Source organism: Hyphomicrobium sp., assembly GCF_036780825.1.
Taxonomy (GTDB): Bacteria; Pseudomonadota; Alphaproteobacteria; order Rhizobiales; family Hyphomicrobiaceae; genus Hyphomicrobium_C.
In genome coordinates, this window is record NZ_DAIQCD010000009.1 from 3,860 (window position 1) to 110,542 (window position 106,683).

The 106,683-nt window shown below is 64.9% G+C and carries 93 protein-coding genes, 2 tRNA genes and 1 pseudogene; 59 read left to right on the forward strand and 37 right to left on the reverse strand.

The window, feature by feature from the left end; translation table 11 throughout:
- The 3 genes from V7P99_RS05915 to V7P99_RS05925 form a co-directional block, all read right to left on the reverse strand.
- Window positions 1–509, reverse strand: a 509-nt coding sequence (locus V7P99_RS05915; protein WP_333793869.1) for a hypothetical protein, incomplete at its 3' end; no start/stop codon positions are given.
- Between the two features lie 56 nt (window positions 510–565).
- Window positions 566–2,068, reverse strand: a complete 1,503-nt coding sequence (locus tag V7P99_RS05920; protein WP_333793870.1) for a M23 family metallopeptidase — start codon at window positions 2,066–2,068, stop codon at window positions 566–568.
- A gap of 100 nt (window positions 2,069–2,168) precedes the next feature.
- Window positions 2,169–4,268 (reverse strand): AsmA family protein, encoded by a 2,100-nt coding sequence (locus tag V7P99_RS05925; RefSeq protein ID WP_333793871.1) that lies wholly within the window; start codon window positions 4,266–4,268, stop codon window positions 2,169–2,171.
- 309 nt (window positions 4,269–4,577) lie between these two features.
- On the opposite strand from V7P99_RS05925, the gene V7P99_RS05930 reads away from it, so the two are divergent.
- The gene (locus V7P99_RS05930) at window positions 4,578–5,240 is read left to right on the forward strand and encodes a hypothetical protein (RefSeq protein ID WP_333793872.1); all 663 of its coding nucleotides are present in this window, start codon (window positions 4,578–4,580) and stop codon (window positions 5,238–5,240) included.
- Between the two features lie 15 nt (window positions 5,241–5,255).
- On the opposite strand, the gene V7P99_RS05935 is transcribed toward V7P99_RS05930, so the two are convergent.
- Complete coding sequence (locus tag V7P99_RS05935) at window positions 5,256–6,596, reverse strand: TIGR03808 family TAT-translocated repetitive protein (protein WP_333793873.1); 1,341 nt, start codon at window positions 6,594–6,596, stop codon at window positions 5,256–5,258.
- Between the two features lie 94 nt (window positions 6,597–6,690).
- Window positions 6,691–7,365 (reverse strand): pyroglutamyl-peptidase I, encoded by a 675-nt coding sequence (locus V7P99_RS05940; protein ID WP_333793874.1) that lies wholly within the window; start codon window positions 7,363–7,365, stop codon window positions 6,691–6,693.
- A 548-nt stretch (window positions 7,366–7,913) separates the two neighbouring features.
- On the opposite strand from V7P99_RS05940, the gene V7P99_RS05945 reads away from it, so the two are divergent.
- Complete coding sequence (locus V7P99_RS05945) at window positions 7,914–8,963, forward strand: alpha/beta hydrolase (protein WP_333793875.1); 1,050 nt, start codon at window positions 7,914–7,916, stop codon at window positions 8,961–8,963.
- 214 nt (window positions 8,964–9,177) lie between these two features.
- A complete protein-coding gene (locus V7P99_RS05950) occupies window positions 9,178–9,672 on the forward strand; it encodes a hypothetical protein (RefSeq protein ID WP_333793876.1) in 495 nt (164 codons plus the stop codon).
- Window positions 9,673–9,691: 19 nt separating this feature from the next.
- On the opposite strand, the gene V7P99_RS05955 is transcribed toward V7P99_RS05950, so the two are convergent.
- The 5 genes from V7P99_RS05955 to V7P99_RS05975 form a co-directional block, all read right to left on the reverse strand.
- The gene (locus V7P99_RS05955; RefSeq protein ID WP_333793877.1) at window positions 9,692–10,114 is read right to left on the reverse strand and encodes an HIT family protein; all 423 of its coding nucleotides are present in this window, start codon (window positions 10,112–10,114) and stop codon (window positions 9,692–9,694) included.
- 186 nt (window positions 10,115–10,300) lie between these two features.
- Window positions 10,301–11,497 (reverse strand): GNAT family N-acetyltransferase, encoded by a 1,197-nt coding sequence (locus tag V7P99_RS05960; protein WP_333793878.1) that lies wholly within the window; start codon window positions 11,495–11,497, stop codon window positions 10,301–10,303.
- Window positions 11,481–12,884 carry a methylenetetrahydrofolate--tRNA-(uracil(54)-C(5))-methyltransferase (FADH(2)-oxidizing) TrmFO gene (gene trmFO / locus V7P99_RS05965; protein ID WP_333793879.1) on the reverse strand — a complete coding sequence of 468 codons (1,404 nt, stop codon included), beginning with the start codon at window positions 12,882–12,884 and terminating at the stop codon, window positions 11,481–11,483. Before trmFO ends, V7P99_RS05960 begins: the two co-directional genes overlap by 17 nt.
- Before the next feature lie 102 nt (window positions 12,885–12,986).
- Complete coding sequence (gene cydB, locus V7P99_RS05970; RefSeq protein ID WP_333793880.1) at window positions 12,987–14,000, reverse strand: cytochrome d ubiquinol oxidase subunit II; 1,014 nt, start codon at window positions 13,998–14,000, stop codon at window positions 12,987–12,989.
- 3 nt (window positions 14,001–14,003) lie between these two features.
- Entirely contained in the window at window positions 14,004–15,401 is a 1,398-nt protein-coding gene (locus V7P99_RS05975) for a cytochrome ubiquinol oxidase subunit I (protein WP_333793881.1), read from the reverse strand.
- A gap of 739 nt (window positions 15,402–16,140) precedes the next feature.
- Here V7P99_RS05975 and V7P99_RS05980 point away from each other — a divergent pair.
- The 6 genes from V7P99_RS05980 (at window position 16,141) to V7P99_RS06005 (ending at window position 22,494) form a co-directional block, all read left to right on the forward strand.
- Entirely contained in the window at window positions 16,141–17,235 is a 1,095-nt protein-coding gene (locus tag V7P99_RS05980; RefSeq protein WP_333793882.1) for a DUF2157 domain-containing protein, read from the forward strand.
- A complete protein-coding gene (locus V7P99_RS05985) occupies window positions 17,232–17,801 on the forward strand; it encodes a GDYXXLXY domain-containing protein (protein ID WP_333793883.1) in 570 nt (189 codons plus the stop codon). The genes V7P99_RS05980 and V7P99_RS05985 overlap by 4 nt, the downstream gene beginning before the upstream one ends.
- 70 nt (window positions 17,802–17,871) lie before the next feature.
- On the forward strand, window positions 17,872–18,219 hold the full coding sequence (locus V7P99_RS05990; protein WP_333793884.1) for a RidA family protein: 348 nt from the start codon (window positions 17,872–17,874) through the stop codon (window positions 18,217–18,219).
- 153 nt (window positions 18,220–18,372) lie between these two features.
- A complete protein-coding gene (locus tag V7P99_RS05995) occupies window positions 18,373–18,711 on the forward strand; it encodes a hypothetical protein (protein WP_333793885.1) in 339 nt (112 codons plus the stop codon).
- A 349-nt stretch (window positions 18,712–19,060) separates the two neighbouring features.
- Complete coding sequence (locus V7P99_RS06000) at window positions 19,061–21,217, forward strand: sodium-translocating pyrophosphatase (protein ID WP_333793886.1); 2,157 nt, start codon at window positions 19,061–19,063, stop codon at window positions 21,215–21,217.
- Window positions 21,218–21,438: 221 nt separating this feature from the next.
- Window positions 21,439–22,494 (forward strand): cytochrome-c peroxidase, encoded by a 1,056-nt coding sequence (locus V7P99_RS06005; protein WP_442909877.1) that lies wholly within the window; start codon window positions 21,439–21,441, stop codon window positions 22,492–22,494.
- A gap of 231 nt (window positions 22,495–22,725) precedes the next feature.
- On the opposite strand, the gene V7P99_RS06010 is transcribed toward V7P99_RS06005, so the two are convergent.
- Window positions 22,726–23,223 carry an outer membrane protein assembly factor BamE gene (locus V7P99_RS06010; protein ID WP_333793888.1) on the reverse strand — a complete coding sequence of 166 codons (498 nt, stop codon included), beginning with the start codon at window positions 23,221–23,223 and terminating at the stop codon, window positions 22,726–22,728.
- Between the two features lie 190 nt (window positions 23,224–23,413).
- Between V7P99_RS06010 and V7P99_RS06015 the strand changes: the two genes are divergently transcribed.
- From V7P99_RS06015 to V7P99_RS06050, 8 genes are all read left to right on the forward strand, one after another.
- A complete protein-coding gene (locus tag V7P99_RS06015) occupies window positions 23,414–23,908 on the forward strand; it encodes a ubiquinol-cytochrome C chaperone family protein (RefSeq protein WP_333793889.1) in 495 nt (164 codons plus the stop codon).
- A 16-nt stretch (window positions 23,909–23,924) separates the two neighbouring features.
- Window positions 23,925–24,458 carry a YceD family protein gene (locus V7P99_RS06020; RefSeq protein WP_333793890.1) on the forward strand — a complete coding sequence of 178 codons (534 nt, stop codon included), beginning with the start codon at window positions 23,925–23,927 and terminating at the stop codon, window positions 24,456–24,458.
- Window positions 24,459–24,709: 251 nt separating this feature from the next.
- Window positions 24,710–25,759, forward strand: coding sequence for a phosphate acyltransferase PlsX (gene plsX, locus V7P99_RS06025; RefSeq protein WP_333793892.1), 1,050 nt, complete (start codon window positions 24,710–24,712; stop codon window positions 25,757–25,759).
- A gap of 59 nt (window positions 25,760–25,818) precedes the next feature.
- Window positions 25,819–26,796 carry a beta-ketoacyl-ACP synthase III gene (locus V7P99_RS06030; RefSeq protein ID WP_333793893.1) on the forward strand — a complete coding sequence of 326 codons (978 nt, stop codon included), beginning with the start codon at window positions 25,819–25,821 and terminating at the stop codon, window positions 26,794–26,796.
- A gap of 313 nt (window positions 26,797–27,109) precedes the next feature.
- A complete protein-coding gene (locus V7P99_RS06035) occupies window positions 27,110–27,430 on the forward strand; it encodes an integration host factor subunit alpha (RefSeq protein ID WP_333793894.1) in 321 nt (106 codons plus the stop codon).
- 525 nt (window positions 27,431–27,955) lie between these two features.
- Window positions 27,956–28,489 carry a MerR family transcriptional regulator gene (locus tag V7P99_RS06040; RefSeq protein ID WP_333793895.1) on the forward strand — a complete coding sequence of 178 codons (534 nt, stop codon included), beginning with the start codon at window positions 27,956–27,958 and terminating at the stop codon, window positions 28,487–28,489.
- 28 nt (window positions 28,490–28,517) lie between these two features.
- Entirely contained in the window at window positions 28,518–29,258 is a 741-nt protein-coding gene (locus tag V7P99_RS06045) for a 4'-phosphopantetheinyl transferase family protein (protein ID WP_333793896.1), read from the forward strand.
- A 35-nt stretch (window positions 29,259–29,293) separates the two neighbouring features.
- A tRNA-Pro gene (locus V7P99_RS06050) sits at window positions 29,294–29,371 on the forward strand.
- A 155-nt stretch (window positions 29,372–29,526) separates the two neighbouring features.
- Here V7P99_RS06050 and V7P99_RS06055 read toward each other — a convergent pair.
- The 7 genes and pseudogenes from V7P99_RS06055 to V7P99_RS06085 all read right to left on the reverse strand — a co-directional run.
- A pseudogene (locus V7P99_RS06055) lies at window positions 29,527–29,904 on the reverse strand (CoA-transferase); the annotation flags it as partial.
- On the reverse strand, window positions 29,883–30,269 hold the full coding sequence (locus V7P99_RS06060) for a CoA transferase subunit A (protein WP_442909878.1): 387 nt from the start codon (window positions 30,267–30,269) through the stop codon (window positions 29,883–29,885). The gene V7P99_RS06060 and the pseudogene V7P99_RS06055, both read right to left, overlap by 22 nt.
- Before the next feature lie 37 nt (window positions 30,270–30,306).
- Window positions 30,307–31,089: an enoyl-ACP reductase FabI gene (gene fabI, locus V7P99_RS06065; protein ID WP_333793897.1), complete on the reverse strand. Its 783-nt coding sequence runs from the start codon at window positions 31,087–31,089 to the stop codon at window positions 30,307–30,309.
- Window positions 31,086–32,303: an acetate/propionate family kinase gene (locus V7P99_RS06070; RefSeq protein WP_333793898.1), complete on the reverse strand. Its 1,218-nt coding sequence runs from the start codon at window positions 32,301–32,303 to the stop codon at window positions 31,086–31,088. The genes fabI and V7P99_RS06070 overlap by 4 nt, the downstream gene beginning before the upstream one ends.
- A gap of 3 nt (window positions 32,304–32,306) precedes the next feature.
- A complete protein-coding gene (locus V7P99_RS06075) occupies window positions 32,307–33,269 on the reverse strand; it encodes a phosphate acetyltransferase (RefSeq protein WP_333793899.1) in 963 nt (320 codons plus the stop codon).
- 38 nt (window positions 33,270–33,307) lie between these two features.
- Entirely contained in the window at window positions 33,308–33,811 is a 504-nt protein-coding gene (locus V7P99_RS06080) for a hypothetical protein (protein WP_333793900.1), read from the reverse strand.
- A complete protein-coding gene (locus tag V7P99_RS06085; RefSeq protein ID WP_333793901.1) occupies window positions 33,780–36,041 on the reverse strand; it encodes a DUF3141 domain-containing protein in 2,262 nt (753 codons plus the stop codon). Before V7P99_RS06085 ends, V7P99_RS06080 begins: the two co-directional genes overlap by 32 nt.
- A 636-nt stretch (window positions 36,042–36,677) precedes the next feature.
- Here V7P99_RS06085 and V7P99_RS06090 point away from each other — a divergent pair.
- The 4 genes from V7P99_RS06090 to V7P99_RS06105 all read left to right on the forward strand — a co-directional run bounded on the left by V7P99_RS06090 (window position 36,678) and on the right by V7P99_RS06105 (window position 40,308).
- Window positions 36,678–37,127 carry a hypothetical protein gene (locus V7P99_RS06090; protein WP_333793902.1) on the forward strand — a complete coding sequence of 150 codons (450 nt, stop codon included), beginning with the start codon at window positions 36,678–36,680 and terminating at the stop codon, window positions 37,125–37,127.
- 15 nt (window positions 37,128–37,142) lie between these two features.
- Window positions 37,143–38,375: an HlyD family secretion protein gene (locus V7P99_RS06095; RefSeq protein WP_333793903.1), complete on the forward strand. Its 1,233-nt coding sequence runs from the start codon at window positions 37,143–37,145 to the stop codon at window positions 38,373–38,375.
- Between the two features lie 191 nt (window positions 38,376–38,566).
- Window positions 38,567–39,040 carry a VOC family protein gene (locus tag V7P99_RS06100; protein WP_333793904.1) on the forward strand — a complete coding sequence of 158 codons (474 nt, stop codon included), beginning with the start codon at window positions 38,567–38,569 and terminating at the stop codon, window positions 39,038–39,040.
- 215 nt (window positions 39,041–39,255) lie between these two features.
- Complete coding sequence (locus tag V7P99_RS06105; protein ID WP_333793962.1) at window positions 39,256–40,308, forward strand: glycosyltransferase family 4 protein; 1,053 nt, start codon at window positions 39,256–39,258, stop codon at window positions 40,306–40,308.
- On the opposite strand, the gene V7P99_RS06110 is transcribed toward V7P99_RS06105, so the two are convergent.
- The 3 genes from V7P99_RS06110 to V7P99_RS06120 form a co-directional block, all read right to left on the reverse strand.
- On the reverse strand, window positions 40,275–41,486 hold the full coding sequence (locus tag V7P99_RS06110) for an efflux RND transporter periplasmic adaptor subunit (protein ID WP_333793905.1): 1,212 nt from the start codon (window positions 41,484–41,486) through the stop codon (window positions 40,275–40,277). The genes V7P99_RS06105 and V7P99_RS06110 overlap by 34 nt on opposite strands.
- Window positions 41,487–41,496: 10 nt before the next feature.
- The gene (locus tag V7P99_RS06115) at window positions 41,497–44,691 is read right to left on the reverse strand and encodes an efflux RND transporter permease subunit (RefSeq protein ID WP_333793906.1); all 3,195 of its coding nucleotides are present in this window, start codon (window positions 44,689–44,691) and stop codon (window positions 41,497–41,499) included.
- Window positions 44,692–44,945: 254 nt separating this feature from the next.
- Window positions 44,946–46,319 (reverse strand): ATP-binding protein, encoded by a 1,374-nt coding sequence (locus V7P99_RS06120; protein WP_333793907.1) that lies wholly within the window; start codon window positions 46,317–46,319, stop codon window positions 44,946–44,948.
- Between the two features lie 123 nt (window positions 46,320–46,442).
- On the opposite strand from V7P99_RS06120, the gene V7P99_RS06125 reads away from it, so the two are divergent.
- From V7P99_RS06125 to V7P99_RS06150, 6 genes are all read left to right on the forward strand, one after another.
- A complete protein-coding gene (locus V7P99_RS06125) occupies window positions 46,443–47,102 on the forward strand; it encodes a response regulator (protein WP_333793908.1) in 660 nt (219 codons plus the stop codon).
- Between the two features lie 648 nt (window positions 47,103–47,750).
- On the forward strand, window positions 47,751–48,254 hold the full coding sequence (locus V7P99_RS06130; RefSeq protein ID WP_333793909.1) for a division/cell wall cluster transcriptional repressor MraZ: 504 nt from the start codon (window positions 47,751–47,753) through the stop codon (window positions 48,252–48,254).
- On the forward strand, window positions 48,251–49,246 hold the full coding sequence (rsmH, locus tag V7P99_RS06135) for a 16S rRNA (cytosine(1402)-N(4))-methyltransferase RsmH (protein ID WP_333793910.1): 996 nt from the start codon (window positions 48,251–48,253) through the stop codon (window positions 49,244–49,246). The genes V7P99_RS06130 and rsmH overlap by 4 nt, the downstream gene beginning before the upstream one ends.
- 67 nt (window positions 49,247–49,313) lie before the next feature.
- Window positions 49,314–49,601: a cell division protein FtsL gene (ftsL, locus tag V7P99_RS06140; RefSeq protein WP_333793911.1), complete on the forward strand. Its 288-nt coding sequence runs from the start codon at window positions 49,314–49,316 to the stop codon at window positions 49,599–49,601.
- A 100-nt stretch (window positions 49,602–49,701) separates the two neighbouring features.
- Window positions 49,702–51,312 (forward strand): peptidoglycan D,D-transpeptidase FtsI family protein, encoded by a 1,611-nt coding sequence (locus V7P99_RS06145; protein ID WP_333793912.1) that lies wholly within the window; start codon window positions 49,702–49,704, stop codon window positions 51,310–51,312.
- A gap of 412 nt (window positions 51,313–51,724) precedes the next feature.
- Complete coding sequence (locus tag V7P99_RS06150) at window positions 51,725–52,882, forward strand: GNAT family N-acetyltransferase (protein ID WP_333793913.1); 1,158 nt, start codon at window positions 51,725–51,727, stop codon at window positions 52,880–52,882.
- Window positions 52,883–52,924: 42 nt separating this feature from the next.
- On the opposite strand, the gene dxs is transcribed toward V7P99_RS06150, so the two are convergent.
- The 4 genes from dxs to V7P99_RS06170 form a co-directional block, all read right to left on the reverse strand.
- Window positions 52,925–54,829, reverse strand: coding sequence for a 1-deoxy-D-xylulose-5-phosphate synthase (gene dxs, locus V7P99_RS06155; protein WP_333793914.1), 1,905 nt, complete (start codon window positions 54,827–54,829; stop codon window positions 52,925–52,927).
- Between the two features lie 265 nt (window positions 54,830–55,094).
- Window positions 55,095–55,355, reverse strand: a complete 261-nt coding sequence (locus V7P99_RS06160) for an exodeoxyribonuclease VII small subunit (RefSeq protein ID WP_333793915.1) — start codon at window positions 55,353–55,355, stop codon at window positions 55,095–55,097.
- A gap of 242 nt (window positions 55,356–55,597) precedes the next feature.
- A complete protein-coding gene (locus tag V7P99_RS06165) occupies window positions 55,598–56,548 on the reverse strand; it encodes a histone deacetylase family protein (protein ID WP_333793916.1) in 951 nt (316 codons plus the stop codon).
- A 75-nt stretch (window positions 56,549–56,623) separates the two neighbouring features.
- A complete protein-coding gene (locus V7P99_RS06170; RefSeq protein WP_333793917.1) occupies window positions 56,624–58,405 on the reverse strand; it encodes an acyl-CoA dehydrogenase in 1,782 nt (593 codons plus the stop codon).
- Between the two features lie 93 nt (window positions 58,406–58,498).
- On the opposite strand from V7P99_RS06170, the gene V7P99_RS06175 reads away from it, so the two are divergent.
- Entirely contained in the window at window positions 58,499–59,467 is a 969-nt protein-coding gene (locus tag V7P99_RS06175; protein ID WP_333793918.1) for an L-threonylcarbamoyladenylate synthase, read from the forward strand.
- A gap of 24 nt (window positions 59,468–59,491) precedes the next feature.
- Here the strand turns inward: V7P99_RS06175 and V7P99_RS06180 are convergent, their stop codons facing one another.
- Complete coding sequence (locus V7P99_RS06180; RefSeq protein ID WP_333793919.1) at window positions 59,492–59,872, reverse strand: hypothetical protein; 381 nt, start codon at window positions 59,870–59,872, stop codon at window positions 59,492–59,494.
- A 75-nt stretch (window positions 59,873–59,947) separates the two neighbouring features.
- On the opposite strand from V7P99_RS06180, the gene V7P99_RS06185 reads away from it, so the two are divergent.
- Window positions 59,948–61,390 (forward strand): FAD-binding oxidoreductase, encoded by a 1,443-nt coding sequence (locus V7P99_RS06185; protein ID WP_333793920.1) that lies wholly within the window; start codon window positions 59,948–59,950, stop codon window positions 61,388–61,390.
- A gap of 111 nt (window positions 61,391–61,501) precedes the next feature.
- Here V7P99_RS06185 and V7P99_RS06190 read toward each other — a convergent pair whose 3' ends face one another.
- The 3 genes from V7P99_RS06190 to V7P99_RS06200 all read right to left on the reverse strand — a co-directional run bounded on the left by V7P99_RS06190 (window position 61,502) and on the right by V7P99_RS06200 (window position 64,225).
- Entirely contained in the window at window positions 61,502–61,846 is a 345-nt protein-coding gene (locus V7P99_RS06190; RefSeq protein WP_333793921.1) for a hypothetical protein, read from the reverse strand.
- A gap of 202 nt (window positions 61,847–62,048) precedes the next feature.
- On the reverse strand, window positions 62,049–62,648 hold the full coding sequence (locus V7P99_RS06195) for a response regulator transcription factor (RefSeq protein WP_333793922.1): 600 nt from the start codon (window positions 62,646–62,648) through the stop codon (window positions 62,049–62,051).
- Window positions 62,645–64,225: an MASE1 domain-containing protein gene (locus V7P99_RS06200; RefSeq protein WP_333793923.1), complete on the reverse strand. Its 1,581-nt coding sequence runs from the start codon at window positions 64,223–64,225 to the stop codon at window positions 62,645–62,647. Before V7P99_RS06200 ends, V7P99_RS06195 begins: the two co-directional genes overlap by 4 nt.
- Before the next feature lie 480 nt (window positions 64,226–64,705).
- On the opposite strand from V7P99_RS06200, the gene V7P99_RS06205 reads away from it, so the two are divergent.
- Entirely contained in the window at window positions 64,706–64,924 is a 219-nt protein-coding gene (locus tag V7P99_RS06205; RefSeq protein WP_333793924.1) for a hypothetical protein, read from the forward strand.
- Between the two features lie 157 nt (window positions 64,925–65,081).
- Here V7P99_RS06205 and V7P99_RS06210 read toward each other — a convergent pair whose 3' ends face one another.
- The 3 genes from V7P99_RS06210 to V7P99_RS06220 all read right to left on the reverse strand — a co-directional run bounded on the left by V7P99_RS06210 (window position 65,082) and on the right by V7P99_RS06220 (window position 68,098).
- The gene (locus tag V7P99_RS06210; protein ID WP_333793925.1) at window positions 65,082–66,011 is read right to left on the reverse strand and encodes an SGNH/GDSL hydrolase family protein; all 930 of its coding nucleotides are present in this window, start codon (window positions 66,009–66,011) and stop codon (window positions 65,082–65,084) included.
- Window positions 65,975–67,057: an OpgC family protein gene (locus V7P99_RS06215; protein WP_333793926.1), complete on the reverse strand. Its 1,083-nt coding sequence runs from the start codon at window positions 67,055–67,057 to the stop codon at window positions 65,975–65,977. Before V7P99_RS06215 ends, V7P99_RS06210 begins: the two co-directional genes overlap by 37 nt.
- A gap of 282 nt (window positions 67,058–67,339) precedes the next feature.
- Entirely contained in the window at window positions 67,340–68,098 is a 759-nt protein-coding gene (locus tag V7P99_RS06220) for a sensor histidine kinase (protein WP_333793927.1), read from the reverse strand.
- A 290-nt stretch (window positions 68,099–68,388) separates the two neighbouring features.
- Here V7P99_RS06220 and V7P99_RS06225 point away from each other — a divergent pair, with 290 nt between their 5' ends.
- The 3 genes from V7P99_RS06225 (at window position 68,389) to V7P99_RS06235 (ending at window position 69,890) form a co-directional block, all read left to right on the forward strand.
- Window positions 68,389–68,946, forward strand: coding sequence for a thioredoxin family protein (locus V7P99_RS06225; RefSeq protein ID WP_333793928.1), 558 nt, complete (start codon window positions 68,389–68,391; stop codon window positions 68,944–68,946).
- Between the two features lie 40 nt (window positions 68,947–68,986).
- Window positions 68,987–69,721, forward strand: coding sequence for a ceramidase domain-containing protein (locus V7P99_RS06230; protein ID WP_333793929.1), 735 nt, complete (start codon window positions 68,987–68,989; stop codon window positions 69,719–69,721).
- Between the two features lie 82 nt (window positions 69,722–69,803).
- Window positions 69,804–69,890, forward strand: a tRNA-Leu gene (locus V7P99_RS06235).
- Between the two features lie 130 nt (window positions 69,891–70,020).
- Here V7P99_RS06235 and V7P99_RS06240 read toward each other — a convergent pair.
- Window positions 70,021–70,227 carry a hypothetical protein gene (locus V7P99_RS06240; protein ID WP_333793930.1) on the reverse strand — a complete coding sequence of 69 codons (207 nt, stop codon included), beginning with the start codon at window positions 70,225–70,227 and terminating at the stop codon, window positions 70,021–70,023.
- Between the two features lie 570 nt (window positions 70,228–70,797).
- Here V7P99_RS06240 and V7P99_RS06245 point away from each other — a divergent pair.
- The 7 genes from V7P99_RS06245 to V7P99_RS06275 all read left to right on the forward strand — a co-directional run bounded on the left by V7P99_RS06245 (window position 70,798) and on the right by V7P99_RS06275 (window position 79,567).
- Entirely contained in the window at window positions 70,798–71,820 is a 1,023-nt protein-coding gene (locus tag V7P99_RS06245; protein WP_333793931.1) for a sulfate ABC transporter substrate-binding protein, read from the forward strand.
- 247 nt (window positions 71,821–72,067) lie between these two features.
- Window positions 72,068–73,456 (forward strand): porin, encoded by a 1,389-nt coding sequence (locus V7P99_RS06250; protein WP_333793932.1) that lies wholly within the window; start codon window positions 72,068–72,070, stop codon window positions 73,454–73,456.
- A 317-nt stretch (window positions 73,457–73,773) separates the two neighbouring features.
- Window positions 73,774–74,610: a sulfate ABC transporter permease subunit CysT gene (cysT, locus tag V7P99_RS06255; protein ID WP_333793933.1), complete on the forward strand. Its 837-nt coding sequence runs from the start codon at window positions 73,774–73,776 to the stop codon at window positions 74,608–74,610.
- Window positions 74,610–75,509, forward strand: coding sequence for a sulfate ABC transporter permease subunit CysW (gene cysW / locus V7P99_RS06260; protein WP_333793934.1), 900 nt, complete (start codon window positions 74,610–74,612; stop codon window positions 75,507–75,509). The genes cysT and cysW overlap by 1 nt, the downstream gene beginning before the upstream one ends.
- Window positions 75,506–76,582, forward strand: coding sequence for a sulfate/molybdate ABC transporter ATP-binding protein (locus tag V7P99_RS06265; protein ID WP_333793935.1), 1,077 nt, complete (start codon window positions 75,506–75,508; stop codon window positions 76,580–76,582). The genes cysW and V7P99_RS06265 overlap by 4 nt, the downstream gene beginning before the upstream one ends.
- 84 nt (window positions 76,583–76,666) lie before the next feature.
- Window positions 76,667–77,596 carry a CysB family HTH-type transcriptional regulator gene (locus tag V7P99_RS06270; protein WP_333793936.1) on the forward strand — a complete coding sequence of 310 codons (930 nt, stop codon included), beginning with the start codon at window positions 76,667–76,669 and terminating at the stop codon, window positions 77,594–77,596.
- Window positions 77,597–77,881: 285 nt separating this feature from the next.
- Entirely contained in the window at window positions 77,882–79,567 is a 1,686-nt protein-coding gene (locus V7P99_RS06275) for a sensor histidine kinase (protein ID WP_333793937.1), read from the forward strand.
- A gap of 58 nt (window positions 79,568–79,625) precedes the next feature.
- On the opposite strand, the gene V7P99_RS06280 is transcribed toward V7P99_RS06275, so the two are convergent.
- Together V7P99_RS06280 and V7P99_RS06285 are read right to left on the reverse strand one after the other, a co-directional pair.
- Window positions 79,626–80,291 (reverse strand): extensin-like domain-containing protein, encoded by a 666-nt coding sequence (locus tag V7P99_RS06280; RefSeq protein ID WP_333793938.1) that lies wholly within the window; start codon window positions 80,289–80,291, stop codon window positions 79,626–79,628.
- A gap of 569 nt (window positions 80,292–80,860) precedes the next feature.
- Window positions 80,861–81,628: an alpha/beta fold hydrolase gene (locus V7P99_RS06285; protein ID WP_333793939.1), complete on the reverse strand. Its 768-nt coding sequence runs from the start codon at window positions 81,626–81,628 to the stop codon at window positions 80,861–80,863.
- Window positions 81,629–81,834: 206 nt separating this feature from the next.
- Here V7P99_RS06285 and V7P99_RS06290 point away from each other — a divergent pair, with 206 nt between their 5' ends.
- On the forward strand, window positions 81,835–82,083 hold the full coding sequence (locus V7P99_RS06290; RefSeq protein WP_333793940.1) for a zinc-finger domain-containing protein: 249 nt from the start codon (window positions 81,835–81,837) through the stop codon (window positions 82,081–82,083).
- A 160-nt stretch (window positions 82,084–82,243) separates the two neighbouring features.
- Window positions 82,244–83,461, forward strand: coding sequence for an FAD-dependent monooxygenase (locus tag V7P99_RS06295; RefSeq protein ID WP_333793941.1), 1,218 nt, complete (start codon window positions 82,244–82,246; stop codon window positions 83,459–83,461).
- Here V7P99_RS06295 and V7P99_RS06300 read toward each other — a convergent pair.
- Both V7P99_RS06300 and V7P99_RS06305 read right to left on the reverse strand, forming a co-directional pair.
- Window positions 83,448–84,935: a di-heme oxidoreductase family protein gene (locus tag V7P99_RS06300; protein ID WP_333793942.1), complete on the reverse strand. Its 1,488-nt coding sequence runs from the start codon at window positions 84,933–84,935 to the stop codon at window positions 83,448–83,450. The two genes, V7P99_RS06295 and V7P99_RS06300, sit on opposite strands and share 14 nt — an antisense overlap.
- Window positions 84,936–85,254: 319 nt before the next feature.
- Window positions 85,255–86,544: an imelysin family protein gene (locus tag V7P99_RS06305; RefSeq protein WP_333793943.1), complete on the reverse strand. Its 1,290-nt coding sequence runs from the start codon at window positions 86,542–86,544 to the stop codon at window positions 85,255–85,257.
- Between the two features lie 281 nt (window positions 86,545–86,825).
- Here V7P99_RS06305 and V7P99_RS06310 point away from each other — a divergent pair, with 281 nt between their 5' ends.
- The 17 genes from V7P99_RS06310 to ftsZ all read left to right on the forward strand — a co-directional run bounded on the left by V7P99_RS06310 (window position 86,826) and on the right by ftsZ (window position 106,342).
- On the forward strand, window positions 86,826–87,332 hold the full coding sequence (locus V7P99_RS06310; RefSeq protein ID WP_333793944.1) for an RrF2 family transcriptional regulator: 507 nt from the start codon (window positions 86,826–86,828) through the stop codon (window positions 87,330–87,332).
- Window positions 87,333–87,626: 294 nt separating this feature from the next.
- Window positions 87,627–88,151 carry a hypothetical protein gene (locus V7P99_RS06315; RefSeq protein WP_333793945.1) on the forward strand — a complete coding sequence of 175 codons (525 nt, stop codon included), beginning with the start codon at window positions 87,627–87,629 and terminating at the stop codon, window positions 88,149–88,151.
- A 13-nt stretch (window positions 88,152–88,164) separates the two neighbouring features.
- Entirely contained in the window at window positions 88,165–88,494 is a 330-nt protein-coding gene (locus tag V7P99_RS06320; protein WP_333793946.1) for a hypothetical protein, read from the forward strand.
- Window positions 88,495–88,677: 183 nt separating this feature from the next.
- Complete coding sequence (locus V7P99_RS06325; RefSeq protein WP_333793947.1) at window positions 88,678–89,793, forward strand: imelysin family protein; 1,116 nt, start codon at window positions 88,678–88,680, stop codon at window positions 89,791–89,793.
- Complete coding sequence (locus V7P99_RS06330; protein ID WP_333793948.1) at window positions 89,783–90,895, forward strand: DUF1513 domain-containing protein; 1,113 nt, start codon at window positions 89,783–89,785, stop codon at window positions 90,893–90,895. Before V7P99_RS06325 ends, V7P99_RS06330 begins: the two co-directional genes overlap by 11 nt.
- Window positions 90,896–91,047: 152 nt before the next feature.
- Entirely contained in the window at window positions 91,048–92,499 is a 1,452-nt protein-coding gene (locus V7P99_RS06335) for a UDP-N-acetylmuramoyl-L-alanyl-D-glutamate--2,6-diaminopimelate ligase (protein WP_333793949.1), read from the forward strand.
- Window positions 92,500–92,544: 45 nt separating this feature from the next.
- The gene (locus tag V7P99_RS06340) at window positions 92,545–93,960 is read left to right on the forward strand and encodes a UDP-N-acetylmuramoylalanyl-D-glutamyl-2,6-diaminopimelate--D-alanyl-D-alanine ligase (RefSeq protein WP_333793950.1); all 1,416 of its coding nucleotides are present in this window, start codon (window positions 92,545–92,547) and stop codon (window positions 93,958–93,960) included.
- 44 nt (window positions 93,961–94,004) lie between these two features.
- Complete coding sequence (mraY, locus tag V7P99_RS06345) at window positions 94,005–95,087, forward strand: phospho-N-acetylmuramoyl-pentapeptide-transferase (RefSeq protein ID WP_333793951.1); 1,083 nt, start codon at window positions 94,005–94,007, stop codon at window positions 95,085–95,087.
- Window positions 95,088–95,108: 21 nt separating this feature from the next.
- Entirely contained in the window at window positions 95,109–96,509 is a 1,401-nt protein-coding gene (murD, locus tag V7P99_RS06350; RefSeq protein WP_333793952.1) for a UDP-N-acetylmuramoyl-L-alanine--D-glutamate ligase, read from the forward strand.
- Window positions 96,506–97,684: an FtsW/RodA/SpoVE family cell cycle protein gene (locus tag V7P99_RS06355; RefSeq protein WP_333793953.1), complete on the forward strand. Its 1,179-nt coding sequence runs from the start codon at window positions 96,506–96,508 to the stop codon at window positions 97,682–97,684. The genes murD and V7P99_RS06355 overlap by 4 nt, the downstream gene beginning before the upstream one ends.
- Window positions 97,684–98,796: an undecaprenyldiphospho-muramoylpentapeptide beta-N-acetylglucosaminyltransferase gene (gene murG / locus V7P99_RS06360; RefSeq protein WP_333793954.1), complete on the forward strand. Its 1,113-nt coding sequence runs from the start codon at window positions 97,684–97,686 to the stop codon at window positions 98,794–98,796. Before V7P99_RS06355 ends, murG begins: the two co-directional genes overlap by 1 nt.
- Window positions 98,797–98,878: 82 nt before the next feature.
- Window positions 98,879–100,318 carry a UDP-N-acetylmuramate--L-alanine ligase gene (gene murC / locus V7P99_RS06365; RefSeq protein ID WP_333793955.1) on the forward strand — a complete coding sequence of 480 codons (1,440 nt, stop codon included), beginning with the start codon at window positions 98,879–98,881 and terminating at the stop codon, window positions 100,316–100,318.
- 52 nt (window positions 100,319–100,370) lie between these two features.
- Entirely contained in the window at window positions 100,371–101,336 is a 966-nt protein-coding gene (gene murB, locus V7P99_RS06370; RefSeq protein ID WP_333793956.1) for a UDP-N-acetylmuramate dehydrogenase, read from the forward strand.
- Complete coding sequence (locus tag V7P99_RS06375) at window positions 101,333–102,289, forward strand: D-alanine--D-alanine ligase (protein ID WP_333793957.1); 957 nt, start codon at window positions 101,333–101,335, stop codon at window positions 102,287–102,289. The genes murB and V7P99_RS06375 overlap by 4 nt, the downstream gene beginning before the upstream one ends.
- A complete protein-coding gene (locus V7P99_RS06380; RefSeq protein WP_333793958.1) occupies window positions 102,256–103,230 on the forward strand; it encodes a cell division protein FtsQ/DivIB in 975 nt (324 codons plus the stop codon). The genes V7P99_RS06375 and V7P99_RS06380 overlap by 34 nt, the downstream gene beginning before the upstream one ends.
- A gap of 14 nt (window positions 103,231–103,244) precedes the next feature.
- Window positions 103,245–104,507, forward strand: coding sequence for a cell division protein FtsA (gene ftsA / locus V7P99_RS06385; RefSeq protein WP_333793959.1), 1,263 nt, complete (start codon window positions 103,245–103,247; stop codon window positions 104,505–104,507).
- Window positions 104,507–106,342: a cell division protein FtsZ gene (ftsZ, locus tag V7P99_RS06390; RefSeq protein ID WP_333793960.1), complete on the forward strand. Its 1,836-nt coding sequence runs from the start codon at window positions 104,507–104,509 to the stop codon at window positions 106,340–106,342. The genes ftsA and ftsZ overlap by 1 nt, the downstream gene beginning before the upstream one ends.
- Window positions 106,343–106,683 lie beyond the last annotated feature (341 nt).

Consider the following 106,683-nt stretch of genomic DNA (forward strand, 5'->3'; position numbering starts at 1 on the left):
GTGGCCTCGGGGCTGAGCTGGATGACGAAGCTGTTCGGCTTCGCGACCGGCACGCGCTGGTCTGCATGCCCGGGTACGTTGCCGCTTGCGCGCGCGCGTCGGCGCTCCCTCCGCCGCTCCTTCCAGCGTGCGAAGAGGTCGGCCTCCGCTGCGATGGTGTTGAACGCGCCCTTGGGTGTCGCATCCGGTGCGGGCGCTGCGCTTCTGCCGATCGCCGATGTGATCAACGCCGAGATCGACTGGCTCCAGGATGCATCCGATCGCTTTGGAACGACGCCTGACGCAGGCTTCTCCTTATTGGCCTTGGGGTCGATGTAGATGAAGTCGTCCTTGCGCTCGCGGTCCGTGTGCGACGGTTTGGGGGCGGGCTTCGGCGCGAACTTGTCCTCGAGCGTGCGTTGAAGCTTGTCGTATTTGGAGGGCGCAAGCTGCGCTTCCGCTGCGGAGGCGAACGGCAGCGCCAGCGCCATGAGCATCGCCGCAGCATAGGCGGGCGTGGGTCTCGGCATCGTCATGGCTCCTCGCTCATCACTCGTTCGCGTGCTCGTCGCACGGGCGCGCCGCCCTACTGCCACCAGCTGTTCCACTTATCCTTGATCCAGTCCCACCAACCCTGTTCTGCGGGAGCAGGAGCTGGCTGCGGATCGGGCGTCGGCGCGGGATCGGGTTGCGGTGCCGGTTCCGGTTGTGGCGATGGTTCCGGCTGCGGCTCCGGTATAGGCGCCGGTTCAGGCTCCGGCTGTGGCTCTGGCGCCGGCTCCGGCATGGGAGCTGGCTCGGGCTGTGGCGCGGGGTCCTGCGGTGATGGATCGGGTTCCGGGGTGGGTGCGGGCTCCGGGGCTGGCTGCGGCTCAGGGGATGGCTCCGGAGCTGGTTCGGGTTGCGGCATTGGAGCTGGCGTCGGATCCGGTTCCGGAACGGGCGCCGGTGTCGGAGTGGGCTCAGGCTGTGGCTCGGGAGCGGGCGGCGGTTTCGGCGCGCCGATTTCGAGCCCTGCGTCCACGATCAAGTTGCCATCCGCATCGATACCCGGATCGAGGCCTTTGGCGCGGCGCAGCGCGGCGATCAGCGACGGGAATGTCGGCACATAGACTTGCAGCGTTTTACCGCCGACGCTGACGCGCTGGCGCACCTGCAGATGGAGATGCAGGCTGGTTCCCACCTTGCCGCCCATGTAGCGCGACACCTTGCCGAGCACCTGGCCCTGCTTGACCTTGGCGCCCGTCTTCACGGTGATCGATTTCGGGTGCATGTGAAGGTAGTAGTAGTCGGTGCCGTCGTTGGCCTTGAGTTGCACCGTGGTGTTGGTTGTCACGTTGACGATCTGCCCGTCGGCAACCGCGACCACCTCCCAGTAATTGTCCTTCCAGGAGGGCGGGCGGATATCCTGCCCTTGGTGCCCCGCGCCGCCGGGGCATAGCGGCATGTCCCAGCTGCGGATCTCGCAATAATTGTCGCGCTGCTTCATGGGATCGAAGTTGCGCGGATCGTTCTCGCTGCCTCCCGCTGCGCCCTTGCCGCCGTAGCCGCCGCCGCCGTAACCCCAGATCTGTGAGTTCATGTGCGGGAAGAGACCGTCGCCGAGCTTTAGCGGGAAGATGATGTCGGGCATGTAGACATAGCGGTCGGCGCGTCCACGGCCCGCGTCGCGCTCGAAGAGATCGCCGGGCGGATAGTAGGCGAAGCCCGCCTTGGCCGGATCGGTATACGAGCCCCCGCCCGTTGCGGGCGGCTCCTCCGGTGTCGTGGGCCCTTCACCGGTCGTCGGCTCCCCGGGTGCCGGCGTTGGCTCTTCGGGCAGAAGGCTGCAGCGCGCGAGCTGCACGAGGCTGCCATGGGTATCGCGGCGGAGGCAGGAGGTATCCGCTCCTGCTTCGCGGCGGTCACCGCCGAGATGAGGCGCGGCCAAGCTTCTGATGAGGGCGTAGGTGGCGATGTCGCGTCCGAGAAGCGGGGACGCGGTTGCGACGTGCAGAGCATCCTGTGCGGGAAGAGGGGACGGCCTTGAAAGGAGAGCGCCGCCGGCTGCGAGAATGGCGCACGACGCCAGTAAAGCAGCTTTTTTCACGCCACATCCCCCGTATCCGTTGCAACGTCACAGCGCATCCGGCCCCGGCCAGATAATGCCCAACGGGGGCTTATCTGGCAACGAATGGGCCGGGCATAAATCACGGTCCAGCCTCCGCCGGCAGCAGCGATTCCAGCATCCTGCGCGCTTCCGGCGTCAGGCGGGAGGCGACGCGATCGGAAGCGAGCACCCGCCGGATCACGGCCTGCACATTGGCCGGCGCCGGCTCTGGCGCGGCGGCGAGCGCCTGCGGCCCGCCGAGGCCCGGTCCGGCCGAGAACAGCCCCCACCAGTCGATGCCGATCGAAGGTTTCATCCAGCTTCCGGAGATGCGCACCGGAATAGGAAACGCCGAGGGAGGCGGAGTCGCCTTGACGCGGATTTCCTGGTTGAGCTGCTTGTCCGGCACGTTCACGGTGCCTTGCGAGTTGATCTCCACCTCGGACCCACCGAGCGAAAGGCCGGGCTGGCTGCGCAGGATCCCCTTCTTGATGTCGTAGCTGGCGTCCAGGCGCTCGAAGTTGGTTTTCAAAGCGAGATCGAACGTCCAGCTCTTCCACCATTCGAAGATCATGCGCCGCACGTCGAAGCCGCGCAGCGCGCCCTTGCCCATCTGGAAGTGCGCCTTGCCCTCGAGCGTCTGCGCGAGCTGGCTCTGGTTCTGGCCCGCGGCCGTCGCCGTGATCTCGACGTTGGACGTGCCCGCAAGGAGCGGCTTGCCGGTGAGCTCGCTCACGATCGGTTCCGCCGCAACGTTGGAGAGCGAGAGTTGCAGGGCTGCGCGCGGCGGCTCCGCCCCGCTGTCGATCCTGACCGTGCCGACCGCCGTGCCGTCGCCCATGGCCAGCTCCTCGATATTGGCGTCGAGCCGGCCATCGGCGACGACCGTCTTGACGCGCCCCTGCTTGAGGTCGAGCCCGCCATAGCTGATCGCAGCGGCCTGGACGACGAGGTCGAGATCGAACGCCTGCAGCGCCTTGAGGTTGAAGGGCTGTTCGCTCCATCCCGGTACGGCGCCTGCGGCCGCGGACGGTGCCGCCTCGGGCGCCGCGCTCGCACCTTGCTCCAGCGCCGTGAGATCGGTGAGGAGCTGCTCCCAGCCTGCCGTGACAAGAGGATCGAAATCCATGCCTGGCGTCGGCGCGAACGTGGTGCGGGTTTGAGCGACGCCGATGATGCGCGCCAGATCGATGTGTTCGCTCTCCAAGCTTCCGCCGAGCTTGGGGCGCACGCCGCCGAGGTCGAGCGTGCCCTCGAAGCGCCCGCTCGTCGTGTTGACCCTGACGTCGGTTTCGGAGAATGCCACGTCCCGCGTGGTGGCCAGGATCTGCCCTTCGAGGGAGCCTCTCAGCGGTTCGCCCGCAACGGCGATATCGGAGCCAAGCCAGCGCGCCAGCTCGACGAGCGACGGCGAGGACGCGCTGAGCGCGCCTTTGAACTCCGCCGCCGATGCAAACAGCGCATCGCCATCGACAGCGGCGCGCAACGGCCGCGCGTCGATGGTTGCCTTGAGTGTCGTTGAGGCCCCCGAGATCACGGCGTTGAAATCGCCAACCGTGGCATCGAACGCCACCGTCTCGCCGCCCGCCACGAGGCTGCCTTTGGCGGCCAGCGCGCCTGACACGAGATCGAGCGTCTGCACCGAATTGATGGCGCTTGCGGCGCGTGCCGCGCCCGTTATCGCGCTTTCGAACGTCAGCGTGCCATCGGTGATGGTCGAGGTCGGCGGCAGGCTGAAGGCAGCTGGCACCGCGCCCGCCTTCGCAGCACCTGCGGTATCGAAAACCCAGTTTCTCGTGCCGTCCGCGGCCTCCTCGAGCGCGAACGCCGGCGCAACGAGGTCGAGGCCCTCCATCCTGATGCGGCCCTTGAGGAGCGGCAATGGCGCGATGCGTGCTCTGACGCTCTCGGCACGGAATGCGTCGCGCGCCGGCATGGTGGCGGGGTTGGAGACGGTGACCTGATCGAACTGGATTTCGAGGCTCGGCCAGTACCGAACCTGCATGGCACCGATCGTCACCGTGCGCCCGATGGCGTCGCCGATCGTGGCGGCGAGCCGGTCTTTGATCAGCCCGAATGGCGGGACCGCGATGAGGAGCGCAGCCGAGACCACGAGGCCGATCAGCACGAGGCGCACGATCCGCCATGCCGCGCTCCGCCGTCTCGGCGGATGGGCCGGCGCTCCAGGAACCGTTGCCATGCGGGTCTCCACGCAACACGTCAGCCACGCGCCGGAAAAAAGATCCGCGAACCGCCTCGTCTAGTGGCGTGGCCACCCCCCACGGGATAAGGCATGCGCCGGGAATACTATCTGCAACGGAGCTGTTCAACCCGCGCCGTGCTCGGCCGTTATTTGTGCGCGTGCGCGTTGCGTAAGTGCGACTCCTCGATGGTCCGCCCTTGATAGGCGGCTATCGGGCCAGGTAAGGTCAAAGGCCCAGCCGTGGACAGCAAACACACCTGTCGCGTTTCACCGGCGGAGAGTTATGGGGAACGAGGGAGTTACGTGATGTCGCGCACGGGCGTTTTTCCTCCGGCGGCGGCAATTCCCGCAATCATGGCGGCGGCGCTCGTATGTGCCAGCGTGTCCTTCAGCCAGGCGGCGGGGAAGCTGATCGAAGTCCAATGGTCCGACCCGGAGATCAGAAGCTTCGTCGCTTCGAACGCCGCGCCGCGCTCGCTCGGTCCCGCTGCTGACGATCAGCTTGCGAAGCTCAAGCTTCCTGTGCTCGCCTTCGAAGCAACCCCCGGCGTGGTGGAGAAGACATTCCGCCTCGGTCCCCGCCCGGCGACCGAGCGCGACGTGGTGATGGATGAGGAGAACCCCGTCTGGTACCAGCTCGTCGAGCGTCATGGCGATATCACGGTCTCAGTGTCGGCGGATCTCAGGGTGCAGCATGAGTTCTCGCCCGACAAATTCCCGATCTATGAAAACGCGAGCCGCGGTGCGTCGCCTCAGACGGGGCCGGTCGTGTCGGTGTTCGACGATCGCGAGTCCGGCGGCGAGGAAGGCTATCTCGCCGAATACACGATCACCAGATACGGCGTGCCCTACACTGTGACGATCGAATGCACAGAGGCGGCCAAGGACGAATGCCGCGACACCACGCAGATCGCCAAGGACGCCGAGCTTTTGAAGTTGATCCGCGCCACTCCGCCGACAACGCCTTAATAAAGCGCTGCCGCGTTAGAAGGCGATATTGCCGCTGAGGGCGATGCGCCCCGATGAGGCGCTGGTGGCGGACGCGAGATCCGGTCCGTGTGGCTTGCCGTGGTCCATGGTGCGGATGGCGCCCTTGCGCGCGCCCGAGATCAGGTTTTGCGCAACGAGGCAGCCGCCCGCATCCGGATCGGATGTCACGAGAATGCCGACCTCCGCCGCCCGGATGACGTTGCCCGTGATCGCGACGTCACGCAGGTAGGGACCCCATCCGGCCATGATGCCGGCGGTCGGCGCGCTCTCGATGACGTTTCCGGTCACCGCCGCGTCCGCCTCGACGCTGATCCCGATGCCGCGCTTGTCGACCGCCTCGTTTTCCCGGCGAAAGAGATTGCGGATGAGATTGCCCTGCACGAGGGCAAGCCGGCCGCCCTCGTTGAAGTTCGTGGTGACGATGCCGCTGGCCGCGCCGTCGACTGTGTTGGAGGCGATGAGCGCCCCTTCAAAGCCGAATTCCGCATAGAGCGCCACCTCGCCGAGGGTGCGGCAGGCGTTGCCGATCATCTGGATGTTGCCGGCCGCGTTGCCGCGAATGGCGGAGAAGGCGCAGTCCGCGATGCTGTTGGCGGAGACAAGCACGCCGCCTGCTCGAAAAACGTTGATGCCGTTTCCGTTCTGCCCGCTGCCGCCGCTTTTGGCCGCGATCTTAGCGATGCGGTTTGCGGTCACCACGCTGCCGTCATGGCCCGGCGCGCTGCGCCAGATTTGGATGCCGTTGTTGGCGCAGCCGAGAATTGCGTTGTGCGAGATCGTGAGGCCGCGCGCATCGAGACTGACGATGCCGGCTTCACCCATCTCGCTTAAGGTGCAGTCCCGCACGGTTCCCGATGAGCTGGCGAGCGCAATGCCGTTGAGGAGGCCACCGCGCACGACGAGGTCGGCGAGGAGGACGTCGTCGCAAGCGTTGAGCGTGATGAGCCCCGTGGCCCGATGGGCATCGATGGCAAGGCGTGCGCCATCGAGGGCCAGCCGCTCGATCCTGATACCCGATGCCGCGCGTGCCGAGAGGAAGGAGGCGCCGCCTGTGAACGCGAGCGTCGTCAGACGCGCCTCGCCCGTGAGGTGCGATTGGGGCCTGAGCTCGAGCGGCCCGGTCCGGAATGTTCCGGCGCCGAGGCGGAGAGGACGGCCATGGGCGGCCGCATCATTGATGGCGGCCTGCAATTCTGCCGTCTGATCCTCCCCGTCCCGAGCGGCAAGCGGCGCCGGGCCCGCCGCAATTGTCTGCGCCTCGGCGCGCGGGCCCGCGGCGGCGAGGCCTGCCGTGACGGCTCCGGCCGAGAGAAGCGTGCGGCGGTCGAAAGGCATAGTGGAAGCTCCGGCAAGGAAATTGGAGCGCGGGGCCGTGTGAAGCTTGATACCAACATCAATGCGCACTCGCGCGCATCATGCCAACGTCCGGTTAACCGTTCTTGATGCGGCGGCGCGACGGCGGCGGCCTGCCGAGGCAGGTGCGAATGATCTCGAGCCCGCCGATCAGCGCCGTTCCCCAATCGAAGCGCATGGTGCCGGGCGCCATATGTGACGCGAGCGCCGCCGGTAGAATCTCGCGCGGGATATGCAGGAAGCCGACGCCGTCAGGGGTGCCCGTCTGCTCTGCGCGGATGAGGGAGTGATAGAGGACGGCGTTGCAGAGATAGCTTCCCGCATCCCGCGATGTAACGGCAGGCACGTTGATGGCATGAAGCCGCTGCTTGACGTCCTCGGCCGGTAGCCGCGCTGCAATCTCCTCCGGACCGCCCTTGAGGATGACGTCGTCCGAAGGCAGCTTGCCCGCCGCATCCTCAACGAGCTTGCGCCGGTTCCGCGCGATCGTCTCGATGACGTAGGCATCCGCATGCGCCGACACGCCGAAATGTAGCACCAGCTTCGGCCGCTCTCGTTTGTAGAGATCCTCGAGACGGGCTGGCGCGCGGTCCCACTCGGTGGGCAGGATGCGCGATACGACCCGATGGGCGCTGAAGCGGCGTGCGGCCAGATGGGCGAGCTTCGGCACGAGCCGCTGGCTGGCGTTGTTTGCAACGCCGGGGAAGGGCCCGAAGCCCGTGAGAAGAATGGTGTCGCGCCGCCGAATCACCTGTGCAACAGCCAGTTGTGTTGGGTTGAAGGCCAGCGGCCCGCATCCGGTCCTCGGCGCTGGCTGCGAAGGGTGCGCTCGTGTGCCGGGCGGCCAGGCCGCGATAATAGCGGAATTCTTGGGGGCTTGCGTATGCGATCTCGTTGATCAGGCCGGGGATCGAAATTACGCTCGCGCCAGCATCGATGGTGCAAAAGGTGACCCGCGCCGGCCTCTATCGGTGAGCCTGCGCGGTGGCGAAACTGAAGGGGGCGGCGGTGCGCAAGCTCGGAATCCTGGCTCTTTGTGCAGCGCTTCTGGCTTCGTGCGGCGAGGCTCCTCAAGAGAGGGAGCCCGCGCCATCCGCCCCCTCGCCCCAGGCGGAGGCCCCAGAAGGAGAGCTTCCATCGAAGGGCGTGCCGCCGTTTGCTGATGGAAGCCGGGCGCACCGCGCACCCGGCGCACCCCGTTCCGCGGAGCCAACTCCGGTTCCGGCTCCGGCTCCACCCCCTCCGGCTGCTTCGGCCCCCGATCCCTTCGGATCGGAACACGCCGTGCCCGCGGAGGATATGGCAGCTTTGGCGAAAGACGCGTGGGATGTGGTGCCCGTCTATTACGGCACGGACCGCGCGCAGGTTCCTGGCGACAGGCGGCTGGACTATGGCAGCGACCGCGGCCGCCGGCTGGAACTCGGGCGCGCCCTCGTCACCGTTCCGAAGATCCATCAGGTGCCGACTATCGAACGGCCCTGGGCGCTCCGCGTGTTCAACATCACCCTCTATGAGGAGGCCGAGGATCCCAATCGCCACTTCACCATGGAGGAAGTGAAGGCGCTCTCGGAGGACGAGTTCCTCGAACTGGTGCGGGCGCGCCTCGCCGGCTCGGCCCGGTATAGGAATCATGCGTTCATCTTCGTCCACGGCTACAATACGAGCTTCGACTTCGCCATCTATCGAGCGGCGCAGATCTCCTACGACCTCAGGTTCGACGGCGCCGCCTTCGCCTATAGCTGGCCCTCGGGCGGCGGCCTTGCAAGCTACACCTACGACCGCGAAAGCTCCGGGCAGGCCGAACCCTACCTCAAGGAGTTCATGGAGCTGGTCATCAACAAGACGGGCGCTCAATCAGTGAGCGTCATCGCCCACAGCATGGGCAACCAGCCGACATTGCAGGTTCTGCGCGATCTGCGCCGCTCGACGCCTGGCAGCGTGCGCATCAGCCAAGTCATTCTCGCCGCGCCCGACGTGGATCGCGATAACTTCGTCAACATCGCGCGCGACATCCAGGGGCTGTCCGCTGGCGTGACGCTCTATGCCGCCGGCAATGATCGGGCGCTCATCGTCTCCCGCAGTTTTTACGGCGGCATCCCGCGTGCGGGCGACGTGCCGACGACGGGGCCGCTCGTGCTGCCGGGCATCGACACCATCGACGTCTCCGCCGCCAGCATGGATAGCCTCGGCCTTAACCATTCCGGCTACGCGGAGAACAACGCGCTGCTCCAGGATATCGCGGCCCTCATCGCCACTGGCCTGCGACCGCCCAAGCTGCGCACGCCGACGCTCGAGGAAATCGCGACCGACAATGGCGCCTATTGGCGCTACCCGGCTCTCAAACGCTGAGTGCTTCAGGAAAAGTGGGCACCGGTTTTCCGTTTAGAAGCACGATGCAAAAGAGTGCTTCAGGAAAGCGGCCACCGGTCATGGCGGAGCCATGCAAGCCACCTGTCCGATAAGAAGCACGACACGAGGAAGAGGCCGCTTCCGGGCAAGCCTTCGTTAACTCCGCTTTGCAATGGTGCCAGGTTCCGGAGACGTCGCCGCGTGGAGCCTTGGTATGCGTATCGTCAAGGGGCGAGGGCTCGGTCTTATCGTCCTGAGCGCCGTGATCCCCCTTCTCTCACAGCCGCCTGCTTTTGCGGGAGAGCAGACTGCGCTTTCGCTCGAGGCCAGCAGCACCGCGGATTACTATACGCGCCGCGCCAAGCGCATCCTCGAGACGGAAAAGGCCAAAGCGGCAAAGCCGCATCCACTCGCAGCGGCTTACCCTGGCCAGGATATCGTCGTCTGCGAAGCGGGCTGCGCCGACCGCCGGGGTGCCCACGTCGTCTACATGCGCCGGCAGGCTGCCGTGACGGAGCAGCGCGAAGCCATGATGGTCCCGACCTCCAGCGCGCCACCCTATGCGCCCGCATCCGCGGGCGTCGGCTGCATCGCTGGCTGTTATGGCGGCGCCGCCAACGTCGCTGCGGAAAGCTACCCCGCGCCAACCAGCTATCCCGCCGGGCGCATGCAGCTTCCTCCGCGCGACAGGTTTTCCCCGATTCGGTGAGAGCGCCGCCAAGCTTCCATCAAGCGGCCAGCGCCTCACGGACTTTCTCAGCATTGGCGGCGAGCACCGCGGCATCCTCGAGCGCGCCTGAATGCGGCTTGAGCGGCACGCCATCGAAGCGCGGCACGACGTGAATGTGCAGGTGGAACACACTCTGTCCGCCGGCCGGCTCATTGTATTGGAAGATGCTGACGCCATCGGCCGAGAACGCCGCCTTCACCGCCCGCGCCACTCTCTGCGCCACCGGCAGGAGTTTTGCCAGCACGGCCGGGTCCGCATCGAGAAGGTTGCGCGAAGGTGCCTTCGGCACGACGAGCGTATGTCCCTCGCCCTGCGGCATGACATCCATGAACACCATCACGTCGTCGTCCTCGAACACCTTGTGCGCCGGGATCTCCCCCCGCAGGATTTTCGCGAAGACGTTGTTCTGGTCGTAGGTCATGGTGCATTCCCCCTCTGCGGTTGATGCCTTTTAGACGCTCTCTCGTCTTTGAGATCCACCCCAGTGTAGCCGGGATCAGGGCGGGCCGCAGCAGAGCGGAGCGCACCCTTAGAGCCTGATCGTTTGAGGCGGATGCGGACACGCATTCACGTCGCGTAATCCGATTCCGATAAGAGTGAACGCGCTCTAAGATCCTCGCTTGAACGGCCCGTGCTCGCGCAGAAGCGCATTGATCTCGGCCACCTCGCCACGCTCCTCCGAAAGATAGCGCGCCACCGCCGCCTCGAGGCGCGGATCGGCAAGCCAGTGCAGCGAGTACGTGGTCTCGGGCAGATACCCGCGCGCCAGCTTGTGCTCGCCCTGCGCGCCGGCCTCCGCACGTGCGAGCCCGTGCGCGATGGCGTAATCGATAGCCTGGTAGTAGCAGAGCTCGAAGTGCAGGAATGGGTGATGCTCGGTTGCGCCCCAGTAGCGTCCGTAGAGGCAGTTTCCGCCGATGAGATGCAGGGCGCCTGCGACGAGCTTGCCGGCCCGCCGTGCAAAGACGATGAGGCATCGCTCCGCGAGCGCCTCCCCCAAAAGCGAGAAGAAGCGGCGGTTGAGATAGGGCCGCCCCCACTTGCGCGAGCCGGTATCCAGGTAGAACTCGAAAAAAGCGTCCCAGTGCGCTTCCGTGATCTCCGGCCCTCTGACGGAAAAGATCTCGACAGCCGCCTGCGCCTCCGCGCGCTCCTTGCGGATCGCCTTGCGCTTGCGCGAGGCGAGGGTGGCGAGGAAGTCATCGAAGGTCGCATAGCCTTCGTTGCACCAATGGAACTGTTGGCCGGTACGCTGCAGAAACCCTTCGCCGCCCATTCGCCGCCATTCGTCCTCGGTGAGGAAGGTCACGTGCACGGACGAGGCCTCCATGCGGTCGGCGAGCGTCACCGCGGCCTGTCCGAGCAGACGCTCCGAGTGGTCCTGCATCGGGCCGGGCCGAGTGAGAAAGCGTCGCCCGGGGACAGGCGTGAACGGCACGGCGCCCTGGAGCTTCGGATAATACCGGCCGCCGGCCCGGTGCAGCGCATCCGCCCAGGCGTGATCGAACACATACTCGCCCTGGCTGTGCAACTTGGCATAGAGCGGCATCACGCCGAGCACTCCGCCCTCCGGTGCTTCGAGCACGAGGTGCTGCGGCAGCCAGCCCGTGCTACGTCCGACCGTTGCCGACTTTTCCAGCGCGTTGAGGAAGGCGTGGCTGAGGAACGGATTGTATGCGGCCGCGTCGGGGTTGGCGCAGGCGTCCCACGCATCCGCCGCAATCGCGTCGATGCGCGGCACGACTTTGACGATGGACTGCTCGGTATCGCCCAGGGCTCGGCTCCCTTCAGTTCGCGCGCGCAAGCTCTTGTGTCGCGAGCCAGGCATCAAGCTCGCGCAAGGCCCGCTGTGACATGAGACGCTTTTTCTCGGCCCCGCGTTCCTTGCCTTTGAGGCGCCGCCCGTCGGTGCCTTCCATCGGGATGGCGTCGAGCGGCGGCAGGAGGCCGTAGTTGATGTTCATGGGCTGGAACGATCCCGCGCCGGAATCGAGATGCCCACCCGTGATATGGGCGAGCAGCGCACCGAGCGCCGTACTTGGGGGAGGCGCCGTGATGGGCAGTCCTCTCCGCTCGGCAGCCGCGAAGCGCCCCGCCAGCAGCCCGATGGCCGCGCTCTCCACGTATCCCTCGACGCCGGTGATCTGCCCCGCAAAGCGCAGCCGCGGCTCGGCTTTAAGGCGCAGCGTCCCGTCGATCAGCTTCGGCGAGTTGAGAAACGTATTGCGGTGAAGGCCGCCGAGCCGCGCGAACTCCGCTTCGCCGAGCCCCGGGATCATGCGCAGAACCCGCACCTGTTCCGCATGCTTGAGCTTGGTCTGGAAGCCGACCATGTTCCACAGCGTGCCAAGCGCGTTGTCCTGGCGAAGCTGCACCACGGCATGAGGCCGCCGCCCGGTGCGTGGATCCGTAAGGCCCACGGGCTTCATCGGCCCGAACCGCAGCGTATCGCGTCCGCGCTCGGCCATCACCTCGATCGGCAGGCACCCGTTGAAATAGGGCGTCGAGGCTTCCCACTCCTTGAAGCTCGTCGTCTCACCCGCAAGGAGGGCATCGATGAAAGCCTCGTACTCGTCTTTCGAAAGCGGGCAGTTGAGGTAGTCGGCCCCCGTCCCGGCGGGCCCGGCTTTGTCGTAGCGAGACTGCCGCCACGCGATGGACTGGTCGATGCTGTCGAGGTGGATCACGGGCGCGATGGCATCGAAGAACGCGAGCTCCCCTTCGCCGGTCAGCGCCGCCACCGCCTGGCTCAGCGCCGGAGAGGTGAGAGGGCCCGTCGCCACGATGACGTTGTCCCAATCGGAAGGCGGCAGCCCCGCCACCTCGCCGCGCGCGATCGTTACCAGGGGATGCTCAGAAAGCCGCCGCGTCACCTCGCTCGAGAAGCCGTCGCGGTCGACGGCGAGCGCCCCGCCGGCCGGCAGCCGGTTGCGATCGCCGGCCTCGAGGATCAGCGAGCCGAGGCGCCGCATTTCGGCGTGCAGGAGGCCGACGGCGTTGGTTTCCCAGTCGTCGGAACGGAAGGAGTTCGAGCACACGAGCTCTGCGAGCCCGTCGGATCTGTGCGCGTTGGTCGTGCGCAGCGGGCGCATCTCGTGCAGCACCACCGGGAGGCCGGCTGCGGCGATCTGCCAGGCGGCTTCGGAGCCCGCGAGGCCGCCTCCGATAACGTGAATGGGCTTGGCTGTCATGGGGCCGAGCCTATCACAGCTCACGCAGGGGCTCGTCAACCCCGCTCGCGGCTCCCTGAGGGCTTCGAAGGTCTTTCCGAGGCGGCACCCGGCGATGCCAGGTCAGTGATAGCCTTCCCCATGGCGGACCTTGCCGCGGAACGTGTAGTAGACGAAGATTGTATAGGTGAGAATGATCGGCAGCAGGATCAGCACCCCGACCAGCATGAACAGCTGTGACGAAGGGTGCGCTGCGGCCTGCCAGATGTCGAACGTCGGCGGCACGATATAGGGCAGGTTCGAAGCTGCGAGCCCGACGAACCCGAGTAGGAAGAGGGCGATGGTCGCGACGAACGGCGCCGTATTGTGCCCCTTCTGAAGGCCTGACCAGCAGCGCCACGCCGCATAGGCTGTGAGCAGGGGCACAGGCGCGAGCCAGAACAGGTTCGGCAGCGTGAACCAACGCTCGAAGACACGCGTGAGGGCAAATGGGGTCCATAGGCTGACGATGGCGAGGGCGATGAGCACGACCGGGAGCAGCAGCTTGGCCTGCTCGCGAGCCTGCGCCTGCACCTCTCCATCCGTTTTCATGATCAGCCACGTTGCGCCGAGCAATCCATAACCGGCGACCACGGCCGCGCCGATGAGGATCGGAAACGGTGTCAGCCAGTCGAATGTGCCGCCCCCGAATGCATGGCCTTCGACTGAGATGCCCTCGAGGATCGTGCCGAGGATGATGCCCTGTGTGAACGCCGCGACGATCGAGCCGCCGGCAAACGCGATGTCCCACATGCGATGGCGCGGCTTCGCCACCCAGCGGAACTCGAACGCGACGCCGCGGAACACGAGCGCGAGCAGCATGATCAGCACCGGTAGATACACGGCCGGCATGATGATCGAATAGGCGAGCGGAAAAGCGACGAGCAGGCCGCCGCCGCCGAGCACCAGCCACGTCTCGTTGCCATCCCAGAACGGCGCCACCGAGTTCATCATCTGGTCGCGGTGAGTTTCCTCCGGATGCACCGGGAACAGGATGCCGATGCCGAGGTCGAAGCCGTCGAGCACGACATAGAGCGCAACGGCTGCGCCGAGCACCGCAACCCACGCCACCGGCAGCCAGTAGGCCAGATCCTGCATGGCTCACCTCGTTCCTTCGATCGCTTCGTGGGCTGCCTCCTCCGCCGCCGACAGCGGCCGCGACGGCAAGCCCTCGGAGGGAATCACGGAAGCCCCGGTCGGGCCCCTCTCGATCAGGCGGTTGATGTAGTAGACGCCCATGGAGAATACGACGCTGTAGACGAGCACGAACAGGATCAGCGTCGTCAGCACGGCATCCGCGGCCACGGGTGAGGCAGCATCCGCCGTCCGCAGAATGCCGTGTGCAAGCCAGGGCTGCCGGCCCGTCTCCGTCACCCACCATCCTGCCAGAATGGCGACGAAGCCGGCCGGCCAGGAGATGGCGAGCGGCGCCAGGAACCAGCGTGCGGTGAAGAGTTTCCCTCGCCACCACAGATAGGCGCCGACCAGACCCGCCGTGATCATCAGCAGCCCGACGCCGACCATGATGCGGAAGGCGAAGAACACCGGCTTCACCGGCGGCCGGTCCTGCGGCGCGAAATCCTTGAGGCCGCTGAACAGGCCCTGGGTGTCGTGCGTGATGATGTAGCTCGCAACGTTGGGAATCGAGATCTCGTAGTGGTTCGTCTCCTCCTCGTCCGAAGGCCAGGCGAAGAGCACGAGATCCGCGGGCTTGCTCCCATCCCAGTGCGCCTCCATCGCCGCCACCTTGGCGGGCTGATGCTCGGCCGTGTTGAGCCCATGCAGGTCGCCGATGACGAGCTGTAGGGGGGCAAGCAGCGCCACCATGCCGATCCCCATGCGCAGCATCGTCTTGGCCTCCTCGACGAAGCGGCCCTTGAGCAGGTAGCGCGCGCCCACCGCCGCCACCACCAGCGACGTGGTGAGGAAAGCGGCGGTGAACATATGGGAGAAGCGGTAAGGGAAGCTCGGATTGAAAATGATTTGGAGCCAGCTCACCGGCTCGACGATGCCGTCGCGGATCTCGTGCCCGGCCGGCGTCTGCATCCAGCTATTCGCAGCCAGGATCCAGAAGGCAGATAGCGACGTCCCGATCGCCACCAGAATGGCCGAGGCTACGTGCAGGCCGGGCGAGACGCGGCTCCAGCCGAACAGCATAATGCCGAGGAACGAGGCCTCGAGAAAGAACGCGGTGAGCACTTCATAGCCGAGCAGCGGCCCGACCACGTTGCCCAGCACGCGCGAGAAACCGCTCCAGTTGGTGCCGAACTGGTAGGAGAGCACGATACCGGACACGACGCCCATGGCGAACGATACGGCGAAGATCTTGGTCCAGAACCGGGCGAGGCGGTGGAGATGATCAGCACCCGTCATGCGCCAGCGTACGAGCAGAGTGGCGATGAAGGCAGCGAGCCCGATCGTGAAGCTCGGGAAGATGATGTGGAACGAGATGGTGAAAGCGAACTGGATGCGCGCCAGGAATGTAGCATCGAGGTCCATGGAGCCACCGTTGTGAATGCGTTATTGATGCAGCGCAATACGGAGCGTCTCAGACACGTGCAACGCTGCGCATTGTGGCGTGTGTCGTCCGCGCCGTCGAGTATTAAGAACAACAAGTCCTCCGCGGCGTTTATGGTTCGGAAGTGCAAAGCATGATATGACGCCCGCTCCTGTTTGTTCAGGAGCACGGAGGACACACAATGGACACGAAGGTTGTCGTTGCCATCGCAGCGGCCATCGCGCTTGCTGTGATTGCCTATACTGCGTTCTCGCCGGCGCCAGATACCACCACAACATCGCCGCCCGCTGTATCGACTCCGGCCCCGGCCCCGTCTGCCGAGCCGCCGGCCGCACCTGAAACGCCGCCGTCGTCTGCGCCTGCTCCGGCGCCGGAAACGTCGCCGTCTCCATCTCCGTCTCCGGAGCCCTCCGAGACGCCACCCTCGCCTTAAAGCTTTCTGTTCGCGATGCGAGCGAGGACAAGCGCGCTCGCATCGAGGACGTGAGGTGAGCCTTTCGACGAAAGACCTGGAGCGCGTTCACTCCTGATCGCACTGATCAGACGGAGTGGGCGCGCTCTGGCGTCGGATGATTTGCGCGCATGCATGCCCGGATCGTGACGCACGCGGTTGCGCTTTTACCGTCCATGGCGCGCAGTCATGCTCATGACATAAAAGTTCGGCGATGAGGGATCTCGGCCCGGATCGCCTAAGCACTGTACCGCCAAAATGGGATCTCCATGTGGGGCTACCGCAAACGCATCGATCGCGATCTGGCGCGCTGGCGCGAGGCAGGCTGGATTTCTTCTGACGGAGAAGCGGCCATCCGCGGCGACCTGGACAAGGGCGGCGCCCGAGGCATAGGTCTGGCGAACGTGCTCGCTGTCCTGTCTGCCGTGCTGATCGGCTTTGCGGTGATGAGCTTCGTTGCCGCCAACTGGCAGGCCTTGCCGCGCATTGCGCGCTTGGGGATGTTGATTGCCACGCTCTGGGCGTCCTACGGCATCGCCTGGGCGCTCGCCCGGCGCGGCATGAGCGGATTTGCCGACGCTGCGGTCCTGCTCGGCGTCGCCGTCTTCGGCGGCTCCATCATGCTGATCTCCCAGATGTATCACATGCACGGAAGCCCGGCCGACGCCGTGCTGCTGTGGGGGAGCGGAGCGCTCCTCGCGGGCGTTGCGCTGCGTTCGAACCCGTCTCTCGCCTTTGCGATGGTGCTCGCCGTCTATTGGGGCATCAGCGAAGCCGTGCGGATCGACGGGGTGTTCTGGCTGTTCCTTGTTCCGTGGGCGCTGATTTCGGCGGCGTTCCTCTGGCAGCGCTGGTGGCCGGGCCTGCATCTCTCCGCCCTGGGCCTCGCCGGCTTCGTCATCAGTCTCGGGTACCTGATGAACGAAGGTGCCGCCCACGGTCTCGTGGTTGCGGTGGGCCTCGCCGTGATGGCGTTTGCAATCGCGGGTGAGCGCGTGCGGCCGGATCTGCACGCCGCATGGAGGTTGGGGCTGAACTACGGGCTCGTCGTGGCGCTGGCCGGCCTTCTGGCGCTTCAGTTCCACGATGATCCGCAGCTCGATATGTTCATTCTCCTGGCCGTGCTGACGCTCATGCTGCTCATCGCTGCGATCGTTTGGGGCCTCAGGTCCCTCAACCGCGGCGCTCTCTGGCTCGGCTATGGCGGCTTCTCGATCGAGGTTCTCGCCGTTTACGTCAGAACTGTCGGCACGCTCCTGAACAGCGCGCTCTTCTTTCTCGTCACGGGCCTGATCGTCTCAGGTCTCGCGTTCATCGCCTATCGCCTCAGCGCGCGGGCCGAGCTTCGCGAGGTTGCGTCATGATCAAACTGTCGCCTGCCTCATGGCTCGCCGTTGGGCTCGTGGCTCTCTTGCAGACAGCCGCGCTGGCGACGATGGTGTCCGGCCGCGTGGCGCTCCTCGCCAGCGGGCGCGAGATCGTAACCGAGGTCATTCCCGTCGATCCGCGCGATCTTTTCCGCGGCGACTATGTCGTACTCGGCTATACTTTTGGCCGTGCCGATGTTCCCGTGTCGGACGGCCTGCGCCGGGGCGACAGGGTCTACGTGACGCTGCGTGAGACGGCCCCCGCGACGTGGGAGGTGGCCAAGGCGTCAGCTGCCTACGAAGAACCAACCGACGCCGCAGACGTGGTTCTCAAAGGTATTGTCGACCGCGTCTACGATCCCCCTGGCGATGCGCCGCCGAAAGCCTCCATCAGCTACGGGATCGAAAACTATTACGTGCCGGAAGGAACCGGGCGCGAACTGGAGCGGATGGTGCGCGACAAGAAGATCTCGGCCGTCCTCGCGGTCGGCCCGTCTGGCGATGTCGCGGTCAAGGCCCTCATGGCCGATGGCCAGCGCATAGCCGAAGATTCTTCGCTCTGAGCGTGCTGGCGCAGGCGGGAGCCGTCTGCTAAGCCGCGGCTCTTTGATCAGCAAACGGAGCCGCTGCACCATGACCATCACGCGTTACGAGGAGACGGACGTCTATTCCAAGGCGGCCGAGGCGAATGGCTTCGTCTTCACGGCGGGCATCGTGCCATCGGATCTTTCGCGTGACATCAAGGGCCAGACCGAGGAAGTGCTGGGCGAGATCGACCGCCTTCTTGCGCTTGCCGGCACGTCGCGGTCGAAGGTGGTGCAGGCCACCATTTGGCTTGCCGACATCCGCCAGCGCGCCGAGATGAACGAGGCTTATCTCGCTTGGACCAGGGGCAAGGATACGCCCGTGCGCGCCTGCGTTCAGTCGAAGCTCGTGGATCCGCGCATGCTGGTGGAGATCAGCGTCGTCGCCGTGAAGTAGTTTTTCCGACTGCGCCGCTCCGGATAATCTTTACCTGTGACTCGTTTGCCTCGCTAGCGCCCGATTCTCCTGGGGCCAGCGCGACAGCTATCGAGCCCTTTCGTTGAATCATGCAGACTCCGCGCCGTTCGGCTGAATGCGAAAGAGGCTACCATGTCGGCAAACGGAATTCTGAGAACGGCGGCTGTTGCCGCTCTTGCGATCGCCTACGCCGCCCCTGTCTTCGCAGACGACACGGGCTTTGCCTACATCCACGATCTGCGCCGCGAAGGCAGCAAGACGTGCTTCACCGATCACTATCATTACGGCATGGGCAGCGGGCCGACCAAGGCCGCCGCTCAGAAAGCGGCGATCGGCTCCTGGGCGAGCTTCACCGACTTCGAGTACGGAAGCGACTGGGCGCGGTTCACGCGTGCCGCCAGCAAGGGCATTTCCTGCAGCCAGGGCGGTGGATCGTACAACTGTCAGATCCAGGCTCGCCCCTGCAAATAGCTCACTCGCAGGCCCATCAGGTCGCGAATCACGGCGACGGCCGATAAGGCGGTCCGTCGAGCGTGCGCAAATTGTGTGAGGTGAGCTCGCGCCGCCTCGAGCATAACTGCGCACGCAAGGCGCACTCGTATCTCATTGAAATAAGAAGATATTGCAGCCGCGTCGTGTCTATGGGCCTGGGCTCGGCATTCGTCCTGTCAACGCTGTGACTCTGTTGCCACGCCACATGACTTTTGGCATGGTCCCGCGCGCGCCACTGAACGCGGTGGGCACCGTGGATTCGGTTGCTGCGGGCGGGGACCCGTGCGAGGTCGCAGCCGACGAGCTGGCCATATAGGGGAAATTTTCGATGACAGAAATTCTCTGGGGGATTGTCGCCTGCGGGGCGCTATCGCTTCTCTACGCCGCCTTCACCATCCAAACGGTGATGAAGGCAGATGCGGGCAATGCCCGCATGCAGGAGATCGCTGGCGCCATCCGTGAAGGTGCAAGCGCGTATCTCAACCGTCAGTATCAGGCCATCGCCATTGTCGGCGTGGTCATCTTCGTTATTGCTTGGCTGCTGCTCGGCGCACCGGTCGCCGCGGGCTTCCTCGTCGGCGCCGTGCTTTCCGGCCTTGCTGGCTACATTGGCATGAACGTGTCGGTACGCGCCAACGTGCGTACGGCTCAGGCGGCATCCATCTCGCTCGGCAAAGGTCTCGATATCGCGTTCAAGGCCGGCGCCGTGACGGGCATGCTCGTCGCCGGTCTCGCCCTCCTTGGCGTCGCCATCTACTACTTTGTGCTCACCGAATTCCTCGGCTACGGAGCCGCCGATCGCACGGTGATCGACGCCCTCGTCGCGCTTGGTTTCGGCGCGTCGCTGATCTCTATCTTCGCTCGCCTCGGCGGCGGCATCTTCACCAAGGGTGCAGACGTCGGCGGCGACCTCGTGGGCAAGGTCGAGGCCGGCATCCCGGAGGATGACCCGCGCAACCCCGCAACCATTGCCGACAACGTCGGCGACAACGTCGGTGACTGCGCCGGCATGGCGGCGGACCTCTTCGAGACCTATGCGGTGACCGTCGTCGCCACCATGGTACTTGCCGGCATTTTCTTCTCGGGCCAGGCCAATCTCGCGTCGCTGATGGTCTATCCGCTGGCGATCTGCGCAGCCTGCATCGTGACGTCGATTATCGGCACCTACTTCGTCAAGCTCGGCGCCAACAACTCGATCATGGGCGCGCTCTATAAGGGCTTCATCGCCACGGCCGTGCTCTCCATCGGCGGTCTCTGGGTTGCGACCGAGTACGTGCTCGGCAACTGGGGTGAGGTCGGCACGGCGGCCGGCTTCACGATTACCGGCCAGAACCTGTTCTTCTGCGGCCTCGTAGGCCTCGCTGTCACCGGCCTCATCGTCTGGATCACCGAGTACTACACGGGCATCGGCTATCGCCCGGTCCGCTCGATCAGCCAGGCGTCGGTCACCGGCCACGGCACCAACGTCATCCAGGGTCTCGCCGTCTCGCTCGAGGCGACGGCGCTGCCAACGATCGTCATCGTCGCCGGCATTCTGGTAACCTACAACCTCGCGGGCCTCTTCGGCACCGCCATCGCCACCACGACCATGCTCGGCCTTGCCGGTGTCGTCGTTGCGCTCGATGCCTTCGGCCCCGTGACCGACAATGCTGGCGGCATCGCCGAGATGTCGGGCCTGCCAAAGGAAGTGCGCCGCTCGACGGACGCGCTCGATGCGGTGGGCAACACCACGAAGGCCGTCACTAAGGGTTATGCGATCGGCTCCGCCGGCCTCGGCGCGCTGGTGCTGTTCGCAGCCTACAACTACGACCTTCAGTACTTCATCCAGAAAGCCAACGAAGCAGGCTCGACGTCCTTTCAGTTCTTCAAGGACGTGGAGATCAACTTCGGCCTCGATAACCCCTACGTCGTGGTGGGTCTCCTGCTCGGTGGCCTGATCCCGTACCTGTTCGGTGGCATCGCGATGACCGCCGTCGGCCGCGCGGGCTCGGCGATCGTCGAAGAGGTGCGCCGTCAGTTCAAGGCGAAGCCTGGCATCATGAAGGGCACCGAGCGCCCGGACTATGCCGCTGCCGTCGACCTTCTGACGCGTGCCGCCATCAAGGAGATGGTGATCCCGTCGCTTCTGCCGGTGCTCTCGCCGATCGTGCTGTTCTTCGTCGTCAACGCCATTGGCGGCAAGGGCGCGGCCTTCTCGGCCGTGGGTGCCATGCTGCTCGGCGTCATCGTCACCGGCCTCTTCGTCGCCATCTCGATGACCTCGGGCGGCGGCGCCTGGGACAACGCTAAGAAGGCGTTCGAGGATGGCTTCGTCGACAAGGACGGCGTGAAGCACGTCAAGGGCACGGAGGCGCACAAGGCGTCCGTCACCGGCGACACGGTCGGCGATCCATACAAGGATACCGCCGGCCCCGCCGTGAACCCGGCCATCAAGATCACCAACATCGTGGCGCTGCTCCTGCTGGCCGTTCTGGCCCACGGGTAAACCAAGCCTCCGCCCGTCGCGACGGGTGAGCGCCATCGCAAACACCGAAGAGGCCGCGGCAATGTCGTGGCCTCTTTCTTATTTCGGGTTGTTTTTTCTTGTCCCAGCCCCGGCTTCGCGGCTTCCTCTGCGGCCGAAACGTCCCGTTGATCGCCATCAAACAATCTGTGCGCCTGCGAAATAGGCTGAGAACCATTCGCAAGACGCATGGGAGGCGGAATATGCGCAGATCAATGTTGATTGCAGCGTCGGTACTGGGCGCGGCTCTGTTGGCGGCCCCGCCGCTTCTGGCTGATGAGTTGCGGAAGAAGGCCGCCGACGTCTTCAAGCCGTTGCCGTCCACGATCCCCGCGATCAAGGATAATCCGATCACCAAGGAGAAGATCGAGCTCGGCAAGGCGCTGTTCTTCGAGCCGCGCCTCTCGGCAAGCGGCCTTTTTAGCTGCAACTCGTGCCACAACGTTGGAACCGGCGGCGATGACAACCTCGAGACGTCGATCGGGCACGGCTGGCAGAAGGGGCCGCGCAACGCGCCCACGGTCTTCAATGCGGTTTTCAACGAGGCGCAATTCTGGGATGGCCGTGCCGAGGATCTGAAGGAGCAGGCCAAGGGCCCCATTCAAGCCGGCGTCGAGATGGCCAACACGCCGGAGCAGGTCGTCACGACCCTGAAGAGCATGCCGCAGTACGTAGAGTGGTTCACGGCGGCGTTCTCAGATGAGAAGGACCCGGTGACGTTCGACAACATGGCCAAGGCGATCGAAGCGTTCGAGGCGACGTTGCTCACCCCGGCACCGTTCGACAAGTACCTCAACGGAGACGATGCGGCGCTTGACGAGGTGCAGAAGGTCGGGCTCGGCCTGTTCATGGACAAAGGCTGCGCGGCCTGCCACGGCGGCATCAACGTCGGCGGCAACGGCTACTATCCTTTCGGCGTCATCGAGAAGCCGGGCGCGGAGGTGCTGCCGGAGAACGATCAGGGCCGTTTCGCGGTGACCAAGACGGCCGATGATCAGTACGTCTTCCGCGCCGCGCCGCTGCGCAACGTCGCCGTGACGGCGCCGTACTTCCACTCCGGCAAGGTCTGGGACCTGAAGCAGGCGGTGGCCATCATGAGCAGCTCTCAGCTCGGCACCGAGCTCAAAGCGGATGAGGTGGACGCCATCGTCGCGTTCCTCCATTCGCTCACCGGCGAGGTGCCGCGCATCGAGTATCCGATCCTGCCGCCGGAGACGGCCACCACGCCGCGTCCCACAGCCGAGATCGTGACGCCGTAAGGCCAGGGTGCTTCCGGAAAAGTGGGCACCGGTCATGGCGAAGCCATGCAAGTTAGGAGTGTCCGAGAAGGGGCACGATCAAACAAAAAACTTAGAGCCGTTCCCCGTTTCCACTTGAACCGGAACGGCTCTAGGCCATCGGAAAAGAGAAGCCCCGGAGCGGTTCATGCTCCGGGGCTTCTTTGTGTTTTGGTGAAGCGCTACGAAACGCCCGCGTCGTGCCGGCGGACGTCAGTCGCCGAAGATCTGCTTCGTGCCGAGATTGCGGAAGAGCTGCTTGAAGATGCCGTCTTCCTTGCCGCCGGGCGCCGGCGTCGTGCGGGACACGAAATCGAACACCTTGCCGTCCTTTAGGCCATAGTTGGCGACGCGATCGACGGTTCCCGCCGGGCTGAAGTAGACGGCGAGCACCTGCCGGTCCACCTCGTTGCCCTTCATGAACGCCGTGCGCTTGGATGTGCTCGAGATGTAGTAGTAGGCGGAGCCGTTGCCGTAGGTCGTCGTCGTCGTCGGCGAGCCGAGGATAAGCTTGACCTGCTCCTGCCCCATGCCCGGCTGCACTTGGGCGATGTCGGATTCCCGGAAGAGATGCCCATGCTTCGTGATCTGCTCGCTGCAGGCCGAAATGCCCACCATCACCGCCAGCAGCAGAGGCATGAGGGCGCCAAGCGCCACATCGCGGGCGCGGTCTCGATCAGCGAAAAAGCGCGATGCGTCGTGACGGCGCATGTGGCGGTGCCCCCCTCGGAGTGACATGAAACCCCTGTGCTCAAGTCCCGCCCTTAGCTAAAAGGAGGCCGCAAGGCAACGGCGGGGACTTGGCAATCCCCTTTGACGAGAGGTAAAAAGCGGCGTGCTCTCCTGGTTTACAAGCAGAGCCCAAGATCGGCGCACAGCAATCGACTTTTATGGCGCGATCGTGGCCCAGGCCCGTCAGCCGGCGTTTTTCACCCGTTATGGTGTCGTCGACAGCCCGGAAGGGCGTACCGGGGTGATTATTCTGCTTCTATTTCCGCTGCTCGACCGCCTCCAGGGCGGTGCCACGCGAGCGCGGCGCGTCGCCCGCTTCCTATGCGAGACGTTCGTGACGGACATCGACGATTGCCTGCGCGAGATGGGCGTTGGCGACCTTTCGGTGCCGAAAAAGGTGAAGCGCGCCGCCCAGGCGCTCGGCGAGCGCTGCCTTGCCTATCGCCGCGCGGCGGGCGCTCCTGAGCCGACGAAGGCGCTTGCGCACGAGCTGGCGACGTCGATCCCCGGCCTCGAAGACGATCCGCGCGCTGCCGAAGCGCTCGCCTGCTACACGCTGGGCCTGGCGGCTGACCTTGACGAAGTCTCGCCGGAGGCGCTTCTCTCGGGCCCGGCGGCCCTGCCTCAATCCGTCGACCTCGCCAAGTTCGCGCCCAGACATTGAGATGGAGATGCCACGCATGACTGCGCTTCGCGACTGGTTTCATTTTGTAACTGATATTCCCGAGCGCGGGCTCGCCGAAAGCCGCGAGGCGACTGGAGAGGAATGTATCGAGCTCGCGCGCGAACTGGACATCCTGTCCTGCGATCGGCTCGCTGTGTCCTACCGGATCGAGGCAGCGGGTGCCGGCCGCTACACGTTCCGCGGCAGTCTCCAGGCCGATGTTTCGCAAGCTTGTGTCGTCACGCTCGAACCGGTGCCGGCTCACATTTCGGAAGCATTTTCCGTCGAACTCGTTCCCGCATCGGATCTCGAGGACGAGCCGATCGTATTCGGTGACCGTGAAGTCTCCAGCGTTCCGGATGTCGAGCCGATCGAGAAGGGGCGCATCATGGCCGGAACCATCGTCTTTGGCGTTCTCTCGGCAGCCCTCCCATCCTATCCTCGAAAGCCCGGGGCAGACTTCGACTGGGTCGATCCGAAGGCGGATCCTGCGGAGAAGGACGCGGAGAACCCATTTGCGGCGCTGACGAAGCTGAAGCCGCATTCCTAGAGTATCTTCTTATCCGGCGAGATCGGGATAGGGCCCGGCCGATCCTGAGCTAGCCGAAGGCATGCCATTTGCCTCGGGAAGGACACGTTTTCCCCCGCCTCAGCCGCATTGTCCCCTGTTGCGACGCGGAGGCCAGTTGTTTCAGTGATCTAAAGCGGTATTTTCCCGCAGGCTTGCCTCCGGGGGGGGAGGGCGGCCTTACTCACCGCGTACAGACGGAAACCTTTGTTGACACAGTCAAGAAGGGCCATATGGCTCAGCCTCGGACATTAGCGCTCGACGCCATGGGCGGGGATCACGGCCCCGAGGTGGTTGTGCCGGGGGCGGCGCTCTCGCTCGAGCGCCATCCGGCGCTCAGCTTTATTCTGGTCGGCGACGAGGCTCGGATCGCCCCGGTCCTCGCGGCGCACCCCGCGCTCGAGAAGCGTTCGCGTGTTATCCACACGACACATGTCGTGGCCATGAACGAGAAGCCGAGCCAGGCCTTGCGGCGCGGTAAGGGGTCCAGCATGTGGCTGGCGCTCGACGCCGTGCGGAAGGGGGAAGCGCACGCTGCCGTTTCGGCCGGCAATACGGGTGCGCTGATGGCAATGGCCAAGCTCATTCTGCGCCCCATGAAAGGCATCGAGCGGCCGGCCATCGCCGCTCTCTGGCCGACGGTCACGGCAGAGTGCATCGTGCTCGACGTGGGCGCCAACATCGGCGCCACCTCCCGGCAGCTCTCCGAATATGCCCTGATGGGCGCCGCCATGGCGCGCGCGCTCTTCCACGTCGAGCGCCCGACGGTCGGTTTGCTTAACGTTGGTGTCGAGGAGATCAAGGGCGCCGAGGAGGTCAGGGAGGCGCACGCGGCCCTGAAAAAAGGCGTTGAGCTGCCGCTCGACTACCGTGGCTTCATCGAAGGCGACGAAATCGGCCAGGGCCGGGTGGATGTCGTTGTCGTGGAGGGATTTGCCGGCAACATCGCTCTGAAAACCGCGGAAGGCACGGCGAAGCAGATCGGCCAGTATCTGAAAGACGCGATGACGCGTGCGTTTCTGTCCCGCCTGGGCGCGCTCCTCGCCCGGGGCGGCTTCAGGGTGCTCAAGGAGAAGATGGATCCTCGCCGCGTCAACGGCGGCACGTTCCTTGGTCTCAACGGGCTCGCCGTCAAGAGCCACGGCGGCACCGATGCCCTGGGCTTTGCGAGCGCCGTCGATCTCGGCTACGAAATGGCTGAGAGCGGCCTGCTCGAGCGTCTGGCCTCTGATCTCGAGACCTTCCACCATCGGCTCGGCAGCGACACGCACTCGTCCAGCTAGCCAGCAGGGCCCCGCGAGGCTCCATCAGCAAGAACCTGATCAACAGGAAAGAGGGCACCTTGGCAGTCATTCGATCTGTAATACGCGGCGTGGGTGCCTATCTGCCGAAGCGTGTCATGACCAACGCCGATCTCGCGAAGATCGTCGACACCTCCGACGAGTGGATCGTCGAGCGGAGCGGCATACGCGAGCGCCATATCGCCGCCGACGGCGAGCTGACGTCCGACCTCGCCATTGCGGCGTGTCACCAGGCCTTGATCCGCGCCGGCATCGATCCCGTCGACATCGACCTCGTCATTTGCGCCACTGCCACCCCGGACCGGACGTTTCCGTCGACGGCGGTGCGCATCCAGTCCGGCGTCGGCATCACCAAAGGCGCTGCATTCGACGTGCAGGCGGTGTGCTCCGGCTTTGTCTATGCCCTCGCCGTCGCGGATAATTTCATCCGCACCGGCCAGTCGCATCGCGCCCTTGTCGTTGGCGCCGAGACCTTCTCGCGCATCCTCGATTGGAGCGATCGCTCCACATGCGTTCTGTTCGGCGATGGTGCGGGCGCTGTTGTCCTCGAGGCCCAGCCGCAGCATGGCACCCGCGAGGACCGCGGCGTCCTCTCGACGCTGCTGCGCTCGGATGGCCGCTTCGAGGAACTCCTATACGTGGACGGCGGCCCGAGCTCGACCAAGACCGTGGGCCATCTCCGCATGAACGGCCGCGAGGTGTTCCGCCATGCGGTGCAAAAGATCTCGGGTGTGATCGAGGAAACCCTGCTGGCCACCGGTTACATGGCCGATGAGATTGATCTTTTCGTCCCTCACCAAGCTAACGTGCGCATCCTCGACGGCATCGCGAAAAAGCTCGGGATTGCCCAGGACAAGATCGTCAAGACCTTGGAAAAGCACGGTAACACCTCGGCGGCTTCCATCCCGCTGGCCTTGAATCAGGCCTTCGAGGAGCACCGGCTCCGCGAGGGCAGCCTGGTGCTTATGGAGGCCATGGGCGGCGGGTTTACGTGGGGTGCGGCGCTCGCCCGCTGGTGATTTCGCAAGTGCGAAAAATAGTCCCTGTGCGCTGCACAAGTGCGCCTGCTGAGCGTCTCGAAAGGCCCCTCCGCAGGGAACAGTAATTCTCTTTGAGATTTCAGTTGCTTGTTGCGATCTTTCGTTGACCCCGCGTTTACGCCCCGTTAGCATCAGGGACAATACTTAGAGCGCGTTCGGCTGAAAGCCGTTGAAGCTTTCTGTCGGAATGCGCGCTAGGTGTTTGATCGAGTCTCTGATTTCACGTTGTGATGCGGGCCATTGGTAGCTCGCGTACAAGCGATCAGGCTCCAGTTACGGGGAGGCATGCGTTATGAGCGGCAAGACACTGACACGTGCCGATCTGGCCGAGGCAGTGGTCCGGAAAGTGGGCCTGCCGAGAAACGAGTCTCAGGAGCTCGTCGAGCTCGTGCTGAACGAGATCTCGGACAGCCTGGCGCGGGGCGAGCAAGTCAAGCTCTCCTCGTTCGGCTCCTTCGGCATCCGCCAGAAGGGCGAGCGCATCGGCCGCAATCCCAAGACGGGTAAGGAAGTTCCGATCACGCCGCGCCGCGTCCTCGTCTTCCGTCCCAGCAACATCATGAAAGACCGGATCAACTCCGGCCGCCTCCGCCGCACGAAGGCCGCGGAGTAGCATCCGCCGCCTGCCGCTCGCGCGCACGCGCCCCAAGTCTATCTTCGGCGCGCGCATTAGCTTCGCCATGACGATGTTGGAACGTGTGCGGGAAAGAGCGCTGCAACGGTGCTCTCTCGACGCGTTGGTGCGCGCACGATGACGTGAAGCGCGCATCACATCCTCGTCAAAACATCTTCTCAAAAAAAGCTGTGGCCATCGGACCGGATTGGTCGAGACGGCGACCGGTGTTGACGCTATGCTTGTTGAAGCAAGCTGTGGCGTTGGCGTCGCGCATCTTCAAGGCAATCGAGATGCACAAGAGCCGATCGTTCAGAATGCGGGGGCGTTATCGACAAGGACGGGGTTCGCAGGCGCCCGCATCGCGAACGTGAGAACGGCTCTCAGACGGACTTGGAGCTCGATGCGCATCGCGCGCGTGCTCTAGGGGCTCGGTCCTGTCTGCCGATCGTCTCGGCGGGGGCCGTGCCTCAGCGAACCAGAGGCGGGAGAAATCGTCAGTAGCCAAGGCATCGAGGGGTAACGATGAGCAAGGCAGCGGAGGCTTTTCGAACCATTAGCGAGGTTGCTGATGAGCTCGATGTGCAGAAGCATGTTCTAAGATTTTGGGAGGCGCGCTTCCCGCAGGTTCGGCCAATGAAGCGAGGGGGCGGACGTCGATATTATCGACCGGAGGATATGGAGCTCTTGCGCGGCATCCGCCATCTTCTCCATGCCGAAGGATACACCATCAAGGGTGTGCAGAAGATCCTGCGCGAGCAGGGTATCGACCATGTGAAGCAGCAGGGACGTGTCGTGAGCGGCCCTCTCGCCGACGCGCGCACGCTGCCGGCCAACGTTCCGACCATCGGCGCGGGCGGATCGCATGCCCGCGGCACGGTTGCCGTCGCCACGCGGCGGAGCGGCGCGCGTGCGCGTTCTGGCACCATTGAGCATTTGGCGGCCGTCGAAGCGGCGATCAAGGAGCTCGAGCAATGCCGCGCAATTCTGCTCGAGACCTTGGACAAGCCGGAGACGACGGCCCGCGCGCCACGCCGCGCCCGTGCGGTGGGCGCATAGCGTCTTACTGCGGCATACGGCCGGGCCGATGATGGCTGAGACGGAGCTCTGGCTCGTAGACCTGGGTAAGCTGCGGCCTGGCCTTGAGGCCACCGAGGCTGCCGAGCCACGCCTCTCCGAGGATATGAAGGTACGGTTCGACCGGATGGCCGATCCGGTATCGCGGCGCGAGCGCCGGCTCGCGCACATCGCGCTCCGTCTTGCTCTCGAGGCGAGAGTCGGCTCCGAGATTCGCCGCGCACCTTTTGTCCGCAATACCGCCGGCAAACCATCGCTTCCGGGACGGAGCTGCGCCTTCAGCCTGTCTCATACGCAAGGATTGGCACTGATCGCGCTCGGCCGCGAGGAGCCGCTCGGTGTCGACATTGAGCGCATGCGCCGTGTGCGCGTCCCGGCTGCGCGCCGCGTGCCTATCGAGGCGGAGGCTGTTGCTCTGGCAGAGGGCGCAGCGCTTTCCTCAGCCGGACCCGACGCGCAATTCCTCAATGCCTGGGTGCGCATCGAAGCGGCAGCCAAGGCGCAGGGCTGCGGCGTGGGTAGCCTCCTCGAGCGCCTGCGCCCACGCCACGTTGCGTCGCCCAGCCCCGCCGTGCCGCCGCCCGAGGCCGTCGCGCCGCGCATTGTGGTTCGCGACGTGCCTGTGGCTGACAGGGTCTTTGCCGCGATCGCGCTGTCGGCCGGCCTTGCGCTTCCGCCTCTCCGCCACTTTCCGGAGGATCCGGCAGCCATCGAGGCATTTCTTTCTGGTGAAGCCGGAACGAGGCGTTGACCGGAGCCGCTTTGCCGGACATAACGGGGCCAAGTCGGAGCGTAGCGCAGCCTGGTTAGCGCACCAGTCTGGGGGACTGGGGGTCGGGAGTTCAAATCTCCCCGCTCCGACCATCTCAACTGTTTGAGATTGCTCGCTTTAGCGAAGGCTCGAAATCCTCGCTTGGCCGTGAGGCCCTCGGAGGGCCGATCAAACGCAGGCTCCGACCCCTTGCGTGATCAACGCATGACCTTCCTTAATGTACGGTGCGTGCGCATCGCTTCGCGCATTAAAGCGCCATCTCGGGCACCTGCTGCGGAACGAGCAGGTCGGCGTCCGTCATCTGCACGACGTCTGCCACTGAGACGCCCGGTGCTGTCTCGACGAGCGTCGCGTGGCCGTTCGGAAATGCGAGGACGGCGAGGTCCGTCACCACGAGATCGACGGCGCGCTGCGACGTAAGCGGCAAAGAGCATCTCTTGACGACTTTTGATGTTCCCTTGGCGCTGTGCTGCATGGCGATGATCACGCGCTTCGCGCCTGTCACGAGATCCATGGCACCGCCCATCCCGGGCACCATTTTCCCTGGGATCATCCAGTTCGCGAGCAAGCCATGCTGGTCAACCTCCAGGCCTCCGAGCACTGTCAGGTCCACATGGCCGCCGCGCCGGTCGGCGTAAGCACGCCTCCGAGGCCGTAGCCGCCGGCACGGATACACTCGATCAACGTTCCTTGTGGGACGAGCTCGATCTTAAGCTCGCCGGCGTGCATCTGCTTCTGCGCCTCGGGGTTGAGCCCGATGTGGCTTACAATGGCAGTGCGCACCAGCCTCTGGCTGATCAGCTTGCCGACGCCCACGCCGGGCTTCGCGGTGTCATTGGCGATGACGGTGAGATCGCGCTTACCTTGGCAGACGATCTCGTCCACGATCCTTTCCGACGTTCCAACCCCCATGAAGCCGCCGATCATAAGACGCGCGCCGTCCGGAATAAGCGCGACGGCATCTGAAATCGGCATCGTCTTCATAGCCATGCCTAGTGTTATGGAGATCACCGGGAGGGCGGTTTATCTAATCCATGATGTGATAGCCGCCATCGATGTAGAGGGTTTCTCCGGTGATCAGCTTGGCGCCATTCATCGCCAGCACCGCGACGGCGACGCCCACATCGTCGATCGACACCAGACTGCGGCTTGGCGCCTTCGCTTGTGCTTTCTGCAGGAGCTTGTCGAATTCGCTGATGCCGGAGGCTGCGCGTGTCTTCAGCGGGCCGGGAGAGATCGCATGAACGCGGATGCCCTGGGGCCCGAGCTCGGCGGCTAAGTATCGCGTGGCGGACTCGAGCGCTGCCTTGACCGGTCCCATGATGTTGTAGTTTTCGACCACCATCTGGGAGCCGTAATACGTCATCGTGAAGAGGGTGCCACCGTTCTTCATGAGCGGCTCGGTGAGCTTCGCCATGCGGATGAATGACCAGCACGATAGCTCCATGGCCAGGAGAAACCCGTCGCGCGAGCAGTCTACGACACGCCCATGCAGGTCATCCTTCGGCGCAAAGGCGATGGAATGGAGAACGATGTCCAGGGTGCCCCACTTCTCCTTCACCGCATCGAAAACGGCCTCGAGCTCGCCCGGCTTCTGCAGATCGAGTGGCATCAAGATAGGCGCGTTGAGTTCCTTCGCCAGCGGCTCGACAAAGCGCTTGGACTTTTCGTTGAGATAGGTGACCGCCACATCCGCGCCGAAAGCATGAAACGCCTTGGCGCAGCCCCACGCAATCGACTGATCGTTGGCGATGCCGGTGACGAGCGCTTTCTTTCCCTTGAGCAAGGCCAGCGTCGAAAGGTCGATCATGCGCGTTTCTCCCGAACAGCGGCTGCCTCGCGCCTGCGTGCAACGCGCAGCGTGTGCGTTGCAATCATAAGTTCCTCGTTCGTGGGGATGACGAAGCACGGCACTTTCGCGCCTTCGCCAGAGATGCAGACGGCGTTGCTGTTGTTGGCGTTAAAGGAGACGCGAAGGCCCAGCCACTCAAGCCTCCGGATGACGGCTTCGCGAATGGCAGGTCCATTCTCGCCGATGCCAGCGGTGAACACGAAAGCATCGATGCCGCCCATGGCCGCTGCCAGCATGCCCGTGAACAAGGCAATGCGATATGCGAAGTAATCCAGTGCGAGCTTCGCTTCGGGAGCGTTGCTGGCAAGAAGGTCGCGCACGTCGTTGCTGATGCCGGATAGGCCTTTGAGCCCACACTCTTTGTAGAGGAAGCTTTCGACGTCCTCTAGGCGCATGCCTTTCGCCCTCATGAGGTAGGTCACGACGCCCGGATCGAGTTGCCCGGAGCGCGTCCCCATCGGCAATCCATCCAGGGCCGTGAAGCCCATCGTGCTTTCGACGCTGCGTCCGTCGGCGATTGCGCACATTGATGCCCCGCTGCCGAGATGCGCGACGACCACGCGGCCACCTGCGATGTCCGGCGCAATATGCGGAAGCCGGCTTACGATGTATTCGTACGAAAGACCGTGAAAGCCGTAGCGGCGCACACCCTCGGCATAGAGGCGTTCCGGAATGGCGTACCTGTCTGCGATGTCCGCATGTCCGCGGTGAAACGCGGTATCGAAGCATGCAACCTGGAGGAGGTGCGGTCTGCGCTCGAGAACGGCGCGGATAGGGGCGAGATTGTTCGGTTGATGCAGCGGAGCGAGCGGGATGAGACGTTCCAGCTCCGATAGAATGCTTGAGGTGACCGCCACCGGTTCGCCGAAGTCGGGTCCGCCATGCACGACGCGATGCCCGACCGCCGCGGGTAGCTCGCCGCCGATCTGCGGACGAAGAAACGCGATCAGCTTCTCGAGAGCAGCCGGTACGGCACAAACATCCTCTGGTGCCCAGGTCTGGTCCGAAAGTAATGTGCCCTTCGACGTGGCGGCAAACAGGCGCGGCCGAGTTCCGATGCCGTCGATTTGACCTTTGATAATCTTGTCCAGCTGGTCATCCGTATCGACGGAGAATAGCTCGAACTTGATGCTGGAGCTGCCCGCGTTGACGACGAGAATGGTCTCGGCCATGGCTCAGGCCCTTATCGGTTCCTGCGTTCTGCGGCTGTGGGCCAGAAGAGCGGCGACGGCACAAGAGGCCATGCGGGTCCGGACGTTGTCGGCTCGCGACGTCAGGATCACCGGAACTCTGGCGCCGAGGACCAGCCCGGCAGCGTCTGCACCGGATAGGAATGTCAGGTTCTTGGCCAGCATGTTTCCCGCTTCGAGGTCGGGTACCACGAGGATCTGCGCCTGCCCCGCCACGTCAGACGTGATGCCCTTGATGCGCGCCGCTTCGAGACTGATCGCGTTGTCGAAGGCCAGCGGACCGTCGAGAACGCCACCGGTGATCTGCCCGCGATCCGCCATCTTGCACAACGCAGCAGCCTCGATCGTCGAGGGAATACTCGGGTTCACGGTCTCGACGGCCGACAGAATGGCGACCTTGGGAATACCGAGCCCGAGCGCGGCATAGAGATCGATAGCGTTCTGGATGATGTCCCGCTTGGCCAGCAGATCCGGGGCGATGTTTACTGCGGCGTCTGTAATGAAGAGTGTTTGCGGATGGGTTGGAACATCCATGATGAAGACGTGGCTGATGCGCCGCCCTGTGCGGAGGCCCGTGTCCCGTCGCGTCACTGCGCTGAGCAGTTCATCCGAATGCAGGCTGCCCTTCATCAACAGTTCGGCTTTTCCCGCGCGCACCAGCGCGACGGCCTGTTCTGCTGCGGCCACGCTATGAGGGGCCTCGACGATCTCGGCGTGGGTGATATCTATGCCGGAGGCCTTCGCAAGGTCGGCAATGCGTTGCATGGGTCCGACCAGGATCGGCTTAAGAAGCCGCTGCGCTGCGGCCTCCATGGCGCCTCGAAGCGAGGTCTCGTCGCAGGGATGCGCGACGGCGGCTCGCAGCGGCGCCAATCCGGCGGCTGCCGCAATCAGACGTTCGTATTTTTCGTGACGGTGGATGTGAGAAACGGTGGCCTTCCTCGTCATGGCAAATCCTCCGAGGCCATGAGCGACACTACTTAGTGCTACCACTTCAGAAAAAGTGCTACGTCGCCCGGCATGCCTCCGGGAAAGCTGATGATCTCGGCGCTAAGTCTGTAGCCGTGCGGACGTAGCTCCGTGTCGAAGAAGTCGTAGGCCTTTCGCGCAAACCCCTGAAGCGTGCTCGGCCACTCGGGATCCGCAATGTTGATCCTGCGGCCGCCATCGCTGCAGTAGCTGCTCGGAAAGCTTATGACCTGGACTTGGTGCATCCCCCGTCTGGCGGCGATGCTGACAGCCTGGTTGATGCGCTCGAAGACTTCGGGATGGATCTCGCGGGCCATGAAGGCGTCACGCAGTTCGATCTGCTCCTGTTCCTTGCGTTTTTTTTGCCGTCTTTCCTCATCCATCTTCGCATACTCGCCTTCGGCCGCCATTTGGTCGAGGTCGGAAGGGCTTAGAAGAGTTGCCATCGCTCGTACTCCGTTCGACTGCTGATTGCCCTTTACAGTTGGCTTATTGATGCTTGGCGCGAGCGGCGTGCACATGTATGCGAGCGCGCCTTAGCGCCCCGGAAGGCGGTTGCTTGTGACCGACTTCGGCCACCCTTTCGTCAGCCTCGTTTACCGCTAGGGCCATGAGGCGCTCGACCTCTGCGATGCGGGCTTGTGCTTCCTCGGTCTTCGCAGGCACTGCATCGATCATGCGACGAACGGCTGCCTCCATACGCCGCGCGAGATCGGGCTCCTTGGCAAGCATGCCTGGAATCGCTGCAACAGCTCGCCTTTCATCGATCAACACGAGTAAGAACTGTTCTCGAAAGACGCGCTTAAATTCCTCGAGCGTGTATCCCTTTCCGGCTTCTCTTCGCAGCGCGCGCAAGACGTTGAAACCGCGCTCGTCGATCGCTCCATCGGGCATCCGCAGATAGATCAGTGCGCGAAGAGCCGCTTCGCGCGGGCCACCCTCGGCCACTCTTTGCTTGATGTGCGCAATATGCTCCCGCACCAACGCAGCATGCGCTGCCGTTATGGGCTGCGGGCGGTACGCCTCATCGCCAGCGCCCCCCAAGCCGACGATCGCTTGCAGCAGAGGAGAGCCGTAGACGGTGTGGAACGTCGCCTCGAAAAGCTCGTCTCGTGCATCGCGATAGGCATCGAGCGTCGTTTTGATTGCATCTGAGACGTGGCACTGCGCCTGCCAGAAGACGTTGCCCTTGGGCGTCGGCAGCCTCGCGTCCCGAACAGACTTTGCCATCCAGTCAAAAGCCTGCATGTAAGGAGTCTTGTTGGAGAACATTTCATATTGAAGGCGCAGAGGATGCAGCTTGCGCATGGCGTCCGCCATAGCCTCTGTCGCGCAGGGCCTCAACCACGGCTGCACGAACGTGCGATAGAGGCCGAGATTGATCTCAGAGAGCCGCGCCACTGTTGCGAACTCCCGGTCGTCTCTCGGATCGTTGCCGCCATAGGCGCGAATGTCGTCGAGCGTCCGCGCCTCGAAGCGCACGAGGTAATCGCCCTCGATCAGATCGTTGGTCTCTTCGGCATCGCTTTTCGGAGTTATGACGGCTTCGTAAAGGCCCGGTGGCAGCACGTCGACCAGATCGATATTGCTGGCAAACTCATCGTGCTCCTTGCGAGCTACCGATCCGGAAACGAAAATGCCGAGATGGCCGATGGTTTCATGAACTGCGTAGACGATGGTTTGACCGTAGACGCGAATGTCATCGACTGAGCTGTAGAGATCCAGGATCCAGCCGAGCGCCTGCTGCGGAGGCGTAATATTGTCGGCCTTCGAGCAAAAGACGAGGATCGGGGACTTGATGTTTCGGAGATCGACCGGGATGCCGTCGCTCGTCGCAAGATGCCCTCGAGAGAGCTTGTTGCCGATGAAAAGCTCGTCGGCGATGAATTGCATCTCCGCTGCGTTGAGGAGAACATGCCCGCCCCACCACTGCTCGAATTCGAGGTAGCGAGGGGCTTCCTTGTCGACGTTTGCGTAGAGATTGTACTGTTTCGACCAGAGCGTGTTTGCCGGATTGAGATTTTCGAAATTCGAAACGAGCCACGCGCCGTCAAACTTACCGGCGCCGAGATCACCGGCAAGGGCAGCAAGCCAGCTCCCGCCGAGGAGCCCACCGGTATAACGCATCGGATTTTTGCCGTGCTCGCCCGTCCAATAGGATATGGGAGACCCCGCGATGATAATCGGCCCGAAGAGCTCTGGTCTGAGCGCCGCCAACAGCATGACCGCCCAGCCTGCTTGGCAATTGCCGATGACCGCGGGGTTTCCTTCGGCGTCGGGATGCGCACCGATGACGTGCTCTAGGAAGACGGCCTCCGCGATGGCCACGTCCTCGATCGTTTGGCCGGGGATTGGCTCCGGGAGAAAGCCGATAAAATAGCACGGGTGTCCGGCCTTGAACGCGACGCCGATCTCACTCTCGGGCTTGAAGCCGCCGATACCGGGGCCATGGCCGGCACGAGGATCGACGACGACAAACGGACGCTTGTTCAGGTCTAGTGTGACGCCCTTCGGCGGCTTGATGCGAACCAGCACGTAGTTCACTGGACGCGGTAGAGTGCGACCGTCCAGCATTAGCTCGCAATCAAACGTCAAGACATGCGGGGCGAGCTTTGCGGCGTGCGTCTCGTAGCGCGCGCTGCGCTCGCGCATCACGTCCAGCATAAGGACGCTGCGCTGCCAAGCATCAATCCAATACGCGACGGCGTCTTGCGCGAGGGTTAGCGGCCAGGAAGCAGCAGAGGCGCTCATTGAGCTGGAACCGGCTTGCGTACTCACTGGCAGCCTCCCGCCGTTACCGTTATGCGTCCTGCGTCGATACCCAAACGAACGGCCGCCCGTCGAAGACGCGGCGAGCTGCGTTAACTTCATTCTGTGGGAATTTCGCAGGTGGATTGCCCCGTCCCAATCGGACCGCGACAACACACCGAACTTGGATCGCGTGCCCGCGCCGCCGGATGAGGGAGATGCTTCCGATCTGGATGGCCTTGAGTTCCATCGGAACTCCTCTACCAACGATCTAAGCCCATATGTTGCAATAAAATAAACGCGCGAAGTCTTTGAGGAGTCCGGCTTACAAAAGCTGACAGGAGAGGCGCGTAAAGGCCAGTTGCTACAAATGCTATACCTGCTAACGGGGAATACAATACGAAATGTATTGAGCGCCGTTCACGCTCATTGAGGTTTCTTCGAGTTGCGATGCTGAGCGAATGGTGGGCCGGCAGCACATAAATCTTATCGCACGCTGCTCGGTGCATCCGTGAATAAGCGTGCCGAACGAGCAAGTCGTTGCGGAGCTCTATTCCAGAAATACGCATCCAGCCGAATTCAGTTTTGCAGCCGGAGGTCATCTAATAATATAGCCGCACGGTGAAGGGAGGCAGACACATGCCGGACGCACACCCGTTAGCAACGCCGCATCTGCCGTTCTTCATCACCGCGCCTGGTCAAACAGATGTCCTTCTCATCATGATGGCATTCGTCCTGCTGGCGGCGGTGCTTAGTGTGGGAGTATTTTTCTTCTGGCTGCACTCGCTACCCGAGCGAATGGTTCACAACCGGGTGCAGTATGATCTCGTCGCCGTGCTGGCCCTTCTCTCGCTGTTCACACACATGCATGCGTTCTGGGTCGCTGCTCTGATCCTCGCGTTGATCAATATTCCCGATTTCTCCTTCCCGCATTTCTCGAAGCCTCTCGATAGCATCGCCGGATCACTCGAAGCGATGGCCGCCGAGAAGCCATCCGTCCGCGAGAACGCAAAGGGAGAAGTCGCAAAGAGAGAGGACGGATCTTTGGATGATCGGCGCCCCCATCCCCACCGAGATTTTCCCGCATGATGTTACGAGGGTGCGATGCTTGAGCTGCTTCTCTGCTCATTCTTCACGCTCCTGCCCGACTATCTCTATCGACGCTACGGGCAGGGAAAACGGCTAGGCGTCGAGATCGGAGTCTATTCTGTCTGGTATGAATTGAGATACGGCATCACTGCCTGCCTCATGCTGACGATCGCGTTGATTACGACGATTTTCTACTTCCATCCTTCGACCACGAACGTCACCGGATACTTCCGCAGCGTGCCGGTTCTGCCGGAAACCAACGGTCGTGTCGCAGAAGTCCTGGTGGCCTTCTCAGGCGAGGTGAAGAAAGGCCAGCCACTCTTCAAGCTCGACAACCGCAAAGCAACCGCCGCACTCGACGTTGCAAAGAAGGAGATTGCGGAGGTGGAGGCGTCGATGGTTGTCGCAGAGGCCGATATAGCGGCCGCCGAAGGGCAGATTCAGGAAGCCCAGGGCGCCTATCAGCAAGCGGTCGACGAGCTTGCGATGAAGGAAGAATTGCTCAGACGCAATGCCGACGTCGTGGCGCAGCGCGAGATCGATCGGCTGCGCAATCTTGTCGATGGCCGTAAAGGCGCCCTTGTCGCCGCCGAAGCGGCGAGAGACGCGGCGAGGATCAAATTGGCGACCCTGCTTCCGGCGCAGAAAGCGAGCGCAGAAGCAGCTCGAGATCAAGCGGAGGTGGAGCTTAGCAAGATGACCGTCAGCGCCGGCGTGGATGGCCGGTTGGAGCAGTTTACGCTTCGCGTGGGCGACGTCGTGAACCCGCTGATACGGCCCGCGGGCGTTCTCATCCCCGCCCAGGCTGGTCGGCAATATCTCATCGCAGGCTTCAATCAGATCGAAGCGCAGGTGATGAAGGTGGGTATGGCTGCCGAGGTCACCTGCGCTTCAAAACCGCTGACCATCATCCCAATGGTTGTCACCGCCGTGCAGGACTTCATCGCGGCCGGCCAAGTGCGGACGTCCGAGCAGTTGGTCGATGCGTTGCAAACGACCCGTCCAGGCACGCTGACCGTCTTCCTGCAGCCACTTTTCGAAGGCGGTCTGGACGGGGTCACGCCCGGAAGCAGCTGCATTGCGAACGCCTACACCAACAATCACGACACGTTGGCGCACGGGAATGTAGGCATCGGCCGATGGCTGTTTCTGCACGTCGTGGATGCGGTCGCCCTGGTGCACGCCATGATCCTCCGCTTGCAGGCGCTGGTGCTACCGATCAAAGTCTTGGTCCTTGGCGGGCACTAGAGAACCGGTTTTCCGAAGAGAAGCACGATCGAACAAAATCTTAGAGCCGTTCCCCGTTTCCACTTAAATCGGAACGGCTCTAGAACAGATCAATCCTCCATCGCGGGGCGTTGGTATCATCGAGTTGCGGCTTTCTGTTGCGCGGAATCCATCGCGATGCGACCTATGGGTGCCGAGTGAAAGGACAAGCCATGGCCAAGAACACGATCTGCCTTTGGTACGACAAGGACGCCGAGGCTGCGGCCCGCTTCTATGCCGAAACCTTTCCCGATAGCGCGGTCGGCGCTGTCCACCGGGCTCCGAGCGACTACCCGTCGGGCAAGGAGGGAGACGTGCTGACGGTCGAATTCTCGGTCGCTGGCATCCCATGCATCGGGCTCAATGGCGGCCCGGCTTTCAAGCACAATGAGGCGTTTTCATTTCAAATCGCCACCGGCGATCAGGAAGAGACGGACCGTTACTGGAACGCCATCGTGGGCAATGGCGGACAGGAGAGCGCGTGCGGATGGTGCAAGGACAAGTGGGGCGTCTCCTGGCAAATCACGCCGCGCGTGCTGAGCGAGGCGCTTGCTGCGGGCGGCGATGAAGCAAAGCGCGCGTTCGATGCCATGATGGCCATGCGAAAGATCGACGTCGCTGCAATAACGGCGGCCCGGCGGGGCTGACAGGAAACTCCATAATTGAGCCGCGTGGAGGCAGCCGGCGAGGCTCTACCGCAGCGGTTTTGCACGCGTGCGCGCCAGCTTGTCATATGCTTGAGACATATCGAGCGTAACCCGAAGCCCGCGCAAGGTCCTCGTATCGGATCGACCTGCGGAGCGAGCGGCCCTGGAGTGTTTCCGGAAACCGGGACATGGGGCAAACGGAACGGCAACAGCGGATGGCCGTGCTCATCGCGACGGATGCGTGGCATCCTCAGATCAATGGCGTCGTGCGCACGCTCGAAGCTCTGGCTGCGACGGCCCGCAAACTCGGAACGCGCGTTGAGTTCCTCACGCCGCAGGGCTTCGCCTCTCTGCCGGTGCCGACATATCCGGAGTTGCGCTGCGCGATCCCGAACCCGCGGGAGATCGCGCGCCGTATCGAAGCCACCCGTCCCGAATCGATGCACATCGCGACCGAAGGGCCGATCGGGCTCGCCGTGCGGAACTATTGCATCCGTCGCGGTCTCGCCTTCACCACGAGCTTGACGACGCGCTTTCCCGAATACGTGTCAGCGCGTTTTCCCGTCCCGGTATCGTGGGGCTATCGCGCGCTGCGCCGCTTCCATGCCCCGGCAGTCGCGACCATGGTGTCGACGCCATCGTTTGAGGACGAGCTTGCGGCGCGCGGCTTTCGCCATCTCCGCATCTGGTCGCGCGGCGTGAACGTCGAAACATTCCGTCCGGAGGCTGCAGCTTCGCTCGACCTGCCGCGGCCGATCTTTCTCAATGTCGGGCGCATCGCCGTCGAGAAGAACCTCGAGGCGTTCCTGTCGATCGATCTGCCCGGCAGCAAGGTGGTGATCGGCCATGGTCCGCAGGAGCGCGAGCTGCGCACGCGGTTTCCGGATGCGCATTTCCTAGGTGCTAAGAGCGGCGCCCGGCTTGCTGCCTATTATGCCGCGGCCGACGTCTTCGTGTTCCCGAGCCGCACCGACACGTTCGGGGTCGTCCAGCTTGAAGCGCTCGCATGCGGCGTGCCCATCGCTGCGTTTCCGGTCGCTGGCCCGCGCGACATCGTCGCCCGCGCGCCCGTTGGCGTATTGCATGCCGACTTGCGGCAGGCCTGCCTTGCAGCCCTGAACGTCTCGCGCAAAGCCTGCCGCGCCCATGCGCTCGGCTACTCGTGGGAGGCGAGCACTCGGCAGTTCCTATCCCATGTCGTGGACTTGAGCGGAGGCCGTGTGGGAGGCGCCGCTTACGAACCAGCATCCGAGACGGCGAGCGCATGAACCTTGACGGTATCGCCCTCCTTGAGCATCGCGTTGGGACTGACGATAACGCGGTCGGCCGTCTGAAGCCCTGACGAGACGATGACACGGTCGCCAAGGTCGCGAGCGACCCGGACCGGCTGGATGCGCACGCGGTCCTCGCCGTCCACCACGGCCACCACCTGGCGGCCCTGTCTGGCGAGGATCGTGTTGTTGGGGATGAGCACCGCGCCTGAACTTTCCGCGATCTCGATAACGGCTTCCCCGTTGAGGCCGGCCGGTATGCGAAGATCGCTGTTCTTCATGACGAGTTCGATTCGCATCGTGCCCGAGGCCCGATCGATGAATTTGGCGGCGCGCACGACGTTGGCGCTGAACGGCTCGCCCGGGAACTCGGAGAAGGCGAGGCGTGCGGGCGCTCCGGCCGTCACCTTGACGGCTTCCGACTGGGGTACGTCCACCTCCACGCGCAGCTCCTCCATCCTGGCGATCCGGAACAGATAGCCGTCGGCCTGACTTTGGGCGGCCGCCACCTTGTCGCCTCGGTCCACGCGCCGCTCGACGATCGTTCCCGAGAAGGGCGCGCGAACCTCCTGGAAGCTTACGATCTCCTCGAGGCGTTTTGCTTCGGCGCGGGCGGCCGCGAGATCGGCCTGCGCTGAAAGCTTCGCGGCGTATCGCTGATCCTTCGTTTGGACGGAGACATGGCCCTTCGGAACGAGGCTTTCCGCGCGCTGGAACTCGAGATCCGCCAGCCTGACGCGGGACTCGGCCTGGGCGATCGCGGCGTTGGCGCGAAGCAGCTCCTGCTCGATCTCAGGCGCTTCGATGCGCAGCAGAAGGTCCCCGGCATTGACCTGATCACCGATGTCGAAAAAGCGCTCGGCGACGAGGCCGCTCGTCCGCGACGAGATCACGGCTTGCTCCATCGGTGCGGTGCGCGCCGGGAGCGAGAGCGATGCAGTCCCGGGGGCGGGCATCGGCAGGACGATGCGAACGTCACGCGCCGCGGCCTCGCGAGCTAGCCCGCGAGCGGCGGGATCGATGGCCTTTGCCGCCGCGGCGTCCGCCGATAGCCCCAGGATCCGTGATCCGGAGTCGAGAAGGCTTGCACGGTCGCCGGCATTGGACAGCAGGAGGACGGCCCCGGCGGAGGCAAGGCCGGTGACGGCCAAGGCCGCAAGCGTTGCACGCTTCATTTCGGTGCTCCTATTTCGTTTCAAGTGTGAGGATATGAGCCGCACTCGTAGCCACCGGCTGGCGGGCGGCTGCACGGCGGTCGCGATAGGCGATCAGCGTTGCGAACAAGAACGGCACGAACGAAAGCGTCGCGCCGGTGCCGAAGATGAGGCCGCCGATGACGGCGCGCCCGAGCGGCGCGTTCTGCTCGCCCCCCTCGCCGCCGCCGAGCGCCATCGGAAGAATGCCGACGATCATCGCCGTCGCTGTCATGAGCACGGGCCTGAGCCGCGTTGTCACCGCCTCGAGCGCGGCGTCCGCCGGCTGGGCGCCCTCGTGCAGCTTGTCGCGCGCAAAGGCCGTGACGAGCACGCTGTTGGCCGTCGACACGCCGATCACCATGATGAGGCCGGTGAGCGCAGGAACGGAGACGGGCGTTCCCGTGAGCGCGAGTGCGAGCAGAGCTCCGGAAATGGCGATCGGCAGTCCGCCCATGGCGATCAACGGCATCAGCCAGGATTGGAAGTTCACGACCATGATGAGATAGACGAACACCGCCGCCATCATCAGGCCGCCCAGCATTTCGCCGTAGGCCTGGTCCATCGCCCGCGCCTGTCCGGCGACCTCGATCCTATTGCCGGGCTTGAGCCGCGCCTTGCTGTCCTCGATCACACGGACGACGTCGCTGTAGACGCTGCCGAGATCGCGGCCCTCGACGTTGGCGAGGATCGTCGTCGTAGGCTGAAGCGTCGTCCGGTCTATATTGGCGGCGATCTTCCTGAGCTGCAGCGATGCGAACGAGCGCAACGTGATTGGCCGGCCGTCTGCCGATGCCTTCACGGGCGTATTGAGCAACTGGTCGAGCGACGTGAGATTGGCGGGCGGCGCCACGACCTGGACGGTGTAGGAGATCCCCTGGTTCGGATCGCTCCAGAAGCTAGGAGACACGGTCCCGGACGCGCCCAGCACCGAGAGCAGGGCATTGGCGGCGTCCTGTGCCGTGACGCCGAGCTGGAGGGCACGAACGCGGTCGATGGTGAGATAGTAGGATTGGAGATCGCGCACCTGGCGCTGCGCCACGTCTACGGCGCCGGGTATCTTGGCAATTTGCGCGGCGAGCATGCGCGCCGTCTCGGCGTTGCCCTGGCCATCTCGGCCGATGACACGTACCTCGATGCCGGTCTGGGCGCCGGCGGCCAGCGTCTGGGCCGTCGCATCCGCCGGGCGGAAATAGACGGTGAGGTCCGGGAAGCGCTCCTTGAGACGCTGACGGATCGCGGCGACGTAGTGCGCCGTGGGGCCATGAGGCTTGGCGAGCTGCACGAGGACCTCGCCGTCGAACGATCCGATGACGCCGCTCTCGACCCAGCCGAGGTTGACCGGCTCGGGAGTGCCGATGGATTCGACGATGAAGCCGACCTCGCTCTCGGGAATGAGGCTGCGGATCTCGCGCTGGACGTCTGCAAATTTCTGCGCCGTCTCCTCGAGGCGCAGGCCGGTTTTCGCGCGGACGTAAATGCGCATCATTCCGGCATCCGTTTCGGGAAAGAACTCGCGTCCCACGTTCAGGGCCGCGACTGTGCCGAGCCCCACCGCAATGACGAGCCCTGCAAGGGGAATTGCCTTGCGTGCGAGCAGTAAGCCGGCGATGCGCGTCACAAGACCTTCGAGGAAGGCAAGAGCGCTGTCCACGGCGCCCCCGCATCGTGCAAGAAGGCTCGTGCTGCCGGCCGCTTTCTGATGGTCATGGGTTTTGAGCAGCAGGGAGGCCAGCGTCGGCACGAGCGTGCGCGAGAGTACGAAGGATGCGCCCATCGCGAACACGACAGCGAGCGCAAGCGGAACGAACACGAACGCGGCGACGCCCGTCAGCATGAACAGGGGCGAGAACACGATGCAAATCGAGAGCGTCGAGACGAATTCTGGAAAGACCACCTCGCTCGCGCTCTTCAGGATCGCCTCGCGCAGCTCGAGTCCCAGCTCGAGGTTGCGGTTGATGTTCTCGATCTCGACAAGGGCGTTGTCGACGAGGATGCCGATGGCCAGCATCAGGCCGCCGAGTGTCATCAGGTTGAACGTGTTTCCTGTGAGCGCCAGCCCGGCGATGGAGGCGAGGAGTGCGAGCGGGATGGACGTCAGCACGATCAGGGACGATCGCCAGCTGCCGAGAAAGACGAGCACGACGAAGGCCACCAGGAGGCCGACGATGATCGCCTCCACGAGAACGTTGTCGATGGCATTGGCGACGAACACCGACTGGTCGAACACGGGCGCGATGGTGAGCCCTTCGGGCGCGGCCGCCTGAAGCTCGGGCATGCGCTCCTTGATCTGGCTGATGATGCTCAGCGTCGAGGCGTTGCCGAGCTTGAGAATGGAGACGATGACCGCGTTCTGCCCATCAAGCCGGGCGACGTTCGTCTGTATGGCCTGCCCGTCGCGGATGTTTGCCACATCCGAAAGCCGGATCACCTTGCCCTCGACGGAGCGCAGCGGCAGGTCCGCAAATTCCGCGACTTCCTCCGGGCTGGCGTTCGTCGTAATGGAGATCTCGCGCGTGTCGATGCGCAGTGTTCCCGAAGGAAGCGTCAGGTTCTGCGAGGCGGTCGCTCGCACCACGTCGCTCGACGAGATGCCATAGGCTTGCAGCGCTTCGGGCTTGAGATCGATCATCACCTGCCGCGCCGCGCCGCCATAGGGCAGCGTCAGGCGAATGCCGGGAATCGACTGGATCTGCGAGCGCAGCTGAATGCGGGCGTAATCATGAAGCGCCGCATCCGTGAGCGTATCGGAGGCCAGCACGAGCTGGAGGATGGGAACGCTCGACGGAACGTAGGGCACGATCAGCGGCGGGCTCGTTCCTGGCGGCATGCGCCGCAGGATCGTCTGGCTCACCGATGTCACCTGCGCGAAAGCATCCGTAACATTCGTTCCGGGCTGAAAGGAAACGCGAATGATACCGACGCCGCTCAGCGTTTCGGATCGCACCTCGCGCAGATTGTCGACGTTGTTCATGATCGACAGCTCGCTGAACGAGGTGAGCTTGCTCACCATCTCTTGCGGGTTGAGGCCTTGGTAGGTCCAGATGACGTTGATCGCGGGAATATCGACGGAGGGCAGGATATCGGTGGACATGTTCCGGCCGCTCAGCGTGCCCAGCAAAAGAAGCAGCAGGGCGAGCACGCCGATGCTGTGCCGATGGCTAATGGCATACGTCACGATCCACATGTGCTGTCACCGTCTGAGACTGTCCCTCTGCGGCGACGGCCGTCCCCGCCGGGCGCTCAAAGCCAGCGTAGATTAAGGCAGCCTTAAGAGGCCGGCCGCCTCTCTCCGGTGGAACGATTGGGCGCTGGTCTAGAGCCTGATCGTTTGAGGTGGATGCGGATACGCATTCACCGAGACCGTGAATCAGTCTCTCAAATAAAAACTTAGAGCGCGTTCACGCCGTGCAATCCGATTCCGATAAGAGTGAACGCGCTCTAGGCCCGCTCGATGTCATCCGGCGAAAGCACGATGAAGGCGCGGAGGCCAGGCTCGGCCCCGCGCCCTTCGAGGCGCAGGCCGAAGCCGTCCTTCTCCAGGGCCGTCTTCGCGATCGCCAGGCCGAGGCCGCTGCCGATGCCGGTCTTATGGCGCCCGCGATAGAATTTCTGGGTTACGAGCGCGATCTCGTCCGCGCCGATGCCCGGGCCGCTGTCTTCCACCACGAGCGCCGGCACCCCAGTCGTCTCCCGGAGGGACCAGCGCACGATCCCACCCTCCGGTGAATGCTGGAGTGCGTTCTCCATGAGGTTGCGCGCCGCCATGTGGAAGGCATCGGAGGTGGCGCGGATTTTGAGGTCATCGAGAGCCGGGTCGATCTGCACCGAGACGGCGCTCTGCAGCGCCCGCAGCTCGTCCGTGATAGCGCGCAAACGCTCCCCTGCGTCGATCCATGCGTGACCCGCCGTGCGCGTTCCCGTCTCGATCTCCGCGATGGCAAGGAGCTGGCGTGTCATGCGCGTCGTTTGATCGACGGCGATCATTGCGTTCTTGAGGGCCGCGCCCCGCGTTTCGCTGTCGCTCGCGGCCATGGCTACCTGAACCTGCGTCCGCAGCCCGGCGAGCGGCGTTTTGAGCTCGTGCGCCGCGTAGGCCGTCACGCTTCGCTCGTGCTCGCGTGCGGAAACGACCTTGGCGAAGAGCCCGTTCAGCGCAGCGACGACCGGGCGGATCTCCCGCGGGGTCCGCCCGATGGTGATCGGATCGAGCTCGTCCGGACCCCGGGAGGCGACGGCCTGGCTCAGCCGGCGCAGCGGGCCTAAGCCTTCGCGGATCGCGATCCAGATCAGCCCGCTGAGCAAAACGAAAACCACCGCTCCCGGCACCGCAAGGCCGTGGATGAGGCCGCGCACCAGGCTCTCGCGGCGATCGATGCTGTCTCCCACCAGCACGCGCAGGCCGCTCGCCGGATCCTCATGAGCATAGACGCGCCATCTCGTCCCGCCGATCTCCTGGTTCGAGAAGCCGCTCGAGACGGCGGTGAGCTCTGCTGCGGGCGCATGCGACGAGCGTCCGACGAGGCGGCCGTCGATCGACCATATCTGGCAGGCGAGATCGAAGCTGGTCTTCACCCCTTCCGCAATCATCGATGACGCGGCTGCGACGCGTACGCCGGAGATGTCGGTCGAAATTTTGACGTCCGCATTCTCGATCAGCGAGCTGACCATGCGGCTGGCCTCCTCGAGGCGCGCATCCAGCACGCGCTCGAGATCCTGGCGGCTTTCCGAGTAGATCCAGGCAATGCCGGATAGCCAGACCAGGCCGGTAGCTACAAGGAGGAGGCCGAACAGTCGGGCCGTCATCGAGGTCATGCCGCGGGGTCCTTTGTAGTGGAGGCACTCTGATACAATGCGGACGGCGCCGGCCTTAAGGCAGCCTTAAGGGTGGTGCTCCAGTCGCGCTCGGTTTCCAAGGCGCCGTGAAGGAAGGATCGCATGCGGGTGCTCATCGTCGAAGATGATCCGGTTCTGCAGAACGGTCTCGCGGTCGGTCTTGGCATTCATGGCATGGTCGCCGAGGCGGTCGGCACCTTGAGCGACGCCGTGGCGGCTCTCGCGACGACGTCTTTCGACGGCGTCGTTCTCGACATCATGCTGCCGGACGGGTCCGGCTTCGATCTGGTGACGACGCTGCGGAGGGAGGGCAACTCCGTACCCGTCCTGCTCTTGACCGCACGAGACGCGGTGGAGGACCGCATTCGCGGACTGGATACCGGCGCCGACGACTATTTGGGCAAACCCTTCGATCTCGACGAGGTAGCGGCGCGGCTGCGCGCCTTGCGCCGCCGGTCGCTTGGCCGTGCAACTCCTCTGATCCGGTGGCGCGACATCGTTCTCGATCCCGAAAAGCGCACGGCGACCTCAGGCGGCCAGCCGCTCAATCTTTCGCGCCGGGAATTCACGCTTCTCCAGGCCTTCGCAGAGCGGCCGGGGGTGATCTACTCGAAAAGCGATCTCGAGGCCATGCTCTACGGCTGGCAGGAGGAAATCGAGAGCAACGCGGTCGAGGTTCACATTCATAATCTCCGCAACAAGATCGGGCGGGACCGCATCGAGACCGTGCGCGGGCTCGGATACAAGGGAAAGGCCGTCTGAGCCTTCCCGTCTCCACACTGGTCTTTGGGATCACGCGTTGGCCGCCGGGCACTGGAGCCCGTGTACGCAGCCAGAATGCGGCGCAGCAATACCATTCCCTGAATAGGATCGGCAACCCGAGCAAGCTTCGGCTTGTCTGATCAGCGCTGCGCCGCGCGACCCTGCGGCCTGCCTGAGATCGCGGCAGACATTGCACGCATTCCGCGGGCGCCTGCAAGCGTAGAAGCGCTCTAACACACTGATGATGCGTTGTTTTTTTCGGGATGGTCAGTTCGATGGGCCGTCGCCGCCGACTGTTGGCCTGCCGCGAACACCTCCGGCGCCGCCCGCGATCATGGCGCCTCCGCCCACCGTGAATCCTTACCTATCCATTGACGCCCACAGCAAACCATGTCATCCCATGAATGCCCGACCGCACCGGGCACGGGCTCGTGGTCGTGGCGCCTGCTTCGAGAGAGGGCCGAAGCACCGAGCGACCGCCACGGCCCAGCCCGGGCGCGGGCACCGGCTTTTCGGAGCCAGCCAATCGATTTGTTTTTCTGAAGTTCTGCAAAGCGTTCCTTTGTCTGTCGTGCTTCCCGCCGCAAAACCCGCGGCCCCGTTCGGAAGCATTCGCGTGGCGTAACTGAGCGAGGCTCGAAAAAAGGGATGGACCGCTTTGTCTCAACGTTCACGAACAAGATCGACGCGAAAGGACGTGTCTCGGTTCCCGCTTCCTTCCGCGCGGTTCTCGAGCGCGACGGCTACAGCCAGGGAAGCATCGGCGGAATTTACTGCTACCCCTCGATCGATGCTCCGGCACTCGATGCTGGCGGCGAGAGACTTGCGAAAAAGATCGACGGGCTTCTCGCGGGCCTGCCAGACTATTCGGACGAGCGGGATGAGCTCTCTGTCGCGCTCTACGGCGACGTCCAGGTTCTCGGCATCGATGGAGACGGGCGTATCGTCCTTCCTGAAGCGCTTCGCGCCCACGCCGATCTTCGCGATCACGTCACGTTTGTCGGCCTTGGCGACAAGTTTCAAATGTGGGCTCCCGCCGCCTTCGAAGAGCGGCGCGCACGCGCCCGCGAAAAGGCGCAGGAGCACAGAAAACTTTTCGGCGCGGGGAGCGGTCACCGCAGGGGCGGTGACACCGAAGGAGCACGGGAATGACGCCCCGGAACATCGGCGAGGGACCGGTGCAACGGGACGTGCGGGCACATATTCCCGTGCTTCTTTCAGAAGTTCTGGAAGCGCTCCGGCCGGCGGCCGGAGAGGTCTACATTGATGGCACCTTTGGCGCGGGCGGCTACTCCCGCGCCATTCTCGAAAGCGCGCCCTCCTGCCGTGTGATCGCGATCGAGCGCGATCCGGATGCCTTTGCCGGCGGCCAGCAGATGGTCGCGCACTTCGGCGGCCGCCTCATCCTCGTCCCCACCACCTTCAGCGACATGGAGCGCGCGGCGCGTGACGCCGGGTGCGCCCACGTCGACGGCGTCGTGCTCGACATCGGCGTGTCCTCGATGCAGCTCGACGATCCCGCGCGTGGGTTCTCGTTCCTGCGCGAGGGGCCGCTCGACATGCGCATGTCTCAGTCGGGCCCATCGGCCGCCGATGTCGTCAACGCGGCCGACGAGGAGACGCTTGCGGATATTCTCTACGAATTCGGAGAGGAGCGGCGCTCGCGTGCCATCGCGCGTGCGATCGTAAAAGCGCGCACCGAGGCGCCGATCACCACGACGAAGGCGCTGGCGGGAATTGTCGAGCGCGTGCTCGGCCGGCCGCGCAAGGACGACAAGCATCCGGCCACGCGCACGTTCCAGGCCCTGCGCATTCACGTCAACGACGAACTCGGTGAGCTCGAGCGGGCGCTCGAGGCAGCCGAGCGGTTGCTCAGCCCGGAGGGTCGCCTCGTCGTCGTGACGTTCCACTCGCTCGAGGATCGCATCGTGAAGCGCTTTCTGCAGGAGCGCTCCGGCAAGGTTCCCGGCCTTTCGCGGCACATGCCGGTGTCCCACGCGGCCATCGCAGAGCCGAGTTTCCGAATTCTTAATACACGCGGCGTTAAACCTAATGAAAAGGAAACGGAAGCGAATCCAAGGGCCCGCTCGGCTCGGCTGCGGACAGGCATCCGGACGCACGCCCCGCCGTGGATCAGCCATTAACCCGGAGTTCACGCCACTAGCTTGTCCGTCGCCCTAACATGGTTTCTCGTTGGTTGAGGTCGATCCGATGCATCCGCTTACCGTCTCGGCCGTGTTCATGGCCATTTCGAGCGCCTTCCTGCTTTACGGGCTCAGCTACGACACGCGCCAGATTGAGGCTCGCGTCGGCGCCCAGCAGAGGCTCGCGGATGAAGCCCGCTCCGATATTTCCGTACTGAAAGCCGAGCGCGCCCACCTTGCGCGCCCGGGCCGCATCGAGCCTCTGGCGCGTGCGCAGGGGCTAGTTCCGATGACTGATCGGCAGATTGCCGATGAGGAAGCCAACGGCATCCTCACGGGAGCCATTCCTCAGTAACCGGCATCCGGGGGCTAGAATGAGCGCACCACGGCAGAGATGGGAACGAGGCTCGTCAGGGCCCGCTTCCTCGCGTCCCCGCCGCGAGCGGGGAGCGGGTGTGAGAACCCGGCTGGTCATGCTCGCCATGGCGGCCATGTTCTTCATAGTGGCCGGCCAGCTTGCGCATCTCGCGGCGAGCGGCGGCCCGCAACTGGTCGTGTCCTTGAGCGAGCCGATAGCCCAGAGCTACGTGCGCCCGGATATCCTGGACCGAGGCGGCCGGCTGCTTGCGACCGATATCGAGATGCCGTCGCTCTACGCTGACCCGTCGCTGGTGCAGCGGGTCGACGATACCGCCGAGCGGCTCGGCGCGGTTTTGCCGGAGCTCAACCAGAGTGAGCTGCGCCGCACGCTGTCCGAGCGCAACCGGCGCTTCGTGTGGCTGAGGCGCGGCCTGTCTCCGAAAGTTGCCCAGAAGGTGCATGACCTGGGTCTCCCTGGCCTCGACTTCCGCCCCGAGCTCCGGCGCGCCTATCCGCTCGAGCGGACGGCCGGGCACCTGCTCGGCTCCGTCAACGTCGACAACAAGGGCATGAGCGGCATCGAGCGCGCGATCGACGAAACGTTCGGCGTCGAGGCGACGGTTGGCGCGCCGCCCAACGCGGGCGTTCCGGTGACGCTGTCCCTTGATCTCGGCGTGCAGCACGCGCTCGCCGACGAGCTGGACGCCGCCATGTCCCGCTACGAGGCCAAAGGTGCCGCAGGATTGGTGATGGACGTCAAGACCGGCGAGATGCTGGCGTCCGTATCGCTGCCGGGCGTGGATCCCGCGCGCTCCTCGGAAACGCTCGATCCGCTGCGTCTCGACAAGATCCAGGGCGGGACCTACGAGCTCGGCTCCATTTTCAAGATCTTCACGGTCGCCATGGCGCTCGACGGCGGCAAGGTGAAGCCGGATACCCTGATCGATGTCACCAAGCCGCTCGTCGCCGGCCGCTTTACGATCAAGGACCTCCATCCCAAGGGGCGGCCGCTCACCGTCTCGGAGGTCTTCATCCGTTCATCCAACGTCGGATCGGGCATGCTGGCGCTCGCCGAAGGCCCAGAGCGTCAGCGCGCCTTCCTCGACAGGATCGGTCTGACGGGGACGATGCGCACGGAAGCTGGGCCGGTCGCACCGCCGCAACTGCCCTCAAAGCTTGGCCGGGCGGAGCAGATCACAGTCTCCTACGGCCACGGCATTGCGGTAGCGCCGATCCAGTTCGCAGCCGCGACGGCCGCCATTCTGAATGGTGGCACCGCGGTCACGCCGACCTATTTCCGCAACCGCTCGAGCGGCGAGGAGGCGCCTCGGCGCGTCATCAGCGAGGAGACGAGCCGCAGCCTCTCGATCCTGTTTCGGCGCAACGTCGCGGAGCGGATCGGGACGGGGCGGCGCGCCGACGTTCCCGGCTATCGCGTGGGCGGCAAGACCGGCACGGCGGAGATGCCGGGCCGCGGCGGCTATCGGGAAAAATCCGTAGTGGCATCTTTCGTGGCAGGTTTCCCGATGGACCAGCCGAAGTACCTCGTGCTTGTGCTGATTTTCGAGCCGAAGGGCACGGATGCGTCGGCCGGCGAGGTGCTTGCGGGGCGCAATGCGGCCCCAACCGCCGGACGCGTGATCGCGCGCATCGCCCCGCTGCTCGGCGTTCGCCCGGTGCATGACGTGGCTCAACTCGGCGACTAGAGTGCTTCCGGAAAAGTGGGAACCGGTCATGGCGAAGCCATGCAAGTTAAAGTGTCCGACAAGAAGCACGAAGATAGAAAGTGCTTCCGGAAAAGCGGGAACTGGTCATGGCGAAGCCATGCAAGTTAAAGTGTCCGATAAGAAGCACGAAGACACAAAAACTTAGAGCGCGTTCACTTTTATCGGAATCGGATTGCGCGACGTGAACGCGCTCTAAGTTTTTGTTTGAGAGACTGATTCACGTTCTTGGTGAATGCGTGTCCGCATCCACCTCAAATGATCAGGTTCTAGAGCCGTTCCTCGATTCCACTTAAAGCGGAAGGCTCTGAACTTAACCCATTGCAAACGCCCGCCACCGATAGTTCGGAAACTCAATGGCCTCGCGCCGGGTTGGGGACCCGATCTTTCAATCATGAATGCTGTCGAGATCGTATCCGGCCTTGATGCCATCGCCCGCCTCGCGCCGGTGTGGGCGGAAGCGGACGCGCACGCGGGCGTCGGCGCCTTCGAGCGGTTCGATCTCGTCGTTGGGGCGGCCCGGCTCGCTGAGCGGAACGGCGCGGCGCCTCTAGTGGCCATCGTCCGCAATGAGGCTGGGCCATCCCTTCTCGCCCTGCGGCGCGAGCGGCTGTTTGGCGCCCGCGCCTTGGTGCCGCTCGTCTACCCGCTGGCACAGTACACCGACGCAGCGGGCGCAGCCCTCGAGCCCGGCGGCTTCAACGCGCTGTGCGACGCCCTGAGCCGCGAGGGAGCCGACGTTATCCTGTGGCGAAAAGTGCGGGAGGACAGCCGCCTCCACGCGGCGCTGTCGCAACATGCGAGATCCCAGCGGGCGCGGGATTCAGCCCCTTACATCGATCTGGCTGCCTTCGGCACGCTCTCCGCCTATGAGGCGTCCTTCTCGAGCCGCACGCGCCGCAACCGCCGCCAGCGGATGCAGCGCCTTGCCGCCCAGGAAGGGGCGCTATCCTTTGAGGTGCTGGGCGGCGCGGAGGCAGCCGCGGCATTCGATGCTGCTGTCGCCTGGAAACGCGCTTGGCTCAGCGAGCGCGCCGTCTCGAGCCTCGTTTTCAACTCGCCGGACTGGGCCGCACTATTGCGTGAAACCGTTTGCTCCGGCAGCGCGATCGTCACGGCTCTCAAGGCCGGATCGTCCCTCGTTGCCGTCGAGGTCGGCTTTGCCGACGGCCCAAACTACATTGCCTATCTTGGCGCATTCGACGAGAGGCTCGCTGCTTTTAGCCCCGGGCAGGAGCAGATGCTGCGCACCATCGGCTGGTGCTTCGAGCAGGGCTTTGCGCGCTATGACCTCCTCGCCCCCGGCGATGATTACAAGCGTCACTGGACGCGAACTGATACGAGCGTGGCCGTCGATGACCACGCCATCGCGCTCACGCATGTGGGGCGCGGCGTTGCCGGCCTGCGCCGCCGCGTGCGGCCGCTCGCTCGGGAGGTCTACTATCGGCTTTCGCCCGAGATACGCGCCGCCGGCGGGCGCTACGGTATGCCCGCCGCCACCATGGCCGCAGCGGCGGCCGCTGCGGGTGCGCTGATCGCCGCCCTCGAATAGCTGGCAGCCGACGCTGAAACGGCGGCCTCGTTTCGGTTTCGCTTATGCGCGGCTTGCCAGCGTGTCGCGCCCGAGCGCGGCGAGCGCGGTCTCGACGATAGTCGGCGCGGAGAGCCCCGCGCGTTCGTACATGCGCGCCGGCGAGTCATGGTCGATGAAGGTATCGGGCAGCACCATGGTGCGTACTTTGAGCCCACGATCGAGCAGCCCGGCCTCTGCGAGATAATGCAGGACATGGCTGCCGAAACCACCGACGGACCCTTCCTCGATGGTGATCAGCACCTCGTGCTCCTTGGCCAGGCGCTGGACGAGCTCGCAGTCGAGCGGCTTCATGAAGCGCGCGTCCGCGATCGTGGTCGAGAAACCCATGGCGGCGAGCTGATCGGCCGCGCGCTGCGCTTCGCCAAGGCGCGCGCCGAGCGAAAGGATGGCCACGGCAGTGCCTTCGCGAAGGACGCGCCCCTTGCCGATTTCGAGCGGTATGCCTGCCTCCGGCCGCTCGATGCCGACGCCCTCGCCGCGCGGATAGCGGAAGGCGGACGGGCGGTCGTCGATGGCCGCGGCGGTGGCCACCATGTGCGTGAGCTCCGCTTCGTCGGCGGCCGCCATGATGACGAAGTTCGGCAGGCAACCGAGGTAGGCGAGATCGAACGAGCCCGCATGCGTGGGCCCATCCGCCCCCACGAGACCCGCGCGGTCGATCGCGAAGCGGACCGGAAGCTGCTGGATGGCGACGTCGTGCACGACCTGGTCATAGGCGCGCTGGAGAAACGTCGAATAGATCGCGCAGAACGGCTTCAGGCCCTCCGTCGCGAGCCCCGCGGCAAAGGTGACCGCATGCTGTTCTGCGATGCCGACGTCGAAGGTGCGATCGGGAAACTCGCGGCCGAAGAGATCGAGCCCGGTGCCATCCGGCATGGCGGCGGTGATCGCGACGATGCGCTTGTCCTTTCGCGCCTCTGCGATGAGGCTGTCTGCGAACACGCGCGTGAAGGTCGGCGCGTTCTGCTTCTGCTTCATCTGCGCGCCGGTCACCACATTGAAGCGCGCTACGCCATGATACTTGTCGTCGGACGCTTCGGCCGGAGCGTAGCCCTTGCCTTTTTTTGTGACGACGTGCAGCAGGATCGGCCCTTGCGTCGTGTCGCGGATGTTTTTCAGGACGGGCAGGAGCTGGTCGAGATCGTGGCCGTCGATGGGGCCGACATAGTAGAAGCCGAGCTCCTCGAACCACATGCCGCCCTGCCAGAGGTGGCGCGTGTACTCTTCCATGCGCGCGGCGCGCTGCTCCCAGCTCTTGGGCAGGCGCTTGGCGAGCTGCTTTGCGAAGTCGCGTAGCTGCAGATAGGTGCCGCTCGAGGTGACGCGCGCGAGATAGGACGAGAACGCGCCGGTGGGCGGCGCGATCGACATGTCATTGTCGTTGAGGATGACGATCAGGCGCTCGTCGCTGGCGCCCGCATTGTTGATCGCCTCATAGGCCATGCCGGCGCTCATGGCGCCATCGCCGATGACGCAGATAACGTTATTGTCGCCGCCCCGGAGACCGCGCGCCACTGCCATGCCGAGGCCGGCGGAGATGGAAGTGGAGGAGTGGGCGGCCCCGAAGGGGTCGTATTCGCTCTCGCTGCGCTTCGTAAAGCCCGAGAGGCCGCCGCCCTGGCGCAATGTGCGGATGCGGTCGCGGCGACCGGTGAGGATTTTGTGCGGATAGGACTGATGGCCGACGTCCCAGATCAGCCGGTCCCGCGGCGTGTCGAACACCCAGTGCAACGCCACCGTCAGCTCCACGACGCCGAGGCCCGCTCCGAGGTGGCCGCCGGTCACCGACACGGCATCGATGGTCTCGATGCGCAACTCGTCCGCCACCTGTCGCAGGGCGGATTCGGGCTGCTTACGGAGATCCTCGGGAGTGCGGATGGTATCGAGGAGCGGGGTCTTGCTCACGGCAGGGTGGTATCCTTCCAAATCGGAGCCGCGTCGAGCTCCGAGCGGACCTCCGCCTTTGAATTGGATCCGCGTGTGTGGCGGAGCACTTTAGCGCCGAACGTCCGTCGGATGAAGGCCTGCGGTCAGGGGATGCGGCCTATAAGGCTGCGGCAAGAACGTACGATTTTTCCTGCGGTGCAAGCAAGAAAAAGCGCGCCCTCCGCATTTTGACGCTCGGCCCATTCCGGCCGCGATGGCGGGCGGCTAGGGCGCACGTCCTGTCTTATTGAGGATCGAGCGGCTCGGTCCCCTTCGGCCTCCCGTCCGCACCGATGGTCAGCTTTTCGACGCGCGCCTCGGCCTGCTTCAGCAGGCGGTCGCAATGCTCACGCAGCGCCTCGCCGCGCTCGTAGATGGTGATGCTCTCCTCGAGCTCGACATCGCCGCGCTCGAGCCGGCTGACGATCGTCTCCAGCTCCTTGAGCGCCTTCTCGAAGCTCAGGTCCTTGATGTCGTTGTTGTTCTTGCTCAACGGTTGATCCATCCGTCTCGATCCATGATTCGCGCTGCAACTCTAAAGTGCTTCCGGAAAAGTGGGAACCGGTTTTCCGAGAAGAAGCACGATCAAACAAAAGCTTAAGTGCTTCCGGAAAAGTGGGAACCCGGTCATGGCGGAGCCATGCAAGAGAGAGACCGGGCAATGCCATGCGAGGCAAGTGTCCGAAAAGAAGCACGATCCACCGGCAGCGCACGTTCGCCGCTTAGGCGCCGGGATGCTTAACCGGCTCAGCTGCCGAGGTCCATGAGGGTGCGCACGTGAACCCCGACAGACTTGGCGAGCGCATCGAGGTCGTAGCCGCCTTCCAGCACCGAAACGATGCGGCCCTTGGCGTGTCGCTCCGCAATCTTGCCGATGGCTTCCGTTGCCCAGATGAAGTCGGCCTCGACGAGACGCAGCCCGCCGAGCGGATCGCGCTTGTGGGCGTCGAAGCCTGCGGAGATGACGATGAGGTCCGGCCCGAAGTCGTGCAGCGGGCCTAGGATGCGTGAGTTGAAGGCGTCGCGGAAGGTCTCTCCGGCGTCACCCTCGCGCAACGGCGCGTTCCAGATGTTTCCGACGCCCGTTTCCGAGAGCTCCCCCGTGCCGGGGAACAGCGGCATCTGGTGCGTCGAGCCGTAGAAGAGATCCTGGTCGGACCAGAAGATCTCCTGCGTGCCGTTGCCGTGGTGGACATCGAAATCGACGACGGCGATGCGCTCTGCGCCGTGGCGGCTGCGCGCGTACTTCGCGGCAATGGCGGCATTCGAGAACAGGCAGAAGCCCATGGGACGCGCGGTTTCGGCGTGGTGGCCGGGCGGGCGGATCTGGCAGAACGCATTGGCCGCGCGGCCCTCCATAACCGCATCGACGGCGTCAAGGCCGGCGCCGACGGCGCGAAGCGCAGCTTCCATGCTGCCCGCCGACATCAGCGTGTCGGTATCGAGATGCAGGCCGCCGTTGCGCTTCTTGGCGCTCTCGCCCGTATTCTTGATGCGATCGAGATGGTGGGAGGGATGCACGAGCAGGATCGCCTCCTCGACATCCTCGCGCAGCGGTGCCTCGGCCCGTTCGAGCGCGTTGTAGCTTTCGTGGCCGAGCACCTTGTCGATAGCGCGCATGCGGTCCGGCCGCTCGGGATGGCTGAAGCCCGTATCGTGGTCGAGGAAGTCAGGATGCGTGATTAGCAGCGTGGCCATGGAATGGTAAACCTCAGGCGCTCCCAGAGTTTCTTGTTGCGGGCATGATACCGGAGCGATCGCGCCTGACCAGCGTCACGCGGGCTCCGTCTCCGGCAGCGTACCGAGCACCGCGTCCCCGCCCGATGTCACGATCGCGGCGAGCCCCGGTGCGGTGACGGCGATGTTCTCGGCAAAGAAGCGCGCCACGGCGGCATGCTCCTTTGCATGCGGCTCGCCGTTTTCGAGCGTTCGGAGCGCCCCTTCGGCGAGGTAAGGGCCGCCCGCTGCGATGGCGAAGAGGCGCAGATAGGGCGTCGCGCCCGCGAGCGCCAGCTCGGGGCTGCGCGCGAGTGTGTTACCCATCCATGCCGTCGCCTCCGCCAGGGCCGCGAGCGCCGAAGCGAGGCACGGGCCCGCCCGGCCAAGCTCGGGGCGGCCGGACGTTTCCACCAGACGTGTCACAGCGCCAAGATCGTCGAGGAAACCCTTGACCACCTGCCCGCCGGCAAGCGGCAGTTTTCGCGCTACGAGATCGATGGCCTGGATGCCGTTGGTGCCCTCGTAGATCGGCAGGATGCGCGCATCGCGGTAGAGCTGCGCCGCGCCCGTCTCCTCGATGAAGCCCATGCCGCCGTGCACCTGCACGCCCATGGACGCAACCTCGCAGGCAATATCGGTCGAGAATGCCTTGGCGACAGGCGTCAGCAGCGCCACCCGGTCGGCAGCGGCGGCGCGCTCGATCTCCGTCGCCGCTTGGCGGGATGCGTCGATTGTGGCCGCAGTTGCGTAGCAAATGGCGCGGGCGGCTTGCGTCAGCGCTTTCATGGTGAGAAGGGTGCGGCGGATATCCGGATGCGTGCCGATCGGGACCATCTCGGGCGCCCGCGATTTGATGGCGCGTCCCTGGCGGCGCTCGCGGGCATAGGCTGCGGCGTGTTGCGTGGCTCGTTCCGCGATGGCCACGCCCTGGATGCCGACGGCCAGGCGCGCGGCGTTCATCATGATGAACATCGTGTTGAGGCCGCGGTTCTCCTCGCCGACGAGATAGCCGACGGCGCCGTCCGTCTCGCCGAATTTCATGACCGCTGTCGGGCTGCCGTGAATGCCGAGCTTGTGCTCGAGGCCCGCGCAGACGACGTCGTTATCGGCGCCGAGCGAGCCATCGCCGTTGACGAGGCGCTTCGGCACCAGGAATAGCGAGATGCCCCGCGTTCCTTCAGGAGCGTCCGGCAGCCGGGCCAGCACGAGATGCACGATATTCTCGGTCAGGTCGTGATCGCCGTAAGTGATGAAGATCTTGGTGCCGAATAGCCGGTAGGTGCCGTCCGCCATGCGATCCGCACGTGCCGAAAGGCCGGAGAGATCGGAGCCGGCATGCGGCTCCGTGAGGTTCATGGTGCCGGTCCACTCGCCGCTCACCATGCGCGGAAGATAGCGCCGTTTGAGCTCGTCGGATCCGCCCGCGTGGAGCGCATCGATGGCGCCCTGGGTGAGCAGCGGGCAAAGGCCGAAGGAGAGATTGGCCGCGTTCCACATTTCGCATACGGCCATGGCGAGCGTTTCGGGAAGCCCCTGCCCGCCGTAGGCTTCCGGGCAGGGCAGCCCGCTCCAGCCGGCGTTTCGGAACGCGTCGTAGGCGCCTTTCCAGCCGGGCGGTGTCGCGACGCGGCCATCCGCCCAGCGGGATGGTGTCTGGTCGCCCGTTTTGTTCAACGGCGCCAGCACTTCGGAGGCGAATTTCCCGGCTTCCTCGAGAATGGCGCGCAGCGTCTCGGCATCGAGGCCGCGCACTGGGCTCCCGTCTCCGTCTTCGCCGTCGCCGCTTGCCGTCTTGAGCGCGAAGAGGATGTCGTCTACTGGAGCCTCGTAGCCCATGGGTTCCCTTTCAATGACCCCGCGTCGATTTCGGAGATAGCCGGAAAGCCTCCGATCATCGTGCGGAAGCCCTTCCATCGCAACGGACGACGCATGCCAGTGAGAATAGCGGACGATGCAGCGATCGACGAGGCGGGCCGTCTCATACGCGAAGGCCATCTCGTCGCGTTTCCGACCGAGACTGTCTACGGCCTTGGCGCGGACGCAACGAACAGCCGTGCGGTTGCGTCGATCTTCGAGGCCAAGGGGCGGCCGCGCTTCAATCCGCTGATCGTCCACGTGCCCGATATCGTGGCAGCGGAGCGGATCGCGGTGCTGATGCCTGCCGCGCGCAAGCTCGCCCAATCGCTCTGGCCGGGTCCGCTGACACTGGTGCTGAAGCGCCGCCCCGATGCTGGCCTCTCCGATCTTGTCTCTGCCGGGCTCGACACTGTCGCCGTGCGCGTGCCGGCGCAGCCCGTGGCGCAGGCGCTCCTTGCAGCGGCCGGGCGTCCTTTGGCGGCTCCCTCCGCCAACCGGAGCGGGCGCGTGAGCCCGACGACGGCGCAACACGTATGCGAGGATCTCGACGGCAAGGCCGCCATGATACTCGACGGCGGCGCCACGCGGCACGGGCTCGAGAGCACGGTTGTCGACGTCACGGACGAGGCGCACGTGCGCCTTCTGCGGCCGGGCGCCGTGCCACGCGCCGCCCTCGAGGCACTGCTCGGCGCGCCGCTTCTGGCCTGCGAAAGTGATGAGATGCGTCCTGCCTCGCCGGGGCAGCTCGCCAGCCACTACGCGCCGCGTGCCGCGCTGCGGCTCGGCGCTCACGACGTGCGCCCGGGCGAGGCACTGCTTTCCTTTGGTCCCAATGGACCGGCGGCGCCCGGGCCATCGGTCAATCTCAGTCCCACGGGTGATCTCGCGGAAGCCGCCGCCTCCCTCTTCGCCGCCCTGCGTGATCTCGACCGTACCGGTGCTGAGACCATCGCCGTGGTGCCGATACCGGACGAGGGCTTGGGCGAAGCCATCAACGACCGGCTGCGCCGCGCGGCCGCGCCGCGTCCGAGCTCTTCTTGACCCGGAATGCTGACGGTCCGGGCCCTATCGGCAACTCGTCTGGCAGGAGACGCGGCACTGCTGGCGCACGGACGCGCATTTCGAAACGCTGAGGCCGGAGCAGCTCACCATCTGGCAGCGCGAGGCGCAGCTCGAACGGCAGAGATCGCCGCGGGCGCCTGGGCTAGGCCGCACCATGGCGGGCCCGGTTCCGATGCCGCCGGGCGGGATCCGCTTCGGGATGACGCCGGGCGCGGGCCGGGGAGGAATCCTCGGCGGGGCGACACCTCTCGGCGCGGCCCGGATGTTCGGGACCACCGGCTCGACGGCGTGGGCGACCGGCCCGGCGAATGTGAGGGCGGCCGCCGTCACGGCCAGCGCGAAGAAGAGGCCGCTGCAACGTGGGGTTCCAGCTCTTTGCGTCATGGTGCCAAAGCCTGATATGGACAGTCGGACGCGGGACGGCTCGCGTCCAGCTCCGATGCCAGCAGCAGCGCGTTCATGACGACGTCCTCCGATCGTTCCGTAAAAGTGCCCGACGCCCGCCTGATCGCCCGGTTTGTGGAAATCGTGGGCGCTGAAAATGCGATCACGGATGCTGCCGAGCAAGCGCCGTTCCTCCGCGAATGGCGTGACCTCTATGTGGGCCGGACGCCCGTGATCGTGAAGCCCGCAACCACGGAAGAGGTTTCGAAGCTTCTCGCTTTGGCTAACGCCGAGGGCGTAGGCGTGGTTGCCCAGGGTGGCAACACCGGGCTCGTCGGCGGCCAGATCCCGTGTGAAAGCGGACGCGAGATCGTGCTTTCGCTCACGCGCTTGCGGCGCATCCGGTCCGTCGATGCGGCAGGCGACGCGATGACCGTGGAAGCCGGCACGACGCTCGCCGAAGTTCAGCAGGCAGCGCGTGGTGCCGGCCGGCTGTTCCCCTTGAGCCTCGCGTCCGAAGGCAGCGCCACCATCGGCGGGTGCCTCGCCACCAACGCCGGCGGCGTTGCGGTGCTCGCCTATGGCACGGCGCGGTCCCTCGTCTCCGGGCTCGAGGTGGTGCTGGCGGATGGCCGCGTCTGGGACGGCCTGCGCGCGCTCAAGAAGGACAACACCGGCTACGATCTGCGTGATCTCTTCGTGGGCTCCGAGGGCACGCTCGGCATCATCACGGCGGCGACGCTGCGGCTTTTTCCAGAACCCGAGGAGCGCGCGACGGCGTTTGCCGCTCTCCCGGCTCTCGATGCGCTCTTGCCGTTCTTCCAGCTCGCCGAGGCCCAGGCGGGAGCTTCCCTCACGGCGTTCGAGTTCATGAGCGGAGACCTGTTGGCCTTCGTTACGCGGCATATTCCAGGCACGCGCCGGCCGGTGGCCGGCGAGGCGCCTTGGTACGCGCTGATCGAAGTTTCGGGCCGCGCCGGACAGGCCGCAGCGCTTCTCGATGGTCTGCTCGCGGATGCGGCCGAGAGGGGACTCGTCAGCGATGCGGCGGTCGCCTCGTCGCTGCAGCAGGCGGCGGACCTGTGGCGGTTGCGCGAGGCGGCGTCGGAAGCGCAGAAAGGCGAGGGCGGTTCCATTAAGCACGACGTCTCCGTGCCCGTTGGGCGCATCCCCGAGTTCCTGGTGAAAGCCGGCGCCGTCGTCGAGCGGATATGCCCCGGCGCGCGCCCCGTACCGTTCGGCCACTTCGGCGACGGCAACGTGCACTACAACGTTTCGCAGCCCCGCGAGATGGAGCGCGAGACGTTTTTGGCCAAGTGGGAAGAGATGGCGCGCGCGGTGCACGACGTCGTGGTTTCGCTCGGCGGATCGATTTCCGCCGAGCATGGCATCGGACGCTTGAAGCGCGAGGAACTTGTACGGGTCAGGAGCGAAGTCGAGATCGACCTCATGCGCCGCATCAAGACGGCGCTCGATCCCAATGGCATCCTCAATCCGGGCAAGCTCGTTAGCTTCTAGAGTGCTTCCGGAAAGAAGCACGAAGAAAAAAACTTAGAGCCGTTCTTGGTTTCCACTTAAACCGGAACGGCTCTCGATAGCCTCATCGTTTGATGAGTGATGCTGCGATCCCTACCTGCGGCAGGGGCGTGCTTCGACTTGGCAGCTGTAGTCGCCGCCGGATTGCGAGCAGCTCACGCGCTTCGCAGCGGCATTGCTGAACCGGGCCCACACGCTTCCATACTCAAAATCCGTGAAGCTCTGCCAGGAGGCGATGGCCGCGCGCTCTGCCAGCGCCTTGGTGCGGCCGTTGCCGCTTCCGTAATGGTAATGATCGGTCATGCACAGCTTCTTGCCGACGCGGGCTAGATTGTGAATGGAGGCCAAGCCGGTCTCCGTCTGAGCCAGTGCGGGCGCCAAGCTGGCGCTGATAAGCGCCGCCGCAAGGCCCAGCCGCAAAGCGGCATCCTTCATCATGTCGAGTGTCCTCCCTCTCACCTGACGGCCGCAGTCTGGCTGATTCAACCGGTGCGCTCGACGCAGAAAAATTGAAATACCCACATCGATGCAATCCCGTCACACTGATGGGTCTCGGTGCGGGCGCCCTGGCTGGCTGCGCTGCGATCGGCGGAGATTATCTCAAGGTAAAAAGCGGTGCTTGATCTCTGTCAGGGGTGCGTCACTCGATGCCGAGCGCCATGGCCATGCGCACCAAGTCTGCGATCGAGCGCGCCGACATCTTGGTCATGACCCAGGTGCGATGGATCTCGACGGTGCGCGGACTGATGCCGAGCTGCTGACCGATCTCCTTGTTGGAAAGGCCCCGCACGAGGAGCTGCATGGTGTCGCGCTGGCGCTCTGAGAGGGCCTCGTAACGGCTCTTGAGATCGTCGAGCTCGAGGCGCTCCTTGAGGGAGTTTTCGGAGGCGACGAGCGCGTCTTCAACGCTGGCGATGAGGCGCTCGTTCGTGAACGGCTTCTCAACGAAATCGAAAGCCCCGAGCTTGATCGCCTGCACGGCGAGTTCTACGTCGCCGTGGCCGGTCATGAGCAGAAGAGGTCTTGGATCTCCCGCGTTTCTGAGCGTGCGCAGGAGATCGAGGCCCGAGATCTCCGGCATGCGCACGTCGCTCACGATGCAGCCCGCTGCGAACGGTGCGGCAAGGAATGCTCCCGCGCCTTCGTAGCATGCAACCGTGAGTCCGTGCGTTTCGAGCAGCATGGCAACCGCTTCACGGACCGAGGCCTCGTCGTCTATGACGCTTACGGTCCTGGTCATCCGCCCTCCCTTTCGATCGGCAGCTTCATTACGACCCGCGCGCCGCGCGCCGACGTGGCGATGGAAAGGCCTCCGCCGTGCGCTTCTGCGATAGAGCGCGCGACGGCGAGGCCAAGCCCCGAGCCTTCCGGTTTGGTCGTCGTGAACGGCGCCGGCTCATTGACGTCGAAACCCGGCGGGAAGCCGGGACCGTCGTCCCGCACTTCGATCAGCACGTCGTCGTTGGCGGAAACCCCGACCCGAGTTTCCACTGTGCCGCCGCGGCCAGCGCCAAGAATGGCCTCAGCAGCGTTGACGATCAAGTTATGGATCGCCTGTTGTAGCTGAATGCCGTCGGCGCGCACGATCGGAACGGCCGGGGCGACGTTGATGAGCAGGCGAATGCCTTTTTTCTCGAGGTCCTCGCCGAGAAGCTGCTCAAGCTCTTCAAGCTTGCCCCTGATGTCGACATCGCGCTTGGTCAGCGTGCCTTGGCGCAGAAGCTCGCGAATGCCGCGCAGAACCTCGTTCGCGCGCGTGCTTTCGGCGCGGATTCGATCGACGGCGCGTGCCAGGAGCTCCGGCTTATCGTCTTCCAGCGCCTTGGCCGCGATGCCGGCGTAGGTGCTGACCGCCGTCAGTGGTTGGTTGATCTCGTGGGCGATGGTTGCGGCCACCTCGCCGGCCGAGCGGATGCGCAACGCCCGGTTGATCGACGCCTGCTGATCGCGCAGCCGCGCCGCGGAATCTTCCCGCTCGGCCACGATGGTGCCGACGATGAGACCAGTGATGGCGAGCGCGATCATCAGAACCTGAAGAGCGCCAAGGCCGGGATCCGGTCCGAAGCGGATCTCGGCGCCGATGATGAGGCCGAGCTGGATGAAGAGAAGGCTGACCGCCGCGCCGGGCGGGCCGTAGCTCAGGGCGATCCACAGCAGAGGCAGGAAAAGCAGATAGAAAAGCTGGAAGGCCGTCGCTTCCTGATACCCGAAGACGACGGCGAGGGCGCCGAACAGCGAGGCGAGCTGCACCAGGGCAAGGGGCTCGAGCCTGGGCCATGGGCGGTAGGTTGCAGCCAGCAGCACGAGCGGCGCGATGACCAGGATGCCGATCATGTCGCCCACGGCGGCGCGCCAGGCGACGGAGATAACCTCGTTCTGGAAGATCGTGCCGGAGTGGCGGAGGATCACGATATAGAGCGCAGCGGCGACGAGCGAGGCGGAGATCGCAACGCCCGTGAGCGTCAGCGCATCGCGGACGTAGCGAAAGCGGGGATCGAAGCCCGTAATATGGCGCAGCGCAAAGCCGCCAGCGAGATAGGTTCCGCCCACCGCGAGCGACAGCGCGAGTTCGAGCATCGGCCCGAGCGCCGCTCCCCTGACGATGGTGTCGGCCATGGCCGGAGCGATGAGCACGAAGGGCGCATAGGTCCATCCGCCGAGAAAGACCATCGCGATGCTGAGGCCAGGCGGTGGGTTCCAGGGCGTGATGCCGAGGCCGCGGTACGGCTTGACGTAGCTGATGTAATCGAGCGCCACGTAGGCCGCGAGAAAGAGGCAACCCAGCAGAATGCGGCGATAGAGGCGAGCGTCCGTCATGGGTTCAAGAGTGCTTCCGGAAAAGTGGACACCGGTTTTCCGGTGGGAAGCACGATAGCAGTGAGTGCTTCCGGAAAAGTGGACACCGGTCATGGCGCCGTTCAAAAGCGTGACCGGCTGGAGCCATGCAAGCGAAAAGCGGCAATGAGCGACGCAAGCAGCCGGCGGCGCGACGCCCCACAAAGTCCGATGTTTGGAGGAGCTAAGGCCAAATAAACGCTTAGAGGAACTCTCGGCGTCGCTTAAGCCGAAACCGTGAAAAGGATCGAAGCGCTTTTTGTTGTGTTCAGCCTATCGGTATTTTCGATTGTGAGTCAGTATCTTAACTGCCTTCAATTCCATCTTTTCCGCCGCGATACGTAAAATCCCGTATGTTGGATTACTACGTACTCGTGCCAATTGCCCGGAAGGGCCCAATCGAAGCAAGGTCCCCCGTGTCTAAATCACACCTTCGGCAACGGAAAATTAACGGAGGACTACATGATCGACCATGCCTCCACGTCGGGGTGCGAATATGAGCAGCGGCTTCCTGCTGCCGCTTCGCACGGTTACGCCCATGTCCGTATCCTAACGGTGATCGATCCCGACCATCCCGGCCCCCTTGGCCAGCAGGATGTGCAGGATATGCCGTCCGTCTCGGAAACGAAGGACGAGAGCCGTCCGCGGGCACCCCTTGATGACGTGCTGCGCGCCGACTGAGCACTGCTCAGCGGCCCTTGTTTGGGCGCCGGAATGACTTTCCGCCTGATCGGATCGGGCGCCCTGCGTTCCTCGCTATCGTAGTCTCTTGTCGCATGTGCTGCGGAAGGGTGCTGGCTCTTCCGGAAGTCGCTCGCGCTGAACGTGCCTCGGCGCGTCAGTGCGTAGCGCCGTTTTCGGCGTCGGCCTGAAGAATGCCGGCGACGATCGCGCGTGCCGCATATTCAGCCATGCAGCGGTAGCCGAGATCGTTGAGGTGGAAGCGGTCGTTCGCGAGATAGGACGAGCCGGGATGGGCGCGGGCGAGGTCCGCCATGCTGTCATAGCGGTTCACGAGCAGCACGTGCTTCTCGCTCGCCACCGTCGCAATCTCGTTGACGATGCTCGTATAGCGCCGATCCTTTGCAAGGCGTTCGACGTATTGGGGATCGATCAGAACGACGTCGATACGGTGGCGCTCGAGCCATGAGAGCGTCTCGCGCAGCAGCGCGCCGAACGTCTCGGCGTCGATGCGCGCCACGGCATCGTTCGTCCCCACCTGCCAGACCACGAGATCCGGCTTAATAGCGGCGACTTCGGCCTTAATGCGCTCGGCGGCATCTTCGGCGACTTCGCCCGACTGGCCGCGCGCAAACATCTCCACTGTGAGACCGTCGATGGTGCCTTCGAGATCGTTCTCGAGACGCACGGGATAGCTTGCCCGGGGCGAGGATGCGCCGAGCCCGACCGTCGAGGATGAGCCGAGCGCGACGACGCGAACCGGCCGTTTCTGAAGGATGGCGCGGCGCACGGCGCGCAGCGGGGCGCGGCCTTCGAACGCCGGGCTTTTGACCTTGCATTCGACGCTTCCCGCGCGCGGGCCCACGAAACGTAGGAGTGGGCTGCGCTTCATGGGCTTCGGCGCCACGGCGGGTGCGGGTGTCGCGAGCGGCATGACGCCGGCCGGCTGCGCGGCGGATTTCGGGGCTGTGGGGCGCGCGTCGCTGCCGGGTGCCGGGAGCGGATCAGCGGCATGTGCGGCCGCCGCCGTGAGGCAAGCCGCAAGCCCAGTCAGGACGACGCGTGGGAGCGATACTCGGCGAGCCATGCTGTAACCCTCAACAATACCAGTCCGAGCGCCACGATTGCCGTGTCGGTCAGGAATGTGGGCTCGCCGACGTAGCGAACGATCTGGCCAGCCAAAGCGAGAAGCGAGGCAACGCAGAAGACGGCCAGGGAGTTGCGGCCGAGGCTGCTGAAGTAGCGGACGGCAGGCTCGCTTAGGCGAAAAATTACAGGAAATGCCGGATGGAACGCAACTGCGATCGCCAGCATGCTCAGGACTCTGGCCGGCGAAAGAAACTCCTTGTCGAACATGAACGCATAGCGGGGCGCGGGCACCAGCATCGGATCCGGCCGGTAGTCGATCCAGACCAACGCGGCGCCTATGGCGAAGATGGCGGCGGCGAACGGCCACAAGCGCCGGATCGTCGCCTGCCATCGTTCCGGGTACTTCCGTCGCGCCGTCATGGCGAGGAAGCCAAGCACGATTAGGATTTGCCAGGATAGCGGATTGAAGAACCATGCCCCGCTGACCGGCCAGCTCGGCAGCCGGAGCTCGAAGGTCAGCGTCGCCGCATAGAGCGCGATGGATGCGGCGAGAGCCAGGATCATGGACCACCGCGACAGGATGATGAACACGATCGCCATCAGGAGCAGCACGACGTAGAGCGGCAGGATGTTGAAATAGCCGATCTGATAGCTGAGGAGCACGAGGCCGATGGCAGAGCGCACCGTATCGGAGAATGCGGGGCCGGCGCCGTGCCATTCGAGGAGCAGCGGATCGGTGAAGTAGATGGCGCTTGCGGCGAGCATGGCGATCGCGATCGAGATGGTCGCGATCTGCGCCTGCCAGATCTCGAAGACGCGGATCAGGAGGCGCATCACCACCTGCCCGAGCGGCTTCACCGCCGCCTGGCCATTGGCAACGAAGGCGAGCGAGCATCCGGCAAGGAACACGAACAGCTCTGCGGCATCCGAGATGGCATAGTTTCTGAGCGTCAGGATCGAGTAGTCGAGGCCCGGAATGTGATTGATGAAGATCATCACGAGTGCGACGCCGCGCCAGAAGTCTATCGCATTGGGAGGCCGCATGCGCTCTCGGTCTCTCTGATCCTGGTGGCCGTGGGGGAAAGCCAGAGCCTTTAAGCCGACCTCGGCACGTGAGACAAGCGCCCGCTCCTCCCTGCACGGAGCGTGCTGCTGCAACTTTTTCGGTTGGAAGATTTTTTCGCTTCGTCTTGCACGGTGGGGCCGGCCGCGATCTCCGGTACGTCCAGCGGAGCCTATGGCCGGAGCAGGCTGCGAGCGCTACAGCTCGCAGCGGGAAAATCAGACACCCAAACAAAGACATGGCATGTTTGCGCCGAGTGCCTGCTACGAAGCCTCGGATAACGCCATCTCCTGCCAGTCGAGAAGGGGCAGGCGCACCGTGAAGCGCGCTCCTCCGAGCGGCGAGCATTTGACGACGATGTCGCCGCCGTGCGCCCCGATGATCTGCCGGGCGACGACGAGTTCAGCCCGCCGGACGGCCGGCAGGGCGTTTGCTGTGCCCATGTCGGCGCCCGGAAGCAGCACGAGCCCGCGTTGATCCTTGGCAATTCCGGGGCCGTCGTCGTCCACATGGATGACGAGAAGGCTCGCGCCATGATCGCAGGCGATCGAGGCGCGCGTGCCGCTGGCGAGAGCATTTGAGATGAGGATTTCGAGCGCCTGTTTGAGGGCACTACGGCTTCCCAGCGTGTGGATCACCGCCGGCCCGCCGGAACGCGTGAGCCGCGGGTTGCCTCTGCTCGAAACGAGCTCCGCGACGAGGTCCCCTATGGCGACCGGCTCGAAGCGAGCGGCGTCGGGCAGGGGATGTGCACGCTGCAAGGCATCGCGCAGCAGGCTCACTTGTTCTTCGGGTGTCGCCGGGGCGAGGGGCGGAGCGCTTTCCCAGATCCGGCGCGCGCGCGCCTTCCCGATGGCAAGGATGGCCTCGCCGACGACAAACGCGGCGAGTGAAAGACCGAGGAGCGCATAGGGAAACAGGGTGCGCAGGCCGCCGATGCTGATCCCCGACGCCTCGGCCGCAACAAGGACCAGGGCGATCAGAAAAAGGACGGCGCCTGCGACGCCGCAGCGCGCGAGCATTCGCAACTCTCCATAACTCGGCGTATCCTTGAATGTACGGCGGCTACGGTTAAAGAATGCATGGGACTTGCCATGAATATTCCGCTAACGCGCGTCCTAAAACGAAAGCTCCGCCGAGGGCACGGCCGAGAACGCAAGTTCCTTCATCGCCAGTTTTCCGATAAGACCCACGATGAATTGAAATCATAAAGCGTGCGGCCGGAAAGCGGATGCTGGTTTCCAGTGAGCTAACGGCCCCGATCACAACAGTTTGCATCTCCGCCCGACGCCGCCAGGAGGACCTGAGACCGATGCTGATCCGCACCGCGCCTGAAAGCCGATATGTCCGCTCGCGCATCGTGCCCGCTGCCCTGGGATTATGGATTGCCCTGATGCTGGCTGCCGCGCCGGGCGCACGGTCTGCATCTGCAAATCAGCCACCCATGGCGGAGCTTTGGAATGGCGCCGAGATTGCCTGGCGTGACGTGGGGCCGGGCATTCGTGAGGCGGGCAGCACTGGCAAGCCCGTCGTCATGGTTTTTCACGCCTCATGGTGCGGGTCGTGCCGGCGCTATCGGACCGTGTGGAAGGATCCGGGCGTGGTCGCGGCTTCGAAGAGCTTCGTCATGATCCTTGTCGACGTGGACCAGCATCCGGATGCCAACGGCGCATTTTCGCCCGACGGCACGTATGTCCCGCGGACGATCTTCTACACCCCGGACGGCGACGTGATGCCGGATGCCGTCGGCAAAGACCCTCAGTATCCGCACACCATCGATCTCGACGATCCGACGGAGCTGCGCACGCTGATGCAGAAGGCCGCCAAGGCTGAGCCCGCAGCGGGCAACGACCGGCGCGCGGAGAACTAGGACCGTAATGAGATAAAGCGCGGGCGAGGGAGGCGGAGCGATGAACCTCAGCGACAAGCTCTTCCTCTATTGCGAGCGGGGACAGGATCCGGCGTTCTGGGCCGAGCCGATCAATGCGCTGTCCAACGTGGCATTCCTTATCGCGGCCGCTGCCGCCACCCGCGATTATCTGGCGGAGCCTCCGCACCGCCGCTCCCCGGCTACCGCGGTGCTGGCGGCGCTCGCCTTCGTGATCGGCATCGGCAGCTTCATTTTCCACACCTATGCAACCCGATGGGCGTCGTTCGCCGATATCGTCCCGATCGGCGTGTTCATGCTGTCCTATCTGGTGTTCGCGCTGCGTCGCTTTCTCCGGATGAACTGGATGGCGGTCGCCCTCGGTATCGCGCTCTTCATCCTCGCCATGCGGTATGCGATGGCAATCCAATGCAGCAACGGCACGCTGCTCCCGATCACGGCGCACACGGGCGCCAGGTGCCTCAATGGCACGCTGGGCTATGCTCCGGCGCTCGTGGCCCTTGTCGGCACGGCGGTGCTGCTTGCCGTGCGGACGCATCCCGCCTGGCGATTGCTGGCTGTCGCGTCGGGCGTCTTTGCGCTCTCGATGACGTTCCGCACCATCGACCTCGAGGTCTGCGGGCTCGTGCATCTGGCCGGCCACGCGTGCGGCACGCATTTCCTCTGGCATCTCTTGAACGCGCTGACGCTCTATCTCCTGCTTCGGGCCGCGATTCGTCATGCGGACGACCGCTCCAAGGACGAGCTCCGGGGATGAGCCGCCAAGCCGACTTGAGCCGGGGCCCGCTCCGGCGCATAAAGGCGCCCGGCTCTGCCACTGGGCATCGGGCCGGATCCCTGCGGACGTGGTGGAATTGGTAGACACACAGGACTTAAAATCCTGAGACGGCAACGTCGTGAGGGTTCGATCCCCTCCGTCCGCACCAGGCTCCGGACAGACCCTTTGCAACGCGAGCTGACACGCGCCTCCCCGTGGATCCGCCTCGATAAAAAGAAGCAACCGAGCGTGTCGGTTGCCTCGATCGCGATGATGGAGCGGTTCACCGTGGGATCGCGCTACGCCGCATTGGCCTTGCGCTTTGCTCCCCGCCCCGATTGCGCGAGTGCGGCGCGCTCCGCGTCGCGCGGGGCCGAGAAGATCTTTCCGTCGAGCGCGTAGTAGCGCGGAAGAGAGGCGTGGAAGCGATAGCCCTTCTCGCCGCCCTGGCGAACGACGATGCCGGCAGCCTCATCGGCTACCTCGATAATATATGCGTCTGACATGATGTGTCCTTTTCCCGCGCACGGCGGGCTCAACTCGCAGAGATGAAAAAGGTTGCGCTTATGGGCTCACGCGGCCCGAAGGCAGCAGCAACAGATCCGGCGCGAAGACGAGGACACGGACGTGGCCGGCGAGACATCGGAAGGCCAAGAGAACGAATCGGTAGACGTCATTGGCAGCTCCTTAGCGTTTGATGACGCGGCGCAAGTCGACTTCGAAATCACCGCGGCGAGCACCCTGCGGGCGCGCACCCGTCATCAAGCATCGATGAGTGCCGGCAGTCAAAGAACAAGAATTGGGTAACATTGCAGCAGGAGTGCAAAGCCGATGCGACAAGGGTCGGCCTGGCGCAGGCTGACCGAAGCTGACGGCGCGTTATCCTCCAAACCCGTGAAACCTGAACAATCCATGCTTCCATTCCCGCGGCGGCAGGAACGCTATGCCGCGCTTCGCCCAATCCACGTCACCCGCGGCAAGGTTCATAAGCTCAGCAGTTCTTCTTGGTTCGGATGCGGTCAGCGCCACGCTTAGCTGCCAGCATCGCTTGAGTCTGCTGAAAGGAATTTCCTCCAATGTCATTCACCCACGTCACGCGCCGGGCCGCGCTCGTGCTCGGCCTGTCCGCCGGATTGGCCGGCTTCTCCGCGGCAGCCCATGCCACGGAACTTTTGAACGTCTCCTATGATCCGACACGCGAGCTCTATCAGGAGTTCAACGCCGCCTTCATCAAGCACTGGAAGGCGAGCACGGGCGAAGATCTCACCGTCCGGCAGTCCCATGGCGGATCGGGCAAACAGGCCCGCGCAGTGATCGACGGGCTCGACGCAGACGTCGTGACGCTCGCGCTCGGTGGCGATGTCGATCAGCTCGCGAAGAAGGGAGGTCTGATCCCCGCGGATTGGCAGAAGCGTCTTCCCGACAACTCGGCACCCTATACGTCGACCATCGTCTTCCTCGTGCGCAAGGGCAACCCGAAGGGCATCAAGGACTGGCAGGACCTCGCCCGGGAGGGTGTCGAGGTCGTAACGCCGAACCCGAAGACGTCGGGCGGTGCGCGCTGGAACTATCTCGCGGCGTGGGGTTACGCGTTGAAGCAGCCCGGCGGAAGCGATGAGGCCGCACGCGATCTCGTGACCCGGATCTACAAGAACACCAAGGTGCTCGATTCGGGAGCCCGCGGCTCGCTGACCACCTTCACGGAGCGGGACATCGGCGACGTATTCATCTCCTGGGAGAACGAGGCGTTTCTCGCCACCAAGGAGCTTGGGCCGGACAAGTACGACATTGTCGTGCCCACCATCTCCATCCTCGCCGAGCCCACGGTGACGATTGTCGACAAGGTCGTCGACAAGAAGGGCACCCGCAAGGTGGCCGAGGCGTATCTCAACTATCTGTACTCGCCCGAAGGCCAGGAGATCGCCGGTAAGAACTACTATCGCCCGCGTGATCCGAAGGTGGCCGAGACGTACAAGGCCCAGTTCACGCCCGTGAAGCTGTTCACCATCGACGAGGTATTCGGCGGTTGGGAGAAGGCCACCGCGATTCACTTCAGCGATGGCGGCGTATTCGATCAGATCTACGACAAACGGAGCTGACGACGCACGGCTACGCGCGGACCTGCTGCCCCCGGCCGTTGTCCACGCCAACCCGGGGGCGGCAAATTCCGGGGCGCGCGAGCGCCCGCGCCGGCTTCGGAAAAGCTCGTGGCGTGTGCGCATCAGCGGGAGGGAAATCGGGAAGCATAGGCCTCTTTAAGCCTGCCGCGTTCTCCGAAAATCTTAGGAAAGCAATTGGAATCAAAGCATTATGTTGGGAATCACGCTTGATATGGCGGAGGTGGGGATGAACGAAGGATCTGTGGGAAAGACCGCTCCGATCGTTGTGATTGCGAGTCTGCTGGCGGTGCTGGGAGCTGCGCCCGCCCACGCCGCCGACTTCGGGGGAAACTGCTGCGCCGATCTCGAGGAGCGCATCGCTGAGCTGGAAGCGACCACGGCCCGCAAGGGCAACCGCAAGGTTTCGCTCGAAGTCTATGGCCAGGTGAACCAGGGCATCCTGTGGTGGGACGACGGCGGCGAAAGCAATGTCGGCGTCTACACCAACGACAACTCCCGCACGCGCATCGGCTTCCGCGGCAGCGCAAAGATCGATGCCGATTGGGAAGCAGGCTACCGCCTTGAGCTCGGCGTGCGCACGGCCAACTCGAAGCGCTTCACCCAGAACGATCCGACCGGCGAGACTGGCCTCGATCTTCGGGATTCCTATTGGTACGTGAAGAACAAGCGCCTCGGCACCGCCGCCGTCGGACGGCAGGCCACGTCGACGGATCAGATCACCGAGATCAATCTCACGCAGACGAAGGATTTCTCGAAGTACTCCGACGTCGAGGATACGGGGCTCGGCCTTCTGCTGCGGTCCGCGGTAAACGGAGAGCTGACCTCGAGCGGCATCACGTTCCGTCGCCTCATTGGTGATGGGGGCGACCAGCCGGGTGAGGGCGAGCGCCGCTTCGATGCCGTGAAATATACGTCGCCGGAATTCGCCGGCTTCTCGGCATCCGCAACTTGGGGACAGGACGACTACTGGGATGCCGCGCTCAATTATGCGGGCTCGTTCGCGGGCCTGAAGGTTGCGGCCGGCATTGGCTACGGTGAGATTACCGACGCCAACCAGACGAACACGGTCTGCGCCGAGGCCAATCAGCCCGGCCCCGTCCATGACACCAAGTGCCATCAGTTCGGCGGCTCGGTGAGCGTGATCCACGAGGCGACCGGCCTCTTCGTCAACACGGGCGCTGGCATTAAGGTCGATGATCTCATCGCCGAGACGACGCGTTTTGCCGGCACGGGCGTGGATGACGAGCAGACGTTCTGGGCGATCCAGGCCGGCATCGAGCGGAAGTTCAACACGTTCGGCAAGACGACGATCTACGGCGAATATTACACCTATGAGGGAGGCGGCAACGGCAACCGAACCGTGGGCGCAACCGACGCACTCAATCCCACCGGAGCGGGCTCCTGGGCCGTGTGGGAGACGGGGCTCGATGTGTGGGGTGCCGGCATCGCGCAGGGCTTCGATGCCGCAGCACTCGTAATGTATCTCTCCTACCGGCACGTGGAGGGCGATCTGACCCTCCGCCAGATCAACGCCGGCATTGCTGACGGGGTTATTGCCAAGGCTCCGATCGAGGACGTCGATCTCGTCTTTGCCGGCGGCATCATCAAGTTTTGATCCCGTCGCTTTTCCGGTAATCCAATGATCTGAGAGGCCGCCCAGGGGGCGGCCTTTCTACGTTAAAGCCCTGCCGTTTGGAGACGGGGGTGCGCGGGCGGTGCGCTGCTCGCCAAAGCAGAAAATCGAATAAGCATCCAAGTTCTTCTTCGTTCGGCTTCTAAGGGCCGCGCCCTAGGCTGCCCGCATGGAACTGGGGGTTCGCCTTGTCTTTCAAGCCACCTTTTTTTGAGAAACTGATCTCCTGGACGGCGCTTCTGGGTTCTGTCTTTGTGATCGTTGCCCTGACGATTGCGCACTGAGCAGGACCGGCACCGATGTCTTACGCACGCGCACGCAGAGTTCTGCCCGGCTTCGGGCTGTCCCTCGGGTTCACCCTTGCTTACCTGTCGCTGATCGTTCTGATCCCGCTCTCGGCCGTCTTCATCAAATCGGCCGGCATGGGTTGGGAGAGCTTCGTCGCGGCTGCCACGAGCCCGCGTGTGGTCGCCTCCTATAAGCTGAGCTTCGGCGCCTCTCTCCTGGCTGCCGCCATCAACGCCGTGTTCGGGCTGGTGCTGGCCTGGGGGCTCGTCCGTTACACGTTCCCTGGCAAGAAGCTGGTCGACGCTTTGATCGATCTTCCCTTCGCTCTTCCCACTGCCGTGGCCGGCATCTCGCTCACCGCGCTCTATGCCAAGAACGGCTGGCTCGGCCAGTTTCTCGAGCCTCTTGGCATAAAGGTCGCCTTTACGCCGCTCGGCGTGCTCGTCGCGCTGGTCTTCATCGGCCTGCCGTTCATCGTGCGCACGGTTCAGCCGATTCTCGAGGATCTCGACGCGGAGTTCGAGGAAGCCGCCGCGAGCCTCGGCGCCAGCCGTCTTCAGACGTTCCGCCGGGTCATCTTCCCGACGCTTCTGCCGGCGCTCCTCACAGGCTTCGCGCTCGCCTTTGCCCGCGCCGTGGGCGAGTACGGATCGGTGATCTTCATTGCCGGCAATCTGCCCTTCGTATCCGAGATCACGCCCTTGATGATCATCACCAAGCTCGAGCAATACGATTATGAGGGAGCAACGGCGGTGGCATCCGTGATGCTGCTCGTCTCCTTCGCGCTCCTTCTCGTCATCAACGGCCTTCAGGCATGGACGTCGCGCCGCATGGGGAGAGACGCCTGATGGCCAGCACAGCAACAGCGCCTCTCGCGCCTCGGCTGCGGTCCGTAACCCGCTTCGAGAGCAATCTCGCCACGCGAGATAAGCGCTGGGTGAGGCGCACGGTGCTCGCCGTCGGGCTCGCGTTCTTCGCGCTCTTCCTGCTGATGCCGCTGATCGCGGTGTTTGTGGAAGCGCTCCGCAAGGGCTGGCAGGCCTATCTCGCGGCTCTCGTCGAGCCGGATGCGCTGGCCGCCGTCAGGCTGACGCTGCTCGCCGCTGCAATTTCCGTCCCGCTTAATGTCATTTTCGGCGTGGCCGCAGCGTGGGCCATCGCGAAGTTCGACTTTCGCGGCAAGCACGTCCTCATCTCCTTCATCGACTTGCCGTTCTCGGTCTCGCCCGTCGTCGCCGGCCTGATCTATGTCCTGATCTTCGGCGCCCATGGGTGGTTCGGGCCGTGGCTGATGGCGCACGACATCAAGATCATCTTCGCCGTGCCGGGCATCGTGCTGGCGACCATCTTCGTCACCTTCCCGTTCGTTGCGCGTGAGCTGATCCCGCTCATGCAGGCCCAGGGCCGTGATGAGGAGGAGGCCGCCGTCACCCTCGGCGCCAGCGGCTGGCAAACCTTCTGGCGCGTCACGCTGCCGAATATCAAATGGGGCCTGCTCTACGGCGTCATCCTCTGCAACGCGCGCGCCATGGGCGAGTTCGGCGCCGTCTCGGTCGTCTCCGGGCACATCCGCGGCGAGACCAACACCATGCCGCTGCATGTGGAAATTCTCTATAACGAGTATCAGTTTGCGGCGGCCTTCGCCGTCGCGTCGCTGCTTGCACTGCTGGCGCTCGTAACCCTGGCCATCAAGACCTACATCGAGTGGCGGGCACGCCTCGTCCTCTCCGAGGAGACGACATCATGAGCATTGAGGTCCGGAACATTTCGAAGTCCTTCGGGGTCTTCAAAGCGCTGAACAGCGTCTCTCTCGATCTGCCCCGCGGCGAACTAATTGCCCTGCTCGGCCCCTCTGGCTGCGGAAAGACCACGCTTCTGCGCATCATCGCCGGCCTCGATTATGCCGATGAAGGCTCGATTATCATTTCGGGCGAGGACGCCTCGGCCAAGCACGTGCGCGAGCGCCATGTGGGCTTCGTCTTCCAGCATTACGCCCTTTTCCGGCACATGACCGTGTTCGAGAATGTGGCGTTCGGGCTGCGCGTCAAGCCGCGCTCGGAGCGTCCCGGAGAAAAAGAGATCCGCGAGCGCGTCCATCGGCTTCTCGATCTCGTGCAGCTCGATTGGCTTGCCGACCGCTTCCCCTCGCAGCTGTCGGGCGGCCAGAGGCAGCGTATCGCGCTTGCCCGGGCGCTCGCCGTCGAGCCGCAGGTGCTGCTTCTGGACGAGCCGTTCGGAGCCCTCGACGCCAAGGTCCGCAAGGATCTCCGCCGCTGGCTGCGCCGCCTGCATGATGAGCTGCATATCTCCTCGATCTTCGTCACCCATGATCAGGAGGAGGCGCTCGAGGTCGCCGACCGTGTCGTGCTCATGAACAAAGGCCGTATCGAGCAGATCGGCTCGCCGCGCGAAATTTACAACGAGCCGGCCACCTCCTTCGCCTACGGGTTCATCGGCAACGTGAACGAGTTCCGCGGACATGTGGAAGGCGGCTACGTTCGCATCGGCGACGACCTGCTTCCCCATGGCCGTGTCGATCTTGTCGACGGCACGTCCGTGGTTGCGTTCGCCCGCCCGCATGAGACCGAGATCGTGAGGGGCTCGTCCGGCGAGGGCGTGGCGGTGAAGGTGAACCGGATCCTGACCAGCGGTGCCGTCACGCGGGTTGAACTGGTTGCCAATGGCGACGCGCGCGGGGGCCGGAAGGACTATTTCGAAGTCGAGGTTAAGCCCGATGATATTGTCGCGCTTGGGCTTGCGACGGGTGAGAAGGTCCGCATCAGGAGCCGGCGTCTCAGTCTGTTCGGCAAGTCGAGATAGCGCGGGGTGCAGGCGCGCCTTCTCTGAATTTCGTGGTCCCGGTTCGACGGCCGGGCGGTCCGGGTCCAAGCGTGAGGGACGCATATGAATTTCCAGCAACTGCGGATCGTGCGCGAGACAGTGAGGCGGAATTTCAACCTGACCGAGGTGGCCGGAGCGCTGCACACATCTCAGTCAGGCGTCTCCAAGCACATCAAAGATCTCGAGGATGAGCTCGGTGTTGAGCTGTTCGTGCGGCGCGGCAAGCGCCTTCTCGGCCTCACCAAGCCCGGAGAGGAGCTCGTCACCATCGTCGAGCGCATTCTCCTCGATACCCAGAACATCAAGAAGCTCGGCGAACAGTTCGCGATGACCGACAAGGGGCAGCTCGTCGTCGCCACCACGCACACGCAGGCGCGCTATGCGCTGCCCCCCGTTGTCAGCGAGTTCAAGAAACAATTTCCCAAGGTGAACCTCGTCCTGCACGAGGCCGGCCCGGCCGAGATCGTCACCATGCTGCGCAGCGGGCAGGCGGATATCGGCATCGCCACTGAGGCGCTGAAGGATGCGCCCGAGCTCGTAGCGTTCCCCTATTACTCCTGGCATCACGGCGTGGTCGTGCCGATGGGGCATGCGCTCGACACCAGCCAGGAGCTGACGATCGAAGCGCTCGCCGACTGGCCCTTGATCACTTACGGCGAAGGCTTCACCGGCCGCTCCAAGATCGACAAGGCGTTTCATGACGCGCATATCGCGCCCGACATCGTTCTTTCGGCTCTCGACGCGGATGTCATCAAGGCCTACGTCGAGCTGGGCCTCGGCATCGGCATCATCGCCTCGAGAGCCTTCGATCCGGTGCGCGATCCAGGGCTTCGCCTCCTCGATGCCGATCATTTATTCGAGGTCAATGTCGCGCGTGTCGCCGTTCGCCGCGGAACCTATTTGAGGGGCTACGCATTCCGCTTCATCGAGTACTGCTCTCCCGAGCTTACGGAGCCAGTAGTGCGAGCGGGAATTGAGAGCCCGCCCGCATGACGCGGCGGCCGGCAAGCCGGGAGCATTCGCATCTTGCGCCACACGCGCTCCTTACACGGGGGAAGCCTCTCATTGTTCGCCAGCAGTTTTTTCTGGTATGGCCGCCGCGCGCGCCCAGAACCCGCGAAACCGCCTCGAAACCAACGAGATAGAGCGTGTTTGCCGCGATCTCCGGAAACCATCGGATGCGAAGCCCCTGCGTTTCGTCCCTCCGGGGTCTTACCAGCGCCGCGCCTGTTGATGTAAGACTGGCTGACCTCGCCGGCTTGGATGGCTCCCCACGGAATGCAGCTCCCGACCTCCCTCCGCCCGCCGTGGCCCGTTTCTCTTCTCCTGGCCCTTTTGATCATTGCGCTCGCGGTCCCTCTGCTCGCGGTGCTAGGTATCCAGGCGTCGCGCCTCACCGCCTCGGAGCGTGCCCGGCTGTTTGGCGAAGCCCGCCTCAATGCTGAACGCATCGCCGCCGATCTCGATCAGACGTTGAACGGCTACATTGCGATCCTGGAATCGCTCGCGACGACGCCGGCGCTCGCCGAGGACGATCTCGCAACTGTCTACCGGCAAGCCCAGGCGGCCCTCGGTCCGCGCGGGATATTTGCTTTTCTCCGGGACCCGGACGGGCACATCCTGTTCAACACGCGTGTTCCCTACGGCGCTCCTCTTCCGCCCATTTCCGGGCTGACGGGGCAGGTCCTGGATGGAAAGCGGCCCGTGATCTCGGACGTTGTTTTCGGCGAGGTTTCGAAGGGCGCCGTCATTGCGGTCAGCGTTCCGGTTCTCCGGGATGGGAAGCTGCACTACATATTGTCTCTTTCGCTCGAGCCGGCCTTGATGAAGGAGCTGCTCGACCGGCAGAAGATGCCTTCGGAATGGCGCGCCACCATCGTGGATCGCAAAGGCGTCGTCATCGCCCGCACACGTTTGCACGAGGAATTTGCCGGCAAGCCGCTGTCGGACGTCTCGCGTGCGGTCGGGAGCGAGCTCCAGGGTACGGATCTTGAAGGCCGCCTCGTCAAATGGGGCGTTGCGCCGTCGCGCGTATCGGGCTGGACGGTGTACGTCTCCGTTCTATCCGAGCTCGTCGATGCGGCAGCGCGCGACGCGCTGCTCAACTATGTGCTCATCGTGGCGGCGTTCACATGCGTGGGGCTCGCCGGAGCTGTCGGCCTGGCGCGTATCATTACCCAGCCGCTGGATGCAGCCGAGAATGCAGCCAAGGCGCTTGGCGAGGGGCGCAACGTGACCTTCAAGCCGACGCTGGTCACTGAGGCCAATGCCATCGGCGCCGCGCTCGTCGAGGCGGCGGAGCTGCGCGAGCAGGCCGAGCAGCAGATCCTGCTCCTCATGCGCGAGGTCAACCATCGCTCGAAGAATATGCTGGCAGTCGTGCAGGCGATCGCGCGCCAGATGCCGTCCGACGATCCGAAGCTTTTCGTGCGCCAGTTCTCGAACCGGATCGTCGGCCTCGCGGCGAGTCAGGATCTTTTGATCGAGAGCAACTGGCAGGGCGTGCGCGTCGCCGATCTTGTCCGCTCCCAGCTCGCGCTGTTCCGCGAGCTGATCGGCACGCGGATCGAGATCGCGGGGCCGCCCGTGCGCTTGCAGCCGCCGGCTGCGCAGGCCATCGGCATGGCCCTGCATGAGCTCGCGACCAACGCCAGCAAGTACGGCGCCTTATCCGACGACAACGGGAAGGTTGTAACCTCCTGGCACCTCGAAGGCTCGGGCGAGACGCGGGAGTTCGTTCTCAGTTGGACCGAGAAGGACGGCCCTCCCGTCAAGCCGCCCTCGCGGCGCGGGTTCGGCTACACAATCATGGTCGCCATGGTCGAGAAGTCGCTCGATGCCAAGGTGTCGGTCGAGTATGCCGAAAGCGGCTTGGTGTGGAAGGTGCGGGCGCCTGCGCGGTGCACCTATGAAGGGCCCGGCACCGCTGCGGCCAGCCCCCCCGCCAAGCGCAAGAGTGTGTGAGCGGACTTTCACCCTCGGCCCTTTACGGTGCCCGCGCAAACTCGGCGCGCGATGGCCTCTATTTGCAGATACGTTTCAGGCCGTTCAGCCCGTGGCGCGCAAGGTCGACGTGGAAATGATCGTGATGAGCCCGGTCGTGGTTCGGGCCGAGCACCGTCGTGAACCGCTCGCAGGCGCCCCGATGGACGGCGCGGAGGTAGGCCTGCTTGGCGGGGTCACCGTTCCAGTCCTTCTTGACGGAGATCTTGCGGCCGTCGGCGAGCGTGAAGCCCGAGACATCCAGGGCATTCGCATAGCCGTGCTCGGAAAGGCGCGCGCCTGAGACATGATTCATCGGGCGGCAAGAGTAAGAGCCGGCGACGGAAACCTCAACCACTTCCGAGCCGAGATACTGCCGCGCGCTCGGGCTGACGCTTTCGCGGATCCAGCGCTCGACTTGCGGGATCATTGGGCATCGGAGCAGGGCGGCGGGCTTGAGCTGCACGCGCCCGTCATCGACCGCGGAGAGCTCGAAGGGGCGCTCTGTACCGCAAACGCTTGGGCCGCCGAGCGCCGAGCGACTGGCGATGAAGGTCGTATGCGTGAGCACGCCGGACGCGATGCAGGAGCTTTCTTCCTGGGCCCGCCATGGCTCCAGCTTCGCGACGAAGTTGGGCCCGGAGCTGCAGCCGGAGATGATGGCCGGCATCAGGGCCGGCAGTACGAGAACGCGACTGAGACGCATGACATTGGAACACCTGGACGCTTCCGCGGGAAGCACGGCAACACGGAGATCGTTGAGCGTTCTGCGATCCGACGAAAAAAAGCGGTTCGAGCCTAGGCCCGTTAAGACTAACGAACCGTGAATCTCCGCCGCGCAGGGAGGTGTCCGGCAGTTTGGTTTGTCGGAGCACATACGACCGCTGCGCGCCAGCAGCGTGACGCGACGTAACGAGCGGCGGGTGTCCGCCATCATGAAGCCGGCAAGCTTATCCACAGGGCACGGGGTTGTGCCGAGAAAATCGGATCAACCGAATCGAGTATCTGCTACAATACGAGCGTGTGTTGCGTACGACGCCGGGCGGCTTGGCAAATCTGCAGCCCTCTCTCATGGGAAGCGCCGACCCGCTCATGCATCTGCCGCCGAAGCGGTTGATGTATGCCCGCGTCGAACTTTTTGTGCGTCGAGGCCCCGGCCGCAGACGGACCCGCTCGCTCGGCATCCCCCACGATGCTCCCTCGACGAGCGCTTTCGTTTCAAACCGGGGCCTTGTCATTCAAGGTTTCGGTTCGGGATCAGTCGATTTGCCCTTCTCAGAGCGGATGGCGGCCGAGGAATGAGAGCGCGGCCTCTTTGAACGTCCGGTCCCCTACGGATTTCATGTGATCCCGGTCTTCGATCACGAACGCTTCGGCGCCGGGAATGAGCGCCGCAAGCTCGCTTGCCGGTCCCCCCACGACGTCGCGCTCGCCGACCGCCACGAGAACCGGCGGCTTGAGCGTTCCCACGGCTTCTGCCGTGATCGGCGCCCGCGCCGAGCGGATGCACGCCGCCAGCGCCTTGAGATCGCTTTTCGTCTGCTCGGCAAAGACGCGGAATGTGCGCGCCGCCTGGTTTTTGACGTCCTCGGCGCTCGGCGCCTCGAGCGCATGGGCGATGGGCCCCGTGCCAGCCATGCCGCGTACCATGTTAATGCCGAGGCCGCCGAACACGAGGCTCCGGACGCGCTCCGCATGCGCGAGCGCCAGGAACGCCGCGATGCGGGCGCCCATCGAATATCCGATCACGTGCGCGCGTGGAATTGAGAGGTGGTCGAGCAGGCGGAGCGCATCCTCCGCCATTAGAGGGGCTCCATAGTCCTCGAGCCCATAGAGCTTCTCACTGTGACCGTGCCCGCGATTGTCGAACGCGATGACGCGATAGCCGGCCCCGGCGAGCGCGGACACCCATCCGGTTTGCACCCAGTTGATCGTCGCGTTGGATGCGAACCCGTGGATGAGCAGCACCGGCTCAGCGTCCGGTTGAGCGCCCGCCTGATCGAAATAGGCGAGCTTGACGCCATCGGAGTCGAAGGAAGTCATCTGTGGTCGTTGGTGCATCATCTTGCTTTTGGCCGCGTCGAGGGGTGCAAAGGTTATCAAAGTGGCAGCAAAAAGCCGTCTATGGCAACGCTTGCCAGTAGACAGGCTTCCGCTTAAGTAAGGCCGTCCTGAGCTATCGTTCGCCGGCCGGATGACGGCGATGCTGGGCAGGCGGCTTTGAGAGATACTCGGATGTGAAGGGAGCCATGGCCAAGAACGCAACGCCTCACTTCGCGAACGACGTCGGCGCAGAGAAGATCTTCGTCGGCGTCAAGGAGCTGCAATGCATGGGCGCGCGGCCTCCATTTGAGCATCCGCACGTGTTCCTGGACATGGGGGCCGATAGCCAAATTCTCTGCCCGTATTGCTCGACACTCTACGTTTACGATTCGCGGCTCGCAGAAAACGAGAGTGATCCGCGCGATTGCTTGGTTTCGCCGGCCGAGGTCGCGTAGCGAGCGAGTGTCGGTTTTGGAGTGCTTCCGGAAAAGTGGGAACCGGTTTTCCGGTAAGAAGCACGAGGAAACAAAAGCTTAGAGCTGTTGCCCAACTCCACTTAACCCGGAACGGCTCTAGGGCGCGGACGACAACCGGCGACTCAATCAACGGAGCCCCATGACCTTGCCTCCGTCTTCCGCACCATCGCGCGGCCCTGTGCTGATCGCCGGTGGAGGAATAGGCGGCCTTGCCACCGCGTTGGCGCTCGCCCGCCACGGCATTGCCTCAACGGTTCTCGAGCGCCGCCATCTTTATGGCGAGGACGGCGCCGGCATCCAGATCGGCCCCAACGGCACACGCATTCTTGACTCACTCGGCGTCGGACCATTCCTTGCGACGCGTGCGGCCGTGCCGGATGGGCTCCGCATTTTCGATGCGGCCACCGCTCGCCCGCTCGCCACGTTCCCGCTCGGACGCTGGATCGCGGAGCGCCATGGCGCGCCCTATTGGGTCGCACATCGGCGAGACCTCCACAGTGCACTGATCAGTGCGGCGGCGCGCCAGCCGTTGATCGAGATCAAGATGGGCTTCGAGGTCGCCGCCGCGCGCGACGGTGCAGACACTGCCTCCGCTGTATCGAGCGAGGGCGATACATGCCAGGGCGATGTGCTTATCGCTGCCGATGGCGTCTGGTCTCGGTTGCGTGACGGAGCGTTCTCGGGCGCGCCACTGTCGCCCACCGGCAAATGCGCCGTGCGCGCCGTGCTGCCGATGGCTGATGTGCCGGAGCCGTTACGCCGGAACGACGTCCATCTCTGGCTCGGACCTCGCGTACATATCGTCCACTATCCAGTCTCGGCCGGCGAGAAGATGGCTCTGGTCGCCATTTTCGAGGATGGCGAAATCGCTGACGGCTGGAACACCGCGTGCGACGCGTCCTGGGTCGCGGCGCGCAGTGCCGGATTTGCGCCCCTTCTTCGGGATCTGCTCGCGAGGCCCGGTCAGTGGCGGTGCTGGTCGCTGATGGAGTTGTGCGGCCGCCCGCGCTTTGCTGCGGGCCGGATGGCGCTGCTCGGCGATGCCGCCCATCCCATCCTGCCGTTCTTCGCTCAGGGCGGCGTCATGGCGCTCGAGGATGCCGTTGTTGTCGCCGGTTGTCTCGCCGCCGATCCTCGCCGTCCGGCGCGGGCCCTCGCTCGCTACGAGCGTCTGCGCAAGTCTCGCGTTCAGCGCGTCGCGCGGGCCTCGCGCATGAACGGGCGCATCTATCACCTGGATGGGCTGGCGGCCGAGGCGCGCGATTTTGCATTCGCCAGGATCCCGCCCGAGCGTTTCATGCGCCGCTTCGACTGGCTTTATGGATGGACTGCCCCACGCGCGATCAGAGTGAGTTGACGAACGCGGTAAGGGCTTCGCGCTCGGCGCGGCTGAGTGCGGCGTAGGCATCGCGCGCTGCCTGCGCTTCGCCCCCATGCCACAGGATCGCTTCTTCGACGTTGCGCGCACGTCCGTCATGGAGAAGGAAGGTGTGCCCGCTCACCACCTCCGTGAGGCCCAAGCCCCAGAGCGGTGCCGTGCGCCATTCGCGCCCGTCCGCTAGCCCTTCCGGGCGCCCATCGGCCAGCCCGGCGCCCATGTCGTGCAGGAGAAAGTCGCTGTACGGCCAGATGAGCTGACGGCTGAGATGCGGCTGGCCGTCGACCGCGCCCGTGGTGAACGACGGCTTATGGCAGGCTGCGCAACCCGCGTCCCGAAATAGCGCCTTACCCTTGAGAACCGAGTGTTCCCGCGCGCCGCGCCGTTCCGGCACGGCGAGGTTCTGCGAGTAGAACGTCACCAGATCGAGCATCTCCTGGCCAAGCTCGAAGCCGCCCGAGCCTTCCGAGTTGCCATCCGGTGCCGCAAGGCAGGCGGCCTGTGACGCCGTGCAGTCGCCCGCCGGCTTTGGCACCAGTGGGTTGGAAAGGCCGATGTCGCCAGCCGCTGCCGTGGCACTTTGATCGATGATCGTCGGCTCGCCGGCCTTCCATCCGAAGCGGCCGAGCATCACGCGTTGCCGCGAGAGCGACCAGACCTCGTTGGTGCGCCCGGAGATGCCGTCACCATCCGCATCGTCGGGGTCGGCGAGCGCGCGAATGTCCGCCTCAGGGATCGCCTCGACAAGGCCGAGGCCGATCATCGGCGACGCGATCCGGGGCGAGAGCATGATCCTCGGGTGCAGGGGCCCGTACTTGAGCTCGACGACCGAATAGCTAGGCTTCCTGAGCGTCACCACGTGGCCGTCCTTGAGGGTGACCGGCACGTCCTCGTAGGTGATGTGCATATGGCCTTCGCCGTCGAGGCTCTGGATGGCGATGTTCTGGAGCTGCTCGCCGTAGACCGGATCCGGAATGGTATTCACGCGCCGCTCTGCGAGAAGCCGCGTCTGCTCCTCCGTCTCGGGCGGGATCGAAAGGCGAAGAAAGAGCGAGACGGCGGTCTCGTCAGGCCAATTGGCGAGGGGCGGGCGTCCGCGCCCATCCTTAAGGTGACAGTTCTGGCAGCCGCGCGCGTTGTAGATTGGCCCGAGGCCGTCCGACGCCTTGGTGGATGACGGCGCCGCCACCCAGAGCCTGCGGAAGATCGCGTTGCCGATTCGAAACCGCGACTCGCCTTCGAAGCCGATGCCGTGCGAGGGATGGGAGAAAGCATCGCGATCGAGCGGCCGGCCGCGCATCGTCGCATCGCCGCCCGGCATGTCCTCGCCGGGCTCAAGCCCGAGGGGCATATCGGCCGCGTGGGCGGTGAGGAGCGAGAGAGTTCCTCCTGCCAGCGGAACGAGGCCTGCGCAGGCGATCGCCCCGAACAGATGCCTGTGAAAACGGCGCATCGTGTGATTTCAGCTCCCGGTTGCCGTGCAGGTGCGCGGCCCAGCGAGGCGATCGCTGGGAAATGACTGCGGCGGCCGACCGCCCCCGCACTGCTGCCACCTGCTTAAAGCGCCTCCTTACAGGTTGAAACGGGGCATGGCGACACCGTCTTGAAGACGAGCCAGGTAGCAATCGTCTTGCCGGAGGCGAACAAAGTAGAAAGCGTCTTGCCGGAGGCGAGCAAAGTAAAAAGCCTCTTGCCAAAGGCGAGCGCCCGGCGAAGAGCGCTCGCGTCGCTTGCAGGCAGCGCGATGCGCCCACCCGACGTCTGGAAGCCTTTTAGTCGCTGCCGCCCACCTTGTCGGGCGCATCGAGGCTGTCGGAGCTTTCGAACTTGATGTTCTTGAGTTCGAGCACAGCGATCGCGCGCTCCAGCTCTTTGGCCTGCGCGATGAGCGCGTCGATGCCCGCCTGGATGACGGCGTTCCCTTCCGGATTGTCGAGCCCCAACATTTGGTCATAGGCCTCGCCGCCATTGGCGCGGTCGACGAGCGCCTGCATCTTGGCAAGGCTGGTCTCGATTGCGGAGCGCACCTTCGCATCTGTGTCCGCCGACTTGGCCTTGACCAGATCCGACACGCTGGCTCCCGAGACGATGCTGCCGTCCGTGCGCGTATAGCGTGCGAGATAGACGTTCTGGATTCCGACCACGTCGCCATAGTGCGAGTTGTGGGTGTTGTCGGAGAAGCAGTCCTGCTCCTCCTCGGGGTCGTGCAGCATGAGGCCGAGCTTCATGCGCTCGCCGGCAAGCTCGCCATAGGAGAGGCTGCCAAGGCCTGTGAAGATCGACGTCAGGCCCTCTGCGTCGTCACGCATGACGAACTTCCGCGCCTCGCCGTTGTCGCCCCATTGCTCGGCCATCCAGGCGAGATCCTCGATCAGGACGTCCGTGACGGTCGCGAGATAGGCGGCGCGCCGGTCGCAGTTGCCGCCCGTGCAGGCCGATGTGTCATAGTCGGTCGCGGGCCGGTCGCCGGCGCCAGGCTCCGTGCCGTTGAGGTCCTGTCCCCAGAGAAGGAATTCGATGGCGTGATAGCCGGAAGCGACATTGGCCTCCACGCCTCCCGCTTCGTGCAGGTCCCGGATCAGCTGCGGCGTGATCTTGCTGGCGTTGAGGGTCTGGCCGCCCACCTTGAGCGTCGGGTTGGCGATGATGTTGGCGGCGTAGAACTCGTTTTCCGGGTTATCGCTTCCGTAGTCTTCAGCCACGTAGTCGATGAGGCCTTCGTCAAGCGGCCAGGCGTTCACGCGTCCTTCCCAGGCGTCGACGATCGGGTTTCCGAAGCGGAAAGCCTCCGTCTGCATATAGGGCACGCGCGCCGCCCGCCATGCCTCGCGGGCCGCCGCCAAAGTTTCGTCGGACGGAGACGTGATGAGCGTGTTGATCGCGTCCTTGAGCCTTTTTGCGGCCGTGAGGCTGTCCCCATAGGTCGCTTCGGCGATGTCCGCGTACGTCTTGAGGATATCCCTGACGGCGGGGGCGTCGGCGCGCGATGGCGCCGCCGAGAAAGCGGCCGCGGTCATCGCGGTTGCCGCAACGAGGGCCCGAAGCACGGCTGTGTAGCCCATTGACTGAAAAGGTCTCCGCGGTTGAAGAGGCGTCCAAAGCCTCTAGACTTATTGACGCAGGCAGTCAACAATAGTCGGCGCGGCTTCGCCGTAAACGCAAGGTACGGCCGCGGTTTGCCCGACACGGGACGGCTTGCCTGACGATGAACGATCCCACACTCGCCCTTGATGACGGCAGTAGTTTGGAATTAGTCTAGATAAGGTGTAGAGTATGGCACCGCCGAAGTTGGGAACTCCCGTACCTGCAAGGGCCGGGTAGCGGGACGGAGAGCTGAACTGACATGCGCCTGAGCAAAACCACGAACTACGCGATTCGCATCCTGGTCGATTGTGCGATCGCCGATCCGAACCTCGTCAAGGTCGCCGAGATCTCGGAGCGGCGCGACATCACCCTGCAGAACACCTTTAAAATCGTGCATCTGCTGTCGCGCTCGGGCTTCATTCGGGCGGTGCGCGGGCGACATGGCGGGGTGCGGCTGGCCCGTCCGGCCTCGGAGATTCGCATTGGCGACGTGGTGCGGGCCATGGAGCTCCTGAACCTCGAGGTCGAGAAGGAGGCGGCTGACCGCGTCGTTTCGCAGGGCCAGCTCGCGGGGCTTGATGAGCTGTTCGACGACGCGCTCGGCGCGTTCATCAGCGTGCTCGACGAGCATACGCTGGAGCAGATGGTCAAGGCGCAGCGCAAAGAGGAGCCGCGCGTCGCGGCGCGGCCGAAGTCTTCGCGCCGCAGCAAGCCGTTAGCCGTCTCGGCAAGCGCGGCGCGCCGCCAGGCGGCAGGACACGGCTGACCGATCAATCTTTACTTTGGAACTCTTCAAAACTAAAGTTTTGAATGATTCCAATCGTATAATGTGTCATCGGCACTCTTGACTCGTCGCCTCGAAAGAGCTTGCTTAAAGGCCAGCTGCTCGTTCGGAGCCGCTTAGTCTGAATCTCCTTTTCGGGGCCTTGAACCCCGATAATAGGAAGGTGACCGATGACGCTCGAATTACGCCCGATGTGGGTGGCGCACGCGTATTGCGTGCGCGATGAGACTTCCAGCAATCACAATTCGATCACCGGAACGACGTGGGAGGCGCGCGATGCGTAAAGCCAGCCTCCAGGCCTTGCGGCCGCGGCGCATGCCGGTGGATATCGCGTTTTCCGGGGTCCACGGGGCGGAGCGCCTCATCGGTCTCGGCTTCCGCTACTGGGTAGCCGGCTACAAGTCCGGCGATATCGATCGCTGGGAAGACGCGTGGCGCATCTATTCGGGTGCTCTTGGGCCGAATGCAGCCCGTACGGCGGTTTCTGAGCTGTCGGCCTGGGTGCGGGCGGTAAGCGCAGCGGCCCGCCGCGAAATCGAGGTTTGCCACGGCGACGGCGCGTGCTTCTGCCGGGACGAGAGCTTGGCGCTGTCGATGATCGCAGCCTGCCAGCACAACACTTGCCCGGCTATGCGGGCCTGCGCCTTCGCGCTGATCGAAAGCTCGCTGATCGACGAGGTGGTGCATCACGCCGAAACGTTTGCGGTGACGATGCGCGGCCTCGATCAGGTTCTTTCGCCGGGCCTCATCGTCAATGCGGCAGCCTACGCGGACGCGGCTCAGGCCGCGACGCGCCAGTAAGCGGGGGCGTTCCATGATTGTTTGCTCCTGCCAGCGGGTATCCGATTTCGACATTGAGCTTGCTCTTCTTGATATCCTGAACCAGCCGGAAGCTCCGATTCCAACTCCGGGCGTGGTCTATCGGTACATGCAGAAGCGCATGCAATGCTGCGGCTGCGCTCCGCTCGCCGTCGATACCATCTACGCCAAGCTCGTGGATCTCGAGGCACGCGGCCTTGTCTGTCCCTATCGCTGCCTCTCGACCCGCGAGCGTCTCGCGCGGATGCGGAATCAGCGGCGCAAGCATGCGGACGGGAAGTCGCTCGTTGCCGAAAACGAGAACGAGTTCGAGTTCACCGAATAGAGTGATCGGCGCGGTAAGCGCCGTCAGCCAGCGCCGCGCCGCTGTTGCCGCACAAGCTTTCATTGCGAGGTACGGCAAATGGCGGCGTCGCCCGGCAGTGCAAGGCGCGGAGGTCTCCGTGCGCTTGGTTTCGGTGGTACACGGCGTCGGGCGCACCGTCTCGCTTCCGAGGAACTTCGCCTGATGCCCACTCTGCTCCCGAGATCGCCTCTCGCGGTTCTCCTTGGCGTCTTCGTGCTGTCTTGCACGTGGGCTGTCTCCGCTCATGCGCTGCCTGAGCGCAAGAGCCACGGCACCATGGTGCTCGACGTCATCGATACGTTCATCATTCCGCGCGTCGAGGGGCTGGCGAACAACACGGCCGCGCTGGCTTCGGCAGTCGATGCCGTCTGCAGGCAGGGCGGAGACGTGGCGCGCAAGACGGCCACGGATGCGTTCGCAGCCACGGTCCGCAGTTGGGGCGGACTCGATTTCATTCGTTTCGGCCCCGCCATGCGCGAGCACCGTCTCGAGCGCATCCTGTTCTGGCCTGACCCGCGCGGCTTCGCATCCCGCCAGTTGAACCAGCTCCTGGCAGCGCGAAAGCCAGATCTGCTGGCGCCCGGCGGGCTCGCCCGACAGAGCGTGGCTGTGCAGGGACTGACTGCCCTTGAGATCCTGCTGTTCGATGAGAAAACGCCGCTCGGCACCGGCACGGACGACGCGGCCCGGTACCGCTGCGCACTCGCCGCAGCGGTTGCCGCCAACATCCATGGCGTTGCGAGCGAGATCCGCGGCGGCTGGTCGGGCGAGGACGGCTACCGCATGAAGATGCTCACGCCCGGCTCCGACAACGCACTTTATAAGGACTCATCCGAAACCGTGCGCGAGGTAGCGAAGGCGCTGGTGATGGGGCTCGAGCTGTGTCGCGACCGCTTCATCCTGCCGGAGCTGACCGCCGTCACCGCGAACCCGCCGCGCCGCGTGCGTCTCGTGTTCGAGGCCTCCGGCCTCACGGGCGCCTATCTCGAAGCGTCGCTGCGCGCCCTGAGGCAGTTGTTCGACGCCACCGGGCTCGACGCCTATATCCCCGCCGACAAGCCATGGATGGAGAGCTTCCTACCGACGTCCTGGAACAGCCTCTTCGCCGACGTCGCCCGCCTCGATGGGCTGCGCGCGAACGAGCGGGGATCGCCCGCCCACCTTCACGCGCTGCGCAAGATGCGCTTCGATCTCGGCGGCATTCGCAACATCGTCGTCAAAGAGCTGGCGCCTAACGCCGGCATCATGATGGGGTTCAACGAGCTCGATGGCGATTGACCGGCGCCAGTTTCTGGTCGGGTCGCTGGTGGCGCTCGGCGCCGCCCGCCACGCGTTCGCCTCCGAGGCAGCGAGCGGCAGGCGCGGTGCGGTGCCGCTTTACGCTTCAGGCGCGCGCCGTCCCGATGGAACGTATTCCGTTCTCGTGATCGCAGAAGACGGGCGCATCCTGCGCGAGATCCCATTGGAAGCGCGGGGCCATGACATCGCCTTCGACCGCGTCCGCCGCCAGGCTGTCATCTTCGCGCGCCGTCCGGGGTTCTTCGCCCTTGCCTTCGATGTCGACAGCCGCCGCGAGCCCCATGTGTTCTCGCCCGCGCCCGATCGCCACTTCTACGGCCATGGCGCCTTCGCGCCTGATGGCCGGCTGCTTTACGCAACGGAGCATGACGCCGCCACCGGCGAGGGCGTGATCGGCATCTACGATGCAACCGGCGGCTGGCGGCGGGTCGGCGAGTTCCCCTCCTATGGCATCGGCCCGCATGAAGCCATTCTGCTTTCCGACGGCAAGACGCTCGCGGTCGCCAACGGCGGCTTCGGTAACGATCCCGCAACGGGCCGCGAAAGCGTCGGCCTCGCCATGATGGAGCCGAACGTCGCCTTCATCGACTGTGCAACCGGCGAACTGCGCGCCCGACACGGCCTGCCGGCCGCGATCAATCTTCTCTCGGTGCGCCACCTCGTTGAGACGCCGGGCGGCGCAATCTGGTTCGGTACCCAGTGGCAGGGCAGCCTTGAGGAGTGTCCGGCCCTCGTCGGCCAGGTCGGGCTCGACCGTCCGATCGTACTTGCCGAGGATGCCGACCCGCTCGGCGTCGCGCTCAAGGGCTACATCGGCGCCGTGGCTGTGAGCGACGACGGTCGCCTGCTCGCGGCCTCCGCCCCACTTGCCGGCAAGGTCGTCTATCTCGACGCCGTCACGGGACTTGTTGTGCGCGAGGTCGGCATAAAGGACAGCTCGGGCGTGACGCCGGGCAGCCGCCGCTCGGAGTTCGCGATGAGCACGGGCGAGGGGCGGGTGCGCTTCGACGGGGAGGGCGCGCCGCCCCGCGAGATCGTCTTTTCCGGCGCCGAGTTCGACAATCATATCCGCCGCGTTTGACGGCGTGTTCCGGCAACCTTAGGCTCGCCCGGATTTTATTGTGTCGAAGCGCCTCGACTTCCGCGCTCCTGGTGCGTCCCCTTTATGATTCGTTTCCACTTCCCCAGAAGCTCTCTAAAAGCATCGGGATGCTGCACTCTGGCCGAGACGACATGCGCCTTTCCTCGCTGACTGACGCTCACATTGCCGCCATTCCCGCAGGCGCTGAAGCGCTCGAGATTGCGTGCATCACCGCCGATAGCCGCGCAGCCGCGCCGGGTGCCCTTTTCGTCGCCCTCGCAGGCAGCAAGGCGGACGGAGCGGCCTTCATTGCTGACGCTGTCGCAAAGGGCGCCGTCGCGGTGCTTGTGGCGGACACGGCAGAGGTGCCCGCCGGTCTCGCCGTTCCCGTGCTCCGCGCCGCCGAGCCCCGGCGCGCCCTGGCGCTGATGGCGGCGCGCCTTTACGGAGTCCAGCCGGAGATCGCCGTCGCCATCACCGGCACGAGCGGCAAGACCTCGGTTGCGGAATTCACCCGCCAGCTCTTCGCGGCGGCTGGCCATCGCGCCGCGTCTCTCGGCACCATCGGCGTTGTGAAGCCGGACGGCGCCGTCTATGGCTCGCTGACCACGCCCGATCCCGTAACGCTGCACGAGACTTTGGCTGCCCTCGCCGGCGAGGGCATCACGCGTCTCGCTTTCGAAGCTTCGTCCCATGGGCTTGACCAGTACCGCCTCGACGGCGTGCGGATCGCGGCCGCCGCCTTCACCAATCTCGGCCGCGACCATCTCGACTATCACCCGACGAAGGAGGCCTATCTCGCCGCCAAGCTGAGGCTGTTCGAGGAGTTGCTGCCTGCCGGCGCACCGGCTGTCGTCAATATGGATGACCCGCGTGCCGCCGACGTCGCCGCCATAGCGAGACGGCGTGGTTTGCCGCTCATCAGCGTCGGTGCCGTGGGCGAGACCGTGCGCCTCGTCCGTCTCGCGCGCGAGGGTTTCGCGCAGGCGCTCACGATTGCTCACGCCGGGCGCACCTATGATGTCCGCCTGCCGCTAATCGGTGCGTACCAGGCCGCCAACGCACTCGTCGCCGTGGGCCTCACGCTCGCCGTTGGCGAGGATCCGTCCGTCGTTATCCCCGCGCTTGCGCACGTGAGCGGCGTCAAGGGACGCCTCGAGATCGCCGGCGAGCGGAATGGCAGCCTCGCCGTGGTGGATTACGCTCATAAGCCCGAGGCACTCGAAGCCGCGCTCGAAGGCGTGCGCCCGTTCGCGACCGGGCGCGTGATCTGTGTTTTCGGCTGCGGCGGAGACCGCGACCGCGGCAAGCGCCCGCTGATGGGCGCCATCGCCGCCGCCCGGGCCGACGTCGTCATCGTCACCGACGACAATCCGCGCAGCGAGGAGCCCGCCGCCATCCGTAGAGAGATCCTGGCCGCCGCTCCGGGCGCCACCGAGATCGGCGATCGGGGTGAGGCGATCGGCGCCGCTGTTCGCATGATGCAGCCGGGAGATGTGGTATTGGTCGCCGGCAAGGGCCATGAAACCGGCCAGATCGTAGGTCAGACGGTGAGACCCTTCTCGGACCACGAGTGCCTGCGCGACGCATTGCGATCTCCCTGAGCATATCCCAGCAAGAGGGCGTCTCACGGGACGCGCACCGATCCGATGTCGATAGCTCCCCTGTGGACGTTTGAAGACCTCGCCCACGCGGCCGGAGGGCACGTGGAAGGCGATGCGGGACGACCTGTCACCGGTCTCTCGATCGATACGCGCACGCTCGCGCCGGGCGACCTTTTCGTGGCTCTCAAAGACCAGCGGGACGGCCACGCCTTCGTCGGGAGCGCATTCGCAACGGGCGCCTCCGCCGCCCTCGTCGCCGAAGAGTACGCCACGCAGCCCGGCGACGGCCCGCTGATCCGCGTCCGTGACACGCTTGCGGCTTTGGAGGCAATCGGACGCGCCGCCCGCGCACGCCTCGCGCCCGAAGCCCGCGTCATCGCCGTCACCGGCAGCGCCGGAAAGACCGGCACCAAGGAGATGCTGCGCGCGGCGTTCGCCCGCATCGGCCCGACACACGCGGCCGACAAGTCCTTCAACAACCATTGGGGCGTTCCGTTGACGCTGGCCCGCATGCCCGCGGACACGCGCTTCGGCGTGTTCGAGATCGGCATGAACCACGCGGGCGAGATCACGCCCCTCGTGAGACTGGTCCGCCCGCACGTTGCCATCGTCACGACGGTGGAGCCGGTGCACCTCGCCCAGTTTCCCGACGTCGAGGCCATCGCCGAGGCAAAAGCCGAAATCTTCGCGGGGCTGGAGCCCGGCGGCACGGCGATCGTCAACCGGGACAATGCCTATTTCGAAATTCTGCGCCGTCATGCCGAGGCGGCCGGCGCGCACATCGTCACGTTCGGCCAGGATCCGCGCGCTGACGTGCGGCCGAAGGCGCTCGAGCTATCCTCCGAGGGCAGCGTCATGGAGGTCGCTATCGGCGGCCGCGAGGTTCACATTCGCGTTGCCGTGCCGGGCATCCATATTGCGCGCAATGCGCTCGCCGTGGCCGCGGCCATCGAAGCCGCGGGCGCCGACCTGGAGGACGCGCTGCCGGCCCTGGCCGCGCTGCCGCCGCCCCCAGGACGTGGCTCGCGCGTTGCGCTTTCCGTGGCAGGCGGCCGCGTCCTGCTGATCGATGAGAGCTACAACGCGAATCCCGCCTCTATGCGCGCCGCCCTCGGCGTGCTCGGAACCGTACCGCGGACGGCGTACCGGCGGCGCATTGCCGTTCTCGGCGACATGCTGGAGCTCGGCGAGCGGGAACGGTCGCACCATGTCGCGCTCAAGGAAGCAGTTGACGCTGCAGGCACGGATCTGGTCTTTGCCTGCGGATCGAACATGGCGCATCTTTTCGCAGAGCTGGAGCCTCATAGACAGGGCGCCTGGACGCAAACGGCCGAGGAGCTGGTTGAACGGCTTGTCCCGATCGTTGCTCCGGGGGATGTGCTGATGGTCAAGGGATCGAATGGCAGCCGCATGGGACCGCTGGTCGAGACCCTGCGGCTGAAACTGGGCGCTGGAGAGTAGGATGAGCCGCGTGGGGGGCCTCGGACACGAGGGGGAGGGAAGGCATGCTGTATGAGCTCGTGAGCTTCAGCGATCAGATCGGCATCTTGAACGTCTTCCGCTACATTACCTTCCGCACCGGCGGAGCGATCTTCACGGCGCTTCTTTTCGTGCTGCTCTTCGGGCCCGGCATTATCGATCTCTTGCGCCTGAAGCAGGGCAAGGGCCAGCCGATCCGTGAGGATGGGCCCCAGTCTCATTTCTCGAAGAAGGGCACGCCGACCATGGGCGGGCTCATGATCCTCGCCAGCGTGACGGTGGCGACGCTGCTCTGGTCGGATCTGTCCAACGCCTATGTGTGGGTCGTGCTTCTGGTGACGCTCGCCTACGGCAGCATCGGCTTTTATGACGACTTCCTGAAGATCACGAAGCAGCAGTCGGACGGCTTTGGCGGCAAGGCGCGTCTCGCGCTCGAGTTGATTGTGGCGGCGGTGGCCGTCCACGTCATCATGGATCTCTCAACGCCGGATCTCGCCGGCAAGCTGGCGCTGCCATTCTTCAAATCGGTGCTGCTCGATCTCGGGGCGCTCTATGTGATCGTCGGCATGTTCGTCATCGTCGGCGCCGGCAACGCCGTGAACCTCACCGACGGCCTCGATGGCCTGGCCATCGTGCCGGTGATGATCGCCGCCGCCACATTCGGCCTCATCGCCTACCTGATCGGCAACGTGAAGTTCGCGGGCTATCTCCAGATTCACCACGTCGCCGGCACGGGCGAGCTGGCGGTCATCTGCGGGGCGCTCATCGGCGCCGGCCTGGGCTTCCTCTGGTTCAACGCTCCGCCCGCCATGATCTTCATGGGCGATACCGGCTCGCTGGCCCTCGGTGGCGCGCTGGGCGCCATCGCCGTCGCGACCAAGCATGAGATCGTGCTCGCCATCGTCGGCGGCCTGTTCGTCCTCGAGACGCTCTCCGTGATCATCCAGGTCGCGTCCTTCAAGCTTACCGGCAAGCGTGTGTTCCGCATGGCGCCGCTGCACCACCACTACGAGCAGAAAGGCTGGCGGGAGAGCACGGTCGTCGTGCGCTTCTGGATCATCGCCGTGATCCTGGCCCTGATCGGGCTCGCCACTCTGAAGCTGCGCTGATCTGCGATACGCTTGGGTCCCATGATTCGCGTGACGAGTTTCAAGGAGAGGTCGGTCGCGGTCTTCGGGCTGGGTGCGTCGGGGCTTGCCGCCGTGCGCGCGCTTGAGGCGGGCGGCGCCCACGTCGCCGCCTGGGACGACAGCGAACCAGGCCGCGCCGCCGCCGCTGATGCCGGCGCGCCGCTCGTCGATCTCCGGGCCGCCGACTGGTCGGGCTTCGCTGCGCTCGTGCTGACGCCCGGCGTACCCCTGACGCATCCCGAGCCGCACTGGACGGTTTTGAAAGCCCAGGCGACCGGCGTCGAGATCATCGGCGACATCGAGCTGTTCTTCCGGGAGCGCGCGGCAACTTTCCCCGAAGCTCCGGTCATCGCCATCACCGGCACCAACGGCAAGTCGACGACCACGGCGCTTGTCGCGCATCTCCTGCGAGAGCTCGGCAACGACGTCCAGATGGGCGGCAACATCGGCCAGGCCGTCTTGACGCTCGAGCCGCCGGCCGAGACCCGCATCCATGTGCTCGAGCTGTCGAGCTTCCAGATTGATCTTGCCCCCGGCGCTACGCCGACCGTCGCCGTGCTGCTCAACATTACGCCCGACCACATCGATCGCCACGGCACCATCGAGCACTATGCCGCCGTGAAGCGCCGTCTCGTGGAGCGTGCGCAGGAGACGGCGGTGATCGGCATCGACGACGCGTGGTGCGCCGCGGTATCGGACGCGCTTCTGGCGCGCGGCCGCCCAAACGTGCGCCGCATCTCCGTGCGCGCGCCGCTTGCGGACGGCATCACCGCGCGTGACGGAAAGCTGTACGAGAACGGGGCGCTGCGCGCGAGCCTCGAGGGCATCGCCACCCTGCGCGGCAGGCACAACTGGCAGAACGCCGCCGCGGCCCTCGCGGCGGTCGAAGCGCTTCCCGAGCGGTTCCGCACATCTGGGAACCTGGAGGCCGCGTTCCGCAGCTTCCCTGGCCTTCCGCATCGACTCGAGGTCGTGCGCCGCATCGGCTCCGTCGATTTCATCAACGACAGCAAGGCCACCAACGCGGATTCGAGCGAGAAGGCGCTCGCGTCCTTTGCGAGCGGGATCCACTGGATCCTCGGAGGAAAACCGAAGGCTGGCGGCATCACGACGCTCACGCCCTATTTCCCACGCGTCGAAAAGGCGTATCTGATTGGGGAGGCGGCGGATCAGTTCGCGGCTAGCCTCGGCGGGTCGGTTCCTTACGAGCGCTGCGGCACGCTCGATGTCGCCGTCCGCCGCGCCGCCGCCGATGCCCTTGCAGAGAATGGCGGCGAGGAACGCATCGTCCTCCTCTCGCCGGCCTGCGCCTCCTACGATCAGTTCCCGAACTTCGAGGTGCGCGGTGACGCCTTCAAGGCGCTCGTCGCCGCTCTCGCTGCGGAGAAGGAGGGCGCATGAAATTCTCCCGCGCCGATCGCAGCCGCCTCGCCGAATGGTGGTTCACCGTCGATCACGTGCTGCTTTACGCCATCCTCATCGTCGTTGCGGCCGGCATCGTCCTGTCCTTGGCGGCCAGCCCGGCCGTGGCGTTGAAGAAAGGCTTGCCCGCGTATTATTTCGTCGAGCGCCACGTCGTCTTCTCCCTCCTCGGCGTGATGCTCATGCTTGCCGTGTCGCTGTTGGAGCCGCCGTTCGTGCGCCGCCTGTCGCTCGTGATCTTGACGGCGGCGATGGCCGGGCTCGTCGCCGTCTACTTCGTCGGTGAGGAGCTGAACGGTGCCCGGCGCTGGCTGTCCATCGAAGGTCATTCCATCCAGCCTTCGGAGTTCGCCAAGCCGGCCTTCGTCGTGGTGTCCGCTTGGCTACTGGCGGAGCAGCGCCGCCGGCCGGACATGCCGGCTTTGCCATTCGCCTTCTTCCTCTTTGCGCTTCTCGCGGGCCTTCTCGTCGTTCAGCCCGACATCGGCCAAACGCTGCTGATCGCCGCGGTGTGGATCGCGATGCTGTTCGTCTCCGGCGTCATGATCCGCAGCGCGGCGGTAGCCTTATTGCTCGGCGGGGTCGGCCTTTATGGAGCCTATCTCTATTTCCCCCACGTCACGCAGCGCATCGATCGCTTCTTCAATCCTCAGAGCGGCGACTTCAGCCAGGGGGACCGCGCCATCCGCTCCTTCGTCGAGGGCGGATTTTTCGGCCGCGGCCCCGGCGAAGGTACCATCAAGACCTCGCTGCCCGACGCCCATACGGATTACATCTTCGCCGTCGTCGCTGAGGAATACGGCGCCATCGCCTGCCTCGCTCTTTTGGCGCTGTTTGCCTTCATCGTCGTGCGGGCTTTGAACCACGCCGAGGGTGAGCCGGAGGCCGCGACGCGTCTCGGTATCGTGGGGCTCGCCCTGATGTTCGGCTTTCAAGCGCTGATCAACATGGGCGTCAACGTTGGCCTCCTGCCAGCCAAGGGCATGACGCTGCCATTCCTCTCCGCGGGCGGCTCGTCCATGCTTGCGATCTCGCTGACGCTGGGCATGCTGCTCGCGCTGACGCGCCGCCGTGCCGATGCCGATCGGCTGAAAAAGCCTCCTTTGATGCCGAGTCTGCCCAGTCTTGGAGCCCGCCGTGAGACGCGAATGTGATGCGTGAGCCGCTTTCCATCATGCTTGCTGCCGGCGGCACCGGCGGCCATCTGTTCCCCGCCTTCGCACTCGCGGAAGAGCTTGGCCGCCGCGGTCATGCGGTCGATCTCGTGACAGATATGCGCGGCGACCGCTACGGCACCGGCTTTCCGGCGCGCGAGGTGCACCAGGTCCCGGCCGCCACGCCGGGCAGCAAGAAAAATCCCGTCGCTCTCGGGCGCGCGGCGGTCACTCTGGCTCGTGGCGTGCTGGGCGCGCGGAAGCTGCTCCGCACCCTCAGACCGGCTGTCGTCATCGGATTCGGCGGATATCCGACCCTACCTCCGCTGATCGCCGCCCGCCTGCTGGGCATCCCTTTCGTCATTCATGAGCAGAATGCGGTGCTGGGCCGCGCCAACCGCGCGCTCGCCAGCCGCGCCGCCGCCATCGCGGCCTCGTTCCGCAAGACCAAAGGGCTGGACGGTGGACTGGCGGACAAAACCCGTTTCACCGGCAATCCGATCCGCGACGCGGTCATCGACGCCGCAAAAAGCCCGTACCCGCAGATTGCTGCCGGGGGCCCGCTGCGCCTCCTCGTGTTCGGAGGCAGCCAGGGCGCGCGCTTTTTCTCCGATGCGGTGCCGCCCGCACTGGCCCTTCTGCCGCAATCGCTCCGCGGTCGCCTAAAGCTCGTGCAGCAGGCCCGGCCGGAAGACGTCGATCGGGTTCGGTCCGCCTTCGCCGCCGCCGGGATCGACGCCGAGATTGCTCCGTTCTTCAAGGATTTGCCGCGTATCATGGCCGAAAGCCACCTCATCATCGGCCGGGCGGGCGCCTCATCGGTGGCGGAACTGGCGGTCATCGGCCGCCCGTCGATCCTCGTACCTTTGCCGCATTCTCTCGACAGTGATCAGCTCGAAAATGCGACCAGCCTTGCCGAATCGGGGGGGAGTTGGTGTATCGAGCAAAAGGACCTCACTCCGGCGCACCTTGCGAAGGAGCTGGAGCGCCTGTTCGATCACCCGGAGCGGCTCACCGCGGCGGCGGCGGGCGCGAAGGCTCAGGGCCAGTCGGGCGCTGTGGCCCTGCTTGCCGATCTCGTCGAGGAGGTGTCTGGAAGGACGCGCGCGTAGGGTCGTACGGATGGCAGGAGCCGACGTGATGGCGAAGGCCCGCCGCAGGGCCGCACGCCGGCAGGCATAGGAAAAGTTACGCATGCAGATGCCCCGCGACATCGGGCCGTTCCACATCATCGGCATTGGCGGCATCGGCATGAGCGCCATCGCCGAAATTCTCCTCGCCAAGGGATATAGCGTCCAGGGCAGTGACCAGAAGGACAGCGCCAACGTGCGCCGCCTGCGCGCCAAGGGCGTGCGCGTGTTTATCGGCCACGACGCGGTGAACCTGGTTGGCGCCCGCCAGGTCGTGATCTCCACGGCGGTGAAGCCGACCAACCCCGAACTGGAGGCAGCCCGCGCGAAGGGCCTCCCCATCATCCGCCGCGCCGAAATGCTGGCCGAGCTGATGCGCCTCTATGCGACGGTCTCGGTGACGGGCACCCATGGCAAGACGACGACGACATCGCTGATCAGCACCATCTTCGAGACCGCCAATCTCGACCCGACCGTCATCACCGGCGGTATCGTCAACGCCTGGGGCTCGAACGCACGCCTCGGCCACGGCCGCTGGATGATTGTCGAGGCCGACGAGAGCGACGGCACCTTCACGCGCCTTCCGACGGAGATCGGCGTCGTCACCAACATCGACCCCGAGCACCTCGACTATTTCGGCTCGGTGGACGCCATGCACCGGGAATACGAGGCGTTCTTCCGCAACATTCCGTTCTACGGCCTCGCCGTCACATGCATTGACCATCCCGTCGCGCGCGAGATGGTGGGCCGTCTCGGTCTTCGCCGTGATGGCCGGCCGCTCCTCACCTACGGCACGCGCGAGGGCGCGGACCTCTTGCTGCGCAACGTGGTGAGCGATGGCCATTCGATCCTGATCGACGCCGATCTCAGCCGGCGCGTGGCGGGCGGGGCGCGCGCCGTGCGCGGCTGGCGTGTGCCGATGCCGGGCCGGCACAACGCGCTGAACGCGCTCGCCGCGATCGCGGCGGCGGCCGAAGCCGGCATCCCGGATGACGTCATCCGCGCGGGGCTTGCTGCGTTCTCCGGCGTGAAGCGCCGCTTCCAGCTCACGGGAACCTGGAACGGCGTCGAGATCTACGATGATTACGGCCATCATCCGACTGAGATCGCAGCCGTTCTCGAAGCAGCCCGTGCCGGCGCGCAGGGCCGCATGCTCGCCGTCGTCGAGCCGCACCGGTACTCGCGCGTGCGCGATCTGTTCCATGAATTTTCGACCTGCTTTCACGTGGCCGACAGCGTCGTCGTGGCACCGCTCTACAGCGCGGGCGAAGCGCCGATCGAAGGCATCGATTCACGGACGCTGGCTGAAGGGATCCGCGCTGCGGGCCAGGCTGCGGTCGCCACCATCGCCGATCCGCGCGAGCTGGTGTCTCTGATTCGCCGCCATTGTCGTCCGGGCGACATGGTGATCGTGCTGGGCGCCGGCAATTCGACGGAGTGGGCCTATGCCCTTCCCGATTGGCTCACCGCCGCCGAGCCGATCCGCGCCGGAGGCGCCCTGTGACCCTCGCCGAAAAATCCCTCTCTCCCTCGTGGGGAGGGGCTAGGGGCATTCCATGACGTTCGCTGACATCACCGCTGACTTGCGTGAGCGCATGCCGGATCTGCGCGGCCGGCTGTCTGCCAATGTATCGCTGGCCGACATCACCTGGTTCCGCGTCGGGGGCCCAGCCGAGGTGCTGTTCACGCCTGCGGACGAGGCCGATCTCGCTTATTTTCTCAAACACAAGCCGAAGGATTTGCCGGTCTTCGTCCTCGGCCTCGGCTCGAACCTGCTCGTCCGCGACGGCGGTGTGCCGGGCGCCATCATCCGGCTCGGACGCGGCTTTGCTGACGTCAAGGCCGAGCCCGGCCACCGCCTCCGCGCCGGCACCGCCGTGCCCGACGTGAAAGTCGCCCGCGCCGCGGCCGATGCCGGCATCGCGGGGCTCGCCTTCTATCGTGGCATCCCGGGCTCCATCGGCGGCGCCCTGCGCATGAACGCTGGCGCCCACGGTTCCGAGACGAAGGACGTCCTCGTCGAGGCGCGCGCCGTCGATCCGCAAGGCAACGTTCACGTGTTGTCGCTCGCGGATATGGGCTTTGCCTATCGCCACAGCGCCGTGCCGCGCGACTGGATCTTCACGGAAGCGCTCTTCGAAGGCACGCCCGGCGATCCCAAGGAGATCGTCCGCGCCATGGACGAGGTTGCCGATTACCGTGAGCAGAACCAGCCGATCAAGGAGCGCACCGGCGGCTCCACATTCAAGAACCCGCCGGGCGAGAGCGCGTGGCGGCTGATCGACGCCGCCGGCTGCCGCGGATTGCGCGTTGGCGGCGCCATGGTTTCGGAGAAGCACTGCAACTTCCTGATCAACGATCAGGGCGCCACCGGCGAGGACATCGAGCGTCTGGGCGAGACGGTGCGCGCGCGTGTTCGAGAAAGCACGGGCGTGTCGCTCGATTGGGAGATCATCCGGCTCGGCCGTCCCGTGGACGGGCGTCCCGTGGGCGAGGCGTTGGCAGAGGCGATGGGATCATGACGGGGAAACTCGGCGGAGCGCCGAAGCGCACGTTCGCGCATGTAGCGGTGCTGATGGGGGGCCTGTCGGCGGAGCGCAGCGTCAGCCTCAACTCGGGCGAGGCCGTTGCCACGGCTCTCGAAGGAGAGGGTTACCGCGTCACGCGTCTCGACGTCGGCCGCGATATCGCGGCACGCCTTGCCGAGGTGCGCCCCGATGTCTGCTTCAACGCGCTGCACGGCCGCTTCGGAGAGGATGGCTGCATTCAGGGCATCCTCGAGACGATGGCCATCCCCTATACGCATTCAGGTGTTTTATCGTCGGCGCTCGCCATGAATAAGGCCCACGCGAAGACGGTCATGCGCTCGATGGGCGTCCCCGTCGCCCAAGATATCCTTGCGACGCGCGAGGAAGCGGCCTCGGAGCACCTGCTCGAGCCACCTTATGTAGTGAAGCCCGTTGATGAAGGATCGAGCGTCGGCGTCGTCATCGTCCGCCAAGGATCAAACGACACCTCACGGCTCATTCGCGAGGGCGGTCCGGCCGACCAGATCGTCATGGTGGAGCGCTTCATCCCCGGCCGCGAACTCACCTGCGCCGTCATTGGCGACGTCGTGACGGACGTGATCGAGATCGTGCCCGAGAGGGGCCTCGCCTTCTACGACTTCGAAGCCAAGTACGCTCCGGGCGGCTCGCGCCATGAGCTGCCGGCACAACTTTTACCGGATATTTACCAATTGGTCCGGAAATACACATTGGCGGCCCACGCGTCGCTCGGCTGTCGTGGTGTGTCGCGCGCGGACTTCCGGCTCGACGACGCGAGAGGGGAAGCCGGCGAGCTGATCTGCCTAGAAGTGAACACACAGCCGGGCATGACCGGAACGTCGCTGGTTCCCGAGCTGGCGGCGTACGCAGGCTGGTCGTTCGGCGAGCTTGCGCGATGGATCGTCGAGGACGCGAGTTGTTCGAGGTAGGCCACAGCCGGACCACGCGACGCGAGGCGCATGAGGCGGCCCCGCATGCCCCTGATCGTATCCAGATATTCGAGCGCCCGCCCGCCGCCGCAAGGCGGCCCGTCGGTCCGTCGTCCTTTACTCCGCCGTCTCAGGCTGGTGCCCAGCCGCAAGCTTTGCGCCGCCGCCTCGGCGCATGGCGCCCGCGCCGCTCACGCCTTCTCGTTGCCGCGGTCGTTCTCGGGCTGGCTTTCGGCGCGATGGAGGAGGCGGCCCGCAGCGCTGGATACATGCCCGACATGGGGCGGCTCGCCCAACGTCTCGGCTTCGGCATAGACCAGGTGGCGCTCGAAGGGCATCGCTTCAGCTCCGATCGCGAGGTGTTCGACGCGCTCGACCTCGCCAACGTGCGCACGTTTGCCGCCCTCGACAGTGCCGCCGTGAAGGCGCGCATCGAGCGTCTGCCCTGGATCGACACGGCAGAGCTCACGCGTGTGTTCCCTGGTCGCCTCGAGATCCGGGTGACGGAGCGCAAGCCGTACGCACTCTGGACGCGCGCCGATCAGCTCTATCTGATCGACAAGACCGGCCGTGTGCTGGCATCTGTCGGCGGCGAGACGCTTCCGGACTTGCCGCGCTTTGCCGGCGAGGGAGCCGCCGCCGGCGCCGCGTCTTTGATGGAGATGGTCGCGCGCTACCCTGACGTCGCCCGCCGCCTTGCCGAGGCCGAGCGCATTTCCGAGCGGCGCTGGCGGCTGAAGCTCGACAATGCCAGCACGATCGAGCTGCCAGCAGACGGTGAGGTCGGCGCGCTGGAAGAGCTTATGCGCAGCGAGAGGCTCTTGGGCCTCGTCGCTGCCGGTCACACGACGCTTGATTTCCGTGGGCCCGGCCGCGTGGCGGTTCGCTCCGAGCCTGCCCCCGCCAGCACGGCTTCTGCCTCGCAACATCCCGAATCGTGAAGGACACTCCGGGGATGGGACGAGAGAGAGCCAAGCGGCGGATGAGCGGAGCGAGGCGGGTGACCGGCGTGCTCGATATCGGCACGAGCAAGATCGCCTGCCTGATCGCGGCGCTCGAGCCTTCGGGCGTGCGCGTCCTCGGTGTTGGCCATCAGCGTGCCGAGGGCGTCAAAGGCGGGGTCGTCATCGATCTGGACCTTGCCGAGCAGGCGGCTCGCGCCGCCGTCGCCGAGGCCGAGCGCATGGCCGGCATCGAACTCAGTGAGGTCCATGTCGCCGTCTCCTGCGGGCGCCTGAGATCGCATAACTTTTCAGCCCGTGCCGACATCGCGAGCGGCGTCGTCGGAGAAGCGGATATCCGCCGCCTGATGACGGCTGGTCAGGCTTATGTCGAGAAGGGCGGGCGCACGCTCGTCCATATGAACGAGGTGGCGCTGCGCCTCGACGGCACTCCGGGCTCGCGCGATCCCCGTGGCATGGCGGCGCGCGAGCTGGGGTTCGACCTGCACGCGGTCACCGCCGACGAGGCGCCGCTCCGCAACTTGCTGATGGCCGTTGGCCGCTGCTACCTGGAGGTCGCGAGCCATCGGCCGACGCCCTACGCCAGTGCGCTCGCCGTCGCCACCGAGGATGAACGCCGTCTCGGCGTCACGGTCGTCGACATCGGCGCCGGCACCACGAGCCTCGCCATGTTTGCCGAGGACCGCTTCCTCTACGCCTGCGCTGCGCCCATGGGCGGCACGCAGATCACCTTCGACATCGCACGGGCGTTGCATACGCCTCTTGCAGAAGCCGAGCGAATCAAAGTGCTTTATGGCACAGTGGTCTGCGCTCCGTCTGATGAGCACGATGCCTTCGCGTATCCGCCCGCCGGCGACGACGACGGCATCCTGTTTCATATGACGAAGGCCGAGCTTGCCGAAGTGGTCCGGCCGCGTGTCACGGCCATCGGCCATTACATTCGGCAGCGTTTGGAGGAGAGCGAGATGACGGCCTATGCCGGCCGAAGCCTCGTGATCACGGGCGGCACGAGCCAGTTGACCGGCTTGGCCGAGTTCATGACGGCCGAGCTGGGGCGGCCGGTGCGCGTATCAGGTCCGCAGGCGCTCCAGGGATTGCCGCCTGCCTTATCGAGTGCCGCGTTCTCGACCGTCGTCGGGCTCGTTGTTGCGGAGACGCAGGAAGAGACCGGCAGGCGGATCTACCGCAGCCGTGATGCCGCCGAGACGGAAAGCTATCTGAAGCGGGTCGGCTCCTGGCTGCGAGAAGGATTCTGATGAGCATGCCCGGCATGAAGCCGGAGCAGTGCGAGATGCCGGGGAGCTGCGCTGCAGAGCTGCCTCCCCCGCGAACGGGGGCGAAATTGAGCACGGGTCAGTTGCAGGCGATTCCGGACCTCTCTCCGAAACTCACCGTGATCGGCGTCGGCGGCGCCGGCTGCAACGCTGTCAACAACATGATCGCCACCGGCCTGGCCGGGGTCGATTTCATCGTTGCCAACACCGACGCCCAGGCATTGTCCGCGGCTGCGACGGATGCGCGGATCCAGCTCGGAGCCGAGCTGACGGAAGGGCTCGGCGCCGGCTCCCGTCCCGAGATCGGCGAGGCCGCCGCCGAGGAGGCCATCGAGGACATCCGGAACCACATCAAGGGCTCGCACATGGTCTTCATCGCCGCCGGCATGGGCGGCGGTACGGGGACCGGTGCCGCGTCGGTCATTGCCCGCATTGCGCGCGAACTCGGCATCTTGACCGTCGGCGTGGTAACGAAGCCGTTCCTGTTCGAGGGCGCGCGCCGCATGCGGATTGCCGAGGCGGGTGTGGCGGAGTTACGCGACTTCGTCGATACGCTGATCGTCATTCCGAATCAGAATCTGTTCCGTATCGCGAGCGAGAAGACGACCTTCTCCGAGGCCTTCGTGATGGCCGACCAAGTGCTCTATTCCGGTGTCGCCTGCATCGTCGATCTCATCCTCAAGGAAGGCCTGATCAATCTCGACTTCGCCGACGTGCGCACCGTGATGACCGGCATGGGCACCGCCATGATGGGCACGGGAGAGGCCTCGGGCGAGCGCCGCGCGACCGTCGCCGCCGAGGAAGCGATCTCGAACCCGCTGCTCGATGAGGTTTCGCTGCGCGGCGCCAAGGGGCTTCTTCTCTCGATCACGGGAGGTCCGGATCTCACGCTCTATGAGGTGGACGAGGCGGCGAGCCGCGTGCGCATGGAGGTCGATCCGGAGGCCAACATCATCGTCGGCGCCACCTACGATGCGTCTCTCGGCGATCGCATCCGGGTTTCGATCGTGGCCTCTGGCATGAGTCGGGACGGAGAGGCCGAGCGCGCCCCGCCGGCTCCGGCCGAGGATTGGATGCGCGGCCGGAGTTCCGGCGCCGCCTCGCCTCCGGCCAGTGCAGAGGATCACGCCCGCATCGCCTATTCCGATCCGCGCGAGCACCGCAGCGGTGCCCATGATCTTCAGCAGCGCCTGTCCGAAGCGCTTCAAGGCGCCTTGCCCGCCGGCTCGCCGGCCCGTCCGGGTGCGCGCGAGCGCCCCACCTCCCATGAAAGTGCCTATTCCCCGCGGGACGGTGAGGCCTGGAGAGGGCCTGGAAACGTCATGATCGAGGAAGGTCCGCCGCAACTCCCAGCTGCAACGCCGCCGCCGCTCCCGCGGGCGGCCCATCCGGCAGCCTACGATGAAGCCGCTGCCTTCGCGCCCCAGCCGCCCGCCGAAATCCGCCGCGGCGCGCCGCAGCGGATGCCGGAGCCCGAGGCTTATCATCCGCAGGCCGCGGCGCACCCGCACGGCTATCGGGCGGAGGCAGGCGCCTACCGTGAAACGGAAGGTCACCAAGCGCTTCATCGGCCGCACGAGGAGCCGCGGAGGCGGGCCGGCCTATTCGAGCGAATCGCAGAGCGTGTGCGCAGCGCCGCCGATTCGGGAGGCCGCATCCTTGAGTCGGGCGCTCCGTATGCCCCCGATCGCCAGCCGCACGCGGCACCCGATCACGATCGCAGCAGCGAGCAGCATTATTCGCACACCGCCGATCCGCGTACGTATAAAAATCAAGATCCTGAGATTCCGGTGTTTTTCAAGGAAAGGCGCAAATAGCGCCTCCCTGGGAATGAGGGCTTCGGAGACGTCTTTTCCCCTGCGCCGGATACGTAACAGAACGTAAGAAAGCGTGATTTGTCCCGCAGCGGGACGGGGGCTATCGTTTCTTAACAACGACGGGTTCGCACTAATCAACCGCTTCACCCACCTGCCCATTCGCCTCCGGGCGAGAGCCAACCGTAAGCGTGAGCCGGGCAGTTTCAAGACGGGGACGGAGTGAGCGGCATGCGGACCACCGGGGTGGGGTGGCAAGCCGTCCGAGGGGGCGGGAAGCCAGACGGCATCGAGGGACGGCGCAGCATGTCGAATCGATTCATTGGCGCGCGACAGACGACGAT

What these genes read in the sequence shown, in the direction of transcription:
- murG (WP_333793954.1), top strand. Translation starts at nt 97,684, where the DNA reads ATGCGTGAGCCGCTTTCCATCATGCTTGCTGCCGGCGGCACCGGCGGC.
- V7P99_RS06305 (WP_333793943.1), bottom strand. Translation starts at nt 86,544, where the DNA reads ATGGGCTACACAGCCGTGCTTCGGGCCCTCGTTGCGGCAACCGCGATG.
- V7P99_RS06075 (WP_333793899.1), bottom strand. Translation starts at nt 33,269, where the DNA reads ATGACGAGGAAGGCCACCGTTTCTCACATCCACCGTCACGAAAAATAC.
- V7P99_RS05975 (WP_333793881.1), bottom strand. Translation starts at nt 15,401, where the DNA reads ATGGACCTCGATGCTACATTCCTGGCGCGCATCCAGTTCGCTTTCACC.
- V7P99_RS06190 (WP_333793921.1), bottom strand. Translation starts at nt 61,846, where the DNA reads ATGATGAAGGATGCCGCTTTGCGGCTGGGCCTTGCGGCGGCGCTTATC.
- V7P99_RS06285 (WP_333793939.1), bottom strand. Translation starts at nt 81,628, where the DNA reads ATGACTTCCTTCGACTCCGATGGCGTCAAGCTCGCCTATTTCGATCAG.
- murD (WP_333793952.1), top strand. Translation starts at nt 95,109, where the DNA reads ATGATTCGCGTGACGAGTTTCAAGGAGAGGTCGGTCGCGGTCTTCGGG.
- V7P99_RS06225 (WP_333793928.1), top strand. Translation starts at nt 68,389, where the DNA reads ATGCTGATCCGCACCGCGCCTGAAAGCCGATATGTCCGCTCGCGCATC.
- V7P99_RS06125 (WP_333793908.1), top strand. Translation starts at nt 46,443, where the DNA reads ATGCGGGTGCTCATCGTCGAAGATGATCCGGTTCTGCAGAACGGTCTC.
- ftsA (WP_333793959.1), top strand. Translation starts at nt 103,245, where the DNA reads ATGGGACGAGAGAGAGCCAAGCGGCGGATGAGCGGAGCGAGGCGGGTG.
- V7P99_RS06295 (WP_333793941.1), top strand. Translation starts at nt 82,244, where the DNA reads ATGACCTTGCCTCCGTCTTCCGCACCATCGCGCGGCCCTGTGCTGATC.
- V7P99_RS06180 (WP_333793919.1), bottom strand. Translation starts at nt 59,872, where the DNA reads ATGACGCAAAGAGCTGGAACCCCACGTTGCAGCGGCCTCTTCTTCGCG.
- V7P99_RS05935 (WP_333793873.1), bottom strand. Translation starts at nt 6,596, where the DNA reads ATGCCTTTCGACCGCCGCACGCTTCTCTCGGCCGGAGCCGTCACGGCA.
- trmFO (WP_333793879.1), bottom strand. Translation starts at nt 12,884, where the DNA reads ATGACAGCCAAGCCCATTCACGTTATCGGAGGCGGCCTCGCGGGCTCC.
- V7P99_RS05945 (WP_333793875.1), top strand. Translation starts at nt 7,914, where the DNA reads ATGGCAGCTTTGGCGAAAGACGCGTGGGATGTGGTGCCCGTCTATTAC.
- V7P99_RS06175 (WP_333793918.1), top strand. Translation starts at nt 58,499, where the DNA reads ATGCCAGTGAGAATAGCGGACGATGCAGCGATCGACGAGGCGGGCCGT.
- V7P99_RS06330 (WP_333793948.1), top strand. Translation starts at nt 89,783, where the DNA reads ATGGCGATTGACCGGCGCCAGTTTCTGGTCGGGTCGCTGGTGGCGCTC.
- V7P99_RS06020 (WP_333793890.1), top strand. Translation starts at nt 23,925, where the DNA reads ATGACTGCGCTTCGCGACTGGTTTCATTTTGTAACTGATATTCCCGAG.
- V7P99_RS05990 (WP_333793884.1), top strand. Translation starts at nt 17,872, where the DNA reads ATGACCATCACGCGTTACGAGGAGACGGACGTCTATTCCAAGGCGGCC.
- V7P99_RS06060 (WP_442909878.1), bottom strand. Translation starts at nt 30,269, where the DNA reads ATGGCTATGAAGACGATGCCGATTTCAGATGCCGTCGCGCTTATTCCG.
- V7P99_RS06335 (WP_333793949.1), top strand. Translation starts at nt 91,048, where the DNA reads ATGCGCCTTTCCTCGCTGACTGACGCTCACATTGCCGCCATTCCCGCA.
- V7P99_RS06280 (WP_333793938.1), bottom strand. Translation starts at nt 80,291, where the DNA reads ATGCGTCTCAGTCGCGTTCTCGTACTGCCGGCCCTGATGCCGGCCATC.
- V7P99_RS06320 (WP_333793946.1), top strand. Translation starts at nt 88,165, where the DNA reads ATGATTGTTTGCTCCTGCCAGCGGGTATCCGATTTCGACATTGAGCTT.
- V7P99_RS06230 (WP_333793929.1), top strand. Translation starts at nt 68,987, where the DNA reads ATGAACCTCAGCGACAAGCTCTTCCTCTATTGCGAGCGGGGACAGGAT.
- V7P99_RS06245 (WP_333793931.1), top strand. Translation starts at nt 70,798, where the DNA reads ATGTCATTCACCCACGTCACGCGCCGGGCCGCGCTCGTGCTCGGCCTG.
- cysW (WP_333793934.1), top strand. Translation starts at nt 74,610, where the DNA reads ATGGCCAGCACAGCAACAGCGCCTCTCGCGCCTCGGCTGCGGTCCGTA.
- V7P99_RS06170 (WP_333793917.1), bottom strand. Translation starts at nt 58,405, where the DNA reads ATGGGCTACGAGGCTCCAGTAGACGACATCCTCTTCGCGCTCAAGACG.
- V7P99_RS06100 (WP_333793904.1), top strand. Translation starts at nt 38,567, where the DNA reads ATGGCCAAGAACACGATCTGCCTTTGGTACGACAAGGACGCCGAGGCT.
- ftsL (WP_333793911.1), top strand. Translation starts at nt 49,314, where the DNA reads ATGCATCCGCTTACCGTCTCGGCCGTGTTCATGGCCATTTCGAGCGCC.
- V7P99_RS06200 (WP_333793923.1), bottom strand. Translation starts at nt 64,225, where the DNA reads ATGACGGACGCTCGCCTCTATCGCCGCATTCTGCTGGGTTGCCTCTTT.
- cysT (WP_333793933.1), top strand. Translation starts at nt 73,774, where the DNA reads ATGTCTTACGCACGCGCACGCAGAGTTCTGCCCGGCTTCGGGCTGTCC.
- cydB (WP_333793880.1), bottom strand. Translation starts at nt 14,000, where the DNA reads ATGCAGGATCTGGCCTACTGGCTGCCGGTGGCGTGGGTTGCGGTGCTC.
- V7P99_RS06310 (WP_333793944.1), top strand. Translation starts at nt 86,826, where the DNA reads ATGCGCCTGAGCAAAACCACGAACTACGCGATTCGCATCCTGGTCGAT.
- V7P99_RS05955 (WP_333793877.1), bottom strand. Translation starts at nt 10,114, where the DNA reads ATGACCTACGACCAGAACAACGTCTTCGCGAAAATCCTGCGGGGGGAG.
- V7P99_RS05995 (WP_333793885.1), top strand. Translation starts at nt 18,373, where the DNA reads ATGTCGGCAAACGGAATTCTGAGAACGGCGGCTGTTGCCGCTCTTGCG.
- V7P99_RS06210 (WP_333793925.1), bottom strand. Translation starts at nt 66,011, where the DNA reads ATGGCTCGCCGAGTATCGCTCCCACGCGTCGTCCTGACTGGGCTTGCG.
- fabI (WP_333793897.1), bottom strand. Translation starts at nt 31,089, where the DNA reads ATGATCGACCTTTCGACGCTGGCCTTGCTCAAGGGAAAGAAAGCGCTC.
- V7P99_RS06315 (WP_333793945.1), top strand. Translation starts at nt 87,627, where the DNA reads ATGCGTAAAGCCAGCCTCCAGGCCTTGCGGCCGCGGCGCATGCCGGTG.
- V7P99_RS06090 (WP_333793902.1), top strand. Translation starts at nt 36,678, where the DNA reads ATGCCGGACGCACACCCGTTAGCAACGCCGCATCTGCCGTTCTTCATC.
- V7P99_RS06045 (WP_333793896.1), top strand. Translation starts at nt 28,518, where the DNA reads ATGATGGCTGAGACGGAGCTCTGGCTCGTAGACCTGGGTAAGCTGCGG.
- V7P99_RS06220 (WP_333793927.1), bottom strand. Translation starts at nt 68,098, where the DNA reads ATGCTCGCGCGCTGCGGCGTCGCAGGCGCCGTCCTTTTTCTGATCGCC.
- V7P99_RS06215 (WP_333793926.1), bottom strand. Translation starts at nt 67,057, where the DNA reads ATGCGGCCTCCCAATGCGATAGACTTCTGGCGCGGCGTCGCACTCGTG.
- V7P99_RS06070 (WP_333793898.1), bottom strand. Translation starts at nt 32,303, where the DNA reads ATGGCCGAGACCATTCTCGTCGTCAACGCGGGCAGCTCCAGCATCAAG.
- V7P99_RS06375 (WP_333793957.1), top strand. Translation starts at nt 101,333, where the DNA reads ATGACGGGGAAACTCGGCGGAGCGCCGAAGCGCACGTTCGCGCATGTA.
- V7P99_RS06165 (WP_333793916.1), bottom strand. Translation starts at nt 56,548, where the DNA reads ATGGCCACGCTGCTAATCACGCATCCTGACTTCCTCGACCACGATACG.
- V7P99_RS06150 (WP_333793913.1), top strand. Translation starts at nt 51,725, where the DNA reads ATGAATGCTGTCGAGATCGTATCCGGCCTTGATGCCATCGCCCGCCTC.
- V7P99_RS06000 (WP_333793886.1), top strand. Translation starts at nt 19,061, where the DNA reads ATGACAGAAATTCTCTGGGGGATTGTCGCCTGCGGGGCGCTATCGCTT.
- V7P99_RS06355 (WP_333793953.1), top strand. Translation starts at nt 96,506, where the DNA reads ATGAAATTCTCCCGCGCCGATCGCAGCCGCCTCGCCGAATGGTGGTTC.
- murC (WP_333793955.1), top strand. Translation starts at nt 98,879, where the DNA reads ATGCAGATGCCCCGCGACATCGGGCCGTTCCACATCATCGGCATTGGC.
- V7P99_RS06110 (WP_333793905.1), bottom strand. Translation starts at nt 41,486, where the DNA reads ATGAAGCGTGCAACGCTTGCGGCCTTGGCCGTCACCGGCCTTGCCTCC.
- V7P99_RS05985 (WP_333793883.1), top strand. Translation starts at nt 17,232, where the DNA reads ATGATCAAACTGTCGCCTGCCTCATGGCTCGCCGTTGGGCTCGTGGCT.
- mraY (WP_333793951.1), top strand. Translation starts at nt 94,005, where the DNA reads ATGCTGTATGAGCTCGTGAGCTTCAGCGATCAGATCGGCATCTTGAAC.
- V7P99_RS06185 (WP_333793920.1), top strand. Translation starts at nt 59,948, where the DNA reads ATGACGACGTCCTCCGATCGTTCCGTAAAAGTGCCCGACGCCCGCCTG.
- V7P99_RS06290 (WP_333793940.1), top strand. Translation starts at nt 81,835, where the DNA reads ATGGCCAAGAACGCAACGCCTCACTTCGCGAACGACGTCGGCGCAGAG.
- rsmH (WP_333793910.1), top strand. Translation starts at nt 48,251, where the DNA reads ATGACGCCCCGGAACATCGGCGAGGGACCGGTGCAACGGGACGTGCGG.
- V7P99_RS06270 (WP_333793936.1), top strand. Translation starts at nt 76,667, where the DNA reads ATGAATTTCCAGCAACTGCGGATCGTGCGCGAGACAGTGAGGCGGAAT.
- V7P99_RS06340 (WP_333793950.1), top strand. Translation starts at nt 92,545, where the DNA reads ATGTCGATAGCTCCCCTGTGGACGTTTGAAGACCTCGCCCACGCGGCC.
- V7P99_RS06195 (WP_333793922.1), bottom strand. Translation starts at nt 62,648, where the DNA reads ATGACCAGGACCGTAAGCGTCATAGACGACGAGGCCTCGGTCCGTGAA.
- V7P99_RS06010 (WP_333793888.1), bottom strand. Translation starts at nt 23,223, where the DNA reads ATGCGCCGTCACGACGCATCGCGCTTTTTCGCTGATCGAGACCGCGCC.
- ftsZ (WP_333793960.1), top strand. Translation starts at nt 104,507, where the DNA reads ATGAGCATGCCCGGCATGAAGCCGGAGCAGTGCGAGATGCCGGGGAGC.
- V7P99_RS05930 (WP_333793872.1), top strand. Translation starts at nt 4,578, where the DNA reads ATGTCGCGCACGGGCGTTTTTCCTCCGGCGGCGGCAATTCCCGCAATC.
- V7P99_RS06080 (WP_333793900.1), bottom strand. Translation starts at nt 33,811, where the DNA reads ATGTGCACGCCGCTCGCGCCAAGCATCAATAAGCCAACTGTAAAGGGC.
- V7P99_RS06130 (WP_333793909.1), top strand. Translation starts at nt 47,751, where the DNA reads ATGGACCGCTTTGTCTCAACGTTCACGAACAAGATCGACGCGAAAGGA.
- V7P99_RS06115 (WP_333793906.1), bottom strand. Translation starts at nt 44,691, where the DNA reads ATGTGGATCGTGACGTATGCCATTAGCCATCGGCACAGCATCGGCGTG.
- V7P99_RS06300 (WP_333793942.1), bottom strand. Translation starts at nt 84,935, where the DNA reads ATGCGCCGTTTTCACAGGCATCTGTTCGGGGCGATCGCCTGCGCAGGC.
- V7P99_RS06380 (WP_333793958.1), top strand. Translation starts at nt 102,256, where the DNA reads ATGGATCGTCGAGGACGCGAGTTGTTCGAGGTAGGCCACAGCCGGACC.
- V7P99_RS06275 (WP_333793937.1), top strand. Translation starts at nt 77,882, where the DNA reads ATGCAGCTCCCGACCTCCCTCCGCCCGCCGTGGCCCGTTTCTCTTCTC.
- V7P99_RS06265 (WP_333793935.1), top strand. Translation starts at nt 75,506, where the DNA reads ATGAGCATTGAGGTCCGGAACATTTCGAAGTCCTTCGGGGTCTTCAAA.
- V7P99_RS06160 (WP_333793915.1), bottom strand. Translation starts at nt 55,355, where the DNA reads ATGGATCAACCGTTGAGCAAGAACAACAACGACATCAAGGACCTGAGC.
- V7P99_RS06120 (WP_333793907.1), bottom strand. Translation starts at nt 46,319, where the DNA reads ATGACCTCGATGACGGCCCGACTGTTCGGCCTCCTCCTTGTAGCTACC.
- V7P99_RS05950 (WP_333793876.1), top strand. Translation starts at nt 9,178, where the DNA reads ATGCGTATCGTCAAGGGGCGAGGGCTCGGTCTTATCGTCCTGAGCGCC.
- V7P99_RS06095 (WP_333793903.1), top strand. Translation starts at nt 37,143, where the DNA reads ATGCTTGAGCTGCTTCTCTGCTCATTCTTCACGCTCCTGCCCGACTAT.
- V7P99_RS05925 (WP_333793871.1), bottom strand. Translation starts at nt 4,268, where the DNA reads ATGGCAACGGTTCCTGGAGCGCCGGCCCATCCGCCGAGACGGCGGAGC.
- V7P99_RS06040 (WP_333793895.1), top strand. Translation starts at nt 27,956, where the DNA reads ATGAGCAAGGCAGCGGAGGCTTTTCGAACCATTAGCGAGGTTGCTGAT.
- V7P99_RS06105 (WP_333793962.1), top strand. Translation starts at nt 39,256, where the DNA reads ATGGCCGTGCTCATCGCGACGGATGCGTGGCATCCTCAGATCAATGGC.
- V7P99_RS05980 (WP_333793882.1), top strand. Translation starts at nt 16,141, where the DNA reads ATGTGGGGCTACCGCAAACGCATCGATCGCGATCTGGCGCGCTGGCGC.
- V7P99_RS06325 (WP_333793947.1), top strand. Translation starts at nt 88,678, where the DNA reads ATGCCCACTCTGCTCCCGAGATCGCCTCTCGCGGTTCTCCTTGGCGTC.
- plsX (WP_333793892.1), top strand. Translation starts at nt 24,710, where the DNA reads ATGGCTCAGCCTCGGACATTAGCGCTCGACGCCATGGGCGGGGATCAC.
- V7P99_RS06205 (WP_333793924.1), top strand. Translation starts at nt 64,706, where the DNA reads ATGATCGACCATGCCTCCACGTCGGGGTGCGAATATGAGCAGCGGCTT.
- V7P99_RS06035 (WP_333793894.1), top strand. Translation starts at nt 27,110, where the DNA reads ATGAGCGGCAAGACACTGACACGTGCCGATCTGGCCGAGGCAGTGGTC.
- V7P99_RS06250 (WP_333793932.1), top strand. Translation starts at nt 72,068, where the DNA reads ATGAACGAAGGATCTGTGGGAAAGACCGCTCCGATCGTTGTGATTGCG.
- V7P99_RS06005 (WP_442909877.1), top strand. Translation starts at nt 21,439, where the DNA reads ATGCGCAGATCAATGTTGATTGCAGCGTCGGTACTGGGCGCGGCTCTG.
- V7P99_RS06240 (WP_333793930.1), bottom strand. Translation starts at nt 70,227, where the DNA reads ATGTCAGACGCATATATTATCGAGGTAGCCGATGAGGCTGCCGGCATC.
- murB (WP_333793956.1), top strand. Translation starts at nt 100,371, where the DNA reads ATGACGTTCGCTGACATCACCGCTGACTTGCGTGAGCGCATGCCGGAT.
- V7P99_RS06085 (WP_333793901.1), bottom strand. Translation starts at nt 36,041, where the DNA reads ATGAGCGCCTCTGCTGCTTCCTGGCCGCTAACCCTCGCGCAAGACGCC.